General features: G+C 61.2%; 94 protein-coding genes and 1 riboswitch (1 of these 95 running past the window's edge). Of the genes, 44 read left to right on the top strand and 50 right to left on the bottom strand.

What is annotated here, in order from left to right; all coding sequences use genetic code 11:
* From KUG85_RS06290 to KUG85_RS06270, 5 genes are all read right to left on the bottom strand, one after another.
* Window positions 1-447: the 5' portion of a CpaD family pilus assembly protein gene (locus KUG85_RS06290; protein WP_255606280.1), read on the bottom strand. The gene continues 315 nt to the left of window position 1, outside the view; 447 of the gene's 762 nt are visible here — the first part of the coding sequence; its start codon is at window positions 445-447; its stop codon lies off the left edge, out of view.
* Window positions 444-1,985, bottom strand: coding sequence for a type II and III secretion system protein family protein (locus KUG85_RS06285; protein WP_223005208.1), 1,542 nt, complete (start codon window positions 1,983-1,985; stop codon window positions 444-446). Before KUG85_RS06285 ends, KUG85_RS06290 begins: the two co-directional genes overlap by 4 nt.
* A gap of 47 nt (window positions 1,986-2,032) precedes the next feature.
* Entirely contained in the window at window positions 2,033-2,848 is an 816-nt protein-coding gene (gene cpaB, locus KUG85_RS06280) for a Flp pilus assembly protein CpaB (RefSeq protein ID WP_065817348.1), read from the bottom strand.
* Window positions 2,849-3,066: 218 nt separating this feature from the next.
* Window positions 3,067-3,588 carry an A24 family peptidase gene (locus tag KUG85_RS06275; RefSeq protein ID WP_065817349.1) on the bottom strand — a complete coding sequence of 174 codons (522 nt, stop codon included), beginning with the start codon at window positions 3,586-3,588 and terminating at the stop codon, window positions 3,067-3,069.
* A gap of 153 nt (window positions 3,589-3,741) precedes the next feature.
* Entirely contained in the window at window positions 3,742-3,921 is a 180-nt protein-coding gene (locus tag KUG85_RS06270) for a Flp family type IVb pilin (RefSeq protein ID WP_223004576.1), read from the bottom strand.
* 313 nt (window positions 3,922-4,234) lie between these two features.
* Between KUG85_RS06270 and KUG85_RS06265 the strand changes: the two genes are divergently transcribed.
* From KUG85_RS06265 to KUG85_RS06220, 10 genes are all read left to right on the top strand, one after another.
* Window positions 4,235-4,675 carry a pilus assembly protein N-terminal domain-containing protein gene (locus KUG85_RS06265; protein WP_065817351.1) on the top strand — a complete coding sequence of 147 codons (441 nt, stop codon included), beginning with the start codon at window positions 4,235-4,237 and terminating at the stop codon, window positions 4,673-4,675.
* Between the two features lie 160 nt (window positions 4,676-4,835).
* Complete coding sequence (locus KUG85_RS06260) at window positions 4,836-5,384, top strand: TadE/TadG family type IV pilus assembly protein (protein ID WP_223004575.1); 549 nt, start codon at window positions 4,836-4,838, stop codon at window positions 5,382-5,384.
* A gap of 31 nt (window positions 5,385-5,415) precedes the next feature.
* The gene (locus KUG85_RS06255; protein WP_223004574.1) at window positions 5,416-6,045 is read left to right on the top strand and encodes a TadE/TadG family type IV pilus assembly protein; all 630 of its coding nucleotides are present in this window, start codon (window positions 5,416-5,418) and stop codon (window positions 6,043-6,045) included.
* A gap of 285 nt (window positions 6,046-6,330) precedes the next feature.
* Window positions 6,331-7,224 carry a bifunctional DNA-formamidopyrimidine glycosylase/DNA-(apurinic or apyrimidinic site) lyase gene (gene mutM / locus KUG85_RS06250; protein WP_223004573.1) on the top strand — a complete coding sequence of 298 codons (894 nt, stop codon included), beginning with the start codon at window positions 6,331-6,333 and terminating at the stop codon, window positions 7,222-7,224.
* A gap of 51 nt (window positions 7,225-7,275) precedes the next feature.
* A complete protein-coding gene (locus tag KUG85_RS06245) occupies window positions 7,276-8,049 on the top strand; it encodes an enoyl-CoA hydratase (RefSeq protein ID WP_025030869.1) in 774 nt (257 codons plus the stop codon).
* A 165-nt stretch (window positions 8,050-8,214) separates the two neighbouring features.
* The gene (gene rpsT, locus KUG85_RS06240) at window positions 8,215-8,481 is read left to right on the top strand and encodes a 30S ribosomal protein S20 (RefSeq protein ID WP_007010565.1); all 267 of its coding nucleotides are present in this window, start codon (window positions 8,215-8,217) and stop codon (window positions 8,479-8,481) included.
* 973 nt (window positions 8,482-9,454) lie between these two features.
* Window positions 9,455-10,891 carry a chromosomal replication initiator protein DnaA gene (dnaA, locus tag KUG85_RS06235; protein ID WP_407673656.1) on the top strand — a complete coding sequence of 479 codons (1,437 nt, stop codon included), beginning with the start codon at window positions 9,455-9,457 and terminating at the stop codon, window positions 10,889-10,891.
* Between the two features lie 286 nt (window positions 10,892-11,177).
* Window positions 11,178-12,296: a DNA polymerase III subunit beta gene (gene dnaN / locus KUG85_RS06230; protein ID WP_065817355.1), complete on the top strand. Its 1,119-nt coding sequence runs from the start codon at window positions 11,178-11,180 to the stop codon at window positions 12,294-12,296.
* A gap of 23 nt (window positions 12,297-12,319) precedes the next feature.
* Window positions 12,320-13,489 (top strand): DNA replication/repair protein RecF, encoded by a 1,170-nt coding sequence (gene recF / locus KUG85_RS06225; protein ID WP_223004571.1) that lies wholly within the window; start codon window positions 12,320-12,322, stop codon window positions 13,487-13,489.
* 31 nt (window positions 13,490-13,520) lie between these two features.
* Window positions 13,521-14,297 (top strand): molybdopterin-synthase adenylyltransferase MoeB, encoded by a 777-nt coding sequence (locus tag KUG85_RS06220; RefSeq protein ID WP_223004570.1) that lies wholly within the window; start codon window positions 13,521-13,523, stop codon window positions 14,295-14,297.
* A gap of 249 nt (window positions 14,298-14,546) precedes the next feature.
* Here the strand turns inward: KUG85_RS06220 and KUG85_RS06215 are convergent, their stop codons facing one another.
* Window positions 14,547-15,548, bottom strand: a complete 1,002-nt coding sequence (locus KUG85_RS06215) for a 2-hydroxyacid dehydrogenase (protein WP_007010192.1) — start codon at window positions 15,546-15,548, stop codon at window positions 14,547-14,549.
* A 163-nt stretch (window positions 15,549-15,711) separates the two neighbouring features.
* On the opposite strand from KUG85_RS06215, the gene KUG85_RS06210 reads away from it, so the two are divergent.
* Entirely contained in the window at window positions 15,712-16,266 is a 555-nt protein-coding gene (locus tag KUG85_RS06210) for an SH3 domain-containing protein (RefSeq protein ID WP_007010191.1), read from the top strand.
* A gap of 14 nt (window positions 16,267-16,280) precedes the next feature.
* On the opposite strand, the gene irrA is transcribed toward KUG85_RS06210, so the two are convergent.
* Complete coding sequence (gene irrA / locus KUG85_RS06205) at window positions 16,281-16,709, bottom strand: iron response transcriptional regulator IrrA (RefSeq protein WP_272491820.1); 429 nt, start codon at window positions 16,707-16,709, stop codon at window positions 16,281-16,283.
* Between the two features lie 251 nt (window positions 16,710-16,960).
* Here irrA and fabA point away from each other — a divergent pair, with 251 nt between their 5' ends.
* The 3 genes from fabA to fabI are packed head-to-tail and all read left to right on the top strand — an operon-like array spanning window position 16,961 to window position 19,572.
* Window positions 16,961-17,473 carry a 3-hydroxyacyl-[acyl-carrier-protein] dehydratase FabA gene (gene fabA / locus KUG85_RS06200; RefSeq protein WP_065817359.1) on the top strand — a complete coding sequence of 171 codons (513 nt, stop codon included), beginning with the start codon at window positions 16,961-16,963 and terminating at the stop codon, window positions 17,471-17,473.
* Window positions 17,474-17,522: 49 nt separating this feature from the next.
* Complete coding sequence (fabB, locus tag KUG85_RS06195; RefSeq protein WP_065817360.1) at window positions 17,523-18,743, top strand: beta-ketoacyl-ACP synthase I; 1,221 nt, start codon at window positions 17,523-17,525, stop codon at window positions 18,741-18,743.
* A gap of 10 nt (window positions 18,744-18,753) precedes the next feature.
* Window positions 18,754-19,572, top strand: coding sequence for an enoyl-ACP reductase FabI (fabI, locus tag KUG85_RS06190; RefSeq protein ID WP_065817361.1), 819 nt, complete (start codon window positions 18,754-18,756; stop codon window positions 19,570-19,572).
* A gap of 19 nt (window positions 19,573-19,591) precedes the next feature.
* Here fabI and KUG85_RS06185 read toward each other — a convergent pair whose 3' ends face one another.
* The 10 genes from KUG85_RS06185 to rimP form a co-directional block, all read right to left on the bottom strand.
* Complete coding sequence (locus KUG85_RS06185) at window positions 19,592-20,605, bottom strand: class I SAM-dependent methyltransferase (RefSeq protein WP_223004569.1); 1,014 nt, start codon at window positions 20,603-20,605, stop codon at window positions 19,592-19,594.
* A 74-nt stretch (window positions 20,606-20,679) separates the two neighbouring features.
* Window positions 20,680-22,833 (bottom strand): polyribonucleotide nucleotidyltransferase, encoded by a 2,154-nt coding sequence (pnp, locus tag KUG85_RS06180; protein ID WP_223004568.1) that lies wholly within the window; start codon window positions 22,831-22,833, stop codon window positions 20,680-20,682.
* A gap of 308 nt (window positions 22,834-23,141) precedes the next feature.
* Entirely contained in the window at window positions 23,142-23,411 is a 270-nt protein-coding gene (gene rpsO / locus KUG85_RS06175; RefSeq protein WP_008596113.1) for a 30S ribosomal protein S15, read from the bottom strand.
* Between the two features lie 158 nt (window positions 23,412-23,569).
* Window positions 23,570-25,294 carry a sensor histidine kinase gene (locus KUG85_RS06170; RefSeq protein ID WP_223004567.1) on the bottom strand — a complete coding sequence of 575 codons (1,725 nt, stop codon included), beginning with the start codon at window positions 25,292-25,294 and terminating at the stop codon, window positions 23,570-23,572.
* Window positions 25,295-25,387: 93 nt separating this feature from the next.
* On the bottom strand, window positions 25,388-26,323 hold the full coding sequence (gene truB / locus KUG85_RS06165; RefSeq protein WP_223004566.1) for a tRNA pseudouridine(55) synthase TruB: 936 nt from the start codon (window positions 26,321-26,323) through the stop codon (window positions 25,388-25,390).
* The gene (gene rbfA / locus KUG85_RS06160) at window positions 26,323-26,727 is read right to left on the bottom strand and encodes a 30S ribosome-binding factor RbfA (protein WP_065817366.1); all 405 of its coding nucleotides are present in this window, start codon (window positions 26,725-26,727) and stop codon (window positions 26,323-26,325) included. The genes truB and rbfA overlap by 1 nt, the downstream gene beginning before the upstream one ends.
* Before the next feature lie 241 nt (window positions 26,728-26,968).
* Entirely contained in the window at window positions 26,969-29,554 is a 2,586-nt protein-coding gene (gene infB, locus KUG85_RS06155) for a translation initiation factor IF-2 (RefSeq protein ID WP_223004565.1), read from the bottom strand.
* Complete coding sequence (locus KUG85_RS06150) at window positions 29,551-30,186, bottom strand: RNA-binding protein (RefSeq protein ID WP_065817368.1); 636 nt, start codon at window positions 30,184-30,186, stop codon at window positions 29,551-29,553. The genes infB and KUG85_RS06150 overlap by 4 nt, the downstream gene beginning before the upstream one ends.
* A 133-nt stretch (window positions 30,187-30,319) precedes the next feature.
* Window positions 30,320-31,972 carry a transcription termination factor NusA gene (gene nusA / locus KUG85_RS06145; RefSeq protein ID WP_223004564.1) on the bottom strand — a complete coding sequence of 551 codons (1,653 nt, stop codon included), beginning with the start codon at window positions 31,970-31,972 and terminating at the stop codon, window positions 30,320-30,322.
* 1 nt (window position 31,973) lies between these two features.
* The gene (gene rimP / locus KUG85_RS06140) at window positions 31,974-32,663 is read right to left on the bottom strand and encodes a ribosome maturation factor RimP (RefSeq protein ID WP_223004563.1); all 690 of its coding nucleotides are present in this window, start codon (window positions 32,661-32,663) and stop codon (window positions 31,974-31,976) included.
* Window positions 32,664-32,927: 264 nt separating this feature from the next.
* Between rimP and KUG85_RS06135 the strand changes: the two genes are divergently transcribed.
* On the top strand, window positions 32,928-33,092 hold the full coding sequence (locus KUG85_RS06135; protein WP_007010178.1) for a hypothetical protein: 165 nt from the start codon (window positions 32,928-32,930) through the stop codon (window positions 33,090-33,092).
* 9 nt (window positions 33,093-33,101) lie between these two features.
* On the opposite strand, the gene trmB is transcribed toward KUG85_RS06135, so the two are convergent.
* The 13 genes from trmB to KUG85_RS06070 all read right to left on the bottom strand — a co-directional run bounded on the left by trmB (window position 33,102) and on the right by KUG85_RS06070 (window position 48,033).
* Window positions 33,102-33,803 carry a tRNA (guanine(46)-N(7))-methyltransferase TrmB gene (gene trmB / locus KUG85_RS06130; RefSeq protein WP_223004562.1) on the bottom strand — a complete coding sequence of 234 codons (702 nt, stop codon included), beginning with the start codon at window positions 33,801-33,803 and terminating at the stop codon, window positions 33,102-33,104.
* Window positions 33,804-33,831: 28 nt separating this feature from the next.
* Complete coding sequence (gene metK / locus KUG85_RS06125; protein ID WP_007010176.1) at window positions 33,832-35,112, bottom strand: methionine adenosyltransferase; 1,281 nt, start codon at window positions 35,110-35,112, stop codon at window positions 33,832-33,834.
* 187 nt (window positions 35,113-35,299) lie between these two features.
* Window positions 35,300-35,713, bottom strand: a complete 414-nt coding sequence (locus tag KUG85_RS06120; RefSeq protein WP_065817372.1) for a helix-turn-helix domain-containing protein — start codon at window positions 35,711-35,713, stop codon at window positions 35,300-35,302.
* A 132-nt stretch (window positions 35,714-35,845) separates the two neighbouring features.
* Entirely contained in the window at window positions 35,846-37,429 is a 1,584-nt protein-coding gene (gene lnt, locus KUG85_RS06115) for an apolipoprotein N-acyltransferase (protein ID WP_223004561.1), read from the bottom strand.
* A 91-nt stretch (window positions 37,430-37,520) separates the two neighbouring features.
* Window positions 37,521-38,576 carry a hemolysin family protein gene (locus tag KUG85_RS06110; protein ID WP_255606278.1) on the bottom strand — a complete coding sequence of 352 codons (1,056 nt, stop codon included), beginning with the start codon at window positions 38,574-38,576 and terminating at the stop codon, window positions 37,521-37,523.
* Between the two features lie 27 nt (window positions 38,577-38,603).
* A complete protein-coding gene (ybeY, locus tag KUG85_RS06105) occupies window positions 38,604-39,107 on the bottom strand; it encodes an rRNA maturation RNase YbeY (RefSeq protein WP_407673648.1) in 504 nt (167 codons plus the stop codon).
* A 13-nt stretch (window positions 39,108-39,120) separates the two neighbouring features.
* The gene (locus KUG85_RS06100) at window positions 39,121-40,089 is read right to left on the bottom strand and encodes a PhoH family protein (RefSeq protein ID WP_407673655.1); all 969 of its coding nucleotides are present in this window, start codon (window positions 40,087-40,089) and stop codon (window positions 39,121-39,123) included.
* Window positions 40,090-40,148: 59 nt separating this feature from the next.
* Complete coding sequence (gene miaB / locus KUG85_RS06095; RefSeq protein ID WP_407673647.1) at window positions 40,149-41,561, bottom strand: tRNA (N6-isopentenyl adenosine(37)-C2)-methylthiotransferase MiaB; 1,413 nt, start codon at window positions 41,559-41,561, stop codon at window positions 40,149-40,151.
* Between the two features lie 63 nt (window positions 41,562-41,624).
* Entirely contained in the window at window positions 41,625-42,419 is a 795-nt protein-coding gene (locus KUG85_RS06090) for a lysophospholipid acyltransferase family protein (RefSeq protein WP_065817375.1), read from the bottom strand.
* Between the two features lie 75 nt (window positions 42,420-42,494).
* Entirely contained in the window at window positions 42,495-42,980 is a 486-nt protein-coding gene (gene rimI / locus KUG85_RS06085; RefSeq protein ID WP_223004560.1) for a ribosomal protein S18-alanine N-acetyltransferase, read from the bottom strand.
* The gene (gene tsaB, locus KUG85_RS06080) at window positions 42,980-43,660 is read right to left on the bottom strand and encodes a tRNA (adenosine(37)-N6)-threonylcarbamoyltransferase complex dimerization subunit type 1 TsaB (protein WP_223004559.1); all 681 of its coding nucleotides are present in this window, start codon (window positions 43,658-43,660) and stop codon (window positions 42,980-42,982) included. The genes rimI and tsaB overlap by 1 nt, the downstream gene beginning before the upstream one ends.
* A gap of 62 nt (window positions 43,661-43,722) precedes the next feature.
* Window positions 43,723-45,906, bottom strand: a complete 2,184-nt coding sequence (locus KUG85_RS06075; RefSeq protein WP_223004558.1) for a malate synthase G — start codon at window positions 45,904-45,906, stop codon at window positions 43,723-43,725.
* 99 nt (window positions 45,907-46,005) lie between these two features.
* Window positions 46,006-48,033, bottom strand: coding sequence for a hydantoinase/oxoprolinase family protein (locus KUG85_RS06070; RefSeq protein ID WP_223004557.1), 2,028 nt, complete (start codon window positions 48,031-48,033; stop codon window positions 46,006-46,008).
* 118 nt (window positions 48,034-48,151) lie between these two features.
* On the opposite strand from KUG85_RS06070, the gene KUG85_RS06065 reads away from it, so the two are divergent.
* On the top strand, window positions 48,152-49,450 hold the full coding sequence (locus KUG85_RS06065; protein WP_223004556.1) for a mechanosensitive ion channel family protein: 1,299 nt from the start codon (window positions 48,152-48,154) through the stop codon (window positions 49,448-49,450).
* 43 nt (window positions 49,451-49,493) lie between these two features.
* Here the strand turns inward: KUG85_RS06065 and cydX are convergent, their stop codons facing one another.
* The 11 genes from cydX to KUG85_RS06010 all read right to left on the bottom strand — a co-directional run bounded on the left by cydX (window position 49,494) and on the right by KUG85_RS06010 (window position 62,230).
* Entirely contained in the window at window positions 49,494-49,613 is a 120-nt protein-coding gene (cydX, locus tag KUG85_RS06060; RefSeq protein WP_065817381.1) for a cytochrome bd-I oxidase subunit CydX, read from the bottom strand.
* Window positions 49,614-49,644: 31 nt separating this feature from the next.
* Window positions 49,645-50,802, bottom strand: a complete 1,158-nt coding sequence (gene cydB / locus KUG85_RS06055; RefSeq protein WP_223004555.1) for a cytochrome d ubiquinol oxidase subunit II — start codon at window positions 50,800-50,802, stop codon at window positions 49,645-49,647.
* 5 nt (window positions 50,803-50,807) lie between these two features.
* Entirely contained in the window at window positions 50,808-52,385 is a 1,578-nt protein-coding gene (locus tag KUG85_RS06050; RefSeq protein WP_223004554.1) for a cytochrome ubiquinol oxidase subunit I, read from the bottom strand.
* Between the two features lie 46 nt (window positions 52,386-52,431).
* Window positions 52,432-54,123 carry an amino acid ABC transporter ATP-binding/permease protein gene (locus tag KUG85_RS06045; RefSeq protein ID WP_223004553.1) on the bottom strand — a complete coding sequence of 564 codons (1,692 nt, stop codon included), beginning with the start codon at window positions 54,121-54,123 and terminating at the stop codon, window positions 52,432-52,434.
* A complete protein-coding gene (gene cydD, locus KUG85_RS06040; RefSeq protein ID WP_223004552.1) occupies window positions 54,120-55,880 on the bottom strand; it encodes a thiol reductant ABC exporter subunit CydD in 1,761 nt (586 codons plus the stop codon). Before cydD ends, KUG85_RS06045 begins: the two co-directional genes overlap by 4 nt.
* Window positions 55,877-56,449, bottom strand: a complete 573-nt coding sequence (locus tag KUG85_RS06035; protein WP_065817386.1) for a GbsR/MarR family transcriptional regulator — start codon at window positions 56,447-56,449, stop codon at window positions 55,877-55,879. Before KUG85_RS06035 ends, cydD begins: the two co-directional genes overlap by 4 nt.
* Before the next feature lie 285 nt (window positions 56,450-56,734).
* The gene (locus KUG85_RS06030) at window positions 56,735-58,054 is read right to left on the bottom strand and encodes an O-antigen ligase family protein (protein WP_223004551.1); all 1,320 of its coding nucleotides are present in this window, start codon (window positions 58,052-58,054) and stop codon (window positions 56,735-56,737) included.
* A gap of 140 nt (window positions 58,055-58,194) precedes the next feature.
* Entirely contained in the window at window positions 58,195-59,037 is an 843-nt protein-coding gene (locus tag KUG85_RS06025; protein ID WP_223004550.1) for an ABC transporter ATP-binding protein, read from the bottom strand.
* Window positions 59,034-60,203, bottom strand: coding sequence for a FecCD family ABC transporter permease (locus KUG85_RS06020; protein WP_223004549.1), 1,170 nt, complete (start codon window positions 60,201-60,203; stop codon window positions 59,034-59,036). Before KUG85_RS06020 ends, KUG85_RS06025 begins: the two co-directional genes overlap by 4 nt.
* Before the next feature lie 21 nt (window positions 60,204-60,224).
* Window positions 60,225-61,157 carry an ABC transporter substrate-binding protein gene (locus KUG85_RS06015; RefSeq protein WP_255606275.1) on the bottom strand — a complete coding sequence of 311 codons (933 nt, stop codon included), beginning with the start codon at window positions 61,155-61,157 and terminating at the stop codon, window positions 60,225-60,227.
* Window positions 61,158-61,210: 53 nt separating this feature from the next.
* Window positions 61,211-62,230: an LLM class flavin-dependent oxidoreductase gene (locus KUG85_RS06010; protein WP_223004547.1), complete on the bottom strand. Its 1,020-nt coding sequence runs from the start codon at window positions 62,228-62,230 to the stop codon at window positions 61,211-61,213.
* Between the two features lie 197 nt (window positions 62,231-62,427).
* Window positions 62,428-62,624, bottom strand: a riboswitch (cobalamin riboswitch).
* A 943-nt stretch (window positions 62,625-63,567) separates the two neighbouring features.
* Between KUG85_RS06010 and KUG85_RS06005 the strand changes: the two genes are divergently transcribed.
* Genes KUG85_RS06005 through KUG85_RS05995 form a run of 3 tightly spaced genes read left to right on the top strand, consistent with a single transcriptional unit; the run spans window position 63,568 to window position 66,424 of the window.
* Window positions 63,568-64,551, top strand: coding sequence for a sialic acid TRAP transporter substrate-binding protein SiaP (locus KUG85_RS06005; RefSeq protein ID WP_065817392.1), 984 nt, complete (start codon window positions 63,568-63,570; stop codon window positions 64,549-64,551).
* A 58-nt stretch (window positions 64,552-64,609) separates the two neighbouring features.
* On the top strand, window positions 64,610-65,137 hold the full coding sequence (locus KUG85_RS06000) for a TRAP transporter small permease (RefSeq protein WP_223004546.1): 528 nt from the start codon (window positions 64,610-64,612) through the stop codon (window positions 65,135-65,137).
* A 6-nt stretch (window positions 65,138-65,143) separates the two neighbouring features.
* Window positions 65,144-66,424 carry a TRAP transporter large permease gene (locus KUG85_RS05995; RefSeq protein WP_065817394.1) on the top strand — a complete coding sequence of 427 codons (1,281 nt, stop codon included), beginning with the start codon at window positions 65,144-65,146 and terminating at the stop codon, window positions 66,422-66,424.
* Here KUG85_RS05995 and KUG85_RS05990 read toward each other — a convergent pair.
* The 3 genes from KUG85_RS05990 to KUG85_RS05980 all read right to left on the bottom strand — a co-directional run bounded on the left by KUG85_RS05990 (window position 66,375) and on the right by KUG85_RS05980 (window position 69,475).
* The gene (locus KUG85_RS05990) at window positions 66,375-66,833 is read right to left on the bottom strand and encodes a helix-turn-helix transcriptional regulator (RefSeq protein ID WP_223004545.1); all 459 of its coding nucleotides are present in this window, start codon (window positions 66,831-66,833) and stop codon (window positions 66,375-66,377) included. The two genes, KUG85_RS05995 and KUG85_RS05990, sit on opposite strands and share 50 nt — an antisense overlap.
* 325 nt (window positions 66,834-67,158) lie before the next feature.
* Window positions 67,159-68,472, bottom strand: a complete 1,314-nt coding sequence (locus tag KUG85_RS05985) for an MFS transporter (RefSeq protein WP_223004544.1) — start codon at window positions 68,470-68,472, stop codon at window positions 67,159-67,161.
* A 145-nt stretch (window positions 68,473-68,617) separates the two neighbouring features.
* Entirely contained in the window at window positions 68,618-69,475 is an 858-nt protein-coding gene (locus KUG85_RS05980; protein ID WP_223004543.1) for an alpha/beta fold hydrolase, read from the bottom strand.
* Window positions 69,476-69,717: 242 nt separating this feature from the next.
* Between KUG85_RS05980 and KUG85_RS05975 the strand changes: the two genes are divergently transcribed.
* Window positions 69,718-70,185, top strand: coding sequence for a winged helix-turn-helix transcriptional regulator (locus KUG85_RS05975; protein ID WP_223004542.1), 468 nt, complete (start codon window positions 69,718-69,720; stop codon window positions 70,183-70,185).
* A 99-nt stretch (window positions 70,186-70,284) separates the two neighbouring features.
* Here KUG85_RS05975 and KUG85_RS05970 read toward each other — a convergent pair whose 3' ends face one another.
* Entirely contained in the window at window positions 70,285-70,590 is a 306-nt protein-coding gene (locus KUG85_RS05970; protein ID WP_065817400.1) for a YciI family protein, read from the bottom strand.
* Window positions 70,591-70,694: 104 nt separating this feature from the next.
* Here KUG85_RS05970 and KUG85_RS05965 point away from each other — a divergent pair, with 104 nt between their 5' ends.
* The 7 genes from KUG85_RS05965 to KUG85_RS05935 all read left to right on the top strand — a co-directional run bounded on the left by KUG85_RS05965 (window position 70,695) and on the right by KUG85_RS05935 (window position 78,180).
* Window positions 70,695-71,339, top strand: a complete 645-nt coding sequence (locus KUG85_RS05965; protein ID WP_065817401.1) for a TetR/AcrR family transcriptional regulator — start codon at window positions 70,695-70,697, stop codon at window positions 71,337-71,339.
* 65 nt (window positions 71,340-71,404) lie between these two features.
* Window positions 71,405-72,070, top strand: a complete 666-nt coding sequence (locus KUG85_RS05960; RefSeq protein WP_141686051.1) for a flavodoxin family protein — start codon at window positions 71,405-71,407, stop codon at window positions 72,068-72,070.
* A 6-nt stretch (window positions 72,071-72,076) separates the two neighbouring features.
* Window positions 72,077-72,952: a sigma-70 family RNA polymerase sigma factor gene (locus tag KUG85_RS05955; RefSeq protein WP_223004541.1), complete on the top strand. Its 876-nt coding sequence runs from the start codon at window positions 72,077-72,079 to the stop codon at window positions 72,950-72,952.
* Window positions 72,953-73,176: 224 nt separating this feature from the next.
* Window positions 73,177-74,205 carry a GDP-mannose 4,6-dehydratase gene (locus KUG85_RS05950; protein ID WP_223004540.1) on the top strand — a complete coding sequence of 343 codons (1,029 nt, stop codon included), beginning with the start codon at window positions 73,177-73,179 and terminating at the stop codon, window positions 74,203-74,205.
* Between the two features lie 14 nt (window positions 74,206-74,219).
* A complete protein-coding gene (locus KUG85_RS05945) occupies window positions 74,220-75,401 on the top strand; it encodes an aminotransferase class V-fold PLP-dependent enzyme (protein ID WP_223004539.1) in 1,182 nt (393 codons plus the stop codon).
* 164 nt (window positions 75,402-75,565) lie between these two features.
* Window positions 75,566-77,395 (top strand): hypothetical protein, encoded by a 1,830-nt coding sequence (locus tag KUG85_RS05940; protein WP_255606274.1) that lies wholly within the window; start codon window positions 75,566-75,568, stop codon window positions 77,393-77,395.
* 110 nt (window positions 77,396-77,505) lie between these two features.
* Window positions 77,506-78,180, top strand: a complete 675-nt coding sequence (locus KUG85_RS05935) for an FkbM family methyltransferase (RefSeq protein WP_255606273.1) — start codon at window positions 77,506-77,508, stop codon at window positions 78,178-78,180.
* A 436-nt stretch (window positions 78,181-78,616) separates the two neighbouring features.
* Here KUG85_RS05935 and KUG85_RS05930 read toward each other — a convergent pair whose 3' ends face one another.
* Both KUG85_RS05930 and KUG85_RS05925 read right to left on the bottom strand, forming a co-directional pair.
* The gene (locus KUG85_RS05930) at window positions 78,617-80,407 is read right to left on the bottom strand and encodes a ShlB/FhaC/HecB family hemolysin secretion/activation protein (RefSeq protein ID WP_255606272.1); all 1,791 of its coding nucleotides are present in this window, start codon (window positions 80,405-80,407) and stop codon (window positions 78,617-78,619) included.
* Window positions 80,408-80,409: 2 nt separating this feature from the next.
* Window positions 80,410-85,983 (bottom strand): MBG domain-containing protein, encoded by a 5,574-nt coding sequence (locus KUG85_RS05925; RefSeq protein ID WP_223004535.1) that lies wholly within the window; start codon window positions 85,981-85,983, stop codon window positions 80,410-80,412.
* A gap of 309 nt (window positions 85,984-86,292) precedes the next feature.
* Here KUG85_RS05925 and KUG85_RS05920 point away from each other — a divergent pair, with 309 nt between their 5' ends.
* The 17 genes from KUG85_RS05920 (at window position 86,293) to KUG85_RS05840 (ending at window position 104,271) form a co-directional block, all read left to right on the top strand.
* Window positions 86,293-87,753, top strand: coding sequence for a sensor histidine kinase (locus KUG85_RS05920; RefSeq protein ID WP_223004534.1), 1,461 nt, complete (start codon window positions 86,293-86,295; stop codon window positions 87,751-87,753).
* Window positions 87,750-88,448: a response regulator transcription factor gene (locus KUG85_RS05915; RefSeq protein WP_065817408.1), complete on the top strand. Its 699-nt coding sequence runs from the start codon at window positions 87,750-87,752 to the stop codon at window positions 88,446-88,448. The genes KUG85_RS05920 and KUG85_RS05915 overlap by 4 nt, the downstream gene beginning before the upstream one ends.
* A 425-nt stretch (window positions 88,449-88,873) precedes the next feature.
* Entirely contained in the window at window positions 88,874-89,053 is a 180-nt protein-coding gene (locus KUG85_RS05910; RefSeq protein WP_223004533.1) for a hypothetical protein, read from the top strand.
* 859 nt (window positions 89,054-89,912) lie between these two features.
* Window positions 89,913-90,557, top strand: coding sequence for a helix-turn-helix domain-containing protein (locus tag KUG85_RS05905; protein ID WP_223004532.1), 645 nt, complete (start codon window positions 89,913-89,915; stop codon window positions 90,555-90,557).
* Between the two features lie 11 nt (window positions 90,558-90,568).
* Window positions 90,569-92,155, top strand: a complete 1,587-nt coding sequence (locus tag KUG85_RS05900) for an ABC transporter substrate-binding protein (protein ID WP_223004531.1) — start codon at window positions 90,569-90,571, stop codon at window positions 92,153-92,155.
* A gap of 67 nt (window positions 92,156-92,222) precedes the next feature.
* Complete coding sequence (locus KUG85_RS05895; protein ID WP_223004530.1) at window positions 92,223-93,248, top strand: ABC transporter permease; 1,026 nt, start codon at window positions 92,223-92,225, stop codon at window positions 93,246-93,248.
* The gene (locus KUG85_RS05890; protein ID WP_223004529.1) at window positions 93,245-94,078 is read left to right on the top strand and encodes an ABC transporter permease; all 834 of its coding nucleotides are present in this window, start codon (window positions 93,245-93,247) and stop codon (window positions 94,076-94,078) included. The genes KUG85_RS05895 and KUG85_RS05890 overlap by 4 nt, the downstream gene beginning before the upstream one ends.
* The gene (locus tag KUG85_RS05885; protein WP_223004528.1) at window positions 94,075-94,965 is read left to right on the top strand and encodes an ABC transporter ATP-binding protein; all 891 of its coding nucleotides are present in this window, start codon (window positions 94,075-94,077) and stop codon (window positions 94,963-94,965) included. The genes KUG85_RS05890 and KUG85_RS05885 overlap by 4 nt, the downstream gene beginning before the upstream one ends.
* The gene (locus tag KUG85_RS05880; protein ID WP_223004527.1) at window positions 94,962-95,768 is read left to right on the top strand and encodes an ABC transporter ATP-binding protein; all 807 of its coding nucleotides are present in this window, start codon (window positions 94,962-94,964) and stop codon (window positions 95,766-95,768) included. Before KUG85_RS05885 ends, KUG85_RS05880 begins: the two co-directional genes overlap by 4 nt.
* Window positions 95,765-96,274, top strand: coding sequence for a GAF domain-containing protein (locus KUG85_RS05875; RefSeq protein ID WP_223004526.1), 510 nt, complete (start codon window positions 95,765-95,767; stop codon window positions 96,272-96,274). The genes KUG85_RS05880 and KUG85_RS05875 overlap by 4 nt, the downstream gene beginning before the upstream one ends.
* Window positions 96,274-98,346: a hydantoinase/oxoprolinase family protein gene (locus KUG85_RS05870; RefSeq protein WP_223004525.1), complete on the top strand. Its 2,073-nt coding sequence runs from the start codon at window positions 96,274-96,276 to the stop codon at window positions 98,344-98,346. The genes KUG85_RS05875 and KUG85_RS05870 overlap by 1 nt, the downstream gene beginning before the upstream one ends.
* Window positions 98,347-98,356: 10 nt before the next feature.
* Window positions 98,357-100,021, top strand: a complete 1,665-nt coding sequence (locus tag KUG85_RS05865; RefSeq protein ID WP_223004524.1) for a hydantoinase B/oxoprolinase family protein — start codon at window positions 98,357-98,359, stop codon at window positions 100,019-100,021.
* Between the two features lie 22 nt (window positions 100,022-100,043).
* Window positions 100,044-100,871, top strand: coding sequence for an aspartate/glutamate racemase family protein (locus KUG85_RS05860; RefSeq protein ID WP_223004523.1), 828 nt, complete (start codon window positions 100,044-100,046; stop codon window positions 100,869-100,871).
* A 24-nt stretch (window positions 100,872-100,895) separates the two neighbouring features.
* Entirely contained in the window at window positions 100,896-101,993 is a 1,098-nt protein-coding gene (locus KUG85_RS05855) for a M24 family metallopeptidase (protein WP_223004522.1), read from the top strand.
* Window positions 101,971-103,572: a hydantoinase B/oxoprolinase family protein gene (locus KUG85_RS05850; protein WP_322098559.1), complete on the top strand. Its 1,602-nt coding sequence runs from the start codon at window positions 101,971-101,973 to the stop codon at window positions 103,570-103,572. Before KUG85_RS05855 ends, KUG85_RS05850 begins: the two co-directional genes overlap by 23 nt.
* A gap of 44 nt (window positions 103,573-103,616) precedes the next feature.
* On the top strand, window positions 103,617-103,772 hold the full coding sequence (locus KUG85_RS05845) for a hypothetical protein (protein WP_223004520.1): 156 nt from the start codon (window positions 103,617-103,619) through the stop codon (window positions 103,770-103,772).
* Window positions 103,773-104,040: 268 nt separating this feature from the next.
* Window positions 104,041-104,271: a hypothetical protein gene (locus KUG85_RS05840; RefSeq protein ID WP_223004519.1), complete on the top strand. Its 231-nt coding sequence runs from the start codon at window positions 104,041-104,043 to the stop codon at window positions 104,269-104,271.
* A 340-nt stretch (window positions 104,272-104,611) separates the two neighbouring features.
* Here the strand turns inward: KUG85_RS05840 and KUG85_RS05835 are convergent, their stop codons facing one another.
* The 3 genes from KUG85_RS05835 to KUG85_RS05825 form a co-directional block, all read right to left on the bottom strand.
* A complete protein-coding gene (locus KUG85_RS05835; RefSeq protein ID WP_223004518.1) occupies window positions 104,612-105,166 on the bottom strand; it encodes a helix-turn-helix transcriptional regulator in 555 nt (184 codons plus the stop codon).
* Window positions 105,167-105,739: 573 nt separating this feature from the next.
* Window positions 105,740-109,444 (bottom strand): TonB-dependent receptor, encoded by a 3,705-nt coding sequence (locus tag KUG85_RS05830; RefSeq protein ID WP_223004517.1) that lies wholly within the window; start codon window positions 109,442-109,444, stop codon window positions 105,740-105,742.
* Window positions 109,441-114,888: a DUF6923 family protein gene (locus KUG85_RS05825; protein ID WP_223004516.1), complete on the bottom strand. Its 5,448-nt coding sequence runs from the start codon at window positions 114,886-114,888 to the stop codon at window positions 109,441-109,443. The genes KUG85_RS05830 and KUG85_RS05825 overlap by 4 nt, the downstream gene beginning before the upstream one ends.
* Between the last annotated feature and the right edge of the window lie 455 nt (window positions 114,889-115,343).

Raw genomic sequence — 115,343 nt, 5'->3', positions numbered from 1 at the left:
CGGCGCTTGATAGGAGACCACGGAGATGTTTTCCGGCGGAACCCCCTGGTTCTGGAGCAGATGCGTGATCTGGGAGGCGACGTTGGATGCGCCGAGTTCATTGACCGATCCCGAGGGCACGAGCACGGAAACCGTGCCACCGGAACGCCGGTCATACCCGCTCATGAAACCGGCGAGTGTACTCATCTGGTCGCGTGACATTTTCCGGGCGGAGGCGGCAATCGGCAGGTCGATCTGCTGCGCCTTTTCGGAAATGACGATCGGGTGACTGGTGCGGTAGTCGTCCGGTATCGAGCCGACGATGACCGAATCCCGCTTTGCCGCGCATCCGGCCATAAGCATGGCCGTGCAAATGACGAGCGCCGTGCCGGCGAGCCTGGCCCGCTGTGTGTTCCGTGTTGTGTTCTTCATCATGACCACCCCCGGCATGACCTTCCCCCAGCTCATTTGTAGATGTAGCCGACAACGCCGTGGTAGCGGCCATTGGGCAGGTTGGTTTTCATGGTTCCGTAGACGCGATTGACCCGGCCAAGGAACATTCCCGCGCCATCACTGGCGGGTGTGAAATTGTCATCCGGCTTCGCCAGCGCGGTGCGCGCCGTCGGCTTGGACAGGAACGGTGTCACGATGATCACCAGCTCCGTTTCGTTGCGAACGAAGTCGCGGCTGCGGAACAGCGCGCCGAGCACGGGAACCTTTGAGAGCCCCGGAACCCCGTTGAACGCCTGCCGCACGTCATCCTGCACGAGGCCGGCGATCATCATCGACCCGCCGGACGGCAACTCGACCGTGGTATCGGCGAGGCGCTTGCGGATCGAAATCGCATTCATGCTCGAAGCGTTGCGGTAGCGCTGGCCGCGCCCCATGCCCGCGAAGAAGGTCTCCGACCCCTGCATCGTCGGTTCGGAAACCTGTGTACGGATCTTCAGGCTGATGCGACCCGCCGAAAGAACGGTCGGGAGGAACTCCAGGCCAATGCCGTAGTCGATCTTCTCGACTTCGTATTTCAGCGCGTTTGTATCGGGGTCGACTTCCTGAGACGTGACGATGTTGAACTCGCCACCAACGCGGAACGTGGCCTTCTCGCCGGAAACGGCCGTGAGGGCCGGCTCGGCGAGCGTTTTCATGACGCCGGCCTGTTCCATGGCGTTGATGTAAGCGTCGATCAGCGATCCGCCGACCGAGAACTGAGTGGGCGAAAGCGGTTTGCCGAGCCCGAAGGCATTGTCCACCACGGCACCCCAGGAGATGCCGTCGGCGCTACCCGAACCGATCATGTTAACGCCAAGCTGCTTCATGACGGAGCGGCTGACTTCGGCAACCGTCACCTTCAGCGTGACCTGATCCTCGCCGATGATCTGGATCATGTTGACGATCCGGCTCGTCTGGCGCTTCTGGTCGGGGTTGTTGATGGCCACGCCGCCGCCATCGGTGGGCGCTGCCGCGCTCTGGGAATACTGGCCGGTCGTGGCTTCACCACCGGTGACGAATATCTGAGCGAGCTGCGCGGCACGGGCGGCGTCAAGCGGCGTTTCAACGGTGCCGGTGAGAACAACGTTGTCGTTGATCAGTTCAACATCGATGTCGGAATTCGGGATGAAGCGCTTGAGATAGTCTTCGAGACCCGCAACATCGCGTTCCACTGCAAGGTCGAGGCTGGCGATCTGCTCGCCATTGGCGCCAAACACGAAGATGTTGGTCTCGCCCACCTGTTTGCCGAACAGATAAATGCGCCGTGCGGTGCGTGTCACGGCGTCGGCGACCGACGGATTGGCGACCAGAATGTCGTAGGCGTCGCTCGGCAGGTCGAGCACGAGCGATTTGTTAAGGCCAAGCTTTACGCGCTGGCTCACATTGGATCCGCCTCGCGCCTTGACGACGTTCTGTTCGGCGAATGCCGGGCCTGCCGGTAAGGCGACCTGAGTGGCCAGCACCGTTGCGCATCCCAATAAGAGACGCGCGGTCAGTTTCAGATTGCTGCGCATTTCCCGCCCTGACTTTTTCACGGCCCTCGCCCCATTCGCGCGCTTCATCATTTCCGGGTCCCCACTTCGGTGACTTCACCGGACTTGATCAGACGGACGCTGTTGCCCCTGCCTCTGCCCGAGACGAGATAGGATCCGTCGTTCTCCGATGTTTCGTTCGTGTCGGTGATCGCCCGCAAAGACAGCGTGAGGCGATCGGCCATCTGCTGCGCAACGGTAATGATCTCTGCCTGCTCCGGCGTCAGTTCCAGCGTCGCCGTCTCGCCCACCTTGACGCGGCGGCCTTCCTCGTCCTCCTGAATGGTCTGGTCGATCGCCAGGACCTTGATGTTCTTCAGGATGGTCTCGGTGATGAAGCCGTTTGCCGTACCGCTGTCCTGGGCCCGGCGCGTCATGATGACGTCGACATAATCATTAGGAAGGATGAAACCGCCTGCCGAGGTGTCGGCGGCGATCTGCGTGGCGACGGCGCGCTTGCCGGAGGGCAGAATGGCCGACATGAAGCTCATGCCCTCGCCAATGAGCTTGGAGCGTCTGAGCGGTTCGCCGGTATAGAGCGCGACACGCGCAATGGAGCTGCGCAGCTCTTCCAGCGCCTCGGGGCTCTCGTTCCGGGTGATCATATTCGCGTTGATGTTGTCGGCCGGCCAGGCCTGCCAACTGACGGCACTGCCGAGCTCGGTGCCCATGGGCACATCCTGGCCGATGACCAGGACATCGACCAGATCGATGGCCGGCTCTTCCGGTCCCGCCGCCGCTATCGGCTGTTGCGGAGCCGGTGCCGTCAGATTCTTGGCCACATAACCGGCGCCAAGGGCAGCCAGCACGGCCACTCCTAAGATGACGATCCGGGATTTGCTCATGACTCCGCCCCTCGTACTCGGACTTCCCTTGCGTGAAGCGGAGAATGGAGGGCCAATCGTCAAATTATGGTTAACGCGAAGCTTACAGAAATGATTAATTTAAAGTTGAGCGATTATTCGGAGCCGGAATGCACGAACGCCCCGATGAAACATCGGGGCGCAACAGTCAGGCTCTTATGGGCGCTGCGGGGGCTGCTCGCAGGCTGAACTGTACGATGCTAAAGCCCTGCAAGGCGGGCAAGCGCCCACTGCATGAGCGGCGTTTCGGGATAAGCGGCAAGCCCGGAGAGGCCCAGCGCGATGCCATAGGGCACCCCCGTATTGTGATCGGCGAGGTTACGCAGGAATACGTTGTTTCCCGAGATGTAGCCAAGGAGCGAATTCCGGAAACTGAGAATCAGAAGCGTCAGTGCGCCTCCGAGGATCGCCGCGCCCAGAAGGTACTGGATCAGCGCAGGGCTGAAGCCGAACCACACCGCGGTCGCTGCAAGAAGCTTCGCATCGCCGCCGCCCATCCCGCCAACGGCGAACAGCACAAAGGTTACCGACAGAATGAAAAAACCTGCTGCGACGTGCATTCCGATCTGCTGCCAGTCCATGCCGATCATCGGTGCGGCGACGGCAAACGCGACAAGCAGCAGCAGAGACACACGGTTTGCGATGGTCATGGAAAGAAGGTCGGAGACCGCTGCAAAAGCCATGCAGAACGGAAAAACAACAAGTATGATTGCTTCGAGCATGATGCGGCACCCCTTTTCTCTTCCGTTATGCAGGCCGTCGCTTAAAACTTGATAAACCGGCAGAAAACAGCTTTGGGAAAAGCAAAGGCCGCCCTTCGGAGAAGAAGGACGGCCTTTATGGTCATTGCGCGTGGTTAGCGCAGAAGCGGATTATTAGTTGCCGCCGCCGCCGCCGAGCGCACCGCCGACCGTGGTGAAGGTCGTGCCGATGTTGGTGCCGATGGCACGGGCGCCGCCGATGATCGCAACTGCAATCAGAGCAGCCAGAAGGCCGTATTCGATCGCCGTGGCACCGGACTCGTCTTTCATGAAACGTGCAAACAGATTTGCCATTTGGGAAAACTCCTCTTCCGCGTTTTTGTTCAGCAGGACCGTCAACGTTTTTTGTTGTGTTGATCGGATGGCCTGACCATACGGGGGAGCTCTTTCAACCTGCTTAAGAAACACCCTTACCAAAACCTTGCCGTCTCAAAGCACGAGCATTGGTTAACAGCGCTCTAAAGCGGGGATGCCCGCGCGCACGGACGGGAGACACTTTATATATAGCCCACAAATGCTGCCGCCGCTGCCCAGACATCCGTGCGCTTAACCCTTGGTTCACCAATGATGTTCATAGTCTCTTCAGCTTGACGTGGGGAGCAGGGTAATGCGCGCCGTATTTTCCAAGACCGGAACTGCCTTGAAGACAGCCTGCCTGATCGCAGGTCTGGTTGCATTGCCGGGCACCGCCCCGGCGAACGAGGCAGCAATTGAGGTGGTGATGAACCAGGCGAAGATCGTCAAGCTTGCACGCGAGGCGGACACGATCGTTATCGGTAACCCCGAGATCGCCGACGCCGCCGTACAGGATGCGACGACCATCGTTCTCACCGGCAAGGGTTTCGGCGTGACCAATCTCGTCGTTCTCGACCTGGATGGTCAGCCGATTGTCGATGAACAGGTCGTCGTCAGCCGGCAGTCTGCCAGCTCGGTCCGCATCTATCGCAGGGCCAATGTGCAGACGCTTTCCTGCACACCCTACTGCGAAAGCTCCTACAAGACGGACGCGGAACGGACCTCCGAAGCCGAGATCAGCGCCAACCAGTAAGCGGCATCGCGCTCCGGGCTCAACCAGCGCCGTGCGCAGCACCCTTCAGGGTTTACAAAACGCAAACCAGAACGCTGCAATTTGAGCTGCCGTCAAAACCGGAATGCAACCGGGGCTGGTTATAGTCCTCCCTGACAAACGCACATTTCAGGGGCTGGCTATGAGCCATCAAACAAAAGGCAAAGCGTGTCGCGCGCCATTTCGGCGCCGTCTGCTCGGCCGTTTCATCAAGAATGAGGAAGGCGTTGCGGCCATCGAGGTCGCCTTTCTCGGCCTCCCGTTCTTCTTTCTGATCTTTGTGATTCTGGAAGCCTGCATCGGCTTTGCAGCACAACAGCTTCTGGCCAACGCGACGGATGACGTCGCGCGGCTGTTCCGTACCGGGCAGGTTCGCAGCAGTGAGCTGAACGAAACGAAACTTCGGGACCTCCTGTGTGGCCGAATGTCCATACTGATGTCCGAGACCTGCCCCGGGCTGGAAGTGGATCTTCGGCAGTTCGACACGTTCGAGGACGCCGCCAAATCAAACCTCGGCTTCAATGACGACGGAAGCATCGACACCAAGACCGAACTCGGGCCGGCACTCACGAAGAACATGCTGCGCGTTTACTACCGCTGGCCGGTGGTGACGAACATGCTGGCGGATCGGCTTCCCGACGGCAAGCTTCTGCTTTTCTCGACGAGTACCTGGCAGAACGAACCATTCTAACTGTTGGCAACGGGTCGTGGGGGACCGGGCAATGACGTTCAACGACAAAGCGAAACCCGCAAAGACGGGCATCTTATCAACCCTGGGCGACTTCGCCCGGAACAGGCGTGGCGTGGCAGCCATCGAGTTTGCGATCATCGCGCCCATTCTGTTTGCGATGTATTTCCTGACACTGGAATTCGGGCAGGCGATCGATGTGAACAAGAAGGTCAGCCGCGCTGCAAATATGGCGGGCGACCTGATCGCTCAGCAGCCTTCGATCACGGCCGGTGAAATCGACGCCATCATGAAGATCGGCGGCGCCATCATGAAGCCCTACAATCGCTCCACTCCGACCCTGACGCTGACGGCCATCCAGGTGACCGATGAAAGGAATCCGAGGGTCGAGGTGGTCTGGTCGCGTGAACTAAAGAACGGAACGGCCTCGGCCGGTCTCAAGGAAGGCAGCATCACGACCCTTCCCCCCGAACTGGAGATCAAGGGAGCCTTCTATATCCGTGCAACCGTCTCGCTTGGCTATAAGCCCATCCTCACTTGGTCGAAGGATGGTGCGAAATCTGCCGGCCTGACAGCGATGGCGGGTCTCGACAATCTCCAGATGAGCGAACGCTTCCACCTGCGCCCGCGCATGAGCAGCACCATTCCCTGCGACGATTGCTGACAGGACACGGCGCCGCGCGATTGCAAAGACTCCGCTGCCCTTCTATGTCTTTGATGGCAGGGCAGCGACAGTGAGCGGATATGGCGTGCGCATTCCTTTTCGGTCTGACTTTCTTCGGCATCGGACACGCTGCCGAAACCGGATCGCTCAACGGTCCCGGTGCGGGCGCGCGCGGGCATATGCCCGAGGCATGCGCCGCGGCTGGAATGGCATTCAGGCTCCCCGCACATGGGGGTTTGCCACCCTGCAGCCACGGTCAATCCATTCCGAGTGAGCTTTCCAGACATGCCTGAACTGCCGGAGGTCGAAACCGTCCGTCGTGGACTCCAGCCGATCATGGAAGGGGCGCATATCGATTCCGTCGAATTGCGGCGCCCAGATCTGCGATTTCCTTTTCCCAGGGGGTTCGCCGAGCGGCTCCGGGGACAGGAGATCATCGCGCTCGGGCGGCGGGCGAAGTATCTGCTGATCCATCTTGAGACCTCAGACGTGGTGCTCTGCCACCTCGGCATGTCGGGCTCATTCCGCATCGACCAGGACGACGAGGAGCAACAGGCACCTGGCGCGTTCCACCATCCGCGGTCCAAGGTGGAGAAACACGACCACGCTGTGTTTCACCTGACTTCGGGCGACGGGCGAACCCTTCGAGTGGTCTACAACGACCCGCGCCGGTTCGGCTTCATGCTTCTGCACGATGAAGGCCCGCTGGACAGCCACCCCCTCCTGGCGACGCTTGGCATCGAGCCGACCGGAAATGCGCTGGACGGGGCGCTGCTTGCCGAGCGCCTGCGCGGCAAGCGCACACCGCTGAAAGCCGCACTGCTCGACCAGAGGGTGATCGCGGGTCTCGGCAATATCTATGTCTGCGAAGCATTGTGGCGCGCACGGCTTTCGCCGAAGCGCAGCGCCGATACAATCGTCGCCAGACGCGGAACCTCGGAGCGATGCGAGCGTCTGGCGACGTCGATCCGCGCCGTCATCGCAGAAGCAATCGCAGCCGGCGGCTCATCCCTGCGGGACTATGTAAAGGCTGATGGATCGCTTGGCTATTTCCAGCACGCCTTCAAGGTGTATGGCCGCGAGGGACACGCATGCGGCCATGACGAATGCAGCGGCACCGTTCGCCGCATCGTGCAGGGCGGGCGGTCGACCTTCTATTGTCCGAGCTGCCAGCGCTAGGAGCAAGACCTTACCCTGGCAATCCACGTATAACGGAGAGGAAACCAGACCATGGCTTATGAGACGATCCTGGTGGAGACGCGGGAGCGCGTCGGGCTGATCACGCTGAACCGCCCCAAGGCGCTCAACGCACTGAACTCCCAGGTGCTTGAAGAAGTGGTGGGGGCGCTGGAGGCGTTCGACGAGAACCCACGGATCGGCGCCATCGTCATCACCGGATCGGAGAAGGCGTTCGCTGCCGGAGCCGACATCAAGGAGATGGCATCCAAGTCCTATGTAGACGCCTATATGGAAGACCTCTTCGCGGGCTGGGACGGGCTGACCCGCGTGCGCAAGCCGATCATCGCCGCCGTGGCAGGCTATGCGCTGGGCGGCGGCTGCGAACTGGCCATGATGTGCGATTTCATCATCGCCGCCGAGAATGCGAAATTCGGCCAGCCCGAGATCACGCTCGGCGTCATGCCGGGCATGGGCGGCTCGCAGCGGCTGACCCGTTTCGTCGGCAAGTCAAAAGCCATGGACATGTGCCTGACGGGCCGCTTCATGGACGCCGGGGAAGCCGAACGCTCCGGCCTGGTATCGCGCGTCGTGCCACCCGGTGAGCTTATCGAGGAAGCCCTGAAGGCGGCCGATACCATTGCCGGCTTCTCCCTGCCGGCAGTGATGATGACCAAGGAGGCGGTCAACCGCTCCTACGAAACCACCCTTGCCGAAGGTCTGCGTTTCGAGCGCCGTGTGTTCCATGCGATGTTCGCTCTGGACGATCAGAAGGAGGGCATGGCCGCATTTACCGAGAAGCGGTCCGCCAACTTCAAAAATCGTTGATCGTGTGAGGCGCGATCAGGAGGGATAGGCGCCAATAGGCGTTGACGTTGCCCGAAAGCTCCACTATAAGCCGCCACGACTGTGGTGGCCCTGCGGCTGCCCTTTTTGTTTTGCGCCCGCGTGACACTGATCGCGGCAGGATTTGTAGAGACATAGAGAGGACACATGGCCAACACGACTTCGGCCAAGAAGGCGGTGCGCAAGATTGCTCGCCGTACTGCGGTTAACAAGAACCGTCGCTCGCGTGTGCGCAGCTTCGTTCGCAAGGTCGAAGAAGCACTGGCCACCGGCGACAAGGCAGCAGCGGAAAGCGCATTCAAGGCTGCTCAGCCAGAGCTGATGCGCGCTGCGGGCAAGGGTGTCCTGCATCGCAACACGGCGTCGCGGAAGGTCTCTCGCCTTGCGCAGCGCGTGAAGGCGCTCGGCGCCTGACGCTTTTTAGCAGACTTAGAGATGAACCCGGCTTTCCAGCCGGGTTTTTCTTTGCCTCTCGAAAGGCTGGCCAGCGACAACCCTGTGTTGTCGCTGGCCAGCCTTTTGCGTTTGTGACCCTAAGTGTTTGAGAATCGTATTATTTTCGTCACATAAGCATCCCGTTAAATTTCGGACAAACCGATATTCCCCTTTTATTTCATAGGGTTGTGAAAGTTTATCCACAGGTTACCCATGTCACGCTCAGCGGAAAATCAACGCTGAAATGTCAAGCTCTTTTTTAAGATTTTTTTTCGCAGCGCGCGTGAAGCGCGCGCATTTGGAAAAGGCTTTTGAATCCAAAAGGCTTATCCATCTGCCCCCTGGGCGATGCCGATTTTTGCGCTCCGCACAAGACCAGATTCGAGAAAAAAGCGGCAGCCCCGCCCTTGCCCTTTCCACAAGGATTTCGGTAATGTCAGGCCATCGAGAGGGCAGAAAAAAGCCCGATGACTTAAGCCCAAATCGGCACCCATTGCGACGCGGTTTTTTCTTCCGCGTGGGGTTTTTGCGCGCTCTCGAAACAAGCCTCGCCAGCTCGTTTGTCGGGGACCCAATGGAGACGCTTTCGCGTCGAGACCAGACGAGCACGAGCTGCATGACCGCCGGCACAGAAAATCAACCGGTGATTGCATAAATCTGTTTCAACGGCGGCCATGCCGCTGTAAAGAGCCAAGGAGAGTTTTGGGGTCAGAGACCAGGCGGACCTACGATCATCATAAAAAGAACGGACCGGGCAGGGGCAAACAGCCTTGTGGCAAGGACCCGACCGTTAAAAACACCACTCAAAACGACAGGGACACGAGGAATGCAAAGCGGCGCGGAAAGGGAAACAACGGGGGGATTTTCTTTTCAGGAGCAGATGTCTCAAAAGGAGGGCAAGGAGACAACGGAAGCAGGTAAGAGCGACAGCAAGGCGGGACCATCCGAGGCGATTTTCGAGCGCGTGAAAACGCAGCTCCGTGCACGCCTGGGAAGCGAGGTTTATTCCAGCTGGTTCGGTCGCATGAAGCTGATGGAGGCCTCGAAGGGCTGCGTGCGGATTTCCGTGCCCACGGCTTTTCTGCGTTCCTGGATCAATGGTCACTATCTCGATCTCATCACCGAATTGTGGAAGCAGGAAGCGCCCGACACCCTCAAGGTGGAGATTGTGGTGCGGACCGCCACGCGCAATGTGCGGGCAACCCAGGAAAACAAGCCGGCAGCCGCGCGCAAGGCTGCGACCCGGCCGCAAACGGCTCTTGCCTCCGGCACACTGGCCGGAACACCGTCCGCACGCCCCAATCCGGCGAAAATGCCCGAGGTTGAAGGGCGTTCGAACATTCTGGGCTCGCCGCTCGACAGCCGGTACACATTCGATTCCCTGATCGAGGGCGCCTCCAACCGCGTTGCCTGCGCCGCTGCCCGCACCGTGGCCGAATCGGACTCCAACGCGATCCGCTTCAACCCGCTCTTTCTTCATGCCTCTGTGGGGCTCGGCAAGACACATATGCTGCAGGCGATCGCAGCCGAGTCGCTGCGCCGCAAGCCGCAAGCCCGTGTCGTCTACCTGACGGCGGAGTATTTCATGTGGCGCTTCGCCACCGCGATCCGCGACAACAATGCCCTGACCCTGAAAGAGCAGTTGCGCGACATCGACCTCCTGATCATCGACGACATGCAGTTTCTGCAGGGCAAATCCATCCAGAACGAGTTCTGCCACCTGCTCAACATGCTGCTCGACAGCGCGCGCCAGGTGGTGGTGGCGGCGGACCGCCCACCCTCAGAGCTAGAATCGCTCGAGCCGCGCGTAAAGTCGCGCCTCAATGGCGGCGTGTCTCTCGAGATCGGCGCTCCGGATTTCGCCATGCGGCTGTCGATCCTGAAGCAGCGTCTGGCGAGCGCGCAGGCCGAGGACGGTTCGCTCGACATTCCAGAAGAGATTCTGGTGCATGTGGCGCGCTCGGTCACCGGCAGCGGCCGTGAGCTGGAAGGCGCTTTCAACCAGCTTCTGTTCCGCCACTCCTTCGAGCCGCAGATCACCATCGACCGGATCGACGAAATTCTCGGCCATGTCTGCCGCGCCGGCGAACCGAAGCGGGTCCGCATCGAGGACATCCAGCGCATTGTCGCGCGGCACTACAACGTGTCCAAGACGGAGCTGCTTTCGAACCGCCGCACACGCACCATCGTCAAGCCGCGCCAGGTGGCCATGTATCTGTCCAAGGTCATGACGCCGCGCTCCCTGCCGGAAATCGGCCGTCGTTTCGGCGGACGCGATCACACGACGGTGCTGCACGCGGTCCGCAAGATCGAGGGGCTCACCGATGGCGACAGGCAGCTTGCGCAGGAGATCGAGCTTCTGAAGCGCCTGATCAGCGATCAGGCCTGAGGCTGGCAGGCCCGTCGGGGTCCGCAACGGCAAGACGGTACCCGAAACGATTTTCACAGACCGGCGGCGCGCCCGCCGGTCTTTTCTTATCTTCCGCGCTCCCGCCTCCCTGCGGGCACTGCGTTTTCCCCAAAAACCGGAAGGAACCGAAGCGTAACGCCGTGAAAGGCTTGCGTTTCTTGTCGGTTTCCTGTCATTTTGACGGAAATCGAAGCCTGTTCACGGCTGCCCTGAACATGCGCCATGTTTGCAGGGCTATTCTTCATTCAAGTGAGATTGATTGGTCATGCGTGTTATTCTCGAACGCTCCACCCTCCTGAAGTCACTGAACCATGTTCACCGCGTGGTGGAACGCCGCAACACCATTCCGATTCTCTCCAACGTGCTTCTGAGCGCGGATGGCGCAAGCCTGCAGATGAAGGCGACCGACCTCGACCTGGAAGTGACCGAGGCTGCGGGCGCGACCATCGAGCAGGCCGGTGCAACGACCGTTCCGGCGCATCTGCTCTACGACATCGTGCGCAAGCTGCCCGACGGTGCGGAAGTGATGCTGAAGACCGATGAGGACGGCAACGCCATGTCCGTGGTGGCCGGGCGCTCGAGCTTCCGTCTCCAGTGTCTGCCGCAGTCCGATTTTCCCGAGCTCTCGGCCGGCAATTTCTCGCATATCTTCCGGCTCGATTCGGCCGATCTGAAAGGGCTGATCGAGAAGACCCAGTTCGCCATCTCCACCGAGGAGACGCGCTACTATCTGAACGGCATCTTCCTGCACACGATCGAGGCGGACGGCGGGTTGAAGCTGCGCTCGGTGGCGACCGACGGCCACCGTCTCGCACGCGCCGAGATGGAAGCGCCGGCGGGCTCTGAAGGCATGCCCGGCATCATCATCCCGCGCAAGACGGTCGGCGAACTGCAGAAGCTGGTCGACGATCCGGATGTGGCCGTGACCGTCGAACTTTCCGATACGAAGATCCGCTTCACCATCGGCAGCGTCATTCTCACCTCGAAACTGATCGACGGCACTTTCCCCGACTATCAACGCGTCATTCCCACCGGCAATGACAAGAAACTGGTGATCGACCGTCAGACCTTCGCCTCGGCCGTGGACCGCGTGTCGACGATCTCCTCGGAGCGCGGGCGGGCGGTGAAGCTCAGCATTGCCGAAGGACAGGTGACGCTGACCGTGAACAACCCGGACTCGGGCTCGGCAACCGAAGAGCTCGCCGCCGACTACGAGGCAGACCCGATCGAGATCGGCTTCAACGCCCGCTACCTGCTGGACGTGGCGGCGCAGCTTTCGGGCAGTGAAGCGCGCTTCCTTCTGGCTGATGCAGGCTCACCCACGCTCGTGCAGGACGAAGGCGACGAAAGCACGCTCTACGTTCTGATGCCGATGCGCGTCTAGAGCGCGCCGGCATTGGCTTCCCCTTGGTCGACCAGACATCCGGCAGACAGGCCGTAGCCCAGGTTCACGTTACCAGGCTGAGCCTCACCGACTTTCGAAATTATCATGCCCTGGCGCTCGATCTTTCGCCGGGAGCGGTGGTTCTGACCGGCGAGAACGGCGCAGGCAAGACGAACCTGCTCGAGGCCGTTTCCTTTCTCTCGCCGGGTCGCGGATTGCGCCGCGCCACGCTTGACGATGTCGCGCGCGAAGGTGCCGGAACGGGCTTTGCCATTCATGCGAAGCTCGAAGGCCCGTTCGGCGAATGCGAGATCGGAACCGGCACTGCCGGCCTGCAGCCGGGCGCGGAAACGGGCGGACGCCGCCTGCGCATCAACGGCGAGAACGCACGGACAGCCGATGCCATGCTCGAGTGGGTGCGCGTCCTGTGGCTGACACCGGCCATGGATGCGCTCTTCACCGGTTCTGCCAGCGACCGCAGGCGCTTTCTCGACCGGCTCGTTCTCGCCATCGACCCGGCGCACGGCCGGCGCGCCCTCGACTATGAGAAGGCGATGCGCGCGCGCAACCGGCTGCTTGCGGAAGACTCGCGCGATGGCGGCTGGTTCGACGCGATAGAAACGCAGATGGCCGAAACCGGCGTGGCGATTGCCGCCGCGCGGGCCGAGATGGTGCGCCTGCTCGCCGCCATGAACGAACGCCTGCCCGAAGACGGCCCGTTTCCCACCGCCGGGATCGCGCTGGAGGGCACCATCGACCACGCGATCGGACAGCACGCCGCCGTCGACGTGGAGGAGAGATTCCGCGCCCTTTTGCGCGACCAGCGACCGCGCGACCGCGCTGCGGGGCGAACGCTGGAAGGTCCGCATCGCAGCGATCTTCTCGTGCGCCATGTGCCCAAGGACATGCCGGCGGCCCGCTGCTCCACAGGCGAGCAGAAGGCGCTGCTTGTGGGACTGATCCTTGCCCATGCCCGGCTGACGGGCGAGCTTTCGGGAACCGCGCCGATCCTGCTTCTGGACGAGATTTCAGCGCATTTCGATCCGGACCGGCGGGCAGCGCTCTTCTCGATCCTTGAAGAGCTGAATTGCCAGGCCTTCATGACCGGTACGGAGGCGAGCCTCTTCTCGGCAATCAAAGGACGCGCGCAGTTCTTGTCCGTATCTGCCGGTGCGATCCACGAACAACGCTGACACGCTCCCTCACGCTGGATAAGATCGCTGCATGGCCGAGACAACGACATTCCCCGCCGCACTTTCCGACACCGAGCTGGAGCGCTATGCCCGCCATATCGTTCTGCCGGAGATCGGTGGAGGCGGGCAGCAAAAACTGAAGAAGGCGCGTGTTCTGGTGATCGGTGCCGGGGGGCTCGGCGCGCCGGTGCTTTGTTACCTTGCGGCTGCCGGTATCGGCACGCTGGGCATGATTGACGACGACACGGTTTCGCTCTCCAACCTGCAGAGACAGGTGATCCATGACACGGACAGTGTCGGCATGGAGAAGGTCGAGAGCGCCAGGGCAAGCATTGCCCGCATCAACCCGCATGTGACGGTCGAGACGCATCCTATCCGGCTTGATGCCGACAACGCTGCCGGGATCATCGCCACTTATGACATGGTGGTGGACGGATCGGACAATTTCGACACCCGCTACCTGCTGGCCGACACCTGCGAGGCGGTGGAACGGCCGCTCGTGACGGCGGCCGTCGGTCGCTTCGACGGGTCGCTCACCGTGCTCAAGCCGTTCGAACGCGATGCCGATGGCGACCTCCTGCCGGGCTATCGTGACCTCTTTCCCGAACCGCCACCGGCGGGGCTTGTGCCCAGCTGCGCGGAAGCCGGCATCGTCGGCGCACTGACCGGCGTCATGGGGACGCTGGAGGCCATGGAGGTCATCAAGCTGGTGACGGGTATCGGTGAACCGCTCACCGGTCGCCTGCTGCTTTACGATGCGCTTGCGGCCCGGTTTGAAACCGTGAAATACCGGCGGCGCACCGGCTGAGGGCGTTTTTTTGCCTGCGGGTGGGAACGGGCTTTGCTCGCTCCGTGACCTGTTGCATTGACGGTGTGCGTGGTTCGACAAGCTCACCATGAGGGGTGGTTGTGTCTGGCAGAAAACCGTTCTTCAGAGGCGCTGATGGCGCGCCTTGGCAGCGACATTGTCCCTCCATGCAGCCCATTGCCATCCCTCATGGTGAGCTTGTCGAACCACGCACAACGCCACTGCCACCAGATCGCATGCGCCAAGCGATCAGACGTTCCTGGGCAGGACACGGTCCGGCGGACGGTGGCCGTCGAAGAGGGTGCGGATGTTGATGATCACCTTCTCGCCCATGTCGATGCGGCCCTCGATGGTGGCCGATCCCATATGCGGCAGAATGACGATCTTGTTTTTCTGAGCGAGTTTCAGGAGCTTGGGATTGACGGAGGGCTCGTGCTCGAACACGTCGAGCCCCGCACCCGCAAGCTTGCCTTCCTCGATGAGGCGGATCAGCGCATCCTCATCCACCACATCACCGCGTGCGGTGTTCACGACATAGGCGCGGGGTTGCATGAGCTCGAGCCGCCGCGCAGACAGCAGATGGAAAGTGGCCGGGGTCGACGGGCAATTGACGGAGATGATGTCCATGCGGGCGAGCATCTGGTCGAGGCTGTCCCAGTAGGTTGCCTCCAATTCGTCCTCGATGGCCGGCAGAACACGCTGGCGGTTGTGATAATGGATCGACAGGCCAAAGGCCTTGGCGCGGCGCGCGACGGCCGTGCCCACGCGGCCCATGCCGACAATGCCCAGGCGCTTGCCCCAGATGCGGTGCCCCAGCATCCATGTGGGCGACCATCCGCCCCACTCGCCACCGCTGCGCAAAAGTTCCGCACCTTCCGTCAGGCGGCGCGGCACTGCGAGCATGAGCGCCATGGTCATGTCGGCGGTATCTTCGTTGAGCACGTTGGGCGTGTTGGTGACAGTGATGCCTTTCCGGGCCGCTGCTGCGACGTCGATATTGTCGACGCCATTGCCGAAATTGGCGATGAGCTTCAGACGCTCGCCGGCCTGGGCAATGAGCGCGGCATCGATTCGATCCGTGATCGTGGGAACAAGAACGTCAGCTTCCTTGACCGCGGCCACGAGCTCGGGCTGCGTCATGCGCTTGTCGTCGAGATTGAGGCGCGCGTCGAACAGCTCGCGCATGCGCGTTTCGACCTGGTCCGGCAGCTTGCGGGTGATGACGACGAGAGGCTTCTTCCTGACGGTCATATGGTCTCCAAAATAACGCCTTGTTGATACCTCTTTAACCAAGATAGACGACACTGCAATGCCGAGCCGGGTTGTCTTCTGTCTATCAAGCGGGGGGCGCCAAGACAAAGAAAAAGGGTGGAAGCGCTCGTTCCACCAGAACAAGGGTTACCGGGAGTTTGTAATGCCGGCCAACGCGCCATTCCGTTCAATGTTTGCAGCCCTCGCCGTCGCCGTTCTGGTTGCGACACCCATGACGACGCAGGCGCAGGCGAACACCGAACAGAACGTAAAGGTCGGGCCGAGCGGTCTTCCCCTGCCACGTTTCGTCAGTCTCAAATCAAGCCGCGTGAACATGCGCATCGGCCCGGGGCTCAACTACGCGGTGAATTGGATGTATCTGAAATCCGGTCTGCCGATGGAGATCATCCAGGAATATGACAACTGGCGGCGCGTGCGCGATGCCGAGGGAGCGGAAGGCTGGATCAATCAGGCGCTTCTTTCGGGACGCCGTACCGGTATTGCCGCACCATGGTTCAAGGGCAAGGAAGCCGATATCGACCTCAGGGCCGACCCGCGCGACGATGCGCGGCTCGTCGCTCGCGTCGAACCCGGCGCCATCGGCTCGATCAAGGCATGCAATGGCGACTGGTGCGAAATGGACTTCGCCGGCCATTCGGGCTGGGTAAATCAGTCACTGATCTGGGGAGCCTATCCGGGCGAGAGCGTAAAAGACTGACGGTGAAGCGCGCTTCAGTGGCGCTTGCGGCGCAGCCTGACAACGATATCGACATTGGCGATTTCCGTTCCTTCCGGCGGCTCCGGAAGGTTTCGGACCTCGACGCCACCTGAGGGGATGTCGAAGACTTTCTCATCTTCTTCGAAGAAGAAATGATGGTGATCCGACACATTGGTGTCGAAATAGGTGCGGGCACCCTCCACCTGAACGATGCGCAGCATGCCGGCATCCGTGAACTGATGCAGCGTGTTGTAGACGGTGGCCAGCGAAACGGAGAAGCCCGCATTCTGGGCTTCCTCATGCAGCGCTTCAGCAGAAACGTGACGATCACCGGCGGCGAACAGGAGATCTGCGAGCGCGACACGCTGGCGTGTGGGACGCAGGCCCGCACTCCTCAAACGCTCTTCGAGCGAAATCTTCTGGCCTTCATTCGAGATCGACAATGAAACCGCCCGTCTTTCCTGTTATCCGAACCTTCGACCCATCCCGAGGCTCTCGCTGCAGTTATTCCCTCCTGACATATATTCGCTCCATTCAACACGATCAATAGCGGCAGTTTTCCGGGGGCAGCCACACGCAGCATGGCAAATTCCCACAACGGCGGTTTCCAGCGAGAAACAAGCTGTGATAGGGAGTTCGGACAATGAAAAGAACGGTTCCGGCGCGACCGGGACCACCGACGGGATGGCTATTGATGGCGCAAACGAAAAACAGCTACAATTACGAAGACCTTCTGGCCTGCGCGCAGGGCGACCTTTTCGGTCCCGGCAACGCGCAATTGCCGGCTCCGCCCATGCTGATGTTCGATCGCATCACCGACATTCAGGAGGAAGGCGGGGCGTTCGGCAAGGGCTATGTCCGTGCCGAATTCGACATCAAGCCTGACCACTGGTTCTTCCCGTGCCATTTTCCCGGCAATCCGATCATGCCGGGCTGTCTTGGCCTCGATGCCCTCTGGCAGCTCACCGGTTTCTACCTCGGCTGGCTTGGCCTGCCGGGCAAGGGCATGGCCCTTTCGACCGGCGAAGTGAAATTCAAGGGCATGGTTACGCCGGAGACAAAGCTCGTCGAATACGGCGTCGACTTCAAGCGTGTCATGAAAGGTCGTCTGGTTCTCGGCACCGCCGATGGCTGGCTGAAGGCTGACGGCGAGCAGATTTACACCGCCACGGATCTTCGTGTCGGGCTGGCCAAGCAGGAAGCCTGAGTTTCAACCATTGACTGGCGGCCGTGTGCAGCGGCCCAAGGAGAGCATCATGAGACGCGTCGTCGTTACCGGCCTCGGCATCGTTTCCTCGATTGGCAACAACGCGAAGGAGGTCACCGCCTCGCTGCGCGATGCGAAATCGGGCATCACCTTCTCGCAGGATTTTGCCGATCACGGCTTCCGTTGCCAGGTCTGGGGAGCTCCCACGCTCGACCCGACCGAACTGGTCGACCGCCGCGCCATGCGCTTTCTGTCAAAAGGCGGTGCGTGGAACCATGTCGCGATGGAACAGGCCATCGCCGATGCGGGGCTTGAGCAGAGCGACATCACCAATGAACGCACCGGCATCATCATGGGATCGGGCGGCCCCTCCACCCGCACCATCGTGGAAGCCGCGCAGACGACGCTCGAAAAGGGTTCGCCAAAGCGCATCGGGCCGTTCGCGGTGCCGAAAGCGATGTCCTCGACGGCTTCGGCCACACTGGCCACCTGGTTCAAGATCCACGGCGTGAACTACTCGATCTCGTCGGCATGCTCGACCTCCGCGCACTGCATCGGCAATGCAGCGGAGATGATCCAGTGGGGCAAGCAGGACGTCATGTTCGCGGGCGGCCATGAAGATCTCGACTGGACCATGTCGAACCTCTTCGACGCCATGGGCGCGATGTCTTCCAAGCACAACGACACGCCGGCCACCGCCTCGCGCGCCTATGACGCGACGCGCGACGGCTTCGTGATCGCCGGCGGCGCCGGCGTTCTGGTTCTGGAAGAGCTGGAACACGCCAAGGCGCGCGGTGCGAAAATCTATGCCGAGCTGACCGGCTATGGCGCAACTTCGGACGGCTACGACATGGTGGCCCTTTCCGGTGAAGGCGCGGTGCGGTGCATGCGCCAGGCGCTTTCCACGGTCGATGGCAAGGTGGACTATATCAACACGCACGGCACGGCGACGCCGGTGGGCGATTCCGGCGAAATGGGCGCAGTGCGCGAAGTGTTCGGCAACGACATCCCGCACATCGCTTCCACCAAGTCACTGACCGGCCATTCGCTCGGCGGTGCCGGCGCACAGGAATCGATCTATTCGATCCTGATGATGCAGGAAGGCTTTATCGGCGAGAGCGCACACATCACCGAACTCGATCCGGAGTTCGAGGGCATGCCCATCGTGCGCAAGCGCATCGACAATGCGAAGATCGATACGGTGCTCTCCAACTCCTTCGGTTTCGGCGGCACCAACGCCACGCTTGTTTTCCAGCGTTACGCAGGGTGAAATAAGGTCCATGGACGGTTTGATGAAAGGGAAGCGCGGCCTCATCATGGGGGTCGCCAACGATCACTCGATTGCCTGGGGCATCGCCAAGAAGCTCTCCGAGCAGGGCGCGGAACTGGCGTTTACCTATCAGGGCGAGGCATTCGGCCGCCGTGTGAAGCCGCTGGCCGAGAAGGTGAACTCCAGACTGCTTTATCCCTGCGATGTGGAAGACAGCGCGTCGATCAATTCCGTCTTCGACGGGTTGAAGGAGGAGTGGGGCTCGCTCGACTTCATCGTACACGCGATCGGCTTCTCCGACCGCAACGAGCTGAAAGGCCTCTACGCCAACACCACGCGCGAGAACTTCGTGCGCACCATGGTGATCTCCTGCTACTCCTTCACGGAGGTTGCCCGCAAGGCGGCGGAACTGATGGACAATGGCGGGCAGATGCTGACGCTGACCTATGCCGGTTCCACCCGCGTCATGCCCAATTACAACGTGATGGGCGTGGCCAAGGCCGGGCTTGAGGCAAGCGTGCGGTATCTGGCGAGCGACTACGGCCCGCGCAACATCCGCGTCAACGCGATTTCGGCGGGCCCCGTGCGCACGCTGGCAGGCGCCGGCATCTCCGATGCGCGCTACATGTTCTCCTATCAGCAGCGCAATGCGCCGCTCAGGCGGACCGTGGTGATCGACGAGATCGGCGGATCGGCGCTCTATCTGCTTTCCGACCTTTCGTCGGGTGTCACCGGTGAAATCCACTATGTGGATTCCGGCTACAACACCGTTTCCATGCCCACCATGGAAGAGCTGAAGCGGCTGAGTGCGGCGACCGGCGACGACTGAGGGCGATCAGACTGACCCGCTACTTGCGGGCCCACAAAACCTTGAACACCGTATCGCGGCGCAGCTCACCCTGTGCCGCGAAATGTTTTTCGAGGCTCTCTTCGTAGGGAAGCTGCCTGTTGGCGACGAGGAACAGCCGCCCGCGCGGCTTGAGCGCCTTTGCCGCCGCCGCGATCATCGCATGGCCCATATCGGGCTCCGCAGCCCGGCTTCGATGGAATGGCGGGTTCATCAGGATCACGTCATAGCGCTCGTGCACCGGCTCTCCCAGAAGGTCCTGCCAAAAGAAGCGCGCCGGCATCTGCGAAGCCTTTGCCGCCATGTTGCGCCGGGCCGCCTCCAGCGAGGCGTGATGCGCCTCGTAAAGATCGATGCTCTTCACGCCCGGTGCGCGCTCGGAAGCTGCAACGGAGAGATACCCCCAGCCGGCCGCGAAATCGGCAATTGCGCCTGACAGATTGTCCGGCAGGCACTCCACGAGAAGCGCCGAGCCCGGATCGATGCCGTCATCGGAGAAGCCACCGGCTGCAGTGATATAGCCGTCTGCCACACTTTCCGGTGCCTGCAGCGCAGCCAAAGCCGCTTCGATCGCATCCGGGCGACGCAACCAGAAAACGATGCCGTGATGCTTCGAGGCATGATCTTCGAGGTCGAGAAGCTCGGCCATGCGCCTGCGCACACTGCCGCCGCCATCCTTCTTGGCGCAGGCTGCTGCAATCCGGGCGCCGGGTCGGGTTCGTTTCAACGCATCGGCAAGGCGCTGCTCGTTCTCACGCCGGTGTCGGCCAAGCAGAACGAGCGCGAGGTCATAGCCCTCGCCTTCCGCTTCAGGGGTGACGGACAAACCTGCCCGCTGGAGGGCGAGATAATCAGGCCGATAGCCCTGTACGGCAGTCATGTCCCCGGCGAAGTCGGCGGGAAGGTGAAGCGCTCCCGGTGCGCCGAGGAAAAGCACGCGCTCCCCCTCGCCCGGCGGATCGATCAGCCCGCGCTCGAATGGAAACAGAAGGGTGGCAAGCGGCGTGTCGTTCATCTTGGGTTCCGGATGTGAAAACGGGCGCGGCCATGAAGGCGCGCGCCCGCTTGTCAGTCAGAAGGGAAGCGGGATCAGCCTTCGGCGTCCTCTGCCTCTTCCTTCTTCTTCTTTTCCTGCACGATCTCCTTGCCGGTCTCCTGGTCGACGACCTTCATGGAGAGGCGAACCTTGCCGCGCTCATCGAAGCCCATCAGCTTCACGAACACCTTGTCGCCTTCCTTGACGACATCGGTGGTCTTGCCAACGCGCTCCTGCGCGAGCTGCGAGATGTGCACCAGACCGTCGCGCGGACCGAAGAAGTTCACGAATGCGCCGAAGTCGGCGGTCTTGACGACCGTGCCTTCGTAGATCTCGCCCACTTCCGGCTCTGCCGTGATGGAGTGGATCCACTTCTTCGCCGCCTCGATTTCCTTGGCGTTGGACGAAGCGATCTTCACCGTGCCGTCGTCCTCGATGTTGATCTTGGCGCCGGTCTTCTCGACGATCTCGCGGATCACCTTGCCGCCGGAACCGATCACGTCGCGGATCTTGTCGGTCGGGATCTGCATGACCTCGATGCGCGGAGCGAACTCGCCCAGCTCACCACGGCTCTCGGAAAGGGCCTTGGCCATCTCGCCGAGAATGTGCAGACGGCCGTCCTTGGCCTGGTCGAGGGCGATCTGCATGATCTCCTCGGTGATGCCATCGATCTTGATGTCCATCTGCAGCGAGGTGATGCCCTCATCCGTGCCGGCGACCTTGAAGTCCATGTCGCCGAGGTGATCTTCGTCACCCAGGATGTCGGAGAGAACGGCGAAGCGCTCGTCTTCCTTGATCAGGCCCATGGCGATGCCGGCAACCGGCTTTGCCAGCGGAACGCCGGCGTCCATGAGTGCGAGCGAGGTGCCGCAGACGGTCGCCATGGAGGACGAACCGTTGGACTCGGTGACCTCGGAGACAACGCGCAGCGTGTAGGGGAACTGGTCCGCTCCCGGCAGCATCGGGTGGATGGCGCGCCATGCGAGCTTGCCATGACCGATCTCACGACGGCCGGGCGAACCCATGCGACCCGTCTCGCCTACGGAGTAGGGCGGGAAGTTGTAGTGCAGGAGGAAAGCCTCCTTGTAGGTGCCGGTGAGCGAGTCGATGAACTGCTCGTCTTCGCCGGTGCCCAGCGTGGCGACCACGAGGGCCTGCGTCTCACCACGGGTGAAGAGCGCGGAACCGTGCGTGCGCGGCAGGATGCCTGCCTCGGCCACGATCGGGCGGACCGTCTTGAGGTCGCGTCCGTCGATGCGGCCGCCGGTGTCGAGGATGTTCCAGCGAACGATCTTGCCCTGCAGGCTCTTGAAGACGGTGTTGACCTGCTCGGCCGACCACCTGGTCTCTTCCTCGCCTTCCGGCAGAAGCGTCTCTTTCACCTTCGCCTTGGCGGCGTCAACGGCGTCATAACGCTGCTGCTTGTCGGTGATCTTGTAAGCTTCGCGCAGATCGTTCTCGACGATCTTCAGCATCTCGCCTTCGAGCTCGGAGAGATCCGGCGGCGTGAAGTCGCGGGGTTCCTTGGCGGCAACTTCGGCGAGCTTGATGATCGCGTCGATGACCGGCTGGAAGTTCTTGTGGCCGAACATGACGGCGCCGAGCATGACGTCCTCGGGGAGCTGCTGGGCTTCCGATTCCACCATCAGAACGGCATCGCCCGTACCGGCGACGACGAGGTCAAGCTTGGTCTCTTCCATCTCGTCGACATGCGGGTTTAGGACGTACTCACCGCCGATGTAGCCAACGCGCGCTGCACCGATCGGGCCCATGAAGGGAACGCCGGAGAGGGTGAGCGCTGCGGAAACGGCAACCATGGCGACGATGTCCGGATCGTTCTCCAGATCGTGCTGCAGCACGGTGGCGATGACCTGGGTGTCGTTCTTGTAGCCATCGACGAAGAGCGGGCGGATCGGACGGTCGATCAGACGGGAGACCAGCGTCTCCTTCTCGCTCGGACGGCCTTCCCGCTTGAAGTAGCCGCCCGGGATCTTGCCGGCGGCAAAGGTCTTTTCCTGGTAGTTGACGGTCAGCGGGAAGAAGTCGAAGCCCGCCTTCGGCTCTTTCGCGGAAACGACGGTTGCGAGAACAACGGTCTCGCCATAGGTGGCGAGCACTGCGCCGTCTGCCTGACGGGCAATCTTGCCGGTTTCAAGGGTAAGCGGACGCCCACCCCATTCGATCTCTACTTTGTGGTCCTTAAACATATCTTGTCCTTTTGTGCCGAAGGGCGCGCCAGCATCTGGCGGCGTTTTCCCTTCGGGCTCGCTTCTTTTTCGGACGAGCCACGGGCAAGACAACGGGAGGCTCGTTTCCCGGCCGTCGCGGCCGCAAGCATCCTGCAATCCTGCCCCATGACCTGTCCATTGGGGCCCCGGCTATCCGACTATCGGGTGCGGGATGGCGGCAAACCGCTTTCGCTTACGCACCTGGCCGGAGCCGTCGGGCACACAAATACACCGCATGCCCAAACAAGACCGGCGGACACCCGTTGGTATCCGCCGGCCAATTCAGCTTAGCGCCGGATTCCGAGCTTCTCGATCAGCGTCTTGTAGCGGCCTTCGTCCTTCTTTTTCAGATAGTCCAGAAGACGGCGACGCTGGGAGACGAGCTTCAGGAGACCACGACGGGAATGGTTGTCCTTCTTGTGGTCCTTGAAGTGCTCGGTGAGGTTCTTGATCCGCTCGGTCAGAATAGCGACCTGGACTTCCGGAGAACCGGTATCGCCCTGGGCGGTGGCAAATTCTTTCAGCAAATCCTGTTTACGCTCTGCAGTAACCGACATCGGTTTCCTTTCTCGAATTTAGGGAAAAGGGACGCCCTCAGCCGGGATGTCGTCCAGCCGGGGCCATGTAACAATGCGCATTCAGGGCGCAATGATGGCTGGCATATATGCGAAATCGCGCGCGATTACCAGCCCAAACATTGACAGTGCCGTTGCGCTCAATCGACTTCACCTGTCGGGGAAGGATTTTTCAGAGAATCCGGCACCAGCCTGTCGACCGGAATCCTGAACACGCATTCCAGCCCGTCACGATGGAAGACACGCGATATTTCGGCATCAAGCGTGCCGCCGACCATGCGCTCGATGATCTCCGTTCCGAACCCACGGCGGCGGACATTGCGGCGGCGCCCTTTCGAAACATGCTCCCGCCAGGTCAAGGTGAGAATGTCATCCTTAACCTTCCAGGAAATTTCGAGCCTGCCAGTGCTCGTGGAAAACGCGCCATACTTGGAAGCATTGGTTGCAAGTTCATGGACCGCGAGACCGACCGTCTGCGCAGGCTGGTTGGCGAGCCGGAATTTCGGACCGGTCATTTTCAGGCGCTCTGCGCTATCGGGCCGGAAAGGGTCGACCTGTGCCGCCAGCAGTTCACGCAGTTCCACACCGGCAGCGCCACCCGCAATCAAAAGATCGGTCGAGCGCGCCAGCCCGTGCAGGCGTTTCTGGAAAGCATCCTGGAAACCGGCGAATGTGCGGGAACTGCGCGCAGTCTGCTTGGCCATGGAGGACACCACGGTCAACTGGTTCTTCGAGCGGTGCGCAACCTCGCGCATGAGAAGGCGGATTTCGTTTTCTGCCTGTTCCCGATCGAGCGCGGCCTCTGCCAGGGCCGAAGATACGGTGGCCACTTCTGCAATCGGGTACTCAATCGCATGAACGGGTTCGCCGGCGCCCAGCCGCCGCGCATCGCGCGCCAACCGGCGCACGGGGCCAGCGATCTGCCGCCCAAGCAACCAGGCCGCGAACGCCCCGATGGCGATGACGAGCAGTCCTCCGGCCAGCAGCATACGCAACGAATGGCGCATCGGCTCTTCTATGGTTTTGGTCGAAGCCCACACCACCGCCTTCCACCCGCTGACGCCGGACTCTCCGATGATTGCCGTGTAGGTGCCCCCCTCACGCCCTTCCGCCGGTTCAGCTTCATGTTGAATGCCCGTTCCGTCCAAATTCAGAAAAAACGTCTTTCCGACATCGGAGGACATGAAAGACGAGGCCACCACGATGTTGTTCTTGTCGACCACCGAGGCATTCCAGCCGCCGCGAAGCATCTGCTGAGACAGCACATCCACAAGCGTGTCCGCGTTCCGTGTCATCACCAGGATGCGTGGGGGGCCATTCTCGGGGAAGTACGGCTTCACGACCTTGAAGCTCCACTTGCCGTCCAGTTTTCCAAAGAATACACCCGAGGTGATGGTTACCCCTCCCTTCAACGCCGCCCGGGCCGTCTCCGGTTCGTTGAGGGGCGTCAGGGGTTCGCCAAAGGGCACGCCGGTGTTGATCAGCAGCCTGTAGTTTTCATCCAGCACGCGCAGATACGATCCGCTGCCGGCAAGAGCCAGCCTCGCGCGGTCGTAAAAGTCCTTCAGGTCACCACTGGCAAGAGAGGGGGTTGTCGAAAGCACGCGCAGCGTGGTCGACATGCCGCTCAGTTCGCGGTCGACGGCCTCGGCGATCGAGCCGGCCATAGCCTCGGCGAGCGTGGTTACGACCTCGCGCTGCGCCTCGTTGTTGCGCTGAAGCAGAACGACCGAAACGCCGATGGCGGGGATGATGGTCACCGCGATCAGCAGAAACAGAAAAAAGCCGATGGGTTTCGGGCCTGATGCGAAAGCCCTTATGCGCTCTGACCACGTTTCCGAAGGCGCACTGTCTTTCGCCTGCATTCAATGCCCGTCCCAATGATCGTTTCGGTACATAATGCACGAAACGCCCAAGGGTTGCCTCGTTGATCACATGAAATCAACCGGCAACGTATTTTACATGGCGAAAACACGCTTGGGCTTGAACATGCCCGCCTCAACCGCACCAAGCGCCACCAGACGGCCACGCGCGCTGGCCCAGGCCTCCGGCGCCTCGACCGGGGCGTCACGGCCGCGCACGATCACCGGATTGCCCAGGCGAATGCGCGCAGCCGCATCGTCGGTAACGGCGACTTCCGGCAGGCCCTCAAGAGCCGTGGCGATATCGAGAAGATATTCGTCGAGCGCAGCGAAGTCGCCGGCCTCGCGGTCCCCTTCCGTCCCCGCCTCCTCAAGTGCCGGCAGCTCCACGAGCTGATCGGGAAGGAAAGGATAGACCTCGGTGCGGCGCAGCTCTGCAATGTGGCCGTAGCACCCCAAGTCGCGGCCCATGTCGCGGGCGATGCTGCGCACATAGGTGCCCTTGCCGCACTCGATCTCGAACACGGCTTCATCGGGCGTGAAGGAAACCAGGTCGAGCCGGCCCACCTCAATCTCCCGCGCCGCGATCTCGACCGTCTCGCCCTCGCGGGCAAGGTCGTAGGCGCGCTCACCGTCTATCTTGACGGCGGAAAACTGCGGCGGGGTCTGCATTATGATGCCCGTGTAGTTCGGCAGCAGGGCGCGAACGGCCTCTTCGGTCGGGCGCTCGTCAGAGCTTTTCGTCACCGGGCCTTCCAGGTCGTCGGTGGCCCGCTCCTCACCCCAGGCAACCTTGAAGCGATAGACCTTGGCGCCATCCATGACGAACGGAACCGTTTTCGTTGCATCGCCCAGTGCGATGGGCAGCATCCCGGATGCGAGCGGGTCGAGTGTGCCGGCATGACCGGCCTTCTCCGCATTGAACAGCCACTTGATCTTCGAAACGGCGCTGGTGGATCCCATGCCCGCCGGCTTGTCGAGGATCAGCCAGCCGTTGATACGGCGTCCCTTCCGCTTGCCGCGCCGCGCCATCAAAGATCATCCTCATTCGCGTCGTCGTCCTTCAGGTCACGGGCCACTTCCGGCGACTTCAAAAGGCGATCGATCTTGTTGAAATTCTCGAAACTGTCGTCCACGCGGAACCGCAGTTCCGGCATGTATTTCATCTGCCGCAACGCCGGTGTGATGCGTCCGCGGAGGAAGCGCGCATGGCGGTTCAGAGCCGCCGCGATCGCTTCCTTGTCGGCAGCGCCGAGCGGCGAGACATAGGCGGTAGCGATTTTCAGGTCCGGTGACATACGCACTTCTGACACTGAAACCACGGTGTTTGCGAGCGCATCGTCGCTTACATCGCCGCGCTGGAGAGCCTGCGCGATTGCGTGACGCACCTGCTCGCCGACGCGAAGCTGGCGTTGAGAGGGAGCGGAAGACGGCATGGAGCACCTTCTTGCGGGGAAAGCCCTATTGTATCCGCATCGCGGATATCGGCAAATTACGGAAACGGGAACGTCTGACGCCGGAAAGCGAGATGGGGCATCAAGTGCCCCATCCTGGCTGTTCCAAACGTACGCGCATTAGAGCATCGGACCGAAAAGTGGAAACCGGTTTTCGGGTCATTCCGATGCTCCATCAAAAACCTAGATCGTCCATTGTGCGTCCGAATGGACGCACGGCGATCTAGAGCGTGCGCGTGACCATCTCGACGCGATAGGCCTCGATGACATCGCCGGGGCGAATGTCTTCGTAGTTCTCGAACGCCATGCCGCATTCCTGACCGGCCGGCACTTCGGAGACTTCGTCCTTGAAGCGCTTGAGCGTCTTCAGCTTGCCTTCGTGGATCACCACGCTGTCGCGGATGAGGCGCACGCCGGCACCACGCTCCACCTTGCCTTCGGTGACCCGGCAGCCAGCGACCTTGCCGACCTTGGACACGTTGAAGACCTCGAGGATCTCGGCATTGCCGAGGAAGGTCTCGCGGCGCTCCGGAGAAAGGAGGCCCGACATGGCCGCTTTGATGTCATCCACGAGATCGTAGATGATGTTGTAGTAGCGGATCTCGATCCCGGCAGCTTCAGCCGCATCGCGCGCCTGCTTGTTGGCGCGGACGTTGAAGCCGATGATTGCGGCCTCGGACGTCTCGGCGAGCGACACGTCGCTCTCCGTGATCGCGCCGGCACCCGAATGGACGATGCGTGCGCGGACTTCGTCGGTGCCGAGCTTGTCGAGCGCACCGGCAATGGCCTCGATCGAGCCCTGCACGTCACCCTTGACGATAAGCGGGAACTCTTTCAGGCCTGAGTCCTGAAGCTGCGACATCATCTGCTCGAGCGAGCCGCGCTGACCCGCCTGGCGGGCAACGGACTTCTCGCGGGCCAGACGCTGGCGATACTCGGAAATCTCGCGGGCACGCGCCTCGCTCTCGACAACCGCAATGCGGTCTCCGGCCAGCGGGGTTCCCTGCAGGCCGAGGATCTCGACCGGCATGGAGGGCGGAGCTTCTTTCAGCTGCTCGCCACGATCGTTGACGAGCGCGCGGACACGGCCCCACTCGTTACCGGCCACGATGATGTCACCGGTGTGAAGCGTACCGGCCTGGACCAGAACCGTGGCAACCGAACCGCGACCACGGTCGAGCTTGGCCTCGATGACCACGCCTTCGGCGGAGCGATCCGGATTGGCCTTGAGCTCAAGAACCTCGGACTGAAGCAGAACCGCTTCCAGCAGCCTGTCGAGATTGGTGCCCTTGACGGCAGAAACCTCGACGTCGAGCACCTCACCGCCCATGGACTCCACGAAGACCTCGTGCTGGAGGAGCTCCGTGCGCACCTTGTTGGCATCGGCTTCCGGCTTGTCGATCTTGTTGATCGCGACAATGATCGGCACGCCCGCAGCCTTGGCGTGGTTGATGGACTCGATCGTCTGCGGCATCACGCTGTCGTCAGCCGCCACCACGAGAATGGCAATGTCGGTCGCTTCCGCACCGCGCGCGCGCATGGCAGTAAAGGCGGCGTGGCCGGGCGTATCGATGAAGGTGATCGTCTGACCACCCTGCTCGACCTGATAGGCGCCGATATGCTGGGTGATGCCGCCGGCCTCGCCGGACACCACATTCGCATGGCGGATTGCATCGAGCAGCGAGGTCTTGCCGTGATCGACGTGGCCCATGATCGTAACGACGGGCGGACGCGGCTTCAGATCCTCGGCCTTGTCTTCAACATTGAAGAGGCCTTCTTCGACGTCGGACTCGGCAACGCGCTTCACGGTATGACCGAACTCTTCAGCCACCAGTTCGGCGGTATCCGCATCGATCACGTCGCCGGGCTTCATCATCTGGCCCTGCTTCATGAAGAATTTGATCACGTCCACGGCACGCTCGGCCATACGCTGGGCGAGCTCCTGAATGGTGATCGTCTCGGGAAGAACGACCTCGCGGGAGATCTTCTCGCGCGGCTCCTGATGCTGGGCGCGCTTGAACTTCTCCTGGCGGCGGCGCATCGAAGAGAGCGAACGACCGCGCGTCTCGCCATCGTCGGACAGCGCGCGATTGAGCGTCAGCTTGCCACGACGACGCTGATCGTCTCCGCGCGGCTTGGCCGCCGGGCGCGGGGTCTCCGGCTTGGGCGCGGCGCGCTTGACCGGTGCGCCCTTGCTCTTCGAGCGGGCCTCGTCGTCGGAATCCACCTCGGGCTCGGGTTTCGTCTCGGCAGGCGGCGGCGCGCGGCGGCGCGCTTCTTCCTCAGCCTCGCGCCGAGCCTCGGCTTCCGCCTTCAGGCGAGCTTCTTCCTCGGCCTGGCGGCGTGCGGATTCCTCACGCTCGCGCTCGCGGCGTGCGTCTTCTTCCGCGCGGCGCTTGGCCTCCTCGGCGGCACGCTGGCGCTCTTCGGCCTCGCGCACCTTCGAATCCTGCAGGGCGCGACGGCGCGCCTCGATCTCATCCTTGGAGAGTTCATTGAGAACCACACCGGAGCGGTTGCCACCAGGAGCCGGGCGCGGACGTTCGCGCTGACGCTGCGGCGCAGGCTGGGGTGCCGCCGGTTTCGGCTTGGCCGCTGCGGGTGCCGGCGCAGGCGCAGGCGTTGTCTCGGGACGCTCGTCTGGCCGAGAGAACTTGCGCTTCTTCGTCTCGACAACGACAGACTTCGAGCGTCCATGCGAGAAGTTCTGGCGCACCGTGCCCTGCTCAACAGAGGGCCGCTTCAGCGTCAGCGTCTTCTTCTTTTCGACGCTCAGCGTCTTGTCGTCACCGGTTTTCGTATCCGTCATTCCACATCCTCTGCGGTGCCCATTGCAACCGCTGCCGGTTTGTCCGCGCATTCGCCTCGAAAAGTCTCGAGCGCACTAACGCGTTTCAGCGCCGCCTTGCCCGCGTCCCGCCCGAACACGGCAGCATGTATCACATTTGTAGCCCCCAATGCCAAACTCATTTCTTCTTCGGAAAAGAGTTTGTAAGCCGGGATAGCCGGTCCGCCCAGATGGGCCACTGCATGACGAGCGGCCGTGATCTTGCGCACTCCGTCCTGCGAGGCTTCACGAGCATGCAGCACGCCATAGGCCTTGCCGCTGCGCACCGACGCCTCGACCTTCGCAGCACCCAATGCCACGGCTCCGGCCTTCCGCGCAAGCCCAAGAGCGCCCAGAGCGGCTTTTGAAAGCAATTCATCGACCAGCGCGCCCAGATTTTCGGGCGGCGTGACCGACGTTTTCAGAGCGCGGGCGAAAAGGTTCTTCGCCGCCGCCTTGTCAACATGCGCCCGGTCAGCCGTGACCCAGCATCCGCGCCCGGGGAGCTTGCGCTTCAGATCGGGAACGACCATGCCGTCCGGCCCCGCGACGAACCGGATCAGGTCCTCCGCGGGCCGCGCCTTGCGCGAGACAATGCATGTGCGATCGTTCATATCGTCCACAACAACTCCAGAGCATCCTGCTGCCGCGTGCCATCACGCGGCTCCGCAGGAATGCGGCGAAACAAGGCCTGCGAAGCGCACCACAGACGTCACGGGGACAGCCATGCGCTCCACAAGGCCCATATCAGGCTTCCGCGCCTTCGGCGGCCTCGGGCGCCTGCGCACCCTCGGCAGCTTCCGCGCCTTCCTCACCCTCTTCTGCCTCGGCTTCAGCCTCGGCAGCGAGGTCTTCCTCGGTGATCCAGCCCATCCTGAGACGCGCGGCCACAACCATCTGCTCGGCTTCGGCGCGCGAGACATCGAATTTGGAGAAGACGCCCGGCTCGAACGTGGTCTCGCCGTCCTTGCGTTCTTTCCAGCCGACCAGATCGTCCACGGCGTAGCCGGCGAAATCCTCGATGGTCTTCACGCCATCCTCGCCGACCGCCACCATCATCGCGGTGGTGATGCCCGGAATCTCGCGCAGTTCGTCCTGAACGCCGAGTTCCTGACGCTTTGCATCGAATTCGGCCTCGATCCGCTCGAGATATTCGCGTGCGCGCATCTGGATCTCTTCGGCGGTTTCCTCGTCGAAGCCGTCGATGGATGCGATTTCGCCCGATTCCACATAGGCGACTTCCTCGACGCTGGTGAAACCCTCGGAGGCGAGCACCTGGCCGACCATCTCGTCAACGTTGAGCGCTTCCATGAACAGGGCGGAGCGTTCGGTGAACTCCTTCTGGCGGCGGCTCGACTCTTCTTCCTCAGTCAGGATGTCGATGTCCCAGCCCGTAAGCTGCGAGGCAAGGCGGACGTTCTGACCGCGGCGGCCGATGGCCAGTGAAAGCTGGTCGTCCGGCACCACAACCTCGATGCGCTCTGCATCTTCATCGAGAACCACCTTGGCGACTTCGGCCGGCTGCAATGCGTTGACGATGAAGGACGCGGCGTTCTCGTTCCACGGAATGATGTCGATCTTCTCGCCCTGAAGCTCGCCGACAACCGCCTGAACGCGGCTGCCGCGCATACCGACACAGGCGCCCACCGGATCGATCGAGGAATCGTGGCTGATGACCGCAATCTTTGCGCGCGAGCCCGGATCACGGGCCACCGAACGGATCTCGATGATGCCGTCGTAGATTTCCGGCACTTCCATGGTGAAGAGTTTCGCCATGAACTGCGGATGCGTGCGCGATAGGAAAATCTGCGGGCCGCGCTGCTCGCGCCGCACGTCATAGACATAGGCGCGGACGCGGTCGCCATACTTGAAGATTTCGCGCGGGATCAGTTCGTCGCGGCGGATGATCGCTTCGCCACGGCCGAGATCGACAATGACATTGCCGTATTCGACTCGCTTGACCGTTCCGTTGACGATCTCGCCGATGCGATCCTTGTACTCGTCATACTGACGATCGCGCTCGGCCTCGCGCACCTTCTGCACGATGACCTGCTTGGCCGACTGGGCGGCGATGCGGCCGAAATCCATGGGCGGAAGCTGCTCGGCAAGGAAGTCGCCAGGCTGGGCGTCCGGATTGCGCGTGCGCGCATCCTTGACCGAGATTTCGCGCGCCGGCTCCTCGACATTGTCGACGACTTCCATCAGGCGCTGCAGCTTCATCTCACCCGTCTGCGGGTTGATGTCGGCGCGAATATTGGTCTCCTGACCATAACGCGACCGCGCGGCCTTCTGAATGGCGTCGGCCATGGCGGCGATGACGATCTGCTTGTCGATGGACTTCTCGCGGGCCACCGCGTCGGCGATCTGGAGAAGCTCCAGCCTGTTCGCACTGACTGCCATGTCACTCTCCTTCGGCGTGGGTTCCGGGGGTTTCGTCCCCGGCCGGCTCAGTTGCGTTTTGTTTGGCGGACCGCTGGGCGGCCCTTTCCGATGCGGAAGGGCGGCGATTGCGCTTGCGCTCGCGGCGCTCTTCCTTGTCCTGCTTCAGGGCGTCGCGCACCAGCTCGTCCGTCAGGACCAGCCGTGCTTCGGCGATTGCCTCGAAGGGAATTCCAAAGAGGACATCCTCGTCCCCTTCTTCCTCGGCCGTTTCCGGCTCGATCGTCACGGTTTCCCCGTCGCTCTCGACGACAAAGCCGCGGAAGCGTTTGCGTCCATCAAGCAACACGGCCGTCTCGATCTTGACCAGATGCCCCTCGGCGGCAGCGAAATCCGTGATGCGCACCAGCGGCCGGTCGATGCCCGGCGAGGAAATTTCAAGCTGATAGGCCGTGTCGATCGGGTCTTCGACGTCAAGCACGGGCGAAAGCGCGCGGCTGACTTCCTCGCAGTCCTCAACGGTCATGCTGCCGTCGGGCCGCTCAGCCATGATCTGCAGGGTGGCGCCGTCCTGCGCGGTCATGCGCACGCGAACCAGGCGATATCCGATCGCACCCAGAACAGGAATGATGATCGCAGCGACACGCGCTTCGATGCCGCTTTCGCGGATCAGGCGATCATCGCCATTCCTGTCTTCTGAAACTGCCGTCATCCAACCTCCGGACGGCCGCATCTAACAAAAAAGAGCGGGACCGGCGGGACCCACTCTCCGTCATAGCGACCAAGAATTTGAGCTGGATATAGCCGAGATGGCAGTTCTTTTCAAGAGCGGTGCATCAAAAGCCTGCAGCGATCCAGACCTCGTAAATTATCATGATGCACCGCACAAACGCATGGCTGCCCTGCCTGATCGTCGCTTCTCGACAGTCCGGAGTCACCTTAAGTTATGCTGCATCGCACAATGAAAGGAAGAACCATGTCTGCACGTAAATTCGTGACGGAAATCGGTGAGTTTTTTGGCGTGATCGAGAGTGCCGTGGCGGTTTCTGCCGCAGTGCGCAATCGCCGTCGCGCGCAGGATGCGGATCTTCGCCGCCTCGGCATCGATCCCGAACAGTTTTATGGAATGCGCGGCAGATAAGATCGACGCTCAGACCCGCAGGAAGGTCAGATAGGCGGGTGTCCGCCCCTCGCGGATCGCCTTCGCTTCGTATCTTGTGCCCGGCCAGCCATCATAAGGCCTGCGCCAGTCGTCGGCGCTTTCCGCCTGCCAGCGAAATGCGGGATGTGCCTCGCAGTGCAGGAGCGTCCAGTCGATATAGGTATCGATGTCCGACGCGAAGCGGAAACGGCCACCTGGTTTTAGCACGCGGGCAAAGCGGTCAAGATTCGCCCGGTTTACGAACCGGCGTTTCCAGTGCTTCTTCTTGGGCCAGGGGTCCGGATAAAGCAGGTCTATCTCGGCGATCGACGCTTCAGGCAGCCAGTCCAGCAACGCTGTTGCATCATCATTGTAGACCCGCAGGTTCGCCGGTGCGCCGCCCTGCTCATCGACAGCGGAGGCGAGCTTCGCCATACCGTTGACGAACGGTTCCACGCCGATGAAACCCGTGTGCGGATAGCGTGCCAGTTCGCTGAGCAGATGCTCGCCGCCACCGAAGCCGATCTCAAGCCTGACCCGCTCCACGGGTGATGGGAACAGCGCCACCACATCGTGTGACGCCGTATCGAGCTTTATCAGCGCCCTGTCGAGAAGCGCGGCAAGCGCCGCGTCCTGCCTGGGACGCAGACGCTTTCCATGACGACGGCCGAAGAAGGCTTCGGTAGCCCGTTTGCGCCGTTCTTCAGCCATCAGGTCTTTCCGCTACTGGCAAAGCCGCTCAGGCAGCTTTTGCGACTGCCTGTTTGAGAGTTTTCACCAGATCAGTCCGCTCCCAGGAGAACGAGCCGTCGCGGCTGGCCTTGCGGCCAAAGTGACCGTAGGCGGCCGTCTTGGCATAGATTGGGCGATTGAGGTCCAGATGACGGCGAATGCCGCTGGGCGACAGGTCCATCACCTCGCGAATCGCGATCTCGACCTCTTCCTCCGAAACGCGGCCCGTGCCGTGCAGGTTCACATAGACCGACAAAGGCTGGGCAACACCAATGGCGTAAGAAAGCTGGATCGTGCAGCGCTCGGCGAGATTGGCCGCGACCACGTTCTTGGCGAGGTAGCGCGCGGCATAGGCCGCGGACCGGTCGACCTTGGTCGTATCCTTGCCCGAGAACGCACCGCCGCCGTGAGGGGCCGCGCCGCCATAGGTGTCGACGATGATCTTGCGGCCGGTAAGACCTGCATCACCATCGGGACCGCCAATGACGAATTTCCCGGTCGGGTTGATGTACCAGTTGCAGTTTGCTGCAACCGTAATGCCGCCGGAAGACAGCGCCTCGTGGATATAGGGCTCGACGACCTGCCGCACCTTCCCGCTGTCCCACGACGTGTCCAGATGCTGGGTCGACAGGACGATCTCGGTTACCTCGGACGGCTTTCCGTCAACGTAACGCACGGTGACCTGCGCCTTGGCGTCGGGGCCGAGCTTTGCGGCATCGCCTTCACCGGATTTGCGGGCGTCGGCGAGGAGCTGAAGGATCTTGTGAGAATAATAGATCGGTGCAGGCATGAGGTCGGGCGTTTCACGGCAGGCATACCCAAACATAATGCCCTGGTCGCCGGCACCTTCTTCACCCTGTCGGTCGGCTGCATTGTCGACGCCCTGGCCGATATCCGGCGACTGACCGTGCAGGAGAACGTCGATCTTCGCGGTCTTCCAGTGAAAACCGTCCTGTTCATAGCCAATGGCACGGATGGCGCGGCGCGCGGCCGAGCGGAAGCGTGACGGGTTGATGAGCGGATTGCCCTTCGAATCCGTGGCCACCTCACCGGTTTTCTTGTCCCGCTTGAGCAGCGTCTCGGGAACGCGCACCTCGCCGGCGATCACGACACGATTGGTCGTCGCCAGCGTTTCGCACGCCACACGAACCTTCCACGGGTCCATGCCGGATTTCTTGGCTTCCCGATAGACCAGATCGACAATCTCATCGGAGATGCGATCACAGACCTTGTCCGGATGGCCTTCGGAAACGGATTCACTTGTAAAGAGATAGTTCTTGCGCGCCACGGGTATCCCCTCTGAGAAGAAGCCGATCAATCTGTCGGCAACAGGCGCTCCCCTGTTAGCCAAGCTGAACCTCTCAGGTCAAGCACAACGGTTGCGGCGCAAAACAAAACGGGGAATGGATTTTCCATTCCCCGCTATTCGACGGCGCCCTGAGAGCGCTTTCATCGCTGAACGAAGAGAATAATCCTCAATCCTGGTTGTCTGTGGCCAGCACCTTGACCAGGTCAATGATCCGGCGGCGCACCTTCGGATCGGAAATCTTTGCAAAGGCCCTGTTCAGTTGAACGCCTTCGCTGCTGTTGAGAAAATCGACGACAAAGTCCGCCCCGTCCTCCGCCATGCCCCTACCGGCCTCATTTTCCTCACCCGGCGCGCCTTCAAAGAAGAACGACACCGGAGCGCTGAGAACCGAAGCGATTGCCTGCAGCCGGCTGGCGCCGACGCGATTCGTACCCTTTTCGTATTTCTGGATTTGCTGGAAAGTTATACCCAGGCTTTCGCCAAGCTTTTCCTGGCTCATGCCAAGCATGTTTCTTCTTAGCCTGATCCGACCTCCGACATGAATATCGATCGGATTCGGTTTTTTCTTATTCTTGTTCATATATTCCCTCGCCATCCGGCACGGGGTTGCCATTGACCGCACTACGTCTTCGACCTCCCAGAGCCCCAAGCCTGTCAAATCGAATTCCGATGTAGTCGGCTTACACACTATGCGTAGCCGAAAGGGCCGATGTCAATTCGCCCTCAGGCGCCGAATAATACTTGAACCAAAAAGCACGGCCCCAAAACCAAACGCAATAAACGTTCCATTGGTTCCAGGATTCCCAAAATAAAATTTCCGTGCGTTGTGAACAGGCAATCGGACATCCAGATTGCCCACCGCATTGAGGTCGAAAGCGTCCAGAATGCGCCCGGAAGAGTCTATGACGGCGGATATGCCGGAGTTTGCCGCACGCAGAAGCGGGAGGCCATTCTCCACGGCACGCACTCGGGCCTGACGAAAGTGCTGATACGGTCCGGGGGACACACCGAACCATGCATCATTCGTGACGTTGAGAAGGAAATCCGAGCGGTCCGCAGCCCCGAAAACCAGCCGGGGGAAAATGATCTCATAGCATACGAACGGCAGGGCGCGCAGACCAGGCGCCACTTCAATGGCGCGCCTTCCACTGCCTGCCGTGAACGGACCGGCAGACTGCACGATCTCTTCTATCCCAAAATTATTCAACAGGTTAGCGAACGGTACGTATTCACCGAAAGGGACCAGGTGAACCTTGTCCACGGCATCGACAATCGTGCCGTCCTGCGCAATTGCAACGACTGAATTGTAGTAGCGCGTCGCCCCGAGACCGTCGCCGGCTTCAGCGCGAACGGCACCTGCCAGCAGCGTCTGGCCTTCACCCAGAGCCTCGCCAAGCTCTACAAGCGCCTCCGGACGATCCGTGAACAAAAAGGGGACAGCGGTCTCGGGCCAGACGATCAGTTCCGGCCTGTCCACACCGTCAACGGCCGGTCGACGGGTGAGATCCAGCAGAATGTTAAAGATGCGCGTCTGCTCGGAAGCGTCCCATTTTTCAGTCTGCTTGATCGACGGCTGGACGATGCGGACCGGCAAAAAGCGCTCCGGCGGGCTTTCACTCGAAAGACTTAGGTAACCATAAGCAAACTGTGTTGTGACCAAACCAATCGCAATAATACTGCCAGTCAGAAGATGGCGGCGTGTACCCAACAATGCCGGCATTGAAAACACCAGAACCGCCAGGAAGTTCATACCCGTCAGGCCAAATATCTTAGCCGACTGCATGCAAAGTAAAGTTGGCATGGCCGCATAGCCAATTGCATTCCAGGGAAATCCCGTAAAGATTACACTTCTAATCAATTCAGCAATGCCGAAAGCAAATGCAAGAGAAACGATCCTCAGAACACCGCCGGACCAAAGAAGCCGTGCGAGAAGCGTCGCAATACCGTAGAATACAGCCAGGAATGCAGGCAGGCCGACAACTGCCAGCGGCACAGCCCAAGCAAAATTTTCAGCGTCGACCAGCAATGCATTGCCGATCCACCACAATCCAAGCAGAAAATAACCAAAACCAAACCACCAGCCTGTTTTGAAGGCTGGTATAGCGAGTGCCCGGAGCCCTCTCCCGTCCCCCACCGCTCCATCCAGAAGCCAGACGAGGATGGGAAATGCCACAAAACAGGCTGCAAAAAAGTCGAATGGGGGCTGCGCCAGCGCAGCCAGGCTACCCGCAACAAAAGCAACGAGCGACCGCCGCCACCCACTCAGCAATATAACCCGTCCGGCGAGGCTTTCCATCCACCCATCCGCAAAGCCCGAATCACACGACAAGCAGTATCAGCAGTTTGCCGAGCTTTGAAACCATCTCGCGGATTTGGGGTGGGGGGCGCTACAAATTGTCGCCGATGCGCGCCGACCTTCTGCGGCGTTCAGATGCCCGGTTGTGTACGATGCGCACGCGCTTCACACGGCGCGGATCGGCATCCAGCACCTGAAACTCGAAGCCCGGTATGGCCTGCACCACTTCGCCCCGTGCCGGGACACGCCCCAGGACGTTGAAGATCACGCCGCCAATCGTATCGACATCCTCGGAATGCTCTTCGGCGTGAAAATCCTCACCGATCACCTCGGCCACGTCCTCGATTTCGGCCTTGGCGTCCACCACAAATGCATCCTCGCCGATCTGCTCTATGAGCGGTGCGTCGTCGTCGTGCTCGTCCTCAATGTCACCGACAACCATCTCGACGATGTCTTCCAGCGACACCAGTCCGTCCGTGCCGCCATACTCGTCGATGACGAGGGCCATCTGGGTGCGGGAGGCCTGCATCCGCGCCATCAGGTCCGATGCCAGCATGGACGGAGGCACGAACAGGATTGAGCGTGGAAGATTAAGATCGCCGATTGTGCGGTCGAGTTCGACCTTGCCGAGATCGAAAGCGGGCGCTTCCGGCACTTTGCGTGCCCGGCCCTTCTTCGCCTTTGCCGTATTGGTGATATGGCTCACAATGTCGCGGATGTGCACCATGCCGCGCGGATCATCCAGCGTTTCCCCGTAGACAGGCATACGCGAGTGACCACATCTTTCGAAGGCATTCAGAAGATCGCCCAGCGTGGTGTTCAGGTCCACCGCCTCGATATCGGCACGCGGGACCATCACATCCTCGACGCGCAACTCACGCAGCCGGAGAATGTTTTTCAGCATGGCCCGCTCGCCGGGGGAGAAGGCCGCCGTGTCGTGCGTGTGTTCGTCCAGCGCGTCCGCGAGATCGTCGCGCAGCGAGGAACCGTTTCGAATGCCAAGCGCTGCCATCATTCTCTCCCAGAGGGACAGGCGGCTGCCGGAGCTTCGTTGGGGAGGTCTACTAGACCCCTCTTCCCCCTCCTCGGGGGAGTTCGTCTCGCTTGCGGGCACATCTCCCGCCGCGATCATCGTGTTCTCTGTCATGGCCGTTTGTTCGATTGAGCCCTTCAGTTAGGCATACGGATCGCGAATGGCAAGTGTTTGCAGCGTTTTGCGCTCCAATTCTTCCATCTCCTCCGCCTCTTCCTCGGTTTCATGGTCATATCCCATGATATGCAAAAATCCGTGAACGATCAGATGCGTCAGATGATGATCGAATTGCTTGCCCTCTTCTGCCGCTTCCCGCGCAACCGTCTCATAGGCAACGATAATATCACCGAGAGGCTGCATCTCACCTCCCGGAGCGAGCATGTCCGGAGCCGGGAAGGAAAGCACATTGGTGGGCTTGTCCTTGCCGCGCCATTCGCGATTCAGCACCTGGATTTCCGCATCGCCCGTAAACAGCAGGCTGACCGCACCGCCCTCGTCCGGCTCAAGCCCAATCATGGATGCGGCTGCGCCGATGGCGCGGCCCGCCAGAGCCTGAAGCGCGGCTTCAGACGCCCAGTCGCCCGCCTCGACGGCGACTTCGATCACGATTTCCGGCATTTCACCGGCAGGGGGAGTATCGTCCATCAGCCTGCGCGGGTCAGCCCCGCGCCTTTTTGTCATAGGCCCGGACAATCGCGGCCACCAGCGGATGGCGCACCACGTCCTTCTCGTCGAACCGGACGGTGACAATGCCGGGCACATCGCCCAGAACCTCAAGCGCTTCGACCAGGCCCGATTTCGTGTTGGGAGGGAGATCGATCTGGCTCGGGTCACCGGTGACGATCATGCGCGCATTCTCGCCAAGCCGCGTCAAAAACATCTTCATCTGCATCGGCGTGGTGTTCTGCGCCTCATCGAGGATCACCACCGAATTGGCCAGCGTGCGTCCGCGCATGAATGCAAGCGGCGCGATTTCGATCACGTCGGCCGCAAGAGCGCGCTCCACCTTCTCCGCCGGGATCATGTCGTAGAGTGCGTCATAGAGCGGGCGCAGATAGGGATCGACCTTCTCGCGCATGTCACCCGGCAGAAAGCCCAGCCGCTCGCCGGCCTCGACCGCCGGCCGCGACAAAATGATGCGGTCCACCGCACCGCGCTCCAGAAGCATGGCTGCGTAGGCCACTGCGAGGAAGGTCTTGCCCGTGCCGGCGGGACCGATGCCAAACACCAGCTCCGAGCGCTCAAGCGCCCGTATATAGGCGTCCTGATTGGCCGAGCGCGCATGCACGGTGCGCTTGCGTGTGGAAATCTGCGCAGCGGCAAGCTTTCCCTTGCTCTCCATGGTCGGGAAAGTGAGCTGTTCATCGGCGGCGATGGCCAGCCGCACGGCGCCATCCACATCGGAGGGGGCAAGCTCTGTCCCCTTTTGAAGGAGATCGTAGAGATAATCGAGCGCCCTGCGCGCCTGTGCGGCAGCAACGCTCTCCCCTTTGACGGTGAGCTGATTGCCCTTCGAGCGGATGTCGACACCGAGCCGCTGCTCGATCTGGGCCAGGTTCTCGTCGAAGGGCCCGTAGAGGGCACTGGCCAGCTTGTTGTCATCGAAGGTCAGCACGATATGTGCCATGTCGGAGGCCCCGGAGGGCATGTTCTTCAACTCAGTGCTGGCGGACAAACGCCTCTCCTTTACGACACCGGCTCTGCAAACAGGCTGTTGGAGCCTGCCTGCGTGATTCGAACATGAATAATGTCACCGATTTCGCCGGCTTTTTCATCAACAATCACAGGCTGGAGCCAGGGTGATCTACCGACGCGCTGGCCCGGCTGACGTCCGGGCTTTTCAAGCAGCACGTCCATCTCGCTCCCGACAAGGCTCTGGACGAAACCGCGCTGCTGTTCCGTGAGAAGGGCCTGAAGGGCCTGAAGCCGCTCATCCTTCACTGCCTCCGGCACCTGGTCGCCCAGCTCCGCACCCGGCGTGCCCGGGCGCGGCGAATATTTGAACGAGAAGGCCTGCGCATAGGTCACGTCGCGCACGAGCTGCATCGTGTCCTCGAAATCCTGATCCGTCTCGCCGGGGAAACCGACGATGAAATCGCCCGACATGGCGATATCGGGCCGCGCTTCGCGGATGCGGTCGATGAGCCGGCGATAGTCATCGCCCGTGTGCTTGCGGTTCATTGCTTTCAGGATGCGGTCGGAGCCTGACTGAACCGGCAGATGCAGATAGGGCATCAGCTTGGGCAGATCGCGATGGGCCGCGATCAGCGCATCGTCCATGTCGCGCGGATGGCTGGTTGTGTAGCGCAGCCGGTCAAGGCCCGGGATTTCGGCAAGGCGGAACAGAAGTTCGCCAAGGCCCCATTCGCGCCCGTCGGCGCCTTCGCCATGCCAGGCGTTGACGTTCTGGCCAAGCAGTGTCACCTCGCGCACGCCGCCTTCGGCCAGGCGCTCCGCCTCGGTAACGATCTGCGCCACGGACCGCGACACTTCCGAACCGCGCGTATAGGGCACCACGCAGAAGGTGCAGAACTTGTCGCAGCCTTCCTGCACGGTCAGAAACGCCGTCACGCCACGATTGCGCACCACGCGCTTCTGCGGCTGCGGCAGGTGTTCGAACTTGTCTTCGATGGCGTATTCCGTCTCGACGATCTTCTCGCCGCCGAGCGCACGCTTCACCACTTTGGGCAGGCGGTGATAGGTCTGCGGCCCGATCACCAGATCGACGGCAGGCGCACGGCGCAGGATCTCCTGCCCCTCGGCCTGCGCAACGCAACCGGCAACGCCGATCACGGTTTCGCGGCCGGCCTGGCTGCGCTCTTCCTTGAGCTGGCGGATGCGGCCGAGCTCGGAATACACCTTTTCCGCCGCCTTTTCGCGGATGTGGCAGGTGTTGAGAAGAACAAGGTCTGCCTCTTCGATCCGGTCCGTCGGCGCATAGCCATCCGCCGCCAGCGCATCCGACATGCGCTGCGAATCGTAGACGTTCATCTGGCAGCCATAGGTTTTCACGAAAACCTTCTTGTCGGCGGAGCGCATTTCAGATGCGTTGCCAGTGTTTTCGGAGCTGCCGGTTTCCGGCGCGATATTCTGTTCCATGCCGGTTTCCTAACGTTTTTGCGTGTCAAAAAACAGACGATTCTTCGCCGTGTGATGAATCCGTCAGATTTCGGTGCCGCGTAAGCCTGCCGTGAGCATGGCGCGCACCTGCGCCTCGGCTTCCCGCGTGACGGTCTTGCGGTCGCCTTTTGCCAGAAACGGGATCGGATCGCCATAGCGCACGACAATATCGACGGGCCGCGACTGAAGAACCGCGATGAGATTGGGCAGGAGGTCGGTATCGCCGATCCACGAGAGCGACGCGCGCTCGCGCCGGTCGAGGCGGAGCCCGCCCTTACTCAGATAAGTGATCGCCACGGGCTGTACCGTGACACTTTCGGCCCGGTCACTTGCGAGCGCAAGCTGCGCGGCGCTGAACAGCGTGCTCTTGAACGGAAGGAGCCGGTTGCCATCGCCGGTGGTGCCTTCGGCAAAAAGCACCATCGGATCGCCATCGGCCAGCCGCTCGGCGATCTCGCGCGCCTGTTCGGGCGAGGTGCGGCGGCGCTCGCGTTCGACGAAGACGGACCGCTGCTGCCGCGCGAATGTGCCGAGGATCGGCCAGCTGCGCATTTCCGATTTGGCGATGAAGTGCACGCCATCAAGCGAGCCAAGCACCAGAATATCGAGCCAGGAGACATGGTTGGCAACGATCATCTGCGGACGCTCCTTTGAAGGACGCCCTTCCATGCGCACCCGCACACCGAGCACGCGCAGCGTGAGCCGATGCCAGAGCCGCGGCACGATGCGGTCGCTCAAAAACCGCGTGCGCAGCGCCACCTCCTGCACCAGCATGAGCGGCAGTGTGTAGAGTGCGACAGTCAGGATTGCGATGACGAAACGAAACGTGCTGAACATCAGCCCTGGATCAGCCTCGAGGCCCGTTGCGAGGAATGGACGCTTACAGCATTTTTCCCCCGTGGGAAACAGCGCTCAGCGCAGGTCGCGGCGCATGACAATGGCGCTGGTGCGCCTGCCGTTTGCATCGCGGTAGTAATCCGGTCGACCACCGACCTGCCGGAATCCGAGCCTTCGGTAGAGCGCGATGGCAGCGGCGTTGGTCTCGTCCACCTCAAGGAACAGGGCGGCGGCACGGTCGCTGTGCATCCTGAAGAGCACCGCATCCATCAACTGACGGCCAAGGCCGTGGCGGCGCTGGTTGCGCGTCACGAGAATGGTGAGGATTTCGCCCTCATCCGCGGCCTGTCGCGCAAGCACGAACCCGGCGAGCTGCGGCGGCTTTCTGCCGACTTCGGAAACGGCGAAACCGAACACGCCCTCCTGTGTGAGCAGCGCTTCAAACTCCGCATCGCTCCACGGGCGAGCAAAATCTTCGGCGTGCATGTCGGCCAGAACGAGGCTGTCCGCGACCTCCAGCGGTCGTACGACAAACTCGCGTTTTCTCGGAAAGAGCGCCATCAGCCTTCCTTTCGCGGGAGCGCGAAATTCTGCTGCGGTGCGGCGTCCGGTGCGCGCAGATAGAGCGGTTTTGGCGGCTCGCTGCCCGCCCGTTTTGCAGCGGCAAGCCGGGCGAAGGTCAGAATGTCGGCCGTGGCGCCAGCTGGCTGGATGTCGAGCGCGCCCGAGCCCGCTGCGGCCACAAGCTCTGCGGCAACGCCGTAGACGACTGCATTCTCGGCAAAGGCCCATTCCGCCAGCCTCTCCGCTGACTGGCTCTGAGGTTCGAGGAGAACGCGCCCTTCACTGTCGAAGCCCGCGGCGAAGAGATTTGGTGCGCGCTGCCCCAGCGCAACGAGAATGGTGCGCTCGGAAAAGGTCTCACGCGCTTCCGCGCCAAGTGCTTCAAGCGTGGAAACGCCGATGGCCGGCACATTGAGCGCAAGCGCCAGACCGCGTGCGGCGGATACGCCGACCCGCACGCCGGTGAAGGAGCCCGGACCGACCGAAACGGCCACCGCCCCAAGTGCCTCATAGCCGAGACCGGCAGTCTTCAGCGCACCTTCGATAACGGACATGACATGCTCGGCATGTCCCTTGCCCAGGTCCAGCACGTGCCGACTGAGCTCTTCATCCGTATCGGTTTCAAGAATGCAGGCGGCGCAGAGCGCCGCCGCGGTATCGATTGCAAGAATCTTCATTCAGGCACAGTCCGGCGACCTGTTGTTGTTACCGCCGGCGAATCCGATGCGCCATCAGCGGGTCATGATGCTCTACTTGCACTGTCTTGCGCCTTGAGTTCAAGGCGGCGTGCATGCAGAACCGGTTCGGTGTAGCCATTGGGCTGTTCCCGCCCCTTGAACACGAGGTCACAGGCCGCCTGAAAGGCAATGGATTTGTCGAAATCCGGCGCCATCGGGCGATAGAGCGGATCGCCGGCATTCTGCCGGTCGACGACCGCCGCCATGCGCTTCATCGTTTCCATCACCTGCTCTTTGCTCGCGACGCCGTGATGCAGCCAGTTTGCCATGTGCTGAGCGGAAATGCGCAGCGTCGCGCGGTCTTCCATGAGCCCGACATCGTTGATGTCCGGCACCTTGGAGCAGCCGACGCCCTGATCGATCCAGCGCACCACATAGCCCAGAATGCCCTGCGCGTTGTTGTCGAGCTCCTTCTGGATTTCCTCCGGTGTCCAGTTGGGGCGCGTGGCGACCGGCACAGAGAGAATATCGGAAAGCGCTGCGCGCTTGCGGCTCTTGAGTTCCGCCTGCACCGCATGCACATCCACCTGATGATAATGCGTGGCGTGGAGGGTGGCCGCCGTGGGTGAGGGCACCCATGCCGTGTTGGCACCGGCCTTCGGATGGCCGATCTTCTGCTCCAGCATCGCCGCCATCAGGTCGGGCATGGCCCACATGCCCTTGCCGATCTGGGCGTGGCCGGAAAGACCACACTCAAGGCCGATATCGACATTCCAGTTCTCATAGGCTGCGATCCAGGCGGCCTGTTTCATGTCGCCCTTGCGGATCATCGGGCCTGCTTCCATGGAGGTGTGGATTTCATCGCCCGTGCGGTCGAGGAAGCCGGTGTTGATGAAGACCACCCGTTCTCGCGCGGCGCGGATGCACTCCTTCAGATTGACCGTGGTGCGGCGCTCCTCGTCCATGATGCCCATTTTCATGGTGTTGGGCGCCATGCCGAGCGCTTTTTCGACGCGGCCGAACAGTTCCACCGCGAAGGCCACTTCTTCAGGACCGTGCATCTTCGGCTTCACCACATACATGGAGCCCGCACGGCTGTTCATGCGGCGGCCATTCGGCCCGACATCGTGCAGCGCGATGGCTGCGGTGAAGAGTGCGTCCATGATGCCTTCCGGCACCTCATTGCCATCGGCGTCGAGAATTGCCGGATTGGTCATCAGGTGGCCGACATTGCGCACCAGCATCAGCGAGCGACCGGGCAGCCTGAGCGTGCCGCCATCGGGCGCGGTGTATTCGCGGTCGGGGTTGAGGCGGCGGGTGAAGGTCTTGTCGCCCTTCGTCACCTGCTCTTCGAGGTCGCCCTTCATCAGGCCGAGCCAGTTGCGATAGACGACGACCTTGTCTTCCGCGTCCACAGCGGCAACGGAATCCTCGCAATCCTGGATCGCGGTCAGGGCCGATTCCAGCACCACATCGGCAATGCCCGCCTTGTCGGTCTTGCCAATCGGGTGGTTGCGATCGATCACGACCTCCGCATGCATGCCATTGGTGGCGAGCAGAACGGCGGTCGGCTGATCGGCCCCACCCCGATAGCCGACGAATTTCGAAGCATCCTTCAGGCGCGCTTCACCACCATCGGTCTTCGCCACGAGCTGACCGTCGGCAACCGAAAGGCCGGCAATTTCCGTCCAGGAAACACCATCGAGGGGCGCACTGGCATCGAGGAAGGCACGCGCCCAGGCGATGACCTTTTCGCCGCGCTTCGGATTGTAGCCCTTGCCCTTTTCCGCGCCGTCCTCCTCGGAAATGGCGTCCGTGCCGTAAAGCGCATCGTAGAGCGAGCCCCAGCGCGCATTGGCCGCGTTGAGCGCATAGCGTGCATTCATCACCGGCACGACGAGCTGGGGACCGGCGACACTGGCGATCTCCGGATCGACATTTTGTGTTGAGACCGAGAAGGCTTCACCTTCCGGCAGCAGATAGCCGATTTCGCGCAGGAAAGTCTGATAGGCCTCCTGATCCGCAGGCGCACCGTTTTCCCTGTACCATGCGTCGATCTTTTCCTGCATCGCATCGCGTTTTGCGAGCAGGGCGCGGTTTTTCGGAGCCAGATCGCGGACGATATCCGATAGCGCCTTCCAGAATTTGTCGGGATCTACACCCGTACCGGGGAGCGCCTCTTCTACGGCGAAATCGCGCAGCTCTTCCGCAACCTTCAACCCATGAAGCTCAACGCGATTTTCCATTTGGCAGACACTCCTCTTCCCGATGTCAGAAATGATGCACTGCTTTCACCACGCCAGCGGCACGGGGTCAATTCGCCGGACGGAGAAGAAGTTTCAATCTCAATCGTGGTTGAGCGTCATACGCGGGCGTCCCGACGCCTGCGCCACGACCCGCGCTTCCAGAAAGCGGCGGCTGCCGTCGACATCGACAGCGCGGATGTCGCGTGTCACGTGGAGCTCGGCCTGATCGGCGCCGGCCTGGCGCGCCCTGTCGTGCAGGTCGCGCATCAACACGCTTTCGGCAAAGGCCAATGCCTCTTCTTCATCCGCAAAATCACGCAGTTCTTCGGCGACCTGCACCCGGTAGACGCCCTCTCGCGGCTGGCCGATATGGGCTTCGCTGCGCACACCCACCCGGCCGACAACGGCGCCAATGGCGTTGGCGACATCCGCATCCTCAGGCAGCACGCAGTCTCCTCGAAGCAATGCGCCGAGCCCGGCATAGTGCAGGGGCGCCGATGCGCCCAGGCCAATGAGTGGGCGGTCGAGCGAAACCCGGAACCGCGTGACGCTTTGCTCCCCATCGAGCGCCCGGCGCATAAGCTCGTGCCCGGCGAGCGCGGCCCCGTCGAGCCCGTCCTCACACAATGCCGTTTCGAGAACGGCTTCGGCAGAGCGGCGGGCAAGACGCGCCATAACACGTTCGCAGAACGCTTCCGCATCCGTCGCGAGCTGTTGGCCGGCGCCATCGCGGCGTCTGGCGAAAAGCGCAGCGCCAAGACGCGCTGCCTCCGCATCCCATCCCGTCTGCCGGCCAAGCACATGTGCGGCATCGGAAGGCGTAAAGCCAATCAGCGAAACGAGCCCGCGCGCGACGAGACGATCGAGCGGCGCAAGCTGCGCGCTGGACAGGATGAGCGCGTCAAGCGCCACCGGCTCCGGCCCCAGCCGCGCATAGAGCGCGACCTCGCTCTGCGAGAGGCCGGTTGCGTGGCGCGCCGGCATACCGCTCAGACACGCAAAACGCCCGTTGAGCCGGGAAGGCACCGGCCTCGTCTCCTGCTTTTGCAGCGCCTCGACGATCTGGCCGCCATGAAGATGTGCGGCAAGGGACAGGGGCACGAGCCGGCGTGGCCCGAGCACAATGCGGCCGCTCAGCCCGCCCTCCTCTGTCGTGACTTCGGAATCTCCGCCGAGCCCGAACGTGCGCATTGCCACCGCCTCGACCATGGTGCGATGACCGCCCACACTCGCCCCCTGCGGATCGATGCGTGGCTGACCGTTTTCCAGAACGGCGATGTCTGTGGTCGTGCCGCCGATATCGGAAACGATTGCGCGGTCTAGCCCTGTCAGGTACCGCGCGCCAACCAGACTGGCAGCCGGGCCGGACAGGATGGTCTCGATGGGCCTGCTGCGGGCGAACTCCGCCGAAACGAGCGCGCCATCGCCGCGGACCACCATGAGCGGAGCGCGGATGTCCCGCTTTTCAAGAAAACGCTCTGAGGCAAGCACGAGGCGATCAATTAACGCGATGAGCCGCGCATTGAGCAGGGTTGTCAGCGCCCGGCGCGGACCGCCGAGTTGGGCCGAAAGCTCATGGCTCATGGTGACCGGAAGGTCTGTGCGGGCGCGGATGAAATCCCTGACCGCGATCTCATGAGCGGGGTTGCGCACCGCAAAATAAGCGCAGACGGCGAAAGCCGTCACGTCCTGCGCCAGCGCCGCGATCTCCGCTTCAAGCCGCTCCATCTCCAGCGGCGTTTCATTGCCGTGCACATCATGCCCGCCGGGGAGAAACAGGACCGGATCGGACCGCAATGCGTTGCGCAGTCCCGCCTGTGTGAGATCGGTTTCCGAAAACCCGATCATGACCAGCGCGACGCGGCCGCCCTGACCTTCCACCAGCGCGTTGGTGGCAAGTGTCGTCGACATGGAAACGAGGCCGATGCGGCGCGCAGGCGCGGACGCCCTCGCCAGCACGGCATCGACGGCACCTGCGATGCCTTCTGCCAGATCATGCCGTGTCGTCAGCGCCTTGGCCTTGGCGACAACACCCGAACGCTCGCAGAACAGGACAGCATCCGTGTAGGTACCGCCGGTATCGATGCCCAGCAGAAGCGGATCATCCGGTATCCCCGTTTCGTTCATTGCAAGCCCCCGACGCACGACAAAGCCACACGCACCATAGCCGCATCCGACTGATTAAGCTGTACCTTTGCGCCGCGCTCTGTTTCCACACCGACAGAATTTGCTTTACACTGCAACCATGGCGTTCGTGGACCTTCTGATCGAGATTTCGGGTTGGGTGCAGGCCAAACTCGTCAATCTCGCCAATCCCTGGACCTTGTACCAGCTCGCAATCATTGCGGTGTTGCTCTTTGTCGCAAAGCTGGCATCGCGCGGACTGGAAAGCCGGCTCGAAGCGCGCGCACGGCGCATCAAGGGCCATCAGGGTCTTCTGCGCGTCGTCGTGGCGCTGATGCGGCGCACGGACTGGATCCTGTTCGTGCTCATGCTTTTCGCGGTGCTGACGGTGTTGCGCTCGCTTACCTGGCCCAGCCGGACCCTGCTGCTTTCGCTCGCCCTCTCACTCTCGCTCGCCTGGCTTTTCACCTCGGTGGTGTCGCGCATCATCCGCAACCGGCTGCTTGCCAGAACCATCGGCTGGATCGCGTGGACCTATGCGGCCATTGTCATTCTCGGCATAGACGACGAGGCGGCAGCGTTTCTCGACACGCTGGCCCTGCCGCTGGGGGCAACACGATTAAGCGCACTGGTGCTGCTGAAAGCCGCGGTGCTGCTCACCGGCACGGTCTGGCTTGCCGTCGTGCTTGGCAATTATTTCGATGAGCGCGTCCAGCGCTCCGACGAGCTCACCCCGTCGATCCGCGTGCTGCTGGGCAAGGTGGTCAAGATCGGGCTCGTCATCGCCGCAGGCGCGATCGCGCTTTCCTCCGTTGGCGTCGACCTGACGGCGCTGACGGTGTTTTCCGGCGCTGTCGGCGTGGGGCTCGGCTTCGGCCTGCAGAAGGTCGTTTCCAACTTCATCTCGGGCATCATCATCCTGCTCGACAAGTCCATCAAACCGGGCGACACGATCACGCTCGGCGATACATTCGGCTGGATCCGCGAGCTCAGAGCGCGGTTCGTGTCCGTCATCACCCGCGACGGGCGCGAATATCTCATCCCCAATGAGGATTTCATCACCCAGCAGGTGATCAACTGGTCGTTCAGCGACGAGATGGTGCGCCTCGACGTGCCGTTTGGCGTTTCCTACGAGGCCGACCCGCATCAGGTTTCGGCCCTTGCCATCGAAGCGGCCATGAGTGTCGGCCGTGTGGACGCGGACCGGAGGCCGGTCTGCTGGCTGACGGGGTTCGGTGAATCCTCGCTCGATTTCGTGCTGCGCTTCTGGATTCGCGATCCGCAGCAGGGGCTCACCAATGTACGCGGCAAAGTGTTGCTCGCGCTTTGGGACACGCTGAAGGAAAACGGGGTCGAGATCCCCTATCCACACCGCGAAGTGATCATGAAACGCCCGGCAAGCGGGCAGATCGCCGACTGAAGCTCGAAAGCAAAACGCCGGCACAAGGCCGGCGTCTGCACATTCATTGCTTTCCGGCTTCTCTGTTCTTCGCCGCGTCGTCCATCAGCTCATACCACATCGCGTTGAGCACAGCGAAAGCTGCAGCGAGTGGGAAGCCAAGCAACCATGCAAAATACCACATGTCGTGAACTCCTTTTGTCTCACGGCAGCGCTCAGTAAGCGTGCCCCTTGCCTTGCTCGATTTCGTCCTTGTCGACCTTGCCCCACAGCACCCTGTAGACCCAGCTCGTGTAGGCGACGATCAAGGGAATAAAGAACGCCGTCACAACCAGCATGATGAACAGGGTCAGGTGGCTCGACGAGGCGTCCCACACCGTCAGGCTGGCTCCCGGTGCGATGGAAGACGGCAGGATGAAGGGGAACATCGACAGGCCGACGGTGGAGATGATGCCGATGATCGACACCGCACTGGCAAGCAGGGTCGGCACCTCACGCCGGGCACGGAACAGAACGAGCGCGAGGGCCGCGCCGGCAAAACCGAGTGCTGGCGCGATCATTGTCCATGGATGCGCCGCGTAATTGTCGAACCAGGCGCTGCCAGCCTGCTCCACGGTCTTGGCAAGAGGGTTGGACGGACCGTCGGTAACGATGGCGCTGGTGATGCGGAACCCATCGATGCCGGCCCAAAGCCAGAGACCGCCGAGCGCAAAAATCACGATGGTGGCCATGGCGGCGACGCTGCCAAAGGCGCGGCTGCGCGCGGCAACCGCTCCCTCGGTCTTCACCATCAGCCAGGATGCGCCATGCATGATGAGCATCGCCACCGAGAGAAGACCGCACAGGAGCGCAAACGGGTTGAGCAACTCGAACAATGTCGTGCCTTCGTAGAAAATCCGCAGGTCATTCTCGAGCCGGAATGGCACGCCCTGCAGGACATTGCCCACCGCAACGCCGAAGATCAGCGCCGGCACGAAACCGCCAATGAACAGCGCCCAGTCCCAGCTCGTGCGCCAGGCGGGGTTCTCGCGCTTCGAACGATATTTGAACGCCACGGGACGCAGGATGAGCGCGAAGACCACAGCGAACATGGCAAGATAGAAGCCCGAAAAGGACACCGCATAGAGCGGCGGCCAGGCCGCAAAAATGGCGCCGCCTCCCAGGATCAGCCAGACCTGATTGCCTTCCCAGACGGGGCCGACGGCGTTGATCACGACGCGGCGCTCCGTGTCGGTCTTTGCCACGAAGGGCAGGAGCGTTCCGGTCCCAAGGTCGAAGCCGTCGGTGACGGCAAAGCCGATCAGCAACACGCCGAGCAGCCCCCACCAGATCACACGCAGCGTTTCATAGTCGATAAGAGTGTGCAGGATCATTGTTCTTACTCCGCCGGAACGAAGGCGCGGGGGCCGAACTCGGCCTCGGGCTCTTCGTCTGGTTCAGGCCCCTTGCGAATGGCGCGCAGCATCAGCGTCATTTCGACGATGAAGAGCACGGTGTAGATCAGCGAGAAGCCGATGATCGTCATCAGCACCGTGGAAGCGCCGAGGTTTGAAACCGCCACGGCCGTGGGCAGAACGCCCTCGATGATCCATGGCTGACGCCCGAACTCCGCGACGATCCAGCCGCATTCCGCGGCGATCCACGGGAGCGGGATGGCAAGGACCGCAATGCGCAGGAGGAAGGGATAGCGATCCAGCCTGTGCCGCGCCGACAGGTAGAAGAACACCCCCATCAGCAGGATGAAGAAGAAGCCCAGCCCAACCATGATGCGGAAGGTCCAGAACAGCGTCGGCACGTTTGGAACCGTGTCGTTTGCCGCCTGGGTTATCTGCGCATCCGTCGCTTCGCGTGGATCATCGAGATACGGCTTCAGAAGCAGCGCGTATCCGAGGTCCGCACCGCTTTCTTCAAATGCATTTTTCACATCGGCGGGAATGGCATCCGTGCTGCCGGCGGCGCGGATTTTCTGCAATGCGTCATAGGCGACAATGCCTTTTCTGATGCGCTCTTCCGCGCGCTCGACCAGTTCCTCAATTCCGGGAATCTGCGTGTCGAGCGAACGCGTCGCGATGATCCCCATGGCCCAGGGGATATGCACGGCATAATGGGTTTCGCGTGCTTTCTGATCCGGGAAACCGAAAGCGGTGAAGGAAGCCGGTGCCGGCTCCGTTTCCCACATCGCCTCAATGGCAGCGAGCTTCATCTTCTGATGTTCCGTGGCGAGATAGCCGCTTTCATCGCCCAGCACCACGACCGAAAGCGCGGAGGCGAGACCGAACGAAGCGGCGACCGTCATCGACCGCCTGGCGAGGTCCAGATGCCTTCCCTTGAGCACATACCACGCGGAGACGCCAAGAACGAAAACGGAGGCCGTGACATAGCCTGCCGAGACGGTGTGAACGAACTTCGCCTGCGCCACCGGGTTCATGAGCACGGCATAAAAATCCGTGATTTCCATGCGCATGGTCTGGGGATTGAAGGCTGAGCCTACGGGGTTCTGCATCCAGCCATTGGCGATCAGGATCCAGAGTGCCGAAAAATTGGAGCCGATGGCGACCGCCCATGCCGAGGCAAGGTGGCCAAGCTTGGAGAGTTTGTCCCAGCCGAAGAAGAACAGGCCGACAAAGGTCGCCTCCAGGAAGAAGGCCATGAGGCCCTCAATGGCCAGAGGTGCACCGAAGATATCGCCCACATAGTGGCTGTAATAACTCCAGTTCATGCCGAACTGGAACTCCATGACGATGCCGGTGGCGACGCCGAGCACGAAATTGATGCCGAAGAGCGTGCCCCAGAATTTCGTCATCTGCCGCCAGATGGTGCGGCCCGTCATCACATAGACCGTCTCCATGATGGCGACCAGCACCGACAGTCCGAGCGTCAGCGGGACGAACAGAAAGTGGTAAAGCGCGGTGATTGCGAATTGCAACCGCGAGAGATCGACGATGTTCAGTTCCATTGTACCATCCGGCTGTCCGGCTCCTTTGGTCGTCGGGGGGAAGCGCTCATTCCGGTCTCAGACCGTCGAGCAATGAACTGTATTCAGCGGTGCCGCGGCGCGCCTCGGCAAGGATGCGGCCCCGTTCCATGCGCAGAATGCGGTCTGCGCCTTCGGCCTCGCGGCGGATGTGTGTCGACACCACGAGCGTCCTGCCGGCCGCAAATCGTCCAACCCGCGCGATCACGTCGTTGGCGGTTTCACGGTCCAGCCCCTCGGTGGGCTCGTCGAGCAACCAGACCGGCTCATCCCGCAGCAACAGCCGGGCCAGCGCAAGCCTCCGGGCCTGCCCGGTGGAAAGGCCCGTACCGCCCTCGCCCAGCATGGTGTCGAGCCCAAACGGCAAGCGTTCCAGCAAACGTGACAGGCCTGCCGCTTCAAGCGCGACATGCATCTCATCGTCTCCGGCCGCCGGGTTGGCCAGCGCCAGATTGCCACGCAGCGTGTCGCTGAACAGCTCCGTGCGCTGTGTAAACAGGATTGCGGGAAGGCTGGCGACCGCGCCAACGACGAGCGCCATTTCGCCGGCGAGGGCCGCCAGCAGCGATGACTTGCCGGCCCCGCTAGCACCGATCACCGCAATGCGTTCACCCTGTTCGATCTGCAGCGAAACATCGGCGAGCGCCGGAAAGGCGGCACCCGGGTGCGCCGCGGTAACATGCGTCAGACATGCCGCCGTCTGCGCGGCGTCCGGCTCATTGTTTGCCGGCGTATTATCTTGTGCTCTCAGTCGTGGGCCGACACGGCGGACGGCTGTCAGCGTGCGACCAAGCTCGACAGCACCACGCCGCAGGGCAGCAAACGGTTCTGTCGCGGTCAGGCCGATGAGCAGTGCCAGTGCGGCGACGGGTGCGCTGATGCGCCCGGCCTCCGCGAGTTCCGCGCCGGCGACCAGAATAGCGGCGAGCAGCACCGCGCCGGCGATGCCGAGCGCGATGCTGACGCCCGTTTCCGTCCTGTTCATCGCATCGTCGGCCTCGGCCAGGTGCCGGTCGGCCTCGGCAACCGCCTCGCGCTGGGCGGAGATCCGCCCGGCCATGGCGAGTTCGCTTTGCCCGCGCACAAGGTCAATGCTGCGCGCACGCAGCACCTCAAGCGCGTGCGCGCGGCGGCGTGCCGGCTTTTGGGCATGGCGCGCAGCGATCGTGGGCACACCGAGCCCGACTGCCAGGAGGAACAGCGAAGAGGCGACGCCAAGCCGGATGTCGATGAAGCCAAGCGCCAGACCGGCAACGACAGACGCACCGGCTGCCGAGAACAGTGGCACGAGCACGCGCAGGTAAAGCGAGTCCAGCGCGTCGATGTCGTTTGTTAGCCGGAAAAGTAAACGGGCCGGCCGCGCCGCCATGGCGCGCGCCGCGCCTGCGACCGCCCAGCCGCGAAACAGCCTTTCGCGCAGCTCGGCCAGCACTTCCAGCGTTGCATCATGGGTGGCGATGCGTTCGCCATAGCGCGATGCCGTCCGGGCGAGCGCCAGGAAGCGAATGCCGGCGGATGGAGCAAACACGTCAAAGGCGAGGGCCGTCGCCAGCGAAAGCCCGGCAATGGCCGTCGCCGTGATGAACCAGCCCGAAAGCCCCAGAAGCGCGATGCCGCACAAAACGGTGGCGAGCGAGAGAAGTGCGCCGGCGAGAAGCCTGCTGCGATTGCCGGACCAGAATAGTGAAGCGACAGCGCGAAGATTGCGATTGCCCGTCATGCCCCGGCTCCGGCCGAGTCGGGTGCGTTCAGTGTGATGACGCGATCCATGCGGGCGGCAAGCACGGGATCATGCGTGGCAACGACCAGCGTCTTGCCGCGGCTGACGCGCAGAAGGCTTTCGGTGATCTCGCGCGCTGTTTCACGGTCGAGATGCGCGGTCGGTTCATCGGCCAGAACCAAACCGGCCTGCGGCGTCGCGCTAGCGCGCGCCAGCGCCAGCCGGAGTGCTTCGCCACCGGAAAGGCCAAAGCCGCCTTCGCCGATCATCGCCGGCCCGCGCCGAGCCGCAAGGTCCGACAGGCTTACCGCCTCGAGCGCCGCCGAGACACGCACCGGATCCACATCGGCGCGGCCCATTGTTACATTGCTCCTGATCGTGCCGGGGAAGATGTGCGGATCCTGCCCGATCCAGGCGATGGAGGCGCGCAGGTCTGCGACATTTGCGCTATCCACGACCAGTCCGCCGATGCGAATGGTCCCGCTCTCCGGCACGACCAGTCCCGCAATGAGCGCAAGCAGTGTGGATTTCCCCTCGCCGCTCGGCGCAACAAGCGCGATGCGCTCGCCGGGCTTCACCTCAAGGTCGAAATCGTGAAAGACCGGGGCGGCCCCTTCCACGTGGCGGAAGACAAGCCCTTCGACGGACAGCGACAGCGCCCCGCCAGCCCCTACCCGACCGCCCTTCGCAGAAGACGCGGCCACGGTCTTTCGCCCCGACGCGGCCAGCTTCTTCAGCGCGTCGAAAGCAGCCTCGCCCGATGCCCGGTCATGCCACACAGCGGAGAGATCGCGCAGCGGCTCGAAGAAGGACGGCGCCAGAAGCAGGATGAACAGCCCCTCGGCCAGAGAGAGCCTGCCGCCCCATGCGCCGAAATTCAGCTCACCAAGCAGGTGAAAGCCCACATAGACGGCGACCATGGCGACGCCGAGCGCGGCAAAGAGTTCCAGCACGGCGGAGGAAAGAAATGCAATGCGCAACACGGCCATTGTGCGGCGTCGAAGGTCTTCGGCACTGGCACGCAGCTGCGTTGCCGTGCGATCCACGGCGTCGAAACTGCGGATCGTTGTCAGTCCACGCAGCCTGTCCATGAGGAAGGCATTCATGCTGCCCATCTCGGCGAGTTGTTCTTCGCTTGCCTGCTTGGCGCGCCAGCCGACTAGAGCCATGAAGATCGGGATCAGCGGTGCCGCGATGAGCAGCACCAGCGCCGCCGCCCACGAAAACACCAGCACGCAGGCAAGGATCGCCAGCGGAACGATCATCGCCCTGGACCGCGCCGGACGGAAGCGGGCGACATAGGGAACAACGGCCTCCGCCTGCTCGGCAAGCGTGCTCGCGGCGAACCCCGATGAGGGCCGCGTAACATCGAGCGGCGAGGTTTCGGCAAGGGCGGCGACCGCCTCGTTGCGCAGCGCGCTCAAATGGCTCCGCGCCTGACGAAATGCCAGCCGACTGCCCGCGCCATCCATCACCGCACGCGCGATGCCGAGAACAAGAATGCCAAGGGCCGGCAGCCATGCCGCAGAAGCGTCGCTACCGGCGGCAATGCTGCCGACAGCCAGCGCCAGTAGACCCGCCTGGGGAAGCCAGAGCAGCGATGCCGTCGTTTGCAGTAGCACCGCGGCCCTGCTGACCCCGTCGCGCGCAGACAGCGTGTCCGCAACCTCATCTGGACGCGCCTGCCGCATCACAGCAGCGGTGCGCCCGGCGGCCTCAGGGCGGCGTCTTCCTATGCCGGCGTCGAGCGTTGTCATGACGTCTTCGGCTCCGTGCGCTTGCGGCCGAGCGAGACAATGCGGTCCTTGGCGTCGAGCAGTCTTGTTACCTTTGCGCCGAGGTTCAGCAAGGTCGCCAGTTGCTCCGTTTCCAGATGCTTCACATCGTCATACCACTTCGTCAACTGCTCGATGAGGGTCTGCATCTCGGCGAGGCGGGCCTGGGCGTGGCGCTCTTCCTCGCTGCCGGGTGTCTGCATCAGAAGCTCGCGGAGGACCGAAAGCGTGGGATCGACCTCGCGCTTCTTGCGCTCTTCAGCCAGCGTCCGCAGAATCTGCCAGACATCGTCCGGTGTCGTGAAGTAATCCCTCCTGTCATCGGGAATATGTTTCAGGATGACGAGATTCCAAGCCTGAAGCTCGCGCAGGCTCATGGAGACATTGGAACGCGAAATGGACAATGCATCGACGATGTCATCCGCGCAGAGAGGCTTGGAAGACGCGTAAAGCAGCGCATAAATCTGCCCCACCGTGCGGTTGATGCCCCAGCGGCTGCCCATTTCTCCAAAGTGCAACACGAAGGACTGCAGGAGTGGCGGGAGGTTCATGACGAGCGGTCCTGACACTGGAGCGATTTTGCTTTTCGTTGAATCGCAAAAGCACTCTAACCTATTGTTCTTGCGCAACTCCGGACGGAAACCAGGTCTCCAAACTTCCTGGAATTGCTATAATTTCAGAAATTACTGAAATTCATGTACGTCCATGCATCACGGAAGGCAAGTCTGCGGCCGTTGGTGCGCCGTTATGCTGCAGGCCTGCGATACGCAGCGCGGTGCACGCCCCAGGCAGAGCCTACGGCAGGCGCCATGACACCTGAATGTCGGTTTGCTTCGTCAGCGCAGCGCCTGGCCCGGCACCCTGAAGCGCGCAACAAGCCGCATGCCAAGCACGCCCATCACGAAAAACATCCAGACAGGGTCCGTCCGACGAAAGAAGAAGCTCTCGAGGAATGCGTTGAACACGCAGAACGTGACCACCATCATGAAGAAATCGGCCAGAAAGACATTTTCCCGATAGAGCGGCGTGCGCATGTAGTCGCGCAGCGGCACCAGCAGAAAGGTGGTGATGGCGACGGCAAGCGCCGGAAGCCCCATGCCGAGTGCAATGTCGATATATCCATTGTGGCCGTGCACAATGCCGCGAATGTCCCACGGACGGTCGAAAGGCTGGTCGGAGGTGAACACGAACTCCGTCAGCCAGAAATTGTCGAAGCCATATCCGAAAAACGGTCTCTGGGCGATCATGTCTCCGGCAAAGTCCCAGACCGGCGTGCGCCCCGTATAGGTGAGATCGGGCGCAAGCGTCGCTGCCAGTTCCTTCACCGGGCCGATAAAGACGATGCCGAGGGTGGCAACGGCCAGCGCACCGACGGCAGTAATCACCAGCACCGGAACCAGAAACCGCAAGCCGAAAATGCCAGGCAACGCGATCAGCATGCCGGCAAGCGGCACCGTGGCAGTGGTTGTCTTGGAGCCGGTATGGAAGACGAAGATCATCGCCAGGATGGCCATCGTTGCGCCGGACCAGCGCCAACCCCGGCGCCACAGATAAAGGCCGGCGAAGGCCAGTCCGGCCATCACCGGTCCGGCGATGTTCTTGTGCGTGAAGACGCCGCGCCAGAGACCGGCGTGCTGGGACTCCACATCAAAGGCCTGATGGACCGCGACATCGCGCATGGCAATCACGCCGAAATAGGACAGTCCGAGGATCACAAAGCCGGCGCAGACCAGCACCCGCGAAAACGCGTCCGCATCGCGCGGCAGGGTCAGAATCGCAGCCACCGTAACGATGCCGATGACCGAGAAGGCCACCGTGCGCATCGTGTCGCTCGGTACCGGCGTGTTGAGCGTGGCGACAGCCACAAACCCCAGGAGAAGAATCCACCATGGGCTGAACAGCGAGACAAGGACGCGCCGGTCAACCAGCATCAGAAGCGAAGCCACGGCAATCGCCCCAAGCGCACCGAAGCCGAGCTGGTTGACGATGTCGCCGCCGCTGCCGGTCACCTGTGGTCCGGCAGGCTGAAAGGGGCGGAAGGAAATCATCAGAACCGTGAACAGCGCCGCCGCAATGGCGGTGGAGGGCTGTCCGGTAGCAGCCATGCGGGCAACGAATGACGACCCCGACCAGCGCTGTTGGGCAAGACTGCTCATCGCATCACGCGCACCCGGCCGGGCGGCAGTGCCTGCGCGCTACGTCCATCAAATCCGGGAAAGTTCGCGTTGCTCACCATTGGGGCCGAAACCTGTTGCACTCAGTTTATAAAGCGCCCCCTCGCTTAAGACCGCGTTAATTATAACGGTGGACCCGATGCCTGTTCTGCGGTCTCCGCTGCGCGCGCCGGCTGGCCGATGGGCGGCGCGGCCGATGGCATCACCCAGACGGTTCCGGTTTCGGGATGCCGGGCGATCGTTGCATCGATACGGTAGACACGCCGGAGCAGCTCCGGCGTCAGAACCGTTTCGGGGGTTCCCACAGCCACCAGACGGCCATGATCAAGCACACAGAGCCGGTCGCAGAACATGGCAGCGAGATTCAGGTCGTGAAGTGCGGCCACCACCGTGATTTCAAGGCCGCGCATGAAGCGCAGGAGCTGAAGCTGATGGTGGATGTCGAGATGGTTCGTCGGCTCATCAAGCACCAGAAGACGCGGCTGCTGCACCAGCGCGCGCGCAACGAGAACGCGCTGCCGCTCCCCGCCGGAAAGCGTTCGGAAAGCGCGATCCTGAAGCGGCGCCAGCCCAAGAAGCGCGATTGCCGCCGCAATCAGCGTGTGATCGTGTGGCGTGTCAGGCTCGAGAAGCTTCTTGTGCGCCGAGCGACCCATGGCGACCACGTCGCGCACCGTCAGGGGAAACTCCGCCGGCATATCCTGAAGCACCGCACCCACATTGCGCGCCACCCATTCCGTGGGCTGCCGCCACGCATCTTCACCGTTCACGAGCACCGTGCCCGATGCCGGCCGGTTTATGCGGTAGATGGTTCGCAACAGGCTCGATTTGCCTGCGCCGTTCGGCCCAAGAAGGCCGACCATCTCACCTTCCGAAACGCTGATCGACACGTTGTCGACCAGCGTCTTTGCGCCGGTGCGCACGGTGACCGAACGCAGATCGAGCGTGCCGGGCCGAACACTCATCGCGCACCCCCAAGTGCGCGCGCATCGCGCCGCAGAAGCCAGATGAAGAACGGGCCGCCCACGAGCGCCGTGACGATGCCGACGGGCAGCTCCAGCGGCGCGATCACTGTGCGGGCGACAAGATCGGCGCCAATGGTGAAGCTCGCACCGAGAAGCGCCACCGCCGGCAGTGCGCGACGATGATCCGCTCCGACGAGAAACCGCACGATGTGCGGCATGATGAGACCGACAAACCCGATCACGCCGCTCACCGCCACGGTGATGCCGGTGAGCGCGGCTGCCAGTACAAACATGCTCTGACGGAAACGCTGGACGTTGAGCCCGAGCGCCACCGCGCTCTCGTCTCCCGCCATCAGGAGGTTCAGACGGCGGGCCTGCACCAGCATTACGCCAAGCCCAAGCGCAAGGGCGACGAGCGGAATGGGAATGAGCTTCCACTGCGCGGTGCCGAAGCCGCCCAATGTCCAGAACAGGACCCGAGAGGCGAGCTGCGGATCGGGCGATGTGAGCACAATCAGGCTTGTGAGCGCGCTCAGGATCGCGCTCATCGCCACACCGGCAAGCACAAGTCGCGTCGGTGTCATGTGCCCGCCCGTCCGCGCAACCCAGAACACTGCGAAGAGTGTTACCAGTCCGCCGAGAAAGGCCGAGATGTGCAACGTGAACACGCCGAGACCAAGAAGCCCCCAGCGCATCACCACCACGGCGCCCGTTGCCGCACCGGAGGAAACGCCGAGGATGCTCGGGCCTGCCAGTGGATTGCGGACGATGGACTGGATTGTCATGCCGGTTACCCCCAGGCTCGCGCCGACAAGGGCGGCGAGCACGACACGCGGCATGCGCGTCTGGACGACAATGGTCTCATAGACCGCGCGCCAGTCAGGCTCCACCAACCCGTCGCCGGCCACCAGATTGGCGAGAATGGCGACCGCCGTTCCACCGGGTATATGCACCGAGCCGAACATCAGTCCCGCAATGGCCATGCCCAGGAGCAGCCCCACCATCAGGAGAATGACCAGCGCATAGCCCGGCGACCCGCCGCTCGCCGCGCGGGCGGAAGCAACAGGGCGAAGAGCCGCGCCTCGCGCAGGCGGTGCTGACTGGAGCACGGCAAGCAGCGCTTCGTGGCTGTCTGGATCGTCCTTCCTCGGGGCGGGAGCATGCATCTTGTGAGTTCCGCTCGCCTGTTATTCGCCCATCCGCGCGGGATGGAAAGCGCGAGCCAGTTTCTCCACCGCATCGATGGAGCTCGGCCCCGGCTGGCCCCAGACGGAATCGATCGTCACAAACCTTTCACCGACAATGCCCGGCACGTCCCTGATGGTCGGGTTCGCCTTCAATATCTCGATCCGCCCCTGGCCCAGCTCGCCGGCGGGGTCTCCGACCACCTGGCCGCCGGCGGTGCCGGAATAATAGACGACGATGTATTCAGGCATACGCTCGGCAATCTGCTCCCAGGACACCTGACCATAGCGGTTTGCGACATCGCCAAAGATGTTTTCGCCACCGGCCCGCGACACCACATGCGACAGCATGGTGTTGCCAAGAACGGCGCGTGGGGCGGATTCTCCGCCGTTGAAGATGAACACCGGTATGGCGTCCGCGCCTTTGAGATCCTCTTCCACTGCAGCGAGCCGTTTTTCAATGTCGGCGATCAGTGCTTCGCCGCGCTCGCGCACGCCAAAGATGGCAGATACAGAGCGGATTTCGGCGTAGAGTTCATCGAAGCCGAATTTACCGAGATTGCAGCCTTCGGTGTTGAGCCGCGTCTTCATGCCCAGATCATGCAACTGGTCGCGCGTGTGACGACTTTCGCTGAACCCGTCCGGATAGCCGGCATAGACAAAATCGGCCTCCACCTCGATAAGCTGCTCGGTGGTGGCGACAAGCGGCGAAAGCACCGGAACCCCGTTATACGCTTCCTCATATTGCGGGCTGATCTGGAGGTTCGCCATATAGGAGGTGCCCGCCATGCGGTCTTCCAGCCCCAGCGCCAGCATCATCTCCGTTGCGTTGTTGCTGAGCGTCACGGCCCTTGCCGGCGGTGCCTCATAGGTGGTGGTGACACCGCAGTTCTCATCCGTATAGGGAAAGCCCGCTCCATCTGCGAAAGCAGGCATCGAAGCCACCAATAGACCCGCGACCGCAAAAGCGCGGAGACCGCCATAACGCATCATGAATTCACTCCTTGCAAAGCCGGCTCATTCCCGGCGTTTTCAGATGAGGTTGGAGAAGAGGCCTGCCTGTCGAGAGCCGGGAGCACCTCGGCAGCGAAGAGCTCCATGCCCCTGAGAGCCACATCGTTGGCGATCAAGCCATTGGCGCTGAACAGGCAGCGTATGCTGCTGGAACCCGTGCGCGCCGAAAGCGCACACAGTTGTGCATGGCAATCCTCGGGTGTGCCCGCGATGGTGAAATCAGCCATCATCGAAGCGCGGCTGCGCGGCTCTGGCGGCGTCATCCCGCGTGCCAGCGCGCGTTCGGCACGGCGCGTGTTCAGTCTATCGAGAAGCGTGTCGACCCGCTCGTCAGCTTCAGCCCGGGTCGGCGCAATCACCACATAACGGGAGAGCGACGAGGCCTTGAGCGATGCCCGTGACGCGCCATGCCGTTCAAGTGCGGCGTGAAACACGGGCAATTGCCGCGCCTCGTTCGGCTCGAGACTTAGCAGCAGCGGAAACCCGTTTCGCGCGGCGATGTCGACGGTTTCTTCTGAGACGCCAGCCACGTAGACGGGCGGATGCGGTTTCTGAACCGGAGGCGGTCCGACGGCGACATTGGCGAATTTCCAGGGTCCGGCAGCGGCAGAGCAATGCGGTTTTCTCCACGCATCGATCATGATCCTGAGCGCTTCGCAGAAGCGGCGGTGCGCATCGTCACGCGGAATCTCCAGCGCAGCGAAAGTCGCGGGCTCCGTGCCACGTCCGATGCCCACATCGACCCGACCGCCGCTCTGAAAATCAAGCTGTGCGATCTGCTCGGCCAGCATGAGCGGGTGATAGAGCGGCAGGACGAGGATCGACGTGCCGAAGCGCAGCCGCTCCGTACGCGCCAGGATTTCTGCGCCGAGCAACAGCGTCGACGGATAGGGCAGCGCCTCCCGGGCGAAGTGAAACTCGTTGAACCAGATGCCGCCAAAGCCAAGCGCATCGGCGCGTTCGACGAGGCGCATGAGTGCAGCGTGATCGCCCAATGCCCCCTCCCGCGCGAATCCAGCCAGATCAACGCGCATTCGGGCCACCTGCAGCAACCGATGGAAAAAGACGGAAACGACTCATTTGAAATGATATAACATATCGAAGACGATCAAGCCCGTTAAATCGTCTTGTCGCCGGCAAGGCCGCGCCTGCATGCATTCTGATCCTCCTGCCGGCGCACCTCGTCCGGCGTTCATGGTCGATGCATGAGGCAGGTCTCCTGGCTCGCGGCTCGGACGTTCGCTCCGCCTTCCCGGCCCTGGCCAGTGGCATTGGAAAGAACTTGCCGCTTACAGTTGCGAGGGCAGCCCCGGAATTGATCCCGCCAGGAGATCGCACCGGGTTCCCTTTTCATCCGCAGGATGCGGAACCGCATGCGGGAGCGACCCTAGCGGCGAAGCGTTCGCCACGCAACACACCACAGCCGGGTTCCATGACAAAATCATCGGCACGACCGAGCCGGCTCGAACGCCCTGCCAGTCCTGTGGCCGCCTTCGGTCCGAAGTCCGCCATCCATAGGCGAAAATCCAGGCCTTCCGCTGCATCGCCTTGGCATATCCCGGCGGAAGGCAACCGATGGCGGAGCTAAAGCATCGGACCGAAAAGTGGCATCCGGTTTTCGGTTTATTCCGATGCTCCATCAAGAATTTAGATCGTCCTTTGTGCGTCCGGATGAACGCACGGCGATCTAGTGTTTGATTTATAAATGAATGTATGCTTCATATATAAACATTGAGCACGCCGGTCGAATGGCTGCTCACCTCGGGGGGTGCAGTCGGGTGGACACGTCTCGTTTAATGGGCAGCTCTGATCGAGCGACAAATTGCAGGCAGAATGCCGGATTTCCGTGCGCCCTGACCTGCCTGCAGCCTGTAACCACAGGCTCTGCGTCGCAGCAGTCGAGGCGGTCGGTGCTTTGACCGGGCGCCTTCAGACGCGTTGGGGCGCCATCATCAGCATCGCCAGCTCAAACGATGCCAGGCCCACTATGCCAGTGGCGTCAGCAAACAGGCTGCCATCGTGGCCTCACGCAGGAGGTGTGGGGCTTTGTGATGATATTCAACACATGCCGATCATCAGCTCTATCGCCGTGTCCAGCAAGGAGGGCTGCCGGCGTATTCGTACGTGCCGATCATCTGCATGAGCATTTCGTCGATCTTCGCATCGCCGAAAACGGAGCCGTCATGGCTCCGTAAACGCCCTGGTTCTCCCCCGCGATGAGGGGTGGGAGGACGGGAGTGCTCCGCTTCCTTCAAACGGAGGCAGCGGGGCAATAACAGGTGCCTGATGCAGCTACACCGGGAGAAGCTGCACATTTCTTTTGGGAGGAACCATGTTGAAACTATCCAGACTTCGCGCGCTCTCCATCGGAGCCGCTGTGGCCATCGCCGCCAGTGCAACGGCCACCTTCGCCCAGGACGTCCTGAAGTTCGGTCACGTCTACGAGGCATCCACCCCCTACCATGCGGCGGCGCTTCGCGCGGCCGAGCTTCTCGAGGAAGCAACCGGGGGCCGCTACAAAATGGAGGTTTTCCCCGCATCGCAGCTCGGGAAGGAAGCAGCCCTCAACGAAGCGCTTTCACTGGGAACGGTGGATGTGATCTACACGGGCGTTGCCTTTCTCGGGCAATCCTACGGCCCCATAAGCATTTCCGACTACCCCTTCACCATGCGTTCTTATGAACACTGGAAGGCCTATGTGAATTCCGACCTCTTCGATGAGATGAGTGAGGCGTATAACAAGGTTTCCGGCAATACGGTCGCGGCCATGACCTATTACGGTGCGCGCCATGTGACCGCCAACAAGCCGATCCTTTCGCCAAAGGATATGGAGGGTCTGAAAATTCGGACGCCCAACGCTCCAGCCTATCAGATGTTCCCACGCGCCACAGGCGCAAACCCCACCCCGATGGCCTTCGCCGAGGTGTATCTCGCCTTGCAGCAGGGTGTGGTCGACGCGCAGGAAAATCCGCTTCCGACGATCCAGTTCAAGAAGTTCTACGAGGTCCAGTCGAACATCAATCTGACCGGGCACATCACAAACTCGCTGGCGACGGTCGTATCGCCTGTGACGATGAACAAAATGGGTGACGACAGCACGGCCCTGCTGGAAGCGCTCGCCACCGTGGCAACGCAGACATCGGATGAGATCGTCGCCTCGGAGGGAGAGCTGGCTGACTGGTTCCGCGCCCAGGGAGTGACCGTGAACGAAGTGGATCGCAAGCCATTCATGGAAGCCGTCGCGCCGCATCTGACGGGCGAGGATGTGCCGTGGGATGCCGCGATCTTCGAACGCCTTCAAGCCATTCAGGAATGACATCGGCCTGTGGGTCCGGCATTTGCCGGGCCCATTTGCGCAACGGGAGGACGCGCTGATGGCGCAGAACACCATGGTGCCGGAAATCGACTTCGACGCGATTTCCGCAGAGGACGAAGCGCATTTCGCAGGCTTTAAGATAAGCTTGGCGGACTACGCGCTTCTCGCAATCTTTCTTGCTTTATTTCTTGTTGTTTTTGTTCAGTTTTTCACGCGATACGTCCTCAACGACTCGATAAGCTGGACCGAGGAGGCCGCGCGCTATCTGCTGGTCATACTGGCGTTTGCCGGTGCGGTTCGCTGCCAGATCACCGGAAGCCATATCGTGCTGGAATTCGTCGACAAATATTACGGGCGCAAACTCGGCCTCGTGCATGTGTTTTCGCTGCTCTGCACCGTGGTGCTGTTCACGATTCTTCTCTGGTCCGCCTGGGAGCTGATCCAGCGGACATCGTTCCAGCGAATGGTGTCGCTTCCTTTCCCGAAATACTACCTCCACGCAGCCGTGATGGCTCTGGCCGGCCTCAACGCAGTTGTGGCGGCCATGCAGCTCATGCTGCGCGTGAGACAGATGATACGGAGCTGACGGCAGATGGGCCTGACTATTCTCTTCGTTTCCCTGTTCGTCCTGATGCTGCTCAGAGTTCCCATCGCGTTTTCTCTGGCGCTCTCATCCTTCGCGTACATCCTCCATTCGGGTCTTCCACCCGTGGTGTTGATGCACAACATGGTCAACGGAATGGACAGTTTTCCCCTGCTGGCCATACCCTTTTTCATATTCGCCGGCGCATTGATGAATTCCGCCGGGATCACCGCCCGCATATTCGGTTTCGCGCGCGCCATTGTCGGATGGATGCATGGCGGCCTGGGACATGTGAACATCGGCGCAAGCATCATCTTTGCAGGCATGTCCGGTGCGGCCGTGGCCGATGCCGGCGGGCTGGGCGCGATCGAGATCAAGGCGATGCGCGAGGCCGGCTATGACGACGACTTCAGCGTCGGTGTCACGGCTGCATCGTCGACCATCGGGCCGATCATCCCGCCATCCCTGCCACTGGTGATTTTCGGCGTCATGGCGTCCGTTTCCATCGGGCAGCTTTTCGTCGCCGGCATTGTTCCGGGCCTGCTGATGGCAGTGTCGCTTTCCGCCATGGTCTGGTGGAAATCACGCAGGAGGAATTATCCGCGCGACGTGGCTTTCCGGCTGGACACGATTGCGAGCCGGTTCAAGGCAGCGTTCCTTCCGCTCATGACGCCCGTCATCATTGTCGGGGGCATCGTATCGGGTGCGTTCACGCCCACCGAAGCGGCGATCGCCGCCGCGGCCTATGCGCTTTTTCTCGGCATTATCGTCTATCGCACACTGACACCCAGGAAGCTCGCCGTCATTTCACTCGAAACCATCGAGACGACAGCGGCAATCATGATGATTGTCGGGGCGGCGTCGGTGTTTGCGTGGATCCTCACCGCCAATCAGGTGGCGACGCATTTCGCCGAATTTGTGCTGTCCTTTACGGACAGCAGGGCGATGGTTCTGCTCCTGATCATGGTCGTGGTCCTGATCGTCGGCCTGTTCATGGAGACGATCGCAGCGATTTCCATTCTGGTTCCGGTTCTCATGCCGGTTGCCGCGCAGTTTGGCATCGATCCCGTTCACCTGGGCATTATCGTGATCCTCAACCTGATGCTGGGCCTGTTGACACCACCCGTCGGGATGGTGCTGTTCGTCCTGTCACGGGTTTCCCGGGTGCCGTTCGAACAATGCGTCAGGGCCACGCTGCCGTTCCTGGTGCCGCTCCTTGCCGTTCTGCTTCTGCTGACGTTCATCCCGCAGCTTGTGCTCTGGCTTCCGCAGCTTCTCTATGGCGGCTGACGCAGCCTTCCCTGCGGGTGCACGGCAATGGAGCTGATGAGAAAGGCCATCGCCGGAAGGCGATGGTGCTGATCAGCAGTTGGGCCATGTCCGGTGCAGCGATCATGGCCCAGGCCTTTTGCAGCCTTTGTGCACGCACATAGTCGGAAAATGCCGTGCCCTCATCACCGAACAACGCCCGGATATAGGACGGGGAGATGTTGTGCCGCTGCGCCAGCATGTCGAGCGTGAGTTCGGAATCGGCAAAGTGCGCAGCGATGTCACGCTTGAGCGCAGCCAGACGCGCCGCGCGCGCACCGCGCCCTTTCGCGATTTCCTGTCCCTCGTCCCTGCCGCCAAGTGCAATGAGCGCCAGATCCCGCAGATGCCCGGCGTATTGCATGGCCGCGTCGCCGGGCAGATGCTGCATTTCGCGATACAAACTTGCCCGTATGACACAAAGAACCGCCATTGCGGTGTCAACGGCAGCCTGTTGCGCAAAACACCGTTCAAATCCACACTGGCAAGAGCAAGACGCGTGCGCGGATCCACTCGATGAAGCGCATGGACGGCATGCCCTCCAGACAGTACTGGATCTCCTCGTCCGTGATGGGCAATTTTCGGGGATCAGCCTTTTGATCATCAGGTTGGGGACCTGCACCATCAGCAAGGCAGGCCACAGCCCCCGCTCGCTCCCGGAAAGCTCGACGCATACGGGTGTGAAGTAAGGTCAGGTCCATACCCTGAGCGGCAATTCAGCCGGGCGTCAAATGCCGGGTCGATATCCAGAAGACCAGCGCCACAGCGCAGATGGACGCTCCAAGCAGGCAAACGCCATTCCATCCGGCCTGCGCGTAGGCAAGCGTCGATGTGATCGATCCGGTGGCCGAGCCAATCGAATAGAAAATCATGTAACCGGCTGTGAGACGGCTCTGGGCCTCCGGGCGGACCCGATAAACCAGACTCTGGTTGGCGACGTGCACCGATTGCAGTCCATAGTCTATCGCGACGACGCCCATCACCAGGGCCCACAACGAATAGGGAAGCAGGGCGATCGGCAACCAGGAAACGAGCATGACCGCCAGACCGATCCCTGTCGTCCGCTGGGCCAGTCCGCGATCTGACAGGCGCCCGGCGCGCGATGCGCCCAGCGCCCCCGCAGCACCGGCCAGCCCGAACAGGCCGATCTGCGTGTGGGAGAGCGAGAAGGGCGGCGCGGCAAGAGGCAGCACCATGGGGGTCAGGAGAACGGTGACCGCCGCGAAGATGAGCAAGGCGAGAACCGCGCGGATTCGCAGCACGGGTTCCTGCACGAACAGCAGGAACACCGAGCCGATCAGGCGCGGATAGGATATATGCACCTCGGGCTTCGCCTGGCGAGGCAAGGTCCTGAACAGCAAGCCGGCGACGATCAACGTTGCGACGGCCGACACGGCGTAGACCGAGCGCCAGCCGAAAAGGTCCGACAATGTGCCGGACACGGTGCGCGCGAGCAGGATACCGAGAATGATTCCGCTGGTGACGATGCCGACGACCCGACCACGCTCCGCCGGGTCGGCGAGGAGCGCCGCATAGGCGACCAACACCTGTGTCACAACAGCCAGAACACCAACCGCGGAGATGGCGCCCAGCAGAATTGCGCCGCTTGGCGCGAAAGCCACGGCGAGCAGCGCCAACACCGACAGAAGCGACTGTCCAAGCACCAGGCGGCGGCGATCCAGCAGGTCACCAAGCGGAACCACCAGCAGCAGGCCAAGGCCATAGCCGATCTGCGTGACGGTAATCACGATTCCTATGGACGCGCGGCTTATGGCGAATTCCTCGGCAATCACGTCAAGCAGCGGCTGGGCGTAGTAGACATTGGCGACTGCCAGCCCGCAGGCGATGGAAAACAGCAGCGCGACGGCCCGCGACAGCGACCGGGCCGCTGCAACCCTGCCAGTTGCAGATGCCGCCCCGGTGTGGCTTCGGTCTGTTTCACCTTCCTGATCCTGCGAATTCCCGCATAGGACCGACGGGTCCGCCTGACTGCAGAACGCCCGATGTGATGTCGTATTGTTCAGACTCATGTTCGCCTCGAAGGAGGTTGCGCGCTGGAATCGAGTTCTCCTGCCGCCGTGACTGCAAATGCAGTTGAACCGTGCAGGGACGAGGACCGCGCCGGCAGAATGGCAGGCGCGGACAATGGCCGATGTTCAGAATGCGGGATCGCGCTCAGAGCGTTGCTGCGAACCGCCTGATATGTCCGGCGATCACGTCAGACTGCTCCTCGAGGGCAAAGTGACCCGTGTCCAGAAGATTAAAGTCGACCGTCTCCAGGTCCCGGCGATAGGGGTGTGCCCCGGAGGGCGGGAAAATGACGTCGTTCTGTCCCCAGACAATCAGCGTCGGTGGCTGATGCTTTCGGAAATAGGCCTGCCATTCGGGATAAAGGCCCGGGTTCGTTCGATAGTCGTAAAGCAGATCAAGCATGATCTCCTTGTTGCCGGGCCTGTTGACGAGGGCCGCCTGAAGCACCCAGCTGTCCGGGCTGATCCTTGTTATGTCCCGCACACCGTGCGTGTAGTTCCATTCCAGCGCCTCTTCGGAAATCCCCGCCTCGCGGATCTTGCTGAAATTCTCCGGCGACGGGTCCTCCCAAAGAGCGCGGACGGGCGACCAGAAGCTGTCGGGCAGGCCTTCGTCATAGGCGTTGGCGTTCTGGACGATGAGGAAGCTCACCTTCTCCGGACGTCGCACGGCAACGCGGAAGCCGACCGGCCCGCCGAAGTCCTGCATGTACAACGCATATCTCCCGACCCCGAGTTCATCGACAAACCGGTCGACCGTGTCGGCCAGCCGGTCGAAGGTGTAGGAGAACTCAGCGTTCGATGGCGCATCGCTGTAGCCGAAGCCCGGATAGTCAGGCGCGAGGACATGAAACCGGTCGGAGAGCTGGTAGATCAGTTCGCGGAACATGAACGACGACGCCGGAAAGCCGTGCAGGAGAAGCAATGTGGGTAGATCGCGGTTTCCCGCCTCCCTGTAGAAAATCCTGCGCCCGTCGATGTCGATGGTGCGGTAGTGCGTCATCACTGTCTCCTCTGCATGGAACGGATGCGTGGGTTTCGCCGGGGTCACGGCGGGCGCCGGGTGCTTTCGAGCGGGATCGCTCCCCGCTCCTCAGTCCCGCAAATCCGACCGCATCATGTGGTTTCATTTTAAAACCACATGTCGATATCAGATAAGGTTTCATGTTGCAACCACTATCATTGATCCGTAAACTGACTGCTGTGTGAGCGCACCGGCGCTCCTGCCGGCAGGGAGAAAGCAGCATGGTCAAACGAACCAGTCACAAGGACGCAGATTGCCCGGTGGCCCGGCCTCTGGATGCAATCGGTGACTGGTGGTCTCTGCTCATCATCCGCGATGCGTTTGACGGGCTGAAGCGGTTCGGCGAATTTCAGAAGAGCCTCGGCCTTGCCAAGAACATCCTTTCGGCGCGGCTGAAAAACCTCGTGAATCACGGCATTCTTGATACGATTCCAGCCTCAGACGGCAGTGCCTATCAGGAATATGTGCTGACGGAGAAAGGTCGCGGCCTCTTCCCGTTGCTGGTGGCCCTCCGGCAGTGGGGGGAGGATCATTTTTTCCAGCCGGACGAAAGCCATGTGACCCTGCTCGACCGTGAAACCGGCCAGCCGGTCAGGCGGCTTGAACTGCGCTCGCAAGACGGGCGTCTGCTGGAACCGGAAGATACCGTTGTAAAGCGCGCGCCGCCTCCGGAGGGGGAGAAAGGCTGAAGCGAGGCTGGTGGCGCGCCCCGCTGCAGACCCATGGAACACGAAAGGCAGAACTGGAGCGCCTCTACTTTTCATTGAGACGCAGAAGCGACGGGAAATCTACATCTGCAAGCACTCGGCAACCTCAATCGTGCCGCCGAGCGCAAAGATCGGGTTCCTGCGCGCCATGTCGAGTGCCGCATCGATGTCGGACGCCTCGACCACCGAGTATCCCGACAGCGGATCTCCGGCCTTTTCCTCCCGGTCCTGACCGGTCAGGAAACGCGACTTGCCGAAGCCGGCACCCTTGTCGACCAGACTGGAGCCGAGACCGTCCATCCAGCCATTCCAGTCTGTCATCATCTTCTGCCCTTCTTCAGGGCTCTTGGGCATGCCACCACGAAATGCGAGAATGAACCTTGGCATAAGGATCCTCCTTGGTTGCAACAGGGGCAGAATGCGTCACCTCAAAATATGTTCAAGGACATATTTTGAGGTCTGCTATCGTGCCGCCTCAGGGAGGAGCAACCATGCCATACCCGAAAGACCACAAGGCGAAGACACGGGAACGCATTCTCGAGGCGGCGCGCGTGCTGTTCAATCGGCACGGCTATGATCGGGTCACCATCGATCAGATCATGGCCGCGGCCAACCTGACACGCGGGGGATTCTATGCGCATTTCTCCAGCAAGGAAGAGCTTTTCGCCGATGCGATGATCGGCTTCCTCGAGGGCCGCGGTGCAAGATGGCGTGAGGAGGAAAAGGTCGATCCGACCGCATGCCAGCTGGTGATGGCGCAGCGCATGGTAGACGCCTACCTTTCCCGGCGCCATCTCGCAGACCGTGATGGGCAATGCCCGCTGATTGCCTACGCAACCGACGTCGCCAATGCCGGCCCGCGTGTGCGCGACAGCTACCGGCATCTCGTGGAAGCGATGACCTGGCTGTTCGAGATGAATCTCGAGGGAGACCCGACCGAGCGGCGATCGCAGGCCCTGTCTCTGACAGCGCTGTGTGTCGGCGGGATGATCCTTGCCCGCGCCATTCCCGAAACCGCGATCGCCGAGGAGGTTCTTGACGCCGCCCATGCCGCGGCTACGAATATCTGGAGCCGGCCCGCCCGCGTCGCGCCAACCGGCTATCCGGGCCGGCGACAGCCGCACGAGGAAGTATAAGCGGATGTCACAATCCGCCGGGCAGCCCTGTCATCTCCTTCATAGCACTCTGGAGGGAGCCGAAGATGTACACCGCAGGAACAGCGGGCGAAGCCAGACCCGTTAAAGTCACCGCGAGACCGCGAGCCGCCGTGATCGCCATCGTCTATCATTCGGGCTACGGCCATACCGCACGACAAGCCCAGGCAGTCAGGGCCGGTGTCGATGACGTGCACGGCGCCGAAGCCCTGTTGCTGACGACCGACGAAGCGCAGCAGCGGTGGGAAGACTTATGCGCCGTGCAGGCGATCATTTTCGGAGCTCCGACCTATGTCGGCGCCGGCTCGGCGTCTTTCAAGGCGTTCCAGGAGGCAAGTTCCAACGCCATCATGGCCCAGGGATATCTCTGGAAAGACAAGATCGCCGCCGGCTTCACCAATTCCGGATCCCGGTCGGGCGACAAGCTCTCGACGCTCCTGCAGATGGCGCTGTTTGCGGCGCAGCATGGCATGCACTGGGTGAGCCTCGACCTGCCGCCGGCGAACTGCTCCTCTACGGGCTCGGAGACGGATCTGAACAGGCTCGGTTTCTGGCTTGGCGCCGCGGCGCAGTCTAATGTCGATCAGGGGCCGGATCTGGCGCCGCCCGAGTCGGACCTGGCAACCGCGCGGCATCTCGGGAGACGTGTTGCGACCACCACACTGCAATTTGCGCTCGGGCGCGAAGCTGCGCCTGCCGCCACGGGCGGATAAGTTCCGATGCCCGCAGGCGATAGCGATGCAATCTTCACCGGTCTTCGACCACGGCTGACCCGGCTTGCCTATCGCATGCTGGGTTCATTCGCCGACGCGGAAGACATCGTGCAGGACGCATGGCTGCGCTGGCTGAGCCATGATCGAAGCGAAGTCCGCGAACCTGCAGCCTTTCTTCAAACGGTCGTTACCCGCCTGTGCATCAACGAGCTGAAATCTGCGCGCCGACGACGCGAGACCTACATCGGGCCTTGGTTGCCCGAGCCGTTTCTCGACCCGGTGAACGACGATGTCTCCGAGGAAATCACGCTGCCGCTGATGATGGCGCTGGAAAGACTGTCTCCGCTACAGCGTGCCGCCTTTTTGCTGCATGACGTTTTCGGGGTCGGCTTCGAAGAAGTATCGGGAATGCTGGGCCGCGACGCCGCTGCCTGCCGCAAGCTTGCCAGCAGGGCGCGTGTTCACATCCGCCAGGCCCGCCCACGCTTCAGCGCAACGAAGGTGGAAGGCCAGAAGCTTGCCGCAGCGTTCTACACGGCATCGCGGACCGGCGACATGGAAGCGCTGCGCGATCTGCTGACGAAGGACGTCGTGATCTATACGGATGGCGGCGGCCAGGTTGCCGCGCCAACTTCGCCATCGGTCGGGCTCGACACCGCGCTAAAACTCTTCAAGGCGCTGGCCCGCTATTTCGCCCGCGCGCCGTCGCGCTTCGTTCGCCCTACCATGATCGACGGTCTGCCCGGCTTCATCACAATCGAGGCCGGCGGCATCACACAAACATCGGCTTTTCTGGTCAGCAACGGCAGGATCGCGGCAATCTATGTGACGCGCAACCCGGAAAAACTGCATCACCTCACTCGATGCGACCGGCATTCCTGAGTAAAGATGTTCTTTTGTAACCGGTTCCGGTAGCTGATCTACGATCTTCGCTCGAGCCCGTAAACAAGGTTCCCGGGTGGCCCTCCGCTCAAGCGACAATGTCATGTTGAAAGTATTGTCCCGATACGACAGATTTACAACCATTGCGCGTCAAAATCATGCCGTGCAGAATTAGTTTTTCCTCAACCTCTTTATGCAAAGACGTGTCGAGGGGAGAAATAGCCATGCCCGGAAAGAAAGCGGGGTCCAGCGAGGCCGCAAAAAGCCGATCGATACATGATGCACCCGGTATTCTGGTAACCGGCGGTGCAGGTTTTATTGGCTCTCACCTGGTTGATGCGCTTCTGTCCTGGTTCCCCACGGCCCGGGTTACCGTGGTGGACGCGTTTACATACGCAGCGAACGCCGAGAACCTTGTGAACGCCAGGAGAAGCGGTCGCCTGCGGCTGGTTCGCGCCTCTGTTGAGGACAGGGCTCTGCTTCGTGATCTCATCACACCAGAGATGCTCGTTCTCCATCTGGCCGCGGAAAGCCACGTGCCGCGCTCCTTTGCCGACCCGGACCTGTTCGACCGCGTAAACCGTCATGGGACACGTGTGCTGCTGGAGGCTGCCCGGAGCGTCGGGGTGCCGCGCGTCATCCATTTCAGCACCGACGAGGTGTATGGCAGCAGGCTCTCGCCCGCCGACGAAACCAGCCCTTTCGCCCCCACCAGCCCCTATGCGCGTTCCAAGGCCGATGCAGAAGGCGAAATCAGGAACGCCCGAAACGCGGGGCTTGACGTCACCGTGCTGCGCCCCAGCAACGTGATCGGCCCGCGCCAGCACAAAGAAAAACTCATCCCCCGCTTCATCGAACTGGCGCAGAGCGGACGAGCGTTTCAACTGGAAGGCGACGGGGACCAGAGGCGCACATTCCTTGCCATTTCCGATCTTGTCCAGGCAGTCCGGCTGATCGTTCAGAAGGGAGCACCCAACGCGACCTACAATGTCGCCGGGGCTGAGACCTTCAGCGTGAGGGAGGTAGCCCGCATCATTGCCTCGGCAATGGAGAAAACATGCCGGTTTGAGCATGTTGCCGACCGCCCCGCCAATGACCGCGCCTACCTGCTGGACGGAGCGAAGATGGCGGCACTCGGCTTTCAACCACGCACCGGCGTGCAAGAGGTGGTGCGAGAAATCATGACCGGCGATAGAGGGGCGCATGCCGCATTGCCGGGACGCGAGCGCCGCATGAGCATCGCGGCAGCCTGAAGCGGCGGTAAACCATGTCGGGCAGAAACACCGCTACGCAGATCCTGAAAACCAGCGGGTCGAGCTACGCTCTGCCTTTTCATGTTCCTCACCGTGCCCGTCGTCAGGCGGCGTATGTGGCTGAGGCGCTGCGGCACGGACATCTGCGCCCGGACGGACCCTTCTTCCAGCGCGCGCAGGCGTGGCTGGCCGACCACACCGCTGCTGAGCGTGTCGTCCTGACAAACTCCTGCACCGCGGCACTGGAAATCGCGGCGCTGACGCTTGAGCTCGGCCCGGGCGATGACGTGATCGTGCCGACATTCACCTTCTGCGCCTCGGCGACGGCCTTCGAGCGGACCGGCGCCCGCATAGTCTTCTGCGACATCGACCCGGCGAGCATGATGCTCGATCCCGCAGACCTCGCGCACCGTCTGTCGGACAGGACGCGGGTTATCGTGGCCACTCACTATGGCGGGGGCGTGGCTGATATGGAGGCGATCCTCGCGCTCGCCCGGAGCCGGGGCATTCATGTTGTCGAGGACGCCGCGCAGGGGTTTGGAACCCTGCGCAACGACCGCCCCCTCGGCACCTTCGGCACGTTTGGCGCCTTCTCCTTTCACGACACCAAGGTCGTCTCCTGCGGCCAGGGGGGCGCACTGATCGTCAACACCGACGACCGCAAACTGCTCGAGCTGGTCACGAGCATTGTGGAGCGTGGCACGGATTTCGCTCTGGTTCGATCCGGTAAAAAAGCCTTCTACGAGTGGACGAGTACAGGCTCCAGCTTTCAGATGGGCGAACTGGAAGCTGCCATCCTCACAGCTGAGTTTGAGGCACTTGATGAGAATCTGGCCGCGAGAAAGCGCGTCGCCGCAGCCCTCATGCGCGGCATGGAGACCCTGGCCCTGCCGATTATGCCGATCCATGCGGATGCCCAGACCGTATCCAATTTCCACTTCATGCCCGCGCTCACCCGCTCTGCCCGCGAAGCAAAGGACCTGATTGCCTCGCAACGGAAACGCGGCATCGACTGTCGCCAGCACTATGTTCCGCTGCATCTGTCGCCTCGGGCAAAAGCAATGTCCTATGGCCACGGCGCCCTTCTGGAAGCTGAAAGCACCTGGGATCGGCTGGTTCGCCTTCCCGTTCATACGGCGATGGACGCATACGATGTCGAGATGGTTCTGGAAGGATTGAAAGCCTGGGCAGGTTAGCAGCTCCATCAGCTCCCCAAAATCATTCAGAAACTGTAAACCAAGCGCAACTTTTGCGGGATTTTTAATTCAAAATACATGCCATTTAACGGTTTCGTATTCGACGATAACTAAGCAGGCAGAAGAGTGCGGTGAACTTTCCCGAAAACCCTCTGGCCAGGGCCATGCGGGACCGGTTCCCCGCAGACATCGAGGATGAGGATATGAGCGTGGTCAACGACGACGGTGGCGTACAGGAACAACACACGCGCGACTTTCCGTCAGCGTTTTCTGCCTCCGCGAGTGGCGCGAAAAACAGGATCGTCGCGGTTCTCCCGTGGCTGTTTCTGGCAGCAGCCCCAATTCTGGCTGTCGTGCTTTTGTCTTTGCCGCTTCGGGCTCCCATCGGTGCGATGTATTGGGACACGTTTACCTATTACGACGCCGCGAACCGGATGTTCACCGGGCAGATGCCGGCGATCGACTTCTTTACGCCCGCCGGGCCGCTTGGATACGCGATCGCCGCCATTTGGATCGGGCTCTTTCCGAGCGGGCAGCCGAGCCTGCTGATCCACTGGTCCACAATGACGGTGACGGTGCCCCTCATGGCCCTTGTGCTTGCCGGCCTCCCAAGAGCACCGCGCGCGCTCGGCTTATGGCTCGTGATACCCTTCTTGCTCTTCAGCCTTCTGCCATTCAACGGCAAGGAGTTCTCTTCCTTTCCCGGCTCGGACGCTTTCGGCTTCTACAATCGCCAGACCTGCCTCATTCTTTTTCCGCTGATTTCCGGGCTCATGTTCGCGCGTCATCGCGGCGTGCTCATCTCATTGATAACACTTTCAATGTTCGTGCTCTTTTTCTGGAAGATCACGGGCTTTCTCGCTGCAGGTCTTATCTGCGCTTTTGCCCTCCTCGCCGGTCGGGTGCGACTGCGGGATGCCGCGCTGGCTGCAGTCCTCTTCGCCATACTGCTTGCCTTGATTGAAGTTTCGACGGGTATCGTCATCAGCTATATTGCGGACGTTCTCACGCTGGTTCGGATGAACAGCGGGACTCTCTTGCCGCGCGTCGCGCAGGCGCTCTCGATCAACTTTGGCATTACCGCCGCCCTTGGCGTTCTCATCGGCACGTTGCTCATCGCCGGGCGATCCGAACTGCGGTCGGCGTTTGCCAAAGCCCTGCATGAAAGATCGACCACTTCGGTCGCGGCGTTCCTGGACCGACCAGCTTTCTGGCTCGCTGCCATCACAGTTGCGGGCGTCTTTTTCGAGACCCAGAACACGGCCAGCCAGGCCATGATCTTCGTCTGGCCGGCGCTATTGGGGGCACTCCTCGCCCTGCCTTCCTGGACAGCGGGTTCGCGCAGTGTGATCGTGATCGCAACGCTGGTCGGGGCGGTCTATCTGCCACCCGCGGTTTCCATAATCGAACGCGCGGCGCGAGCTTATGTCGGCGGCCTCCGCTATGTCCCGCTGGAACACGCCAATCTCAAGACACTGGGCGCTGTAACGACGCGGTCGAGCGTGCTGACCCGCAGCGCTGTCATGACGGATATCTATGCGCGTCACCGTCCGGCATACGAGGACATCGCAGCTCTGGACGAACTGCCGGGAAGTGTCCTCTATTCGGATTTCGACTTCCAGATTGCCTATCTGCAGACTGTTGACCGAGCCATCGGTTCCCTCCACGCCCTGGAGGCAAAGAACGGCGTGCGCTTCAACACCATCATGTCGCTGAATTTCACCAATCCGTTCCCATGGCTGATGGACCGCAAAGCGCCTCTCCACATCACAGTCGGCGCCGACCCTTTTCGTGCCGTTCCCGCACCGGATTCCGATGTGCAGCGCGCCGTGTCGGCGGTCGATATAGCACTCATGCCGACATGCCCGCCAACCAATGCCAACGCCAGACTTCTGGCGTTGTACTCCGGCGGCCTCGCCAACCACCGTCGCATCAAACTCGACGAGTGCTACGACGCATTCGTCAACCCGAAATTTGAAACGTTGAACCAGTAAGATCGAAAAGTGGGAGCAGAACTGTGAGTCTCAAGGCAAATTTCACACAAATGGCCCGGACGGCGGTATCCCGTGCCCTGCCGGTTGGTGTCCTGGACCGTGGCCCAGCGTTGCGTGGCACGCGTTTTCTCGCCGGGGCGCAACGCAGGGCAACCCCCGACCGTCCGTTCCAACTGATCAATGTCGGAGCATGTGACGGTGTGCTGTTCGATGACGTGACACCCTGGCTGCGCCGGATCAAAGGATCGCGCGCTGTCCTTGTGGAACCCATTCCCTACAATCAGAAGCGATTGCGGGAGAACTATCCCGACACCGACCGCTTCATCATTGAACCGGTGGCTGTCACGCAGGAAAAAGGCACCATTCGGATCAAGACTTTCGACATCCCCGCGCTTGAGGCGGGCACGTTACCGATTGAGTTTATCGGTTGTTCCTCCATCACCGACAGCAACCTCATGTCCGGCAAGGATGCCTGGGGGGAGGAGGATGGCAACTTCGAAAAATTCGCCGCGCATCTAACGGATATCGACGTGCCGGGCGATACGTTGCAGAACATTCTCGACCGCAACGGCATTGAGTATATCGATGCTTTTCTGGTCGACTGCGAAGGAGCCGACTGGGCGGTCTTCGATCAGCTTGATATCGAGCGCTATCGGCCAGGCATGATCAAGATCGAAATCGGTGCGCTATCTGCCGAGGAGATGGGCAAGGTTCTCGTGAAGCTGAATGCAGCAGACTACCAGGTGGGCCTTTATGCAGCAGACGTCTGGGCGTTCGCCCACTGAACCAGCGTGTCCTGCTGCAACACGCCATCAGCGCTTTTAATCGCAGGAAGCCGAGGTTTGCTTCGGCATCTCGGTTGCAAATCTCCATGCCAATCAAAAACGCCGGTCCAGACAGAGGTGGATCAGGTCGGGTGAAGCTGATGCTTCGTAGCGGGCCGCTCCAAGCGCGACCTTTGCCTCGAACTCAGCCGAAAACCATCTGCGTGCCTTTATCGCGTATCGTTCCCTTTTGTCGGTCGCCCCCGCCGTATGCCCCTGTCTTAGTGAACGGGATCACCTCTGCTTCAACAGCAGGTTCAAATCGGAATGCCCGTAGGCCCACTGATACCTCACACTTAAAGATGCCCGCAAAAAACGGAGAATCGGCCCAAGCCGGCGCCCCAAAGCTCTGTCAGGGAGCACCATCAGATGGGTACCACCTGATGGGAGCTCACCACTAGAATCGCGCCGTTACCTTGCCCTGGACATTCCAGCCACCGGCTTTCGTGCTGCCGGCGTCGCGAAGGGCGGCACCGGCGAAGACGCTGGCCGTGAAAGTGTCCGCGATGGTGTAGTCGAAACCTGCTCCAACCCCGCCCAGGGTCGAGCTTCGATCCGTCGCGTGATCGCGCCCGAATCCAAGATCGGCGAAAAGATAGAGTGAAAAGCTGTCCTGCATGCGTGGAAACCAGTCGCCGGCGACCTCGCCGCCCAGCAGCGAGGTGTTCGGCAATCGCAGCTCGTTGCGCCAGATGACGCCGCTGTCCACGCTCACATCATCGTAGTTGTAACCGCGCACCGCATAGCGCCCGCCGAGCGAGACGCGTTCCGTGTCCGGCAGCGCCTCGCCGGCGAGCGTTCCCGAGAGTGAGGAAATCCATGAGAGCTGCGCCGGCAGCGGCGTGGCGCGGGTGAGATCCATGGCCAGGTACGCGTATCGAAGATCATCGATGCGGCCATTGGAAAAGGGCTGCCAGCTGGCCATGTCGTTGCCCTGAAGCACGCCGCCGGGATTTGCTTTCACGCGCACATCCAAGACCGTTTTGCCCCAGCGGTCCTCAAAATCCCCGCTCCAGCCCAACACCAGCTGGAAAAGCTCCGCATTTCCCTCTGCGACCGACACGCCATTGAACAATGTACGTCGTTCGAGGCGTTTGAATTCAACGCCGCCATAGATGTCCCCCCAAAAGCGTCCCGGCAGAATGTTGGAGACCGCCGACCGATAGATCACCGGCAGTTCGAACGTCGTGTTCTCGATGGTGAAAAAGCGGTTTGGCCGGTCGCTGCTCGCGACCAGACCCGGAGCGATTTCCAGACTTTGGCGGGCAAAGGTCGGGATGGTCAACCTGCCCGCATGACTGATGTAGCCCGGATAATCACCCTCCCGCGGAATGATAATCCCCGGGTCGCTCCAGATGTCGTCGCTTGCCGTCATCTGATAGGAAATCCACGGCGCGCCCGGCAGGGGCAGGCGCGCAGAACCGCCAAGGAAATAACGGTCCCGCCCGGTATCGCTCGAGCCGGAATTCGACCAGCCGGCAAAGACCTGCCAGGGCCTCTGCGTCCGGATCATGACGTCAAGACTGCTGAGCGCGGTGTCCTCGCCCGGTCGAAACACCCCTTCGGCGCGCCGATACGGGGTGCGATTCAGCCAGTTCAGATCTTCTTCCAGCGCCCGTGCATCGATTTTCTCTCCGCGTGCCGCGCGCAGGCCCTTCCGGATGCGTTCGGCTTCATCAGCGGCCACACCTTCAACCGTCACCCCGCCGGTGCGAAACTCAATGACGCGGACCTGCAGCACACCGCTGGTGATTTCCTGTGGCGGCAGGGTGACGGAGACAAACGGATAACCGGCCTCCCTGTAGACGCGGGCGATTGCGGCCTGGATTTTGCCGGCCAGAGCGAGGGTCAACGGCTGACCGATGAGCTGCCCCAACGCGCTCTCGGCGGCCTGCCGGTCGATGATATCGATTTTCCCCCCGACGCCTTTCGGCGGTGCAGTGGCAGCCTCATCGTCTTCACCGATAAGATAAACGCCGGTGAGATCGACCCCGAGTGGCGTCGTGTCTGTCGCACCGAATTCCTGTTCATCCACACCGAGAGACACCGGCTCGCCGGGCACAGCCTGCGGCAGGTTGCGCTCGATGGCGGATTGCGCGAAAGCCGCCGCATGAAGGAGCAGGATGCCTGCGCTCAGCGCGATGGCCAGCGTCAGCAGATGCTGACGGATCGAAAACTCTGGTGTCATGATCATTCCACCGCAGCGCTGAGCCATGCGCCGTAAGATCGGTTGCAGGGGTAAACAGCGACCGGGCCGCTCTCACCGACAGCCACCGGTTCGCAGGTCTCGGTCTTTCCATCCTCTGCTTCTATGAACAATGGCGGCGAGGACTCATATACCTGCGGCTGCGCGAGGGGTGTCGGGACATCCGGCCCGCCGAGGACGGTCAGAATGCCGCCGAGATAGGTCAAATCGTAGTTGGCCGAGAGCGCTAGAGAGCCCTGATCGATGGCATAGATGCCGGCTGGCGAGTTCGCATTCGCCATCGTGAAAAGGCTGCCGCTCATCTGATCGCCATTGACGAGCGATCCGGACACAATGGCGTAGGTCAGCGCGGGATTGGCTTCGCCAATGTCGCGCTGCAGATCGTCCGCCCGCACCGTGACTGCGCGCCTGTTGACGGTCACGTCAGCGCCGGTAAAGGCGATCTGATAGTTGCCGCCAGCCGATAACGACCCCTGCGTGATCCCATAGGCGCCCACATCGCTGGTGGAGGTCGCGCCACTGGAGAGCGCTCCCGTGAACACCGATGCATCATCGCCGCCGACCAGTCCGCCATGGGAATAGCCAAGGGTCGGCGCACCGTCGCCATAGGTCATGCTCGCCGCATTTGCCGTCACCCACAGGGTCGCAGGCGAGATGACGAGCGAACCCGATGCAAGTGTCAGATCGTAGCCGAACTGGCTGGAATAGAGCCCGCCAAGGGTCAGGTTTCCACCCGTGTAGGTTCCCGCATCTGCGGCGGCTGCAAGATAGCCTGCCGTGCCGAAAATCCGGGAACTGTCATAGGGGCTGCCAAAAACGAGCATTCCCACATCGGAACTTGCGGCGCTGCCGTCATAGACCTTGCTGCCGCTGCCGCCCGTCACGCTGAGACCGGTCATGAAACCGCGCAGGAGCGGGGTCGTATAACCGTCGTAGATGCGCCAGACCGCGCCTGTCCCGCCCTCATCGTCGATGTTGAAACCATAAGCGGTGAAGGTCGAAAGCTGCGTCATCTGCGCGCCTGTCAGACCGGTCACGCCGGGAACCGTGGGATCGTAGGAGAAGCCGACAGCATCCGTCAGGCCAGACGCGTCGGTGTCCCATACAGTCGCGCTGAAGGAAGCGCCGGTATCGACGAGCCCTGCAATGCCGCCCTCATTGCCATCGCCGGCAGAGGCGGAGCCTGTGGCATAGGCTCTTGCAACCGATCCGGATGTCGTCAGTTGACCCAGAAGGCCGCCCGCGAAAGCGGCGGCCGACACGGAACCCGTCGCGTAGGAATCCGTGATCGACCCTTCATTCACGCCGGCCAGGCCGCCGGCCCCGTTGCCGCCTGCCGTCACATTGCCGGTGGCGAAGGATTGCGTGATGGAGCCCGCATTGTACCCGACCAGACCGCCAAAGTTGAAGTTCAGGTTGATCGCGCCGCCGACGGTCACATTGCCAGTGGCGTAGGACTGATGGATCGTCGATCCGCTATAGGTGACACCGACAAGGCCGCCGATATCGCCGACGCCGCCAATGCCGGTCACCGCGCCGGTGGCGGAGGAGCGGGCGACCGCCCCATCCAGCGTGCCGACCAGACCGCCGATGCTGTGGGCTGCGCCGGAAACGTCCGTCGAGGTCTGCACGTCGCCGATGGTGGATCCGGCGTACCCAGCCAGTGCGCCAACGTGACCGTTGCCGGTGACGCTGCCGTCCGACAGAATGAGACCCGACAGGGACGAACCGGCAGCGGCATAGCCGAACAGGCCGACATAATCGTCAGCCGCGCGGTCGATGGTCAGGCCGCTGATGGTATGACCCTGTCCGTCGAGACTACCGCTGAACTCGGCGCCGTAGACCCCGATCGGATCGAAGCCCGAGCCACCGTTCCAGCCTGCCGTACCCGATGCATCGATGTCGTTGGCGAGGACGAAGGCGCTGCCGAGAAGACCGCTCGATCCAATACCCTGCAATCCGTAGACATCCGCGATCTGATAGGGCGTCGCGGATGACCCATCGCCGCCGAGCGCACGAAGGAACTCGCCGCCCGCTATGTTGAAATCATTGGCGTGGAAACCCGGAAGGGTGCTGCCAATCTGCGTCCAACTGGCGTCAGACCGGAACCGGTTGACATAAATGTCGCCGGTGGCCGTGGCGGAAACACTGGTTGCGCTGCCTGTCCGGTCAACGCGCAGTCCGCCATTGGCGGCGGTTACCGATCCGTTGATCGTGATCGAGGTGTTGCTGGCGTGGCTGTAGAGATTGAGCTCATTGGAATTCGCCCAGGCAAGATCCCCGTTTACAGTCAGTTCGCCAGCGACGGCCCAAAGAGTCATCAGGTTCTTGCCAACGGAGAATGTGCCATCCGTTGAAACTGTCAGGTTGCCCCCGGCATACATGTTCTGGTTGAGCGAGAAGTCGGCACTGGCGTCGAGATCGATATTGAGGCTTTTGCCGTTGCCATCCGACCTCAGCACGGCGCCCGGAATGTTATTTATGAAATCCAGATCGCTGTCGCTGAACGAGCCAACCGTCGTGTCCAGAGCGGTTGAAACGCTGTTTAGATTGGCCGCGTCCGTCTCGATCCGGAAGGTGTTGCCCCAGATGTCCGCGCCGGAGATGCCGCCAGCAGTCATTCGGTCGGAATAGGTTGCGCTTTGCGTGCTCTCGCCATCGAGATAGGTGAGAACGCCGGCAGCATCGAGCGATCCCGCATCGGTCAGGATATAGTAGTAGCCATTGGCGCCGGTAACGGCAGAGCCAAACAGGCTGCCGCCGGAAATGCCGCTGACATCAGCCCCGGAAAGCGGCGTGCTGCCGCTGTCACCATAGGCCGTGCCCGAAACGGCAACCGGCGTCGAAGCATATTGCCAGCCGAAATAGGGGTAGAGGTCGTTGCCAGTGGCCCAGATGGTGTTGTTCAGGCTGAAGCCAAGCCCGAAGTCGAGCGAGCCCTGCATCTGCGCGGTGGTCCGGCTGCCGGTGTTGGTCACTGTCGGAGTATAGAACCCCGTATATCCGATCGCGTCGCTCCGCCCGGTCGTGCCAATGTCCCAGGCCGCGTTGGTCATGGATACACTGTTATGCCCGGCCTCACCGATAAGTGCGCCCGCATAGCCATCGGCCGCCACGCGCCCCGTGACAAAGGAGTTCATGATGGCGGTGTTTCGGTCGGCCCTGCCAAAGAGACCACCCGCAGAAGCACCATTGATGCCGAGCACCTGTCCGGCAAAATAGCTGTTCTCAATCGTGAGGTCCTCGGAGTCCCCGACAAGACCTCCAGCCACACGGAAGCTGCCTGACGCGACAACCGTCGCGGTAGAATGGGAGGTTTCGATCCTGTTGTTATCGTCATCGGCGGTTCCAACGAGTCCGCCAGAATTCGATCCGGTTATTGTTCCAGTCGAACTGGAATTCGATATAGTCAGCCCCTCGGTCGCAATGCTCACCAGGCCGCCGACGGCGCTGCCCGTGCCGATTTCCGTGACAGAGACATCCGCATGCACATTCGTCATCGTCGATCTGTCGAGGTTTCCAAAAAACCGGCCTACGACGCCTGCGCCCCACCGTTCTGTCTCAACCGTACCGCTGACAGTGACATTCGATATGTGATGACCGATGGACCCGCCGCTGTTCTCACCGACCAGGATCGCTGTCTGGGAATATCCGGTCACGCTGGCATTGGTGACGTTGAGGTCCTTGATTTCCGGCTCCGGCGAACCGGGGGTTCCCTGGTCCCCCCAATGAGATATGAGTGCAACATTGTGATCGGAGGGCCGGTTTATAAACAGCCCATCGATCGTATGGCCCTGGCCGTCCAGATTGCCTACCAGGCTCACGGGCCTGAACCCTGCACCGCTGTTCCAGCCCGACACTGGCGACGCATCGATATCACTGACGAGCTGATAATTGAGTTGATCAACCAACCCTGTACGACGATCCTTTTCTACTATTCCCTGAAGCCCGTAGATATCGGAGAGCTGATACGGGTTTGCCGCGGTCCCGTCCCCGCCACGCGCCCGCAGAAACTGCCCACTAAGCTGATTAACCCGGAAGTCGCCCGCCTTGAAGGTTGGCAGGGCAGCCCCGACCTGATCCCAATAGCCGCGCTGAAGGGTGAAGGTCCCGACATCGACAAGAGCATAGTTGGGATGGGTGTGGATCGTGCCGACGATATCGGGGCCGCCCTGCCCTTTTGCGATCAGCGTCAGGCCGCCATTCGGCGCCAACACGCCGGCGTTCATCTCGATATCGTTGTAGGCGTCCAGAGTCAGCGTGTTTGTGCTGCTCCAGCCAAGGCCATTGTTCACGATAATGTCGCCCTTACGACCGGGGCCAGGGGTGCCGGCCACGGGGCCGTTTGCGGTCGTCGCAGTCGTTTGCAGCGTGACGTTCGAGTTTGCGAGGGCGTTCTGAATCGTCTGCGCCGGCCCGTAGGTGATGATGATGTCTTCCGGGTCGATCAGCCAGTTGCCGGTCGTGCCGCCCGCAGCGGATGTGTCGATCGAGACGCCGTTGAAGTCGACGGTCTTCCTGCCCGAAGTCTCGATAAAGCCACCCGTACCGCCAGTCCCGCCCCGCGCGCTGAGAGCGCCGGAGACGGTTGTGTCCTTTTCGGCGAAGATCATGATCTCGCCGCCCCTGTCGCCATCGCTTTCAGCGGAGGCGTCAAAGGTTCCGGTGACCGTGATGTCCCCGCCGGTGACGGTGATCGTTCCGCCCTCGCGCGCCGGACGTGGGGTCGGAATGGGCACGTTCGTCGCCATCCTGCGGGCCTTGAGGCGACCGCTGGCCCTGACCTTGCCCGTGGCCCCGGCGGTCAGAAAAATGCGCCCGCCGGAGCTGGTCACACCCGTCGCCTTGATGACGTCGTCCGTGTTGCCGGCCAGTGCATAGACATTGCCGCCATTGGCGCGGATCTCGGCATTCGCGGCAGCAATCGTGCCTGAATTCACGGCTTCCGTGTCCGGACCGCCGAGTTCCACGGAGAGGAGCCCGTCCGTGTCGGCTGTGTCTTTCATCAGCACCTTGTAGCCCGCGCCAAGCGCGGCGGTGCCTTTGGGCGCTTCCAGCGTGCCGGTATTCTCCACCCGCCGGGCAATCAGCGCGATATCGCCCTGTGCAGAGCGGATCGTGCCGGCATTCGTCACCTCGGCGGTGCTGTTGCTGGAGAAGGTCATCCCGCCGCCATTGAGGAAATCACTGTCGGTCACGTCATGGGTGGAGGCGACAAACGAACCTCCCGTGGCGACCAGACCGCCGCTGCCGACCACCACACCGGCTGGATTGATGAGGAACACGCTGCCGGTCGCGGTGAGGCTGCCGTCGATCTGGCTTGAAACATTGCCGGTGACGCGATTGAGCGTCGCGCCATTGCCATTGTCGAAATGAACCTGATTGCCGGACCCGACAGAAAACCCGTTCCAGTTCACGATGCCGGTTTCGCTCGTCTGGCGGATATCCATCCGCGGGCCATTTGCCGAGATTACCCCATTGCCGGTGGTAAACTGTCCCCCGGAGGGCAGGGCGTCATCGGCTATGGCTGTGGCGGGAACGAGCGCTGTGGTCAGCATGAGGGACGCATATAGCGCCGGAGAGAGGTGAACACTCTTGTGCAATCTCATCCTGGCGCCCGGGACGCAGATATCAGTCATCCCCTTCGTCATGCCTCGAATTCCCCCCGGAAAACACGATGTTCCATTCGACATCGCTTTCAATACAGAGGGTTCTATTCCGGATTCCACCTACCAATTCTGATCATTTCTGACCAAATCTGACGATGGGCGCCCTATTCGCGAGACAGATCGTGAAAAAGCATCCACTGCGCGGATATTGACGTGAGAGAAACTTGCGGCATCCCGGAACATGGGCAACAAAAGCCCATGCTAAATCTCAAGACGCTGCTGCTGCTGGAATTTTGCACGACGGCCCTGCAGGCGATCGCCTGGCTCCTGGTCTGGCGGTCCTGGCGCCATCTCTTCGAGCTGAAGGTCATCGCAGCAGGTTTCGTTGCCATCGCGCTGGGGCTGCTGCTCCTCATTCAGCGCGGCCCTGATCCTGCGATCTGGCGGATTCTGACCGACAATACGGTGATCAAGATCGGGCTGGTGCTTCTGGCCGATGGCATGGCCCGGTTTCTCGGTCAGCCGAGATGTCTGAAGATCGGTATCGTCTGCCTGGCCGCGCACCTTGCCTTCTGGTCCCTTGCCGTGACGGTGGCACCGGAGGCTCTCGCCCTACGCATCCACGCATCGACAGCATTCACCGTCGTGATGATGGGCACCATGATCCGGACGCTTTATGCGGACCGTAGCCAGCCCAGCTTCCTGCGGTGGATCACGATCGCTCTCCTTGCGGAGTATTCTGGCGCCAGCCTGCTGCAGAGCGCTCTCGTTTACTGGTATCCCGCAACGGTCGCCAACCAATCGGTCCTGAGCGACGTTAATGCCTGGTATTTCTTCCAGGGGCATCTCTTCATCGTCGGCTTTTTCATCTGTCTTCTTTTCATGGTCGGCATGCGTCTCTCGCTCGACCTGCGGGACCGCAACGCGGCGCTCGCCCAGGAAGTGGCCGAACGGCGCCGCCTCGAAGACGAGCTATCCGCTAGCCTGGACGCGGAGAAGGCCGCCCGTCAGGAGCAGCGACAACTCACACGGATGGTCAGTCACGAGTTCCGCACGCCGTTGGCCGCGATACGTTACGCCACCGAGATGCTGGATGCTGTGATCAGACATCCGCCAGACGCCGTTACGAAACGCTTGAGGAGCATCGATGCGGCGGTGTCCCGCATGACCATGCTCATCGACCGCTTTCTGTCCACAGAGAGGCAGGTGGAAGGTGTGTTAAAGGTCGAAGCGCTGGACGTCGCCGGCCTGGCGCAGGACATCCAGCGGCACTTCGACCAGGTTGGCCTGGGTGAGCGACTGCGGTTCTCATCGATCGAGGATGTCCCCGGTTACCGGGCGGACGTCGAGATGCTGCAGACGATTGTCGTCAATCTGGTCGACAACGCCCTCAAATATTCGCCCCCCGAGACACCGGTGGAGATTGCTTTCTTCACCCGTAACAAGCTGCTCATCATCACAGTCGCGGATCGCGGCATAGGTGTTCCCGAAAGCGAGCTCAGTCATGTGGGGCGTCGCTTCTTCCGCGCATCCAACGCCAGAAGCACGATCGGCAACGGGCTTGGGCTTCACACGTGCAGGCAATTGCTTGGGTACCACAGAGGAACTGTAGAGCTGCAGCCGCGCGACGGAGGAGGAACTGTCGCTACCGTGCGTTTGCCCTTGCCGGGTCTTGAGCCCGAAAGTGAAGCAGAGTGCAGGGAGGTGGAACGCGCATGAGCCGGATTCTCATTGTCGAGGACGAGGAAGCCTTGCGAGGCGATCTGGTGGACTACATGTGTCTGCAGGGATTCGAGGCAACCGGGGTCGGAACCGCCGCTGAACTCCTGGCCGTGTTGCGAAACGATGTCCTGCCGCACGTCGTGATCCTCGACATTGCCCTGCCTGACGGCGACGGTTTCAATCTTGCCGGGACCATCCGCGCCCAACTGGATTGCGGCATCATCATGCTGACGGCGCACGGAGATACCGAAAGCCGCGTGCGCGGTTTCGACAGCGGGGCGGATATCTATCTGGTCAAGCACACCACCCTGCGCGAAATTACGGCAGCGGTTCACAGCTTGCTGCGCCGGCTGCCGAAGGACCAGATGACCGAAGATGCGCCTGCAGCGTGGGTTCTCGATGCAGTCGCCTGGACGTTGCGCGCACCGGACGGCCAATCGGTGAAGCTGACCGCGACCGAAAACACATTCGTCGGAGTTCTGATCGCAAACGCCGGTCTGCCATGTGCAAGAGAAGACCTGGCCCGCATCCTTTCCAGGCGGCAGACCCAATTCGACAACCGCCATCTTGATGCAGTGGTGAGCCGGCTACGACGCAAGATTTTCGACCAGACCCGGATCGATCCGCCGATAAAATCGGTCTACGGCATTGGATACTCCTTCAGCGCTATCGGCGAGATCCGCAACATGTGACCTGGGTGATTTGCGCTGGAGTTGGCGACCGTTGCTGACGTTAAGCAGGATTTTTCTTGCGCCTACAAGCTGCCGCTTTGGGCGTTCTGTTTTTCGAACCACTCCAGAGAATCACGACCTGCGGCCAAGCTATTCCCAAGTGCCTGCTTTTGCGGCACCGGGAGCCGCCGGGCTCTCTGGGTCAGATCATCGATCCTATTGAATCGGCGGTTTACGCGTTTGGTTCATGTAAAACAAAACCCCGCTGAACCAAACGGTTCGCGGGGTTTTGTTGTTTGGTTGCGGGGGCCTACAATCATCTTTACTTGCGACCGCCCTCTCCGCTTCATCCCATGCTGCTCCAGATGGACACAGCGCTCCTTAGAGAGTTATTTCGCACAGCAGCGTGAAGCGACAGTTTTGGGACGGCCTTCGGAAAATCTCCGGTGACCGCAGGAAAAGGATGGGTTCTCTCGCTGAGAGATCGCAAGATTTGGGACTTGGACCTCGATTCCTTCTTCATCCACCGCTTTGGCGTGGCCGGTATGGGGCGGCTCTCCCTCAATCCACAACAGCCGCGCGCCATCGAGAAATTGCATCATTGTCGAGTCGCAACAGGGGAATGATGATCGTTGTGCCGAAGACATCGAGGAGCTGGTCCAATCATCGCATGAACTTCAATAGGCGTGCATGCGGACCACGTCGCAGCCCGGACCGGGATTTGGGCGGATAGAGAAGGCTCTACATCAGTATTGGCGTCGTCAGGCTCCGAGCTGGATATTTCGTGTGTCGCTGCACGTCGGTGGTACAATCTGCGGAAGGAGTCCTTCGGCTTTCTTCGTGCCAGATATCCGAGCTTCTGTAGACGCTGCCGGCGGGTGTGCTCGACCAGGAATTTGTGACGTATACTCAAGTCGTGCCTAGTGGTCGGCGTGATGGCTGCAGCGACCATCGCTGAGGCCGACGACGCATGACCTCTTATGAACAGCATTCGCCGCGATCTGCCATAGCTGCAGCTGGCTCGACCTGCTGCCAACCCGAGCCTCGCTGCGGCAGGAAGGTCCTGTCGAGCACCGTCTTAGCGACCTGCAGGTTCGCGCCAAGGCCATCCCTCGCGAGCAACGGTGCGCTCGATCCACGAAAGCTGCCTAGGAGAGGACTATGGTACATAGGCCTGCTCTGGTCGATTGGCTGCACCGGCCGTGCGTTCTGGCTGTCAATGTATCAGCTCAGTACTCGTCTGCTATCATCTGAAGCGAGCCGATGCACTTCGCGCGTCGCGAACGCGATCTACAGAACTGAACACACCTTGGCTCGCCCCTCTGCCTCCCGATGCGTGTCCGCTAGCTACCGGCGCCAAACAGATGGCGAGATGGCAGTTCATGCAGGTTGGTCAGCAAGCAAGAAAAATTTCCGTTCCATGGGTTGACGGGTAATTTTAGTGCTGCTTAAATTTTAATAATACTAAAACAGGGGCACGAGGGTATGACGGCAGCCTTGGCAGAGATTTCTGCTCGTCCAACGCAGTTGGGAAAGAAGCTGCGCCGCCGTCGCCGGGAGCTCGGTCTGACGTTGAAAGAGGTTGCCGACGGTGCCGGGCTGTCAGTCGGGTTCATTTCCCAGATCGAGCGAGGCATCGCCACACCATCACTCTCCTCGCTCGTTGCGGTTTCCCATGTACTTCAGGTGGAAGTAGGGAATTTTCTCTCGCAACCGGTCCCGAGCACAGCGCTTTCACGCCATGACCAGCGGGCTACCTACGCCATCAGCGAAAACTCGCTCACCTATGAGCGTGTCTCGTCTTCCTTTCCGGGCAATGTGCTGCGGAGCGTCATCATCCATGAGCCGCCGGGGCATCGGGGCGAGCCGATTGCCCATGAGGGCGAGGAGATGATGTTTGTTCTCAAGGGAGCGATCACAGTCGAGCTTGAGGGTGAACCAAGCATTCTGGAGGCGAACGACTCCATCCATTTTCAATCAACACGCACTCACGCCACGTGGAATCACACGGACGAGCCGGCAGCGGTTCTATGGGTCGGTACGATGGATGTGTTCGGTGAGGAGCCGGAGCTTCGCGGGCTTCATTCTCCCGCTGCTGAAATTCAAGATAATAAAGGGGAAACACAATGAGAAAGCCTTCCATGTTCTTGGCCGCAGCGCTCCTTGCCGCGACCGCACTTTCGCCGCTGCATACGGTCGAGGCCGCGGCGGAAACCGTACTCCGTCTTGATGAGGTTGCCGTTGGTGAACTCGATCCAGGCAAGGCAAGCGACTATGCGGACTCGATCCTGATGTTCAATGTCTATGACACGCTTGTGCTGCCCATTCAGGGCGGACCGGGTTATGCGCCGCACCTAGCCGAGAGCTGGGAAATGGACGGCACGGATTTCGTATTCAAGCTGCGTTCCGATGTTGCCTTCCAGAGCGGCAATCCGCTTACTGCTGAAGATGTGGTGTTCTCGTTTGAGCGCATGAAGGCGCTGGGACAGGGGCTGTCCTTCCTCTTCGAGAAAGTAGAGGGCGCGGAGGCCATTGATGAGCATACGGTCCGCTTCAAGCTGACCGAAGCCTATTCACCGTTCATCGCCTCTCTTGTGCGTCTGCCCATCGTCGACAAGAAACTGGTGATGGAGAATCTTGGCGACGGCGAAGGCGAGATGAAGGATTGGGGGCAGGCTTTCCTCTCCGCCAATTCCGCCGGAACGGGTGCGTATAAGGTTTCTTCGCACAATCCGCAGGAAGAAACCGTAATGCAGAAGAACGCCGACTATTTCCTCGGCGTTCCAGATGCCGCGCCCGATACTGTGCGTCTGCGCTATGGTCTTGAAGCAGCCACGGTGCGCACGCTGATTGCACAAGGCGAGCATGACATTTCCTCGCAATGGTTGCCGCCGGAAGTGATGAAGGCGCTGGCAGCAAATGGGGCGCAGCTCTTCACCGAGACCGGTGGCGGCGGCTTCTATATCAAGATGAACACCGCCAAGGCACCACTGGATGATGCCAATTGCCGCTTGGCGCTTGCCAAGACCTATGATTATGCAACGGGGCTTGCCATGGTTGCGATCACCGATGGTGTGGCGCAGGGCAGCCCTTCCACCGGTGCTATTCCAGCCGGCATGTTCGGTGCCAATCCGGCTGACCAGACATTGCAGCGCGACGTCGAGGCGGCCAAGCAGCATCTGGCCGAGTGCAAATATGATCCTTCCGAATTCACGCTGGAAATCTCCTGGATCGGCGAGGTGCCGATTGAAGAGCGGTTCGCCCTTCTGATGCAGGCCAATTTCGCCGAGATCGGCATCAAATCGGAGATCCGTAAGATTCCGTGGGCGCTTTTCACTGAACAGGTGACCAATCCGGAGACGACACCGCATATCTCGCAGATCTTTGCCAATGCGGTCACGGGCGATCCCGATACACTGCTTTACCCCATGTATCACTCTTCCGTACGCGGCACCTGGCAATCGCCGGAATATCTGGATGATGAACAGGTGGATGCTGCACTCGACAAGGGACGCAAGGCCGCAGCGCCTGAAGAGCGCGAGGCCGCTTATTCGCAGCTCAATGACCGCCTGATGGAAATCGCGCCGACGATCTATGCCTATGACCGCCAGTCGGTCTTTGCGGCAAGCGACCGGGTCAAGGTGCCCGCACTGCAAGACCCCGCCAAGGCATTCGGCCTCGATGGTATGGGCTTCAGCTTCCGGCTCATGGAAATGACCGGGCAATAGAGGTTGCGGCAGCCGGTTCGGCCGATCAAAAGGCCGGGCCGGTGCCCTTTCAACACATGGTGACGCAATGTCGTCTGTAACCCGCCTCATTCTGAAGCGGTTGGGGATCTCTTTGATCGTTTTGATCGGGGTTTCCATGCTGATCTTCACCATCGCCCGGATTATTCCGGGGGATCCGGCGCGTATCGCTCTGGGGCCCAGCGCGACGCCCGAGCAGGTGGAAGTGCTGCGCGAGAAGCTGCATCTGGATGATCCGCTGCCGCTTCAATATGGCTATTTCCTTGCCGATCTGGCGCGGGGCGATCTGGGCATTTCGCTCTACACGAACCGCCCGGTGACGGCCGACATCGCGCAGTTTCTGCCGGCGACGCTGGAGTTGGTGCTGGTGGCGGGGGCGATGATGGTGCTGATCGGCCTGCCACTCGGCATTTTGTCGGCGCGCTATCGGGATAGCTGGATCGACGGCACGGTGCGGGTGGTTTCCATCTTGGGTGTTTCGGCTCCGAGCTTCGTCTGGGCCGTGATTCTGATGTTGCTCTTTGCCTATTTCCTGCCGCTCTTCCCCATCGCCGGTCGCATCTCGGACAGCTATGCGATCCCGCCTCTTACCGGTTTTCTGCTGGTGGACACCCTGGCTGCGGGGAACATCGCGGCTTTCGGGAACGCTCTGTCGCATCTGGTGTTGCCGGCCTTCGCGCTTGCGCTTTCCGGCATTGGGCAGGCAGCCCGGTTGACGCGCGCCAATATGGTGGAGACCTATGACAGGCCCTTCATCGAGATGGCCCGCTCCTATGGTTTTCCCGAACGCAAGATCGCACGACGCTATGCGTTCCGACCCTCACTCATCCCCTCGCTCACCATAATCGGCCTCGATTTCGCGGCCATGCTGGGCAATGCCTTTCTGGTGGAAGCGGTTTTCGCCTGGCCGGGCCTGTCGCGCTACGGCGTGGCGGTGATCCTGCGCAAGGATCTCAATGCCATCGTGGGAACGGTGCTGGTCATCTCGGCCATGTTTCTGATCGTCAACATCATCGTGGATATTCTGATCGCCATCATCAATCCGCGCATTCGCCTGTCGCAGAGGTCCACATGAACCGCACGCTCGCGATCCTTCTGCGCAATCCGCTTTCCGCGCTCGGCGTCATCCTGATTACGCTGGTGGTTCTGGCTGCGATCTTTGCCGATGTCATCGCGCCATTCCCCGAGCATCGCGGCGCGGTCGTGGATTTCGTCAATTTCAACAAGGCCCCCGGCTGGCCCTATCTGTTCGGCACCGATCTTGTGGGCCGCGATCTGTTCAGCCGCATTCTCTATGCCTACCGGGTTTCGCTCATTCTCGGCGTGGTGGTGCTGGCAGTGGCCGTGCCGATCGGAGTAACCATCGGCCTTGCGGCGGGTTATCTCGGCGGGTGGACGGAAACGATCCTGATGCGGATCACCGATGTCTTCTTGTCCATTCCGCCCCTGGTTCTGGCCATGTCAATCATGGGGCTTCTGGAGCCGACTCTCTTCAATGGCATGCTGGCGGTCACAGCCATGTGGTGGCCCTGGTATACGCGGCTTGTTTACAATCTGGCGCGTGGGGAGCGCGAGGAAGGCTATGTGCTGGCGGCCGAGGTGATCGGGGCATCGCGCCTGCACATCATGTTCCGCGAAATTCTGCCCAATTGCGTGCCGGCCATCCTCACAAAAATGACGCTCGATCTTGGTTTCGTCATCCTGATTGCCTCTTCGCTTTCCTTTCTTGGCCTTGGCGTCCAGCCGCCGACACCGGACCTTGGTTCCATGGTGGCAGAGGGTGCGAAATATCTGCCGGATTCCTGGTGGCTGACGGTCTTTCCCGGTCTTGCCATTCTGGTGGCAGTGTTCGGTTTCAACCTTCTCGGCGATGCGTTGCGTGAAATTCTGGGGGTCGACGAATGAGTGCGCCAACACTTCTGATCCGCGACCTGCATCTGAGCTTTCGCACCTATACGGGCATCATCGATGTGTTGCATGGCATATCGCTGCATATCGCCAAGGGCGAGCGGGTGGCGCTGGTGGGCGAATCCGGCTCCGGCAAATCGGTCACCGCGCGGTTGATCATCGGCCTGTTGCAGATGGCGCGCGGCACGCGGGTCGATGGGCTGTTGCAATTTGAGGGGCAGGACCTTGAAAGCCTGTCGCCATCCGAACGTCATGCGCTGCGCGGCACGCGCATGTCCATGATCTTTCAGGACCCAACCTCCTCGCTCAATCCTGTCTATACGGTCGGCGCGCAATTTCACGAAGTGTTGCTGCGCGGCGCGCCGGGCATTGATGAAAAGGCCGCCATGGAACGGGCTGCAGCGCTTCTGGATGAGGTCCTGATCCCGGAGCCCGCGCGGGTTCTCGCCAGTTATCCCTTCCAGCTTTCCGGCGGCATGAACCAGCGGGTGATGATCGCCATGGCGCTGGCCAATGAACCGTCCCTGCTCATCGCCGATGAGCCGGGGACGGCGCTCGATGTGACTGTGCAGGCGCAGACCCTGAAGCTGATGCGCGATGTGGTGACCCGTCATGGCACCTCGGTGCTGTTCATCTCGCACAATCTGGGAGTGGTGCGCGAATTCGCCGACCGTGTCTATGTCATCTACAAAGGCCGTCTTGTCGAGCAGGCGCGCACCGAAGATCTGTTTGACAATCCGCAGCACCCCTACACGCAGGCTCTGATGCGCGCCATCCCGCGTGTCACCGGCGGTGGGATTCCGGATATCGAGGAAGCGTCGGAGCGCTTCCTCGATCCGCTGATCATTCATGAAGGCTGCGGCGAACCGGGAGAAGCGCAATGACAACTCCCCTTCTTTCTCTCATGGGCATCTCCAAAATCTTCCATGTGGGCGACCGCGAGGTGCGCGCGGTGGAAGATGTCTCCTTCGATGTCATGGAAGGCGAATGCCTTGCCATTGTCGGCGAGTCCGGTTCGGGAAAATCCACCATTGCCAACATGACGCTGGGCATCTATCCGCCCACCACGGGCACCATGACCTATCGCGGCGAGGTGTTGCCGGCGCGGCGCCTGGCGGAACATCGCCGGGCCATCCAGCTTGTGCAGCAGAACCCGCTGTCATCGCTTAATCCCAAGCGCTCCATCGGGGCATCGCTGCGCCTGCCGCTGGATGTCCATGACATCGGAGAAAAATCCCGCCGCTGGGACCGCACGGGTGAGCTTCTAGAGGAGGTGGGACTTCCCGCAGAATTCCGCTCGCGGGCTCCGGCCGCCCTTTCCGGGGGGCAGCGGCAACGTGTGGCAATTGCCCGGGCACTGGCGTGCCAGTCCGATCTGGTGGTGCTGGATGAACCCACTTCTGCCCTCGATGTTCTAGTGCAGGCGCGCATCCTGAAGCTGCTTGCAGAACTCAAGCAGAAGCGAAAACTCACCTATCTCTTCATCACGCATGACCTTGCCGTGGTGCGCAACATTGCCGACCGGGTGGCCGTCTTCGAGAAGGGCCGCATGGTGGAACTCGATACGGTGGAGGCCATCTTCACCCGGCCCGAACACCCCTATACGCGCGGGCTGATTGGCGCGGTGCCGGTCATCACACGCGAAGAACAAGAGCTGAAAGACAGCCTCACAAAGGAACCATCATGACGAAAATGCCCGATTACGCGTTCTTTGAGCGGGCGCTGGCGGCTGCCGATAATCAGCCCGCCACCACCTTCGATGCACTCTATCATCTCACGCAGCAGGTGGTTGATGTAAAGCTGTTCACGCTCATGAGCTTCGATTTTGAAGCCGGTGTCTCTGCGCGATTTTATTCCAACATGCCCGACGCCTATCCCGTATCGGGCACCAAGCCAGTGAACCAGACCGACTGGTCGCGCCACGTGTTGCAGGAACGGCGCATCTTTGTGGCCAATGACATCGAGGGTATCGCCAAGGTCTTTTACGACCATGAGCTGATCCAGTCCCTGGGCTGCGAGTCGGTGATCAACATTCCGGTGGAGCTGGCAGGCAATGTGGTGGGCAGCATCAACTGCCTGCATGAGGCCGGGTTTTACACCGCTGACAAGGTGAAGGCGGCAGAAGCGCTGAAGCTGCCGGGAGCAGCCTGCTTCATGCTTCAGGAACGGTTTGAACAGGAGGAGGTGGCCTGATGGCCGAGAAGACAATCCGCGTCGCGACAGATGTCGGCGGCACATTCACAGATCTGGTAGCCTTCGAGACCGATGAAAAGGGTGTTGCCCGCATCATCACGGCCAAGTCCGACACCACGCCGCCCAATTTTGAGCAGGGCGTGCTCAACGTGCTGGACAAAGCCGGGCTCGACCCCTCATCGGTGGATTTCCTCGCTCATGGCACCACGGTGGTTATCAACGCGCTGACCGAGCGCAAGGGCGTGAAGGTCGGGCTCATCACCACCGAGGGTTTTCGCGATACGCTGGAGATTGCCCGCGGCAACCGCCCGGACTTCTTCAACCTCCATTATGAGAAGCCTGAACCCTTCGTGCCGCGCTATCTGCGCCGCGAATTGCCGGGGCGCATGAGCTACCGGGGCGAGGAGATGGCCGCGCTGGAGCTTTCCGGGCTTCAGGCAATCCTTGATGATTTCAAGGCCGATGGGGTGGAGGCCGTCGCAATTTCCTTCCTGCACTCCTATGCCAATCCCGAGCATGAACAGGCGGTTCTGGCCAAGGTGAAAGAGTTGTGGCCGGAGGTTTCCGCCGTTGCCTCGCACCAGATCACCCGCGAATGGCGCGAATATGAGCGTACCAATACAGCGGTCCTGTCAGCCTATGTGCAGCCGATTGCAGAGCGTTATCTGTCGCGCCTTGCCGGCGGGCTGAAGGACAAGGGCTTTGACCGCAACCTCTACATCATGCAGTCCAATTGCGGTGTGGAGTCGCTTGATGTGGTCACGCAAATTCCCATCACCATGGTGGAATCCGGCCCGGCCTCCGGCTTTTGGGGCGCTGCGGAACTGGGCAAGCTGATCGGCGAGCCCAATGTTCTAGCGCTCGATATTGGCGGCACCACCGCCAAGTGTTCGCTGATCGAGGATGGTCAGGTCAAGATCATGACCGATTACTGGATCGAGCGTGAGCGCACCACGGCGGGCTATCCCATCATGGTGCCGGTGGTTGATCTGGTGGAGATCGGGAATGGCGGCGGCTCCATTGCCTGGGTTGATGATTTCGGCAAATTGCATGTGGGCCCGCAATCGGCTGGCGCAGCGCCGGGACCGGCTGCCTATGGGCGCGGCGGCACCAACGCCACCACCACCGACGCCAATCTCTGGCTTGGCCGCATCAATCGCGATTATTTCTGCGGCGGCGAGGTAGAGGCCGATATGGCCTCAACGGAAGAGGCCATTACCACGGTTGGCGAGAAACTCGGTGTCGATGCAGCCGAGGCGGCGCGTGGCATTATCCGCATCGCCAACAACAATATGGTCAACGCGCTGAAACTGGTCTCACTCAATCGCGGCCACGATCCGCGCGATTTCACGCTGGTCGCCTTTGGCGGCGGCGGCGCGATGCATGCAGTGGCACTGGCTGCCGAGCTGGGCGTGAGGAAGGTGGTGGTTCCGGCTGCGGCAGCCGTGTTCTCCGCCTGGGGCATGATGATGTCCGATTTGCGCCGTGACTACTTCGTCACCCGACTGGCGGATTTGAAACCGGGCGCTGCTGCCGGGCTGGAAACTGTCTTTGCCGAGACCGAGGCGCGCGCCCGCGCCCAGTTCGAGCGGGAAGGCGTTGATGCCGGGAAGGTGAAGTTCCTGCGTTACGGCAAGTTCCGTTATCAGAATCAGGAGCACACGACCGAAGTACTGCTAGAGGAAGGTGCCATCACTGACGAGCGCCTGGCGGCCATCGAAGTGGATTTCCACGAAACCTATGAGCGTGAATACACCTACCGGCTTGATGCGCCGGTAGAGATGGTGGGCATCCATCTGGTCGCTTCCGCCGAAGTGGGCAAGCTCACCATGGCCAAGCGCGAACCCACTGGCGCGGATACGAAGCTGGCGCTCAAGGGCCAGCGCAGCGTGGACTACGCACTGGAAGGTGTTCACGAGGCCAGCATCTATGATGGCACGAAGCTGGAATCCGGCATGACATTTACCGGCCCCGCCATCGTTGAGGACCCCGGAACCACCACCGTGATCCATCCGGGCAACCGGGTTGAGGTGGACGGCTATGGCAATCTCCATATTCACCTGAAGGGATGAGGCAGGCGACATGAGCAACAGCACCGCGGACCCCATCACGCTGGAGATCATCCAGAACTCACTACAAGCGACCGCCGACGAGATGTTTGCGGCGATGCGCAAGACGGCGATGAGCTCGATCATCTATGAGGTGCTCGACATGGGCACCGGCATCATGGATGCCAAGGGTCGCCTTGCCAGCTCCGGCGCAGGCATCCCGGCCTTTATCGGGGTGCTCGATAAGGCCGTGCAGGTGATCGTCGAGAAATTCAACAAGCCGGGCGAGATCGAGCCGGGTGACGTCTTCACCACCAATGACCCCTATTATGGCGGCGTTACCCATCTCAACGACATTGTCGTGGCGATGCCTGTCTTCGCCGATGGCCGGATCATCGCCTGGACTGCCAATATTGCCCACAATTCCGATATTGGCGGCAAGTCGCCGGGTTCGCTTTCAGCAGACGCGACAGAAATCTATCAGGAGGGCCTTCGTCTTCCGGCGATCAAGATTGTCTCTAAAGGCAAGCCCATCAAGCCGGTCTTTGAGATCATGAAGGCCAACTCGCGCATGCCGGACTTTCTGGAGGGCGATGTGTGGGCGGCCATCGCTTCGGTGCGCATCGGCGAGACGCGCCTGCGCGAAACGGCCGAGAAATACGGTGTCGAGATCTTTGAGAAAGCCGTCGATGCCTTCATGGATTTCGGTGAGAAGGTTTCGCTGCGCGAACTGAACAAGCTGCCGCATGGCACATTCGAGTTGTCCGAGGAGCAGGATGATGGGCGCATCTACAATGTGAAGATAACCATCTCGGATACGGAATTCCTGGTGGATCTGCGCGACAATCCCGATCAGGACGATGGGCCGACCAACACCAGCCGCGATGGCGTGATGGTCTGTGCGCAGATGATCTTCAAATCGCTGACCGATCCCTATTCGCCCTGTAACGACGGTTCCTTCCGCCCGCTCAGGCTTTTGACGCGCGAGGGCTCGGTGTTCCACGCGCGCGAACCTTCGGCCATCGGCTTCTATTTCGAGACGGAGGTACGCGTTTACGATCTCCTGTGGCGCTGCCTTGCCCAGCATGCGCCGGATCGTCTTGCTTCCGGGCATTTCTCATCCATTTGCGGCACCTTCATCGGCGGCATCCATCCCGATACAGGGCGTCATTATACGATCATCGAACCGCAGATTGGCGGCTGGGGCGCCAGCAAAGGCCGGGATGGCAACAGCGCCATCTTCTCCGGCTTCCATGGCGAGACCTATAATTGCCCTGCCGAAATCTCGGAGGCGCGCAACGGGCTGATCGTTGACCGCATGGAGTTGAACATCCCCGGTGGCGGCGAGGGGCAATGGACTGGCGGCCATGGCATTCGCCTTGACTACCGCATCCGCGTCGATGGCTCATTTCTAACCGCCGGCTACACCCGCGCCAAGGTTCTGCCCTGGGCGCTGGACGGGGGACGGGAGGGATCACCCAACCATGTGGAGGTGCTGCGCCGCGATGGATCAACTGAAAGCTATGCCTTCGTATCGGGGCTGACGGTGAACAAGGATGATGTCATCTCCATCCGCACCGGTACCGGCGGCGGTTACGGCGACCCGAAGGCGCGCGACCCTGAAGCCATCCGCGACGACATCCGCAACGGCTATGTGACAGCGGAGCGGGCGCGGGAGATCTACGGATTTGCGGGATAATCCCCTCGGGGAGGAGGAGCTGATGATGGAACCGTTAAAGGTGATGTATTTCAGTCCGGTTGCGGCTTCGCATGGGCATGACGAGATTTTTGCCCAGATGGCGCTCGATCATAAATTGCCCGATACGGAGGTGCATATCACCTCCATGCCGGAAACCGAGGGCCGCTTCAGCCATATCGAATTCCGTTCTTACGAAGCGATGGTCACGCGCGGCATCATACGTGCCGCGCGTCAGGCAGCGCGGGAAGGGTTCGATGCCTTCGCGATCGGTTGTTTCTACGACACAGCGCTGCACGATGCCCGAGAGATTTCAGGTGATATGGTGGTGACCGCTCCTTGTGTCTCTTCATGCGAGATTGCGGCCAGTCTCGCCAATCGGTTCGGTGTGATCGTCGGACGGCGCAAATGGGTGAACCAGATGGGTGCCACAGTGCGTGAGCACGGTCATGGTCACCGACTTTCAGGCTTCTATCACGTGGAACTGGGCGTGACCGAGTTTCAGTTGGACCACTCAGAGACCGAGCGGCGCCTTGTGGAAGCAGGCCGAAAGGCGGTCGAGGAGGAGTTTGCCGAGGCCATTATTCTTGGTTGCACCATGGAGGTGGGTTTTTATCGAGATCTTGAAAAACGCCTCGGTGTTCCGGTGATCGATCCTTCCATCGCTGCGCTCAAACGTGCCGAACATGCAGCGATCCTCAAAAAGCAATGCGGATGGAAGCCCAGCCGGCGCTGGTCTTGCGAGGCACCACCCGAAGACGAAATAGCCCGCATTGGCGGGTTTGATGAAGGCGATGCCTTCGGAAACAGGATTGTGGTGCAGGCCGCTGATCCGGCCCGAAGCGCCGCCTGACCCAAAATCACAGGAGAGAATCATATGAGCGATGTCGCCAAGCGCCTTGAGAATCTCAGGGCTAGAATGCGGGAAACCGAAACCGATCTGGTGGCGCTCGGGCCGGGCTCTCACATGCAATGGCTGCTTGGTTTTCACCCGCATCCCGATGAACGCCCCTGCCTGCTGCTGGTTTCGCAGGCGGGCGAGACCTTCCTGATGCCGGCGCTCAACGCCGAGGGAACGCGCGAGGACACCGATATCTCCTTCCATTGCTGGAGCGATGATGAAGGGCCGGACACGGCGATGGAGGCGGCGCTTTCTGCGATCTCCGCCAAGAATGCCAAATCTGTGGTGCTGGATGAAACGATGCGCGCTGATTTTGCGCTTCTGCTTCTGGGTGCACTGCCCCAGCCCCGCCATGCCTTCACGGCCGAAACGGTCGGCGCTCTGCGGATGCGCAAGGATGAGGATGAGTACAGCCTTATCAAAATGAATGCCGGCATCGCTGATGATGCGATGCAGAAAGCCTTTGCTGCCATCAAGCCCGGCATGAGTGAGAAGGAACTGGCGGGTGTCATCCGCGCGTACTTTGCCTCCGCGGGAGCCGTCACGCAGTTCTCCATTGTCGGCAGCGCGGCCAATGGCGCGTTCCCGCATCATCAGACGGGTGACCGCAAGCTTCAGGAAGGCGATGCAATTGTCATCGATATCGGTGCGCGCAAGCAGGGCTTTCCGAGCGATATCACCCGTATGGCCGTGGTGGGCCGCCCGCCCGAAGGCTATGGGCAGATCCACACCATCGTTGAAAATGCCGTCCGCGCGGCCATGGCGGCAGCCCGCCCCGGTGTGAAGGCGAAGGATGTAGATGCGGCAGCGCGCAAGGTGATCACCGATGCGGGCTATGGCGAGTATTTTGTTCACCGCACCGGCCATGGTCTTGGCATCGATGGCCATGAGCCGCCTTACATCACCGCTACTTCGGAGACGGTTCTGGAAGAAGGCATGGTCTTCTCCATCGAACCCGGCATTTATCTGCCCGGCCGTTTCGGCATCCGGCTTGAGGAGATCGTCATTTTGCGCGCACACGGACCGGAAATCCTGTCCTCTCTTCCGCGCGATGTTCACGTGGCGGAGGTCTGAAGTGATGGAACGGGAGGAGATTGACCCCATCACCGCATCGGTAATTCAGGCCAGCTTGACGGCAGCAGCGGACGAAATGTTTGCTGTCCTCCAGCGCACGGCCATGAGCCCCATTATCTATGAGGTTCTGGATGTCGGCACCGGCATCACCGATGCCCGTGGCGAGTTGGTGAGTTCGGGAGCAGGCATTCCTACCTTCGTGGGGGTGCTCGACAAGGCGGTGAAGCGCATCATCGAACTGACTGGCTTCGAGAATATCCGCGATGGCGACATGTTCGTCACCAATGATCCCTATTTCGGCGGCGTGACGCATCTCAATGATGTGGTGATCGCCCAACCGGTATTTGCGGACGGAGAGCTTTTTGCATGGACAGCCTCCATCGCTCACTGGAATGATATCGGCGGCAAGACGCCAGGCTCGATGGCCGTGGATGTCACCGAGATCTATCAAGAGGGTTTGCGCCTTCCGGCGGTGCGTCTGTTTGACGGCGGGGAAGAGGTGCGATCAGTCTTTGAGATCATCGCCGCCAACTCACGCCTGCCGGACTTTGTGCGTGGTGACCTATGGGCGCAGGTGGCCGCCAGCCGCAAGGCGGAAGCGCGTATTCGCCAGTTGGTCGAAAGCTATGGGCTGGACACTTGCCGCGCGGCGCTGGTCGATCTGTTTAAGGAAGGAGAACGGCGGGGACTTTCCGGGCTGTCTACACTTCCCGAGGGCAGCTACAGCATCGAGGAAGAACAGGATGACGGCGCGGTCTGGAAGGCCACTATCACGGTCACGCCCGAGCAGTTTCTCGTTGATCTGCGCGGGAATCCCGCTCAGCGTGCTGCGCCCTACAACACCAGCCGTGACGGGGCGATCATTTCCGCGCAGATGATCTTCAAAGCCTTGGCCGACCCGACCCTATTTGCCAATGCGGGCTCCTTCCGCCCTCTGGAGGTGATCACCGAGCCGGGAACGATTTTCCATGCGGAGGGCGATGCGCCGCATGGCTACTATTTCGAGACCCGCATTCGTCTCTATGACATGCTGTGGCGCTGCATGGCGAAGGCCTTGCCGGAGCGTTTGCCTGCCGGGCATTTCGCATCGATTTGCGGTACGGTGATTGCCGGCAACCACCCCGACACGGGGCGGCGCTTCACCATGGTGGAGCCCCAAATGGGCGGCTGGGGCGCAACGGCAGAACGCGACGGGTTGGATGCCATGTATTCCTGTAGTCATGGCGAAACCTACAATTGCCCAGTCGAGATCTGCGAGGCCCGCTACGGCATCGATGTCGGTTACAAGAAGCTGAATGACAGCGACACGGGCGGGGGCAGGCATTCTGGCGGACGTGGTTTGTCGGTAAGCTACCGGCCACGCGGCAGAACTGTGCTTTCGGCTGGCTACAGCCGCAACCGCGTGCCGGTTTGGGGATCGAACGGGGGCGCAAGCGGAGGCACCAACGGGCTCTCAGTGGTCCGCGCCGGTGGTCGGCGGGAGGACTATGCCTTTGCCAGTGGTGTCGAAATTAGTCCAGGCGATGAGATCATCGTACAGACCGCCAACGGTGGTGGCTGGGGCAGCACCTCGAACTAGGGTGCTGGCAATTGCGGCGTGGAAAAAAGCGGAGCGGCAAGTCGTTGCCGTTGGCGTCAGAGGTCACGCCTGCACGGGCGGCGGACACATCGGCAAATGCCGCGCCGGTGGTCGTGGTTCTGCGCTCGGTCTCGATGTCGGCACGTCTTGACTGGTGGATACGGTTCTCGCTGACCTGGCGAGCGACAGGAAGCGGCTGAGGCTTTGCGGCTGCTGATCGACAAGATCGTGCTCACTCCCGGTCCAGGACGTGGCGAGATTGATGCGACGCTTCACGGCGAACTGGATCAGATCCTGGCGTGGACGGAACGGCAAGCCCTTGGAAAGGCATCAAAAACAACAAAACCCCAGCAACTCATTGAGTTTGCTGGGGTTTTTTTGTGTCGTTTGGTTGCGGGGGCACGCAACCGTCGTAACCGAACAGAGCTACGATGCTTTGTATAAGCATATGAATAGCGGGGATGTTCCATGACCGACGAGAAACCAAAAAATCTGTCTCTCGAAGACATCGACGATGCCGAGTTTGTCCTATGGATGCACGATCAATTGACACGAGTACGTGACTTCCTCGTTCATCAAAATGTTGATGACGAAATGATCTCCGCCATGGATCAGGCGATCTTAGACAATGAACAATGGCTTTCAATTGAAGTCGCAGCCACAGTGCTAACCAGCACCACAGGGTCTGGCAGTTGTTAATCCCGCGATCTAAACATTTGGCAACCACGCAGAACGACTGCTTCGCGCCCCAGAATTAACCGTCCAACCTTCGTGGGCCAGCGTCCAAAAGCGGTCCACATTCACCGGTCTGAGGAATCAGTGCCGAGCAGGCGTGCACCCCGATAGCACACTCCCCCTAACACGTAAGTCTGCGTTCTTGGCCTTGCTCTTCAGAAGCCGCCGGTCCCCTCCCAGTCGCATGTGCGCGTTAGGACCTTTCAATAAGCATATATAACTCACAGTAGCTGTAAGTTCACTCACCCAATCTACACCAAAACAGCCAAGTGATGCAGATAGGAAATGCCCCACTACCGTCAGATCAACCTCCTGACCGCACCTGTCTCGGCGTGATACCTCGGTCTTTCTTCATTGACGCCGTGAGATGGCTTTGGCTGGAGAAACCGCAGAGTAAAGCAATCTCCGCTATCGGCATGTCGCTCTCCCGAAGCAGGCGCTGAGCATGATCAAGTCTGCGCTTGATCAGATACTGGTGTGGACGCTCACCAAACGTATTTGTGAAGGCAACAATAAAATGGCCTTGTGACAGGCCGCATTCACCTGCCAGATCGGCAACGCTCAACTTCTGCCTGAAGTTCTCCGACAGGAATTCCCGGATCCTGACTTCGTTTCGGCTCGAGAGCCTCCCTCCTCCCTGGCCTCTGGCGGGTTCAGCATTCCCATATTTACGCAGCAAATGTATGCCGAACACCGTGATCAACGAGTCAACATAAAGTTCGTTGACGCTGCTCCCGCTGATCAGCTCATCCCGGAATATCTGAGCCACCTGCAAGGCCCATCGGTCCGATGATACAGCGGGTGTGAACCTTATGTCCGTGATGCCGCCCCGGCACTCTTGTTCGGCGAGTTCTGCCAATCTTTCCGGTGGGATGACAACGGCAACGGTCTCTCGGGGACCCGGCCAGATCGTCCTTCCATTACTCCCCGCTGGGGCCACCCCGACCGCTCCGACAGGCACGTTAATTTCTTCGAGGCGGTCACTCCCGACGGTTGTACACACCTCGGCGACAGGACGAAGGAAGACTGTAATATAGTGGCTTTCGGCGGTTATCGACAGTTCGCCCGCTTCCCGAACGGAATGGGTGACACCCCCGTTTGGCGTCGCAACCCGCTTGCGTTGCTGCAAATCCGGAATGAAGGAAAAGAGGGTATCGGAACGTCTGCTAGACACTGTCGAACGACTGTGCTCGACTAGGAGATTGTCACGTATATTCAAGTCACGCCTGCTTCAAAGCTGGGAGCCCGGGTCCGTTTCTTCATGACAAGATGGCCCTGCGATTCCTCAAACGTCGCCTGAAGCGAACCTATCCGCAGGGGTGATCGGGATGCGACCAGCCACAGGTTGAAACATTCCTCCAGGACTCCACCAAGCCAACATGGCGAGCCATATTCATGGAAAGAGCATCACGGTATCTTAGCGATCCTCTACTCAGAACTTGCCGACCACGTTCAAAAACACGCCCTGATCGTCGAGCGTAAGGTCTCTCAGGTCGTCGGAGAAACGCCCGAAATTGTAACCCACACCCACTTTGAAGTTGTTTCCGACATGGCGGTAGAGTGCCGTCAGCGCACCGAAGTCGGTGGTGTCGGCCTCGGGCATGTGCAACACCCTGCCCTCAAGCAGAAGATCCCATTTCCTGATCACGTGCAGATCAGCCCGCAGGATGCCAAGATGCGCCGAAGAGCGCTGCCAGTTCTGCTCGAAACCCGTGCCCGAACCGCTTGCAGTGCGGTATTTCACCTCGCCATATCGGAAGCCGTATTTGCCGCCGATGGATAGCCAGGGCACCAGGTCATAGGTCACGTCGGCAGACAGAATGTGGCTGCGCTGGGCTGGCGCATAGGCATCGCCCGTAGCGCCGCTGACAAGCTGGTTGTTGCCGGGCATGTCGTAGAGCCAGGTGTATTTGAACAGCGCGTTGAGCCGGTCATGATCGACCGGTCGATAGGCGTAGCCCAGCGACGCCTCCACATAGTCGGTATCCTTGAACGAAGTCACCGTCGAGCGTGTGTCGGAAAGGACCGCGTCGATATTGGCCATCAGGCGCCAGTTCTCACTGGTCTTCCAGGAAACGCCCGCAGCGAACAGATATGTATTCTGGTCGCGTGTGCCATCGTCGGAATCCTCGATGCGAACCTCGCCACGGACCCGCGCGGTGATGCCAGCTTCTTCATCCTTGTAGGCCACGGCCAGTGATGGCGCGTAACGGTCAAAGTCGGAACGCTGAAGGCCGGTCCCCGGGTCGATCGTGTCGTCGCGCACCCGGCCAGCCTCGAACCCGGCATCCACCGTCCACACGTCGTCGGGCGTGTAAATCACGCCATAGGTCTGGGTGAGCGCGCGACGTTTGCCAAACATGTCGTAGCTGCTTTCGGCATAGGCCGAGGCCATGTCGTCCATGCGCCGGCGCATGCCGGCCACGATGGCTCCCCTGTCGGAACCGACAAGATCATGACTGCGATTGAGATCGAAGGCACGGTCAGGATCGAGCCTGTAGCCGATATAGTAGTGCTCATCGTCATTGGGGTCGTAGTTGAGGGCGGCGAGAGCGCCGAGCCCGTGGGTGCCGTAGGAGAGCTCTGCGGCAGCACCGACCGTTTCCGTCAGCTGAACCTCCGCACCGATACCGATGCGGTCGTTGCGGTCAATGTCGCCTGAGCGCTCCAGCGTCGCCTGCCCGAACACATAAACAAGATGATCGTCGTCAAAGCGATGGTCAACGCGGATACCGGCATCGAGACGGGAGCCATTATAGCCGCTTTTGCCTGCCGAAATGGCGCGTGGCGACATGAGCTCGGTGTAGGAAACACCGAAGGAGACCTTCCAGTATTCATCCACCTGCCAGGCAATCGAGGACGTGCCGTCGCGCTTGATCTGGCCATCATCGTCGCGGAAATCGTCATAGGCGAGCTTCAGCCCAACCCGGTCGTTCAAGGTAAGATCGGCATGCGCACCCCATATCCGCTTGTCGACATTCACCTCGTCGTAAAGCGTGGAGAAGCCGGCCTGCTTTTCCTCGTAGTAGCCGCCGAGCGTTCCCTTCATGCCGGCGCTTTCGATGTCTTCCAGATCGACCTGACCGCGCACCCGCCAGGCCATGGCCGAGCGATCACGGCTGCCTGCCGTGCCGAAATCACTGGAGGTCAGTCCACCATCCGTCGAGCGTGAAGAGCCAAAGCCGGGACCTTTGGAATGCGCCATTTCCGCTTCAAGAAAGGTGGTTTCTGAATGACGCAGCTCGATGTCCGCGCCGAGCGCCTGCTGATCGGCAAGCCCGGTCGTTTCATTCATCCCGGTCACGCCGACACGAACCCTGTCGTTCACCCAGTGCTGGGCGCGACCGCCATAGACATAGCCGTCCACATCCCCGGCCACCGGCTCGAACTCATATTGCGCTGTCAGATAGACCTTGTTGCCGCCGAGCGCCCCGTTTCGAACCGGAGCATCGGTTCCCGTGGAGGAGGAGAGCGGCCGATGCAGGATGATGACGCCCTGCATGTAATCAATGCGGTAATCCTGTCCGAACTGCAGCGCGCGGCGCTCGACGATGCGGCCGGTAACCGCATCGCGAATTTCGACGGTGACCGTTTCTGAGCCCTCGACAATGTCCTGGCGTTTCAGGAAATAGGCCGAGCCGCCGGTGGCGAGAAAGGCCTCCCGCTGCGGCAGCGTGTTGGGCTGGGCAGCATAGAGCGTCACCTCGGTGCGCCGTTCTCCGAAGGTGGTGCTGTCTTCCGAGCGGTAGACCGCATTGGCGCCATAGAGCCCGCGCTCGGCCCTCAAAAACTCTGTTCCGGTAATGCTGGTCTTGTAGTTGCCCCACATGACATGGCTGTCGCCACGCTCGAGCCTGACATAGAATTTCCCCTTCGTGGGCGCGTCTTCCACCAGGGTCGAATCGTCGCCATAGACCGGGTAGTAATCGTCCGGGTCGAGCCGTCGTAAAAGCTGCCGTGGATCCTTGCCATCTAGATCGCGGAACATGTTCTCTATGTCGTCTTCGCCGGTGTCGGCTGCCGCCGTCAGCAGATACTCGCCCTTGATCTTTCCCTTGAGGTAGAAGGCCAGCCGTCCCTTCGAATAGACATTGTCATATTCGCCAGGCCGCACGGCTTCGATATCGTCATCTCCCATGCGCTTGCCGATGGTGAGATCCGCCAGGCCGACATAAAACCACTCATTGTCGGGAATGTTGATCGCACGGTTGAAATGTAGACCGCCGCTCTTCCCTCCTCCATTCAACGAGACATTCACATCATGATCGCCCGGCGGCAGAATGCGGTTCACGACGAACGTCCGGTTCGGATCGACCGGGATTGCCTCGCCAAACGCCTCGACCCCATAACCGGCCGGAACATTCCGGCCATAGACGGTGACCACGCCACCGCGCACCGGAATGTTGCGCACGGCCGTACGGTCCTCGCCGAAACCGGGTGCCGTGGCCTCGGCTTTCAGCCTGACATTCCTGTCGCTGCGCGACAATGGCAGCGCTTCCGTCTCGTCAGAACGTCCGCGGCTGTCATAGACCCTGAGCACGTAGCTGAAATCGGCCTCATCGCCGCTCGTCGGCATCGACCATTGTGCTTCACCATTGGCCTTGACGGGTATCACGGCAAGGGGCCTTGTTTTCGCCCGCCCGGAATCCAGCGTGCGAATGCGGATTTCGGCGCGCTCGATGAAGCCCGGATAATTGCTTGAAGCGCGAAAACGCACCGTCTCTCCAGGCCGGAACCGGCTGCGACGCGATGCGGTGGCCACATTAAGCAACGGCTCGGCCTCAAGTCCGTCAAACTTGATCTGAATGTCAACAGCCTGAAGATCGACATCCGCACGACGTTGCCGGTCGACCGGTTTAGCTGTGACCGACGGCGACGCACTGGCACCCGGCAGCCGCTGCTCACGCTCGACAGTCTCGCCGTCAACACTGATGGAGAAGGGTATCGAGCCCTCGTCAGCCGTGGTTTCACGTTCGGTGTTCTCTGCGATCGGCAGAGTGCCGGCCCCTGGACCGTCATTGGCACTGGCCATTGCCGGCAGAGCCGCAGCACCGATCAGCGCCGTTCCTGCGAGAAGGAGAGTCCGGTTGCCAAAGAGCCGCATGGAGACCCGCTTCAAACGAATGATAGCGCTCATTGTCCCACCTCCACACGCGTCTCGATTTCAAGCCGATAGTTTGCGCCTTCCGCGCGCCAGTGGCGCTCGATCAGGGCTTGCAACGCGTTCACCCGCGCCCTGGCCAGCTCCAGATCTGCGTTTGCATCGATGTAGCTGAGGCGCAGAACTGATTCTTCCGTGCGCAACACACCGATCAGCCGGTTCACGCCTTGCGCCCACTGCCGTGCAAGGTCAGTCCCACCCGGTTCGAACGCCTCATCCTTGAGGTCGAGCCGCACCACGCGCCCGATCGAGGCCCCGAAGTTGAGCTTCGTCATCTTGCCGGCGGTGAGCCGCACCACGCGCGGGTTCTCCGTCGTCAAGCGATAGCCCGTCGGCAGCGTCCGGGTGTCGAGCTTCATGATGAAGTTCGAGCCGATACGCTGGTCCGGCAGCATGGCGCAGGCGACATGGAAACGGCCATGCTGGTCGGTGGTGACAAGCCAGCCCTTGACCGTGGCGATCCGCACGCCCGGCAGGCCCGGCTCGCCCTCATCCTGATAGCCATTGCGATTGACGTCGTCGAACACCTTGCCGATGACGTCACCGCAGTCGAACACCGGCTCCACCAGAATTTCGACCACGGCCTTTGCAACCGGCGCAAGCCGCGTCCCGCCGGCATCGGTGACCGAGGCAGAGTTGGTGTGCTTGCCCGGCCCCGCTGAGCTGAGCGCCAGCATGCTCAGACGGAACTCAACCGTCTGGTGGCCGGCAAGCGAGATGTTCTCGAAGCGCACCGTGTGGCCGCCCACCACGGGCGTTACCTTGGCGCCATTGATGCTCGCCGAACCTGCGACATAGCGAAAACCCGACGGAAGTGTGTCGGTTACGGTGAGGCCTGTGACCATCGAGCCGGAATGATTGGCCAGCCGGATCACGAACGGAGCTTGCTCGCCCCGACGGATGCTGTGCAGCAGCGCAATCTTCTCCACCGAGACATTGCTGGTGGCTGCGGGCAAGGCCAGGAGGGAGGCGCTTTCATTGGAGTCCACCGGCTGACCGCTCACGACATTGCCATTGGCATAACCGCGTGCAACCGCCTTGTTCTCCACCGCATCGTGCACGCCGGCAGCCAGATCGATATCCGACCCCGTCAGGGAATAGGTGGCGGTAAAGACCTGCTCGCCCCCCGGAGACAGGATGGCCTGTCGCGGCGTGAAATCGGACAGGGTTCCAGCGCCCGCCCTGCCCGAAAATGTCGGACCATTGTCGACCGGGACAACATCCTGAAGTTCGACATTGCCGTCATTGCGAACGGTGAAGGTATAGCGGATCAGGTCACCGACACTGGCAACACCGTCGCCATCGGTGTCCTCATATATCCCAGTCTTGGACAGTACGAGCCGGGCATCCTGTGCCGTCGTTACAACGCACTGGCTTGAGGGACAGGCGGGATCCGGTGAGCCCGGTTCCTTGGCGATGTTCCTGAGTTCGGTCACGCCCGCCGGCAGCGGGTTGGCAACACGAACTTCCGCCGTGAGAACGAGCGTTCCCGGGCTCGAACCGTCATGGGCAGGAACGGTGAGACCGCTCCAGTCGATGGATGTCGTGTTGTCGACGCCGCCATGGGTGGCCGAAACGAAGACAGTGTTAGGATCGAGCACGTCCTGGACCGCGTAGTTGCTTGCCAGGCCACCGTCATTTGAGAGAGTGATTTCATAGGTGAGCGTTTCGCCAGGTTCAGCCAGGCCGGCAGCGACGCCGTCCTCCGCGACCAGCGCCTTGATGATCGTCACCTTGTTCTCCAATGGGGTGACGACACATTGTTCTGAGGGACAGACAGGGTCCGGATCACCCGGCGTTTTCGCAATATTGGCGATCTGAGAAGCACCGGCCGGCAACGGGTCGGCCACCAGAACCTCTGCAGTCAGCACAAGCGTACCTGGCGTACCTCCCGAATAAGCGGGAACCGTCAGGCCGCTCCAGTCGATCGTTGTCCCGTTGTCGGCACCACCGTGCGATGCGAAAACAAAGGTTGTGTTGGGATCGAGCCTGTCCTGAACGGAGTAGCCGGTCGCTTCTCCTCCGCTGTTCGTGAGCGTTATGGTGTAGGTGAGCGTTTCACCTGCCTCTGCCACCCCGGCCTGTGTGCCGGTTTCACCAGTGAGTGCCTTGGAAATCGTGACAGAGCCCTCGGCGGGTGTCACGGCGCAGTGGAAGGATGGACAGACAGGATCGGGGTCGCCGGGCTTCTTGATGATGTTGGAAACGCTGGGAACACCGCTTGGCAGCGGATCGGCCACATCTACATCCACGGTCAGAACAAGTTGTCCGGGATTGGCACCATCATGTGCCGGAACGGTAAGACCGGACCAGGCAATATGATCGCCGGATAACTGGCCGCCATTGCTTGCATTGACGAAGAGCGTGTTTGGATCAAAGTAGTCTTCGACCGCGAAATTGGTCGCTTCGCCACCCTGATTGGTCAGGGTGATCGTGTAGGTGAGTCGCTCGCCCGCTTCCGCGGTATTCGGCAGACTGCCGCTTTCACCCGTCAGGGCCTTGCGCATGGAAACCTTCGGCGCTGCCGGCAACGTCACGCACTGATCGGAAGGACAGTCTGGATCAACGGTGCCTGTCTCCTTGGCAATATTGGTCAAAGACACGATGCCATCCGGTAGCGGATCATCGACTTCAACCGTGATGGACAGGACAAGCTCTCCAGGGTTCGTGCCGTCGTGTGCAGGGACCGTCAGGCCGGACCATGTGTAGTTGCCGCCGCTCGGTGAACCAGTGGGTGTGGCACTGACGACACTGGTGTGCGGGCTGAGCACATCATCGACGGAGAAATTATTGGCGACCCCACCTGTGTTCGTGAGCGTGATCTCGTAGGTAAGCTGTTCGCCGGGTTCGGCAACATTCAGTTCCGCGCCGCTTTCGTTCGTGAGCGCCTTGACGATGGAAACATTGCCTGCCGTAGGTACGGTAGCACATTGAGGCGATGGGCAAGTTGGCTCCGGCTTGCCGGGCTCGAAGGCGATATTGGTGAGGCGGTTAACGCCCGCCGGCAGTGGATCGACAACATCGACCACCACCTGCAACGAAAGCGTGCCTGGGGTGCCACCGCTGGCGCCAGGAACGGTCAGATTGGTCCAGTCGACCTGCCCGCCATTGGGGGCGCCGCCTGTAAAAGCGCCTGCCGGGGTGGAACTGACATAGGTCATGTTCTCATCGAGGCGATCGCGCAATGCATAGGTCGAGGTGGCACTACCCAGATTGGTGAGAAGAATCTCATAGGTAAGCCGCTCTCCCGGTTCGGCAGTGCCGGCCAACGTGCCTCCGCTTTCGCCAGTCAGATTTTTTTCGATTTCGATATGGGGCGGCGGTGGGATGACAACGCATTGCGATGAAGGACAGGCAGGGTCCGGATCGCCCGGACGCTTTGCAATATTGGCAACCTCATCGCCGGGCGAGAGCGCATTCACGACAACACTCACCGTCAAGACCAGTTCGCCGGGTGTGCCGGCATCCTGTGCCGGCACCGTTAATCCCGTCCAGCGAACCTCATTGCCGGAAGGCGTGCCGCCATTGTCCGCGGACGAAAACGTGACCTTGCTGTCGAGAATATCGACAACTTCATAATTGGAGGCCGTGCCGCCGGTGTTGGTGAGCGTGATCTCATAGATCAACGTCTCGCCCGTTTCAGGGGTGTTTGGTACGGAACCGGATTCTCCAACCAGCGCCTTGGCAATCGTCACCGACGGAGGGATATCATCATTGGTAATGGTGCAGACTGCACTGTCCCCGTTGGAGAGGGTCAGGCTGTTGCTTACAGTCGTGGCCCCACCATTGGTCGAGCAGCGATAGGTTCCTGCCGAATACCCGGCGACCGGAACCTCGCCGAGCGTGTAGCTGCCAGCGGCAACGGGTGCGGCTGTGACGGATAGATCGCCGGTGGCTCCCGAAATGCTGGTGGGGCCCGAAGCCGTCAGGGTGAAATCCCCGACCCCGCTCGTTCCGCCGTCATTGTTCACCACGGTCTTGCGCAGCGTGAGCGATGCCGGATCATCGTCATTGGTGATGGTGCAGACTGCCGTGTCGCCATCGGCGAGCGTTATCGTATTGCCCGAAATCGGAGAGCCGCCGTTGACCACACAGCTGTAATCGCCGGGCGAATAACCCGACACGGCCACTTCACCGAGCGTGTAGGTCCCGGCGGTGACGGGCGCATCCGTCACCGCTGCATCACCGCTTGGGCCGGAAATGTTTGAGGGACCGCTTGCACTGAGGGTGAAATCCGAAGCGGTCAGCGTCCCGCCGTCATCGTTCACCACATTCTTTTCGAGCGTCAGAACTGGACGGGAAATGTCCGTATCGGAGGCTGTGTTATTGCTCAGGTCAGGATCCGGGGAAGCTGAGGGGCTGGTGACAGTGACGGTGTTGGTCAGAGCGCCTCTATGCGAGTCGGGCACGTTGAGGGTCAGGGAAAACACAACGCTGTCGCCCGACGGAATGCTGATCAGGGCGTCATCGATGGCATTGCCATTTGCCGCGGTTCCCGACGATGAACCGCAGGTCGCACCGCCAGTCGCTGTACAGGTCCAGTTCGCAACAGTGATCCCCGTTGGCAACGGATCTCGTACAACCGCATCCTGCACGCCGAAGGGGCCCTTGTTGTTCACCGTAATTGTGTAGACGGTGTCCCCCGACGTGTAGACTGTCCGCCCATTGTCCTTGGTGATTTCAAGATCGGCAGCATATGCAAATGGAGCCGTGGGGCACTTGGCGCCGTCATTGTTGCCGGAGCCTTGAAGATCGGAGATGAGCGTGGCTTTACCAGTGTTCAGATTGAACTGATAAAACCCGCCGTCATTACTGGCACCGAAAACGCCATTCGGTGCCCCGAACATGCCGCCAAAGCCACTGTTGGAAACGCCTGTATTCCCGATATCGGTCACAGTGCCGGTGTTGGGGTCTATGGAGCGTAGGGGACCGTTGTTGTTTGCTGCGGTGTAAAGAAGCCCATTATGCCAGGCAAGATCGTGTGCGACGACACGCTGGCTCAGCGTCTTGTATGTTGCCGTCCTTGTATTGACGTTGATCCTGTATATCCGCCAAGCCTGCGCGACGTAATACGCTCCGCCGGGACCAAACTCACCGGCGATCGAGCCTGAAGGGAGTCCGGAAATCGGACCCAAATCCTGTACACTGCCGTCACTCCCGATCCTGAGAAGGTTGGTCCCCCGGAGCCCATAAATATAGTTGTCAGCAGGATTGAAGCCGATCGCGTTATACGTCATCCCCGAGGCGGGCCCGATCGGGTTGACGATGAACGGATTGACCGAGGTATCGAAGCTGAACAGCCTGGTGTTGGAATACTGCGCCAGATAAGTATCGGCGGTACAACCCGGAAATGCCGGCTGCGACTGAGCCTGCGCGTCGGTGCTCCCCGCTACTAGAAAACAGCCGGCAAAAACCAGCATCGCTGCCGCTAGGCAAAGCCGTAATCGGCTTATAAGCGCACTGCAGCGAACGTCGAACGCGCGCAATTCACCCGTCGGCAAAAACGGCTTTGGCATAGTGATGGCCCCCTCGAGTGTCACAGATCGGGACCAAAGCATGCGTTGGAGATGAAAACCTTTCGCCGCGGCTTCATCTCATAGCTGGCCCGAGCAAATCACCTCGGGAGTGGGCGTCAGAACTAGACGTCCTGTCTTTCAGAAAATCAGGGTTCCTGTCAGAATATTCCGGTGAGGTATCTACAAGGGAGATGTTTGGGTGAATATACCGTTGACCTGCTCCTTCGTTGAGGAACAGGCTAACCCAAAATCGGGAACATCTCAGAGGGGCAGGTCAATATAGCGGCTTGCACGCTTGTTTCAGGCACAACAAAACCCCAGCAACTCATTGAGTTTGCTGAGGTTTTTGTTATGCTGAT

The sequence above is a fragment of the Nitratireductor rhodophyticola genome (assembly GCF_019891355.1).
GTDB classification, from domain to species: Bacteria; Pseudomonadota; Alphaproteobacteria; order Rhizobiales; family Rhizobiaceae; genus Nitratireductor; species Nitratireductor rhodophyticola.
The sequence above is the reverse complement of the archived record's forward strand: the minus strand, read 5'-3'. Positions and strand labels throughout refer to the sequence as shown.

What these genes read in the sequence shown, in the direction of transcription:
- KUG85_RS06285 (WP_223005208.1), bottom strand. Translation starts at nt 1,985, where the DNA reads ATGCGCAGCAATCTGAAACTGACCGCGCGTCTCTTATTGGGATGCGCA.
- cpaB (WP_065817348.1), bottom strand. Translation starts at nt 2,848, where the DNA reads ATGAGCAAATCCCGGATCGTCATCTTAGGAGTGGCCGTGCTGGCTGCC.
- KUG85_RS06275 (WP_065817349.1), bottom strand. Translation starts at nt 3,588, where the DNA reads ATGCTCGAAGCAATCATACTTGTTGTTTTTCCGTTCTGCATGGCTTTT.
- KUG85_RS06270 (WP_223004576.1), bottom strand. Translation starts at nt 3,921, where the DNA reads ATGGCAAATCTGTTTGCACGTTTCATGAAAGACGAGTCCGGTGCCACG.
- KUG85_RS06265 (WP_065817351.1), top strand. Translation starts at nt 4,235, where the DNA reads ATGCGCGCCGTATTTTCCAAGACCGGAACTGCCTTGAAGACAGCCTGC.
- KUG85_RS06260 (WP_223004575.1), top strand. Translation starts at nt 4,836, where the DNA reads ATGAGCCATCAAACAAAAGGCAAAGCGTGTCGCGCGCCATTTCGGCGC.
- KUG85_RS06255 (WP_223004574.1), top strand. Translation starts at nt 5,416, where the DNA reads ATGACGTTCAACGACAAAGCGAAACCCGCAAAGACGGGCATCTTATCA.
- mutM (WP_223004573.1), top strand. Translation starts at nt 6,331, where the DNA reads ATGCCTGAACTGCCGGAGGTCGAAACCGTCCGTCGTGGACTCCAGCCG.
- KUG85_RS06245 (WP_025030869.1), top strand. Translation starts at nt 7,276, where the DNA reads ATGGCTTATGAGACGATCCTGGTGGAGACGCGGGAGCGCGTCGGGCTG.
- rpsT (WP_007010565.1), top strand. Translation starts at nt 8,215, where the DNA reads ATGGCCAACACGACTTCGGCCAAGAAGGCGGTGCGCAAGATTGCTCGC.
- dnaN (WP_065817355.1), top strand. Translation starts at nt 11,178, where the DNA reads ATGCGTGTTATTCTCGAACGCTCCACCCTCCTGAAGTCACTGAACCAT.
- KUG85_RS06220 (WP_223004570.1), top strand. Translation starts at nt 13,521, where the DNA reads ATGGCCGAGACAACGACATTCCCCGCCGCACTTTCCGACACCGAGCTG.
- KUG85_RS06215 (WP_007010192.1), bottom strand. Translation starts at nt 15,548, where the DNA reads ATGACCGTCAGGAAGAAGCCTCTCGTCGTCATCACCCGCAAGCTGCCG.
- KUG85_RS06210 (WP_007010191.1), top strand. Translation starts at nt 15,712, where the DNA reads ATGCCGGCCAACGCGCCATTCCGTTCAATGTTTGCAGCCCTCGCCGTC.
- fabA (WP_065817359.1), top strand. Translation starts at nt 16,961, where the DNA reads ATGGCGCAAACGAAAAACAGCTACAATTACGAAGACCTTCTGGCCTGC.
- fabB (WP_065817360.1), top strand. Translation starts at nt 17,523, where the DNA reads ATGAGACGCGTCGTCGTTACCGGCCTCGGCATCGTTTCCTCGATTGGC.
- fabI (WP_065817361.1), top strand. Translation starts at nt 18,754, where the DNA reads ATGGACGGTTTGATGAAAGGGAAGCGCGGCCTCATCATGGGGGTCGCC.
- KUG85_RS06185 (WP_223004569.1), bottom strand. Translation starts at nt 20,605, where the DNA reads ATGAACGACACGCCGCTTGCCACCCTTCTGTTTCCATTCGAGCGCGGG.
- pnp (WP_223004568.1), bottom strand. Translation starts at nt 22,833, where the DNA reads ATGTTTAAGGACCACAAAGTAGAGATCGAATGGGGTGGGCGTCCGCTT.
- rpsO (WP_008596113.1), bottom strand. Translation starts at nt 23,411, where the DNA reads ATGTCGGTTACTGCAGAGCGTAAACAGGATTTGCTGAAAGAATTTGCC.
- KUG85_RS06170 (WP_223004567.1), bottom strand. Translation starts at nt 25,294, where the DNA reads ATGCAGGCGAAAGACAGTGCGCCTTCGGAAACGTGGTCAGAGCGCATA.
- truB (WP_223004566.1), bottom strand. Translation starts at nt 26,323, where the DNA reads ATGGCGCGGCGCGGCAAGCGGAAGGGACGCCGTATCAACGGCTGGCTG.
- rbfA (WP_065817366.1), bottom strand. Translation starts at nt 26,727, where the DNA reads ATGCCGTCTTCCGCTCCCTCTCAACGCCAGCTTCGCGTCGGCGAGCAG.
- infB (WP_223004565.1), bottom strand. Translation starts at nt 29,554, where the DNA reads ATGACGGATACGAAAACCGGTGACGACAAGACGCTGAGCGTCGAAAAG.
- KUG85_RS06150 (WP_065817368.1), bottom strand. Translation starts at nt 30,186, where the DNA reads ATGAACGATCGCACATGCATTGTCTCGCGCAAGGCGCGGCCCGCGGAG.
- nusA (WP_223004564.1), bottom strand. Translation starts at nt 31,972, where the DNA reads ATGGCAGTCAGTGCGAACAGGCTGGAGCTTCTCCAGATCGCCGACGCG.
- rimP (WP_223004563.1), bottom strand. Translation starts at nt 32,663, where the DNA reads ATGACGGCAGTTTCAGAAGACAGGAATGGCGATGATCGCCTGATCCGC.
- KUG85_RS06135 (WP_007010178.1), top strand. Translation starts at nt 32,928, where the DNA reads ATGTCTGCACGTAAATTCGTGACGGAAATCGGTGAGTTTTTTGGCGTG.
- trmB (WP_223004562.1), bottom strand. Translation starts at nt 33,803, where the DNA reads ATGGCTGAAGAACGGCGCAAACGGGCTACCGAAGCCTTCTTCGGCCGT.
- KUG85_RS06120 (WP_065817372.1), bottom strand. Translation starts at nt 35,713, where the DNA reads ATGAACAAGAATAAGAAAAAACCGAATCCGATCGATATTCATGTCGGA.
- lnt (WP_223004561.1), bottom strand. Translation starts at nt 37,429, where the DNA reads ATGGAAAGCCTCGCCGGACGGGTTATATTGCTGAGTGGGTGGCGGCGG.
- KUG85_RS06110 (WP_255606278.1), bottom strand. Translation starts at nt 38,576, where the DNA reads ATGACAGAGAACACGATGATCGCGGCGGGAGATGTGCCCGCAAGCGAG.
- ybeY (WP_407673648.1), bottom strand. Translation starts at nt 39,107, where the DNA reads ATGGACGATACTCCCCCTGCCGGTGAAATGCCGGAAATCGTGATCGAA.
- KUG85_RS06100 (WP_407673655.1), bottom strand. Translation starts at nt 40,089, where the DNA reads ATGGCACATATCGTGCTGACCTTCGATGACAACAAGCTGGCCAGTGCC.
- miaB (WP_407673647.1), bottom strand. Translation starts at nt 41,561, where the DNA reads ATGGAACAGAATATCGCGCCGGAAACCGGCAGCTCCGAAAACACTGGC.
- KUG85_RS06090 (WP_065817375.1), bottom strand. Translation starts at nt 42,419, where the DNA reads ATGTTCAGCACGTTTCGTTTCGTCATCGCAATCCTGACTGTCGCACTC.
- rimI (WP_223004560.1), bottom strand. Translation starts at nt 42,980, where the DNA reads ATGGCGCTCTTTCCGAGAAAACGCGAGTTTGTCGTACGACCGCTGGAG.
- tsaB (WP_223004559.1), bottom strand. Translation starts at nt 43,660, where the DNA reads ATGAAGATTCTTGCAATCGATACCGCGGCGGCGCTCTGCGCCGCCTGC.
- KUG85_RS06075 (WP_223004558.1), bottom strand. Translation starts at nt 45,906, where the DNA reads ATGGAAAATCGCGTTGAGCTTCATGGGTTGAAGGTTGCGGAAGAGCTG.
- KUG85_RS06070 (WP_223004557.1), bottom strand. Translation starts at nt 48,033, where the DNA reads ATGAACGAAACGGGGATACCGGATGATCCGCTTCTGCTGGGCATCGAT.
- KUG85_RS06065 (WP_223004556.1), top strand. Translation starts at nt 48,152, where the DNA reads ATGGCGTTCGTGGACCTTCTGATCGAGATTTCGGGTTGGGTGCAGGCC.
- cydX (WP_065817381.1), bottom strand. Translation starts at nt 49,613, where the DNA reads ATGTGGTATTTTGCATGGTTGCTTGGCTTCCCACTCGCTGCAGCTTTC.
- cydB (WP_223004555.1), bottom strand. Translation starts at nt 50,802, where the DNA reads ATGATCCTGCACACTCTTATCGACTATGAAACGCTGCGTGTGATCTGG.
- KUG85_RS06050 (WP_223004554.1), bottom strand. Translation starts at nt 52,385, where the DNA reads ATGGAACTGAACATCGTCGATCTCTCGCGGTTGCAATTCGCAATCACC.
- KUG85_RS06045 (WP_223004553.1), bottom strand. Translation starts at nt 54,123, where the DNA reads ATGACGGGCAATCGCAATCTTCGCGCTGTCGCTTCACTATTCTGGTCC.
- cydD (WP_223004552.1), bottom strand. Translation starts at nt 55,880, where the DNA reads ATGACAACGCTCGACGCCGGCATAGGAAGACGCCGCCCTGAGGCCGCC.
- KUG85_RS06035 (WP_065817386.1), bottom strand. Translation starts at nt 56,449, where the DNA reads ATGAACCTCCCGCCACTCCTGCAGTCCTTCGTGTTGCACTTTGGAGAA.
- KUG85_RS06030 (WP_223004551.1), bottom strand. Translation starts at nt 58,054, where the DNA reads ATGAGCAGTCTTGCCCAACAGCGCTGGTCGGGGTCGTCATTCGTTGCC.
- KUG85_RS06025 (WP_223004550.1), bottom strand. Translation starts at nt 59,037, where the DNA reads ATGAGTGTTCGGCCCGGCACGCTCGATCTGCGTTCGGTCACCGTGCGC.
- KUG85_RS06020 (WP_223004549.1), bottom strand. Translation starts at nt 60,203, where the DNA reads ATGCATGCTCCCGCCCCGAGGAAGGACGATCCAGACAGCCACGAAGCG.
- KUG85_RS06015 (WP_255606275.1), bottom strand. Translation starts at nt 61,157, where the DNA reads ATGCCTGCTTTCGCAGATGGAGCGGGCTTTCCCTATACGGATGAGAAC.
- KUG85_RS06005 (WP_065817392.1), top strand. Translation starts at nt 63,568, where the DNA reads ATGTTGAAACTATCCAGACTTCGCGCGCTCTCCATCGGAGCCGCTGTG.
- KUG85_RS06000 (WP_223004546.1), top strand. Translation starts at nt 64,610, where the DNA reads ATGGCGCAGAACACCATGGTGCCGGAAATCGACTTCGACGCGATTTCC.
- KUG85_RS05995 (WP_065817394.1), top strand. Translation starts at nt 65,144, where the DNA reads ATGGGCCTGACTATTCTCTTCGTTTCCCTGTTCGTCCTGATGCTGCTC.
- KUG85_RS05990 (WP_223004545.1), bottom strand. Translation starts at nt 66,833, where the DNA reads ATGCAGCATCTGCCCGGCGACGCGGCCATGCAATACGCCGGGCATCTG.
- KUG85_RS05985 (WP_223004544.1), bottom strand. Translation starts at nt 68,472, where the DNA reads ATGAGTCTGAACAATACGACATCACATCGGGCGTTCTGCAGTCAGGCG.
- KUG85_RS05980 (WP_223004543.1), bottom strand. Translation starts at nt 69,475, where the DNA reads ATGACGCACTACCGCACCATCGACATCGACGGGCGCAGGATTTTCTAC.
- KUG85_RS05975 (WP_223004542.1), top strand. Translation starts at nt 69,718, where the DNA reads ATGGTCAAACGAACCAGTCACAAGGACGCAGATTGCCCGGTGGCCCGG.
- KUG85_RS05970 (WP_065817400.1), bottom strand. Translation starts at nt 70,590, where the DNA reads ATGCCAAGGTTCATTCTCGCATTTCGTGGTGGCATGCCCAAGAGCCCT.
- KUG85_RS05965 (WP_065817401.1), top strand. Translation starts at nt 70,695, where the DNA reads ATGCCATACCCGAAAGACCACAAGGCGAAGACACGGGAACGCATTCTC.
- KUG85_RS05960 (WP_141686051.1), top strand. Translation starts at nt 71,405, where the DNA reads ATGTACACCGCAGGAACAGCGGGCGAAGCCAGACCCGTTAAAGTCACC.
- KUG85_RS05955 (WP_223004541.1), top strand. Translation starts at nt 72,077, where the DNA reads ATGCCCGCAGGCGATAGCGATGCAATCTTCACCGGTCTTCGACCACGG.
- KUG85_RS05950 (WP_223004540.1), top strand. Translation starts at nt 73,177, where the DNA reads ATGCCCGGAAAGAAAGCGGGGTCCAGCGAGGCCGCAAAAAGCCGATCG.
- KUG85_RS05945 (WP_223004539.1), top strand. Translation starts at nt 74,220, where the DNA reads ATGTCGGGCAGAAACACCGCTACGCAGATCCTGAAAACCAGCGGGTCG.
- KUG85_RS05940 (WP_255606274.1), top strand. Translation starts at nt 75,566, where the DNA reads ATGCGGGACCGGTTCCCCGCAGACATCGAGGATGAGGATATGAGCGTG.
- KUG85_RS05930 (WP_255606272.1), bottom strand. Translation starts at nt 80,407, where the DNA reads ATGACACCAGAGTTTTCGATCCGTCAGCATCTGCTGACGCTGGCCATC.
- KUG85_RS05925 (WP_223004535.1), bottom strand. Translation starts at nt 85,983, where the DNA reads ATGCTGACCACAGCGCTCGTTCCCGCCACAGCCATAGCCGATGACGCC.
- KUG85_RS05920 (WP_223004534.1), top strand. Translation starts at nt 86,293, where the DNA reads ATGCTAAATCTCAAGACGCTGCTGCTGCTGGAATTTTGCACGACGGCC.
- KUG85_RS05915 (WP_065817408.1), top strand. Translation starts at nt 87,750, where the DNA reads ATGAGCCGGATTCTCATTGTCGAGGACGAGGAAGCCTTGCGAGGCGAT.
- KUG85_RS05905 (WP_223004532.1), top strand. Translation starts at nt 89,913, where the DNA reads ATGACGGCAGCCTTGGCAGAGATTTCTGCTCGTCCAACGCAGTTGGGA.
- KUG85_RS05900 (WP_223004531.1), top strand. Translation starts at nt 90,569, where the DNA reads ATGTTCTTGGCCGCAGCGCTCCTTGCCGCGACCGCACTTTCGCCGCTG.
- KUG85_RS05895 (WP_223004530.1), top strand. Translation starts at nt 92,223, where the DNA reads ATGTCGTCTGTAACCCGCCTCATTCTGAAGCGGTTGGGGATCTCTTTG.
- KUG85_RS05890 (WP_223004529.1), top strand. Translation starts at nt 93,245, where the DNA reads ATGAACCGCACGCTCGCGATCCTTCTGCGCAATCCGCTTTCCGCGCTC.
- KUG85_RS05885 (WP_223004528.1), top strand. Translation starts at nt 94,075, where the DNA reads ATGAGTGCGCCAACACTTCTGATCCGCGACCTGCATCTGAGCTTTCGC.
- KUG85_RS05880 (WP_223004527.1), top strand. Translation starts at nt 94,962, where the DNA reads ATGACAACTCCCCTTCTTTCTCTCATGGGCATCTCCAAAATCTTCCAT.
- KUG85_RS05875 (WP_223004526.1), top strand. Translation starts at nt 95,765, where the DNA reads ATGACGAAAATGCCCGATTACGCGTTCTTTGAGCGGGCGCTGGCGGCT.
- KUG85_RS05870 (WP_223004525.1), top strand. Translation starts at nt 96,274, where the DNA reads ATGGCCGAGAAGACAATCCGCGTCGCGACAGATGTCGGCGGCACATTC.
- KUG85_RS05865 (WP_223004524.1), top strand. Translation starts at nt 98,357, where the DNA reads ATGAGCAACAGCACCGCGGACCCCATCACGCTGGAGATCATCCAGAAC.
- KUG85_RS05860 (WP_223004523.1), top strand. Translation starts at nt 100,044, where the DNA reads ATGATGGAACCGTTAAAGGTGATGTATTTCAGTCCGGTTGCGGCTTCG.
- KUG85_RS05855 (WP_223004522.1), top strand. Translation starts at nt 100,896, where the DNA reads ATGAGCGATGTCGCCAAGCGCCTTGAGAATCTCAGGGCTAGAATGCGG.
- KUG85_RS05850 (WP_322098559.1), top strand. Translation starts at nt 101,971, where the DNA reads ATGTTCACGTGGCGGAGGTCTGAAGTGATGGAACGGGAGGAGATTGAC.
- KUG85_RS05840 (WP_223004519.1), top strand. Translation starts at nt 104,041, where the DNA reads ATGACCGACGAGAAACCAAAAAATCTGTCTCTCGAAGACATCGACGAT.
- KUG85_RS05830 (WP_223004517.1), bottom strand. Translation starts at nt 109,444, where the DNA reads ATGAGCGCTATCATTCGTTTGAAGCGGGTCTCCATGCGGCTCTTTGGC.
- KUG85_RS05825 (WP_223004516.1), bottom strand. Translation starts at nt 114,888, where the DNA reads ATGCTGGTTTTTGCCGGCTGTTTTCTAGTAGCGGGGAGCACCGACGCG.